The sequence below is a fragment of the Agrobacterium larrymoorei genome (genome assembly GCF_037722385.1).
GTDB classification, from domain to species: domain Bacteria; phylum Pseudomonadota; class Alphaproteobacteria; order Rhizobiales; family Rhizobiaceae; genus Agrobacterium; species Agrobacterium larrymoorei_C.
Genome location: NZ_JBBKAQ010000001.1, coordinates 921,478 through 1,011,665, shown reverse-complemented (window position 1 = coordinate 1,011,665; position 90,188 = coordinate 921,478). Strand labels below are relative to the sequence as shown.

Genomic DNA, 90,188 nt, shown 5'->3' with positions numbered 1-90,188 from the left:
AAGACAGGCTGCTGTCGCAAAATAGAATGAGCAGTGGCTTCGTCTCCGTCAGGCCGGATATCCGTCGCAGAACAATTTCTCGATGCGGCGAACTCGGCTTGAGAGAGCATGCTGCCCTCCAAAAGCGCTATTCTCTATCCTGGCGATCAGCCTCAGCAAAAGCCGTTCAGCTTCAGAATACGAAAGGCCTCGATCGTCGCTCGAAGCGCATCCTCAGAATTACGATCTCCGTCATTTGCGTCGGGATGGTGCATTTTGAGCCGCTCTTTATAGCGGCTCTTGATTTGCTCAGGTGTCGCTTCGGGAGCGAGGCCCAGAGTATCGAAGGCTTTGGCTTCGAGTGTCTTCAGCTTTCTCTGGTGACCACCTGTCGTCGGCTGTCCCTGTCTAGCGGATTTGCGGGCATTCAGTGTCTTGGCCGAACCCGAACGAGCAGACGATGGGAGCGGAGCTTCAGTCGCCTCTTTTACCCGCGTCCCGTAAGTCGGACGGGCACCTTCAGTCGCCTCCTTCTGATAGCGAGCGACGTCGGGGCTGGATGGTGCCGCCGTAAAACTGTACCCCTTATTATAGGCTGTCACATGCTCAAGACAGAAGAGGAGGTATAGTCCTTCGGCGCCTGCGCCCACAGGTGCGCGGTGCGTGCCGGTCTTGTCACAACCGTCCCACTGGCACTTCGGGCCCGTGGGTTGGCTTGCCGAAGGCGAGCGTTTGCGAGCGGACCGGAGGCCTACGAAAATTTTCGAATCATGCGTCATTGGCACTATATGGACGTGGAGGATCGCTTGGGCAACTCCGGAAGGCAATTGTCGTCACGAAGTGGTCCTTACGGCCTATGATGTTGCTCTAACGTTCTTGAGAAAGACCTGGATGCAAGGTGGCGGCTTCGGGTTCGATTTTCCCGTGCTGAATACGTCTTCCAATTATTGCTCCGCCTCAGACAAGTGGGCGCCATTGACCCGCTCATCGTCTGAATAGCGGTGACTGTTTTACCGACGCGGTTGATCTGCCGATCTCACTGTGTTCTGAGGAGAGAAAATCACCGTGGGTCTTCGATACAGACATGACAGAACAGTTCGACATGTTTCCGGATCAGAATCCGCGCGCCAAGCCAGCTTCGCAGCGGCTTTCAAAATCCAGCAAGTCGGATCGGTCAGCGGTATCCCTGACTGAAGAGGAAATGGTCCAGTGTTTGTCCGAGACCGGTCGTTACCGCATCCTGAAGAAACTGAAGCCCCGCGCGATCACGGCTGTGCCTTCGCCTGAATACCCGCTCCGCGGTGTTATCCTCGATACAGAGACCACTGGTCTTAATGCGCGAAAACATGAAATCATCGAGATTGGGGTCGTTGCATTCACCTTTGACGGCAAGGGGCGTATCGGCGATGTGACAGGCATCTATGGCGGGCTGCGACAGCCATGCGACCCAATCCCTGCGGAGATTACCAAGCTCACCGGTATCACGGACGACATGGTGACGGGGCAGGCGATAGATCGCGCGGAACTTGAGGCTTTGATCGAGCCCGCCGACCTGCTGATTGCTCACAATGCCAGCTTCGACCGGCCCTTCTGCGAGACATTTTCGGCGATTTTCTCTGGCAAGGCATGGGCCTGCTCTCACTCCGAGATCGATTGGGCATCGCGCGGATACGAGGGCACAAAGCTCGGATATCTGCTTGGGCAAGCGGGCTATTTTCACGACGGACATCGTGCAGTCGACGATTGCTTCGCACTTTTGGAGGTCTTGGCCCAGGAGGGGGAGGGATCGGCTTCCACGGCTTTTGCCGAGCTCTATGAGGCGAGCCAGAAGTCGCGCGTGCGGATTTTTGCCGAGAACAGCCCCTTCGACATGAAGGATCATTTGAAGACGCGCGGCTACCGTTGGTCAGACGGAACCGATGGGCGCCCCAAATGCTGGTGGATCGAGGTGGGCGAAGAGGCTCTCGATGAGGAGATCGGCTACCTCAGGGCCGAAATCTACAGATATGCGGACGTGGATCCACCGATCAAACGTCTCACCGCCTTCGACCGCTTTCGGGCGTGAATACCCTGATTTCTACATATGGGGTCGATTGAGCTTTGCCGCGTAGCAGTTGCAAGACTTCCATTTAGCGGCTGGCAGCTGAATTCTGGTGACAAACTGAGTAATGCAAGTGCTGGCTCGAGCCTTGCGTGAGGCTGACCAAAAGAGTGATTTCTAATGTTGCGTGGGACCATTTCTGGCTTTGCTCCGTTAGCAGGAGGAAGATGATTTGAACAGGAATGACGATCATGTCTCAGAGTTCGAAAGTGAAGGAAATGGTCATGCAGTTGCACGAGAAGAACCTCGTGCTCATGAATATCCTCCGAGACATCGTAGAAAACGAAACTTCGGATCAATTTTCTGCTGATACGACGCCAGAGGAAATCGCGAGGCTGCTCGCAGATAAAGCGGTTCGCCAGGCGGAAATACTCGGCGAAATTCGCTGCGTCCTGCATCAAGAAGATATCGTGCGTCGCAGGATGGAGCGAGCTCAGAAAAACGTTTCGGCGCGGCGCCACAGATCGCCCCAAAGCAAGAAGGACTCTGAATGCGACGGCTCCAACCCGAGGGTTTCGGCCTCAGGCTTTCACTACTAATCATCCGTTTCTTGATGTCGTGCCGGACCAAACCAAGGCGACTTCACGTTTTGAAATAAACGGTCACCGAAAATGAGTTTCCATTTATCCTCATCGCAGGCATGTCTTTATCAAAGTTCGTATGGGCCGAAGCCCGACGATTCATGAAGTAAAGAGCTGATAGTATGGAAACTCCGGTCGCACTCAATCGTCTTTCCGATAACACCGTCTTCCGCAAGGGCGACGTTTTTGTTCTCTTCGGCGAACTGTTTGGTCGAGGATATGCGACCGGCTTGCTTGATGAAGCCAAGCGGGCTGGAATGGAGATTGTCGGGATCACGGTAGGCCGACGCGACGAGAATGGCGCACTGCGGTCCCTCAACGCCGAAGAATTGTCTGTGGCTGAAGCGCAGTTGGGCGGCAAGATCATCAACATTCCTTTGATGGCCGGCTTCGATCTGGATGCGCCTGTGGGCGGCCAGACACCGACCGACCTTCTGGCCGGAATGACGCTTGAGAGCTGGGAACACGACAAGCTCGATTGGGATTACATCGGCCAGTGCCGTGATGTTGGCACCGCGCGCTTCACCGATGCTCTTTCAAAGGTCATGACCGTTCTGGACGGAATGATTGCTGACGGTCGCAACGTCTTCTTCGCTCATACGATGGCGGGCGGTATTCCGAAGGCGAAGGTATTTCTCGTCGTTGCTAATCGCATCTACAAGGGGACTGGGCCTCGTCACATGTCGTCTCAGAGACTGATCGACAGCGACCTGGGAAAACTCATCCTGCAGAATTTTGACGAGGTCTCTGCAAACACGTTCCGCCATCTCATCGATTTCAGCGCGGCGATTCGCGAACGGGTGGAGGCGTCGGGAGGCCAGGTTCGATACACCGCTTACGGTTATCACGGATCGGCAGTTCTGATCGACGGCAGCTATCGTTGGCAGACCTACACCAACTACACTCAGGGTTATGCAAAAATGCGGCTCGAAGGCATTGCGCAGGAAGCCTGGGCCAGCGGGATCAAAGCCACCGTCTATAACTGCCCTGAGATTCGTACGAACTCGTCCGATGTGTTTACCGGCATCGAGCTACCATTGATACCGCTCCTGCTGGCGCTGAAGAAAGAGAATGGCGGGACATGGGCTGAGGAACAGTGGCATGCCTGCGAGCAGCTTCTGGATGACGGCGTGACAATGGATGATGTTTTCCAGAAGATCAGCGAGATGCAGGCGAGTGACGTCATGCGGCCGTTTTATGATTTTTCCGCATGGCCCATGCCGAACAGTCAAGCACAGGCCGACTTGACGATAGGCACATCCAATGAGATCACCCGGATGCATCGCGATAGCAAGGTGATGATGAGCGATCACCTGAGTGGGCTTGTCGTCAAGGCGACTGGTCAGTTGATTTTTGGCGAAACGTCCGAGCCATCGGGTCCGGTCCTCTGGCTCAACCATGACATCGTGGCTCGACAGCTCAATGCTTCCCACTCGCGTTCGATGTCTTCGCAATCGCATATGGCACCGGGGTTAGACGCCTCACATCTTGAGGTGGCGTAAAGGCTTGTAAGGAAGCTTCGAAAGCGGCGGTTTTATCGGTGTAGCGATAATATTGCCATGAGGACGCGCTTGACTGTGGTTCGTCCAATCGCCTCGTTTTCGAAGGATTGGTTGTGAACTCGCCTGACGCTGTCCGAGATTCAAGCAAACGCTTCGAGTATCCGTTCGTCGTGATTTTGGCACTTACCGTTGCAGGCTCGGTGGAACAGTTTGTACGGGTAATCTGACGCGCGCCAAAACCCTGGCGCGTCCACCTAATCTTCAAAATCTCATATCTCGTGCGTCACACGTTACAGTGTTGCAAAATAACTGTGTGGCCTCACGATGGCGTGAAACCTTTCCTGTCATGGGTCGTTCAGCGCCCATGAAAAATGATGAAGTCGAACCAAAACCGGTTGCTGTTGCCGACAAAGCTGCTCCCCAAGCCGCAGCCCCTCAAGATGATCAGGACAATGCTGAGGAGCTTCCCCCGAAGGAGGCAGAGCCTGCTGCTGGCTTGACCCCCGAAGAGGCTGAAGAGGCGCGCAGAAGATATTTGCTCAAGCGCTTCTGGATCAGCGCGCGAGGCTTCTGGAGCCGTCGCGGTGATAAGCTGGCATGGGTGTTCACGCTGGGCCTTCTGGCCATGATCGGCATCAATGTCGCCATCCAGTATGGGGTCAATGTCTGGAACCGCGGAATTTTCGACGCGATCGAAAAGAGAGATGCTTCGACCGTCTATTCACTTGCGTCGATATTTCCGTTCTTGGTTCTAGGCAGCGTCTTCATCGTCACGTCTCAGGTCTATGTCAGAATGCGCATTCAGCGGCGCTGGCGCGCGTGGCTGACCAAAGTTTTGGTTGGCAGATGGATCGCCAATGGTCGATACTACCAGCTCAACCTGATCGATGGCGATCACAAGAACCCCGAGGCGAGGCTCTCGGAGGATATGCGTATCGCTACCGAAGCACCCGTCGACTTCGTTTCCGGCGTGATCGCGGCCTTCGTATCCGCCTCAACCTTCATCGTTGTTTTGTGGACGATCGGAGGCGCCCTGACGCTCAAGATTGCTGGCGTATGGGTCACCATTCCGGGCTTCCTGGTCATAGCGGCCATTATCTACGCGACGATCACCTCCACGGCCATCGCCTTCATTGCCCGAAACTTTGTCAAGGTGTCCGAGGTGAAGAACCAGGTCGAAGCGGAATATCGCTACACGCTGACGCGCGTCAGAGAGAATGGCGAAAGCATCGCGCTGCTGGGTGGGGAAGAGGAGGAGCGCAGCGATCTCGATAAAAGGTTCGGTAATGTCCGCGGGCAATGGCGGCTCATGGCGCAGCAATATATGCGCACGACGATCGTCTCCAACGGTTCCGTGTTGATTGCACCTGTTGTGCCGCTCCTTCTCTGTGCGCCGAAGTTTCTTGATGGCAGCATGTCACTCGGCGAGGTCATGCAGGCAGCGTCTGCTTTTACGATCGTCCAGTCCGCTTTCGGTTGGCTTGTCGACAACTATCCGCGTCTGGCGGACTGGAATGCTTGCGCTCGACGCGTGGCGTCTCTGATGATGTCGCTCGATGGCCTCGAGCGGGCTGAGAGAAGCGAGACTGTCGGCCGCATCGTGCGTGGTGAAACCGAAGGCGAGACCATGCTCGGTCTCAAAGATGTGTCTGTGTCGCTCGGCGATGGCACCGCGGTCGTCAAAGAGACGGATGTGGAGATCGGTGCGGGTGAGCGAGTACTGGTGTCAGGTGAATCCGGCTCCGGCAAAAGCACGCTTGTTCGTGCGATTTCCGGTCTCTGGCCATGGGGCGGCGGCAGCGTGAATTTCCGCGCCGGCAGCCAGTTGTTCATGCTGCCGCAAAGACCATATATCCCAGCCGGGACGCTCCGCCGCGCGGTGTCCTATCCGCAGCCTGCGGAAAGCTGGACGGCCGAAGAGATCGGCGCTGCCCTCGACAAGGTCGGCCTCGGCCAGCTCAAGGACAAGATTGAAGACGACGCGCCCTGGGACCAGACGTTGTCCGGCGGTGAAAAGCAACGCCTGACCTTCGCCCGCCTGCTGCTTAACGCTCCTGATATCATCGTCATGGATGAGGCGACGGCAGCGCTGGACGAGAAAAGCCAGGACAAGATGATGCAGACCGTCATCGATGAGCTACCGGACGCGACGATCATCAGCGTTGCGCATCGTGCCGAATTGGAAGCCTTCCACAGTCGCAAGATCACACTGGAACGTCGTGAAGGCGGCGCAAAGCTTGTCAGCGACATCGAGCTTATACCGCGCAAATCGCGGAAGGGCTCTATGCTTCGGCGGATCGTAAAACGGAAGTGAATGTGCTGGCGTCGATTATAATGACTGAGGGCCGATCAAGCGCATGCAACTACTGAATCTCAAATGATTTGACTTGTGATATTTACGATCCAGCTCCAACGCCGCGGCATTATGGTGCCGCGACAACCGCGTGCTCCACTCTCCAACGACTTTCGAAACTGTGCCCGGACTTCCATGCGTTAATTTTGCTATCTTCGTCTGCGCACACTGCGTATGCTGGATCCCGCTCCATTTCAAACTCATCATCAAGCACGATACCGAATAAAATGCATTCGGTTCTATATTCACCACGTTCGCGGCTCTTGAGTTTCAACTCAACGCGGGTCACCAGTGCGTCAAGGTTGCGATTCTTCCAACTCACGTTTCCGAAATCACTAATAGAAGTGTCGACATCTCCAAGCTCCCAGCCGTCTTTTTTTTCTTGATTCAGCCAATCCGTGAAGTCACGATAAGCGGACGGAGCGGTTGTCGATGGGGTGTTTGATATGAGAGACGCTTTCATAAAGTCCGTAAATTTCATAAGCCGCGCGTTAGCAGCAGGTCCGTTGGTTTTTTGAAGCTCCGCCTCCACTGCCTCTATACGGAACTCCTCTTCCTTTTTACGCAAAGCGGACAATCTCTCCGCTTCCTGAGCCGCGACTCTCTGAGCCTCTTGTTGCTTCAGCATTGCAAGTTTGCTTTCCGCTAGTTTGGCTGCTGATCTTGTGACCTCGTCAGCCTCAATCCAAATCGGCAGGAAAGTAGTCGCTTTTTCATCCCGTTTTAAAGCTTGCGTTAGTTGCTGTAAGGCGCCGGATTTTCCGTAAACCACGCGGCACTCGTCGCGCAGGATCATGGGATAGAGTTGCTCCAAAGTCTTGTCGCTCACAAGCGGCAATGGCTTCGTGACTTCGACAAATGCGGTTACCCTCTTCAGAATTTCTTCATGAACATCCACCGCTTCTGGAACGGCCACGCAAAGGCTGCCCTTCTCGGACGCGATTTCAAAAGCACCATATCCGCTTCGGGAGCCCGCCTCAACGCCGGAAGCGACTGCAGTGACCAGCGAAGTCTCCTCCTGTTCTTGCTTTTCAAGCTTCGCATAGTCCATCGCGTCAAATACCCGAAGGTTTTTTGCCTCAAGCGCGTCTAGGAAAGCGACTGCAAAACTGGGCGTGGCTTCAAGGAAAGCTTTTCTCTTTATAATGACAATGTCTACTCGCTTAGGGCTCCGACTATTACAGGAGGTAACTTTGACAGCGATTGCTCCCAGCGGTGCCAAAATACCTCGCAGGCCTCGTTTGAGCGACGGTGTTTCGTCAAGGCCGAGCAAGCATACCGCTGCAAATTGCTTGGAAAAAGAAAGGCTCCCGTTCAATGTCCGCACGAGCGATGGGGCATCAGGAGATGCGTTAAAAAACGAAACGACGTCGGTCCCTCCACCGCTCAAAAGGACCGCGTTTGCTGGCGTAACTGCGAAAGGCGCATCCGAGTTTGTTTGATCAACTTCAGCACCTCCTTCACCAGTGTTTTTATCTCCACCTAGTACGCTTGCCAGATCGTTGTTGGAAATTAATATCGCGAGGGACTGCCTGGCGTTTTCGAGACTATCAATATCATTCGACACAACAGCGTCGGCGGACGATTTCAGTTCCTGGACAACTTGCGGTAATTTGGGGGAGGATATATTCGCAGCAACCCACTTAGTCAGAGAAGCCCGGGTTGCCTCAAGTTCTTTTTGAAGAGCTACAATTTGCTTTTGGCGATCGTCAGCCCGTTCCTTCTCCCTCGCCACAACGAATTCGTTGTAGCCCGTCAAGGGAACTAAAAGCTCCCTGAGTTGAGCTGAGGCCGTTTCAAGATTGGACGTGTTGCCCGTCGGCAACGTGACGCCGAGAATAGACGCTCTATCTGCAATTTGAATCAGGTTTGGTATCTGCGGGTTAAGCCGAATGAAAACTTGGGCATCATCCAGCAGTATACCGGCCTGTAAACGAGCAGCCTTTAAATCTGCTGCGATCGCTTGGTCGTAAGAAGTCTTATCTGCGAAGCCCCGCTCCTGGGCTTTCTGGAAACTGCCTTTATCAGCAAATCCTGAAGACCGAAAGGCTACATATTCGGTCCGTGTTTCGAAACTAAATCGGGAGGCGGCTCGAAATTCGTCTGCGATCTCGAAGCCGCCAGCTTTCGCTCTGACATACTCCGCAGCCGTTTCAAATCCAGCTTTTGAAGCAGCCTCGAATTCTTGGCTCGTTTGAAACCCGCGTTGTTTTGCCTCAAGCATCAACTGAGGCGAGGTAAATCCTCCTTTAACCGCTTGGGCATAGGTTTCTCCGTCTTGGAAGCCCATACTTTGGGCCAAGTTGCGCTCAGTAACTGAACGAAAACCATCCTGCGCATTTTGTTCGATGACGTTAAGTGCGTATTCATCCAGGAAATCGCCTGGAGGCGCCCCGAATGCGACGGAGTAGGCTCCAAAGGCTCTCACTGTTCCCGGCCCAATAAGGCCATCTGTCGAGCCGGAATAAAGTTTTAGTCGGGTTAGTGCGATCTGTAAACGCCTCACAGAGGCAATCAGAGTTGTTTGCGTCATCAGATCAGTTGATGTTCCCGCACTATAGTTGTGGAACAAAATGGGTCCGAAACCCTCGCCAGTGCTTAGGAACGCATCCTGCGGAATGAGCTTCAGGTCTTTAAGAGTCTGCAAATTTGGTTTGGCTTTTTCCTTAAACAAGGTCCCAGTTACGATCGCGAATGAGCCATTACGCGTTTGGGTAATTAATGTTGGTCCTAGGGTCGAGGCGAAAGATTGAGCGACGGCAGTGGCTTGGTCGAAAGTGGGACGACTTGATACCACCAGCCAGATCATTGTCGCGTTTGGAGTGGGAAGGGCCACCCGCTGCACCAAATTCAAGTTCGTTCCGATCTTGCTACCAGCGCTAGCATTAGGTGCACCGCTTGCGGTGCCCGCCACCAAGCTATGCAGAATAAAGACGCAGCACCCGATCAGTGTAACTTTACGCACAGAACTTCCCCCAACCCGTATCGGAACTCATAGTAATCAAAGTTTGGGCTACCGCAACTGAGTGTTGTTGGCAGGGCGCTTAAAGCATCACCAGGTGACAAAGTTAGCAGTTATGGAAATTCTACCAAGATAAATGGTAGAGGGTGTTGTCATTCAAACTATCTTACAGGGAGACTTGCCTGCAGTCGAAATATGGCGATTAGGCCGGGCTCGGGAGCGAAAGTCGTCACATAATTCGCGAGTCCCATGACGAGGACTTAGAAGATCAAGCAGGAATTAGAATGACACACGCATCTGATGCGAGCCAGTCGCTCCGAATGGAGCTTGTGCTTAAGGTGCAGATTTTTTCGATTGCGATTATAATCCTTGTTTAGGCCGGATTGTCTTAGGGAAGCGCTCTCCTGGCTCTAGTTCACATAATCGAAAGAGCTTAGACTCGCGATCAAGGAGAATGATGGTCACCCATTACACCCACTTTTCGGATGTTAACAAACATCGCTAAGTTTTACTTCGCCAACACAAGCTGTAGTAGCCCTCCGAGCAATCACCGTTTGCGCTGCAACTCTTCCGGCTGCACACCGAAATGGTCGAGAATAATCTGGACGTTGCGGCGATGCGATTTGAAGTAGACGTCGAAGAGGTCGCCAAAGAGCGGGACGCTGCCGACGACGGTATCCATCGCCACGTTGCCAATCATCTTCGCAATTTTCTCGCGCGGGAGGCCGAGGCGGCGTGCCTCATTGACGATGTAGAGACCGACCAGCGCGCCAGCGCCGTCGCCAAGGATCGGAACAAGACCGAGCACTGAGTCGGCGCCAAAGCGGAAGCGCGTGCCGGGGATGCCGACTGCCGTATCCATAAGGCGTGACATGCCGGACAGCCGTCGCATTTTTTGAAGGCGCTGTTCCAAGTTGTGGGTGTCGCGAGCGGCGTTCGCGTCAAAACCACCTGCATTCCAAGCTCGTGCTGCCATAGTGATCTCCTACACCGATAAACCCCGCTACAGAGAAATGGGAGGATAGCGCTGGATTTCAAGTCGGAGCATCGTCTCTGCTTGAGAAAACGCCGATGCCGCAAGTGACAGACGGCTGGGAACCCGTTCTCTGCAAGTATGTTGGGCTACAACATACGCAAGCAACCTCTAATGGTCTGTTGGCGGACAGAAGAGGACGGCATGCACGTCAATGATCTATTCTACCTGTTGAATAAAAAAATAATGATCATGGATGTGCACGACAGGATGTGCGACGCCTCGAAGAGGCAACTCGCTCTGTCAGGCGCGAGCATTATTGGGCCGGTTATCAGCGCGACGGGCGTCATTCGTGGCGTTTCGCGGCATCGACCTGACGCTGTCATCATCGACGTGACTGTTGTCGATCAGGATATTGTTAGAATTGCTCGCAAACTAGAGACGCTGAAAATCCCGTTCGTGTTTGCGGCAATCTCCACGGAGACGGAAGATTTCGTACCAGACGGCTTCAATCTGAATGGCGACGTGGAAGAGCTTCGCAAGATCACGAAAGCCTTATTCCTAAAGCCGATCAGCGATGAGATTCCTTCATCGGGCTCTCGGCGCCAACGTGGAAGTGATCGAGAGCGACCTGACGAATAACGGGCAGAAGCTCTCTTACGGGGTCGCCCAGGTCTAGTTCGGGTTTATCCATGATGATCAGCAAGGTACGCTCGACGATGAGCTTACGCGCAGCGTCTACGGGCGTGAACCGCTTCGCGATTTCGGTTACAACAGCTCTAATTGAATCTTTTCGAAAGTAGTTCGGGTCGACGTTGGTCACGTGTCAACTCCTGTTTAGCAGGCAAGAGCACGTATGAACCCCCAGCTATCGCCGCCTACGTAATAACTACAGTCTGGCGATAGTGACCTGATTGTACGCTCCTTGTTTCGAAACGCAAATTTCAGAGAGTAACTGTACGCTTGCGGACAAGAGGAGCGGCTGGAGATGGACGGCCCGGCTGGGCCATCCTCCAAGACATTGCGGTGTCTGCTCTCAATTTGCTCGCTGCCGAAACAGGATCATGCCGCCGTGATGCAGTGTGTCGCGGTCGACGAAGGTGCCATCGGCAGTGAAGCCGGTGTCGTCCCAGTAGTCTATGTGAATGCCGTGGACTTCGTATCGACCCCGATAAGCGCTCTGGCGATTGCCACGGGCTTCGTCGTAGCGGCCGTTCGCCAAAAGCTCGTGACGGACCGACCCATCGGCGGTGACCCACATGCCGACAAAAGGATTGTCTTGCGTCTTTGTCTTTCCGGTATCCGATTGTCTCATCGTTTCTGCCTTCTGATGTTCTGCCGCCCGGATCGGCGGCAATTGGACGACAAGGAGCAAGAGAGCGATCGCGATGGCCCCTTGGAAACTCTTGCGCGAAGTAAGGTAGGAGTTCATCAGATTGTGGTGCGTACGGGGCGCACGACAATCTCGTTGACGTCCACATCGTCGGGCTGCTCGACGGCAAAACGGACCGCACGGCCTATCGCGTCAGGGGTAAGAGCGATTGCGCGATACGTTTCCATCGCTTCTGCCGCGACAGGATCGGTGATTGTGCTTGCAAGATCGCTTTCCACCACACCCGGATGAATGCAGGTGACGCGAAGCTTGTCATTCTCCTGGCGAAGGCCGTCAGAAATCGCCCGCACGGCATATTTTGTGGCACAATAAACTGCAGCCGTCGGTACGACCTGGAGGGCACCGACCGAAGCGATATTGATGATGTGACCGGAACCGCGCTTGTTCATATGTGGAAGTACAGACGCGATTCCATAGAGAACACCCTTGATGTTGACATCAATCATCCGTTCCCATTCATCGACTTTAAGCGACGACATCAGCGAGAGCGGCATAACGCCGGCGTTATTGACGATGACATCGACGCGGCCAAATTCTCTTTGAGCCGCGTCAACGAAGGCAGCAACGCTTCCACGGTCCGTAACGTCGAGTTCATACGTCCTGACCTTCCCGCCAGTTGAGCGAAGGTCGTCTGCTACGGCCTCCAGGCGATCGGTACGTCTTGCTCCAAGTACGACAATATGTCCGGCCTGCGTCAAGGCGCGAGCAATGCCGACACCGATGCCACTGGATGCGCCGGTAATGAGAACAACTTTTTCCATGACTTTCTCCTGTTGCTTTCTTTCGTGTCGATGAACAAAAGATACGCTCAACGAATTGTCGTGATAAGCTACTTATAAGTTTCCTCAGAGTTAAGCGGAGCTAACCAATGCAATCGGATTTCAAAGCTCTCGCGATCTTCGCGCTGGTTGCACAGGAGAGGAGCTTCAGGGCCGCTGCGGATCGCATGGGGGTGACGCGTTCTGCCGTGAGCCAGACCATCCGAAAGCTTGAAGAAACGCTTGGTATCGCTCTCGTCAGCAGAACGACCCGCAGTGTGGCTTTGACGGAAGCAGGCGAGCGGCTTTATGCCGATGCACAACCGGCTTTGATGGAAATGCAAGCAGCGTGGGAGGCGGCGTCCAACCTCAAAGAGCATCCGCAGGGGAGGCTGACGCTTGCGGTATCGTCGATTGCCGAAAGCTTTCTCTCAGGTCCTCTGCTTGCATCCTTTCTCGACGCCAATCCTGACGTCAAACTTCATGTGACTGTCACGGATGATGAGTTTGACATCGTCGAGCATGGCTACGATGCCGGTGTCAGATTAGGCGAGGTCATCGCTCAGGATATGATCGCCGTGCCGGTTTCGGCCGAACAGCGGCAAATCGCTGTCGCCTCGCCAGCCTACCTCCAAAAGTTTGGGGTGCCGTCGCATCCGAGGGAACTCGCAACTCGCCGCTGCATCGGCTGGCAGATGTCGGCTCATGTGGCGCCCTACAGATGGGAATTTGCGGAGGATGGCCGGGAGTTTTCCGTGTCTGTGGCAGACACCATTACAACGACGGACATGGGACTGATGATCAAACTGGCGGTTGCAGGCGCAGGGATCAGTTTTGGAATGGAGGAAAGCTTCAAGCCTGCAATAGCACGTGGAGAACTTATGCCGGTGCTGGAAGAGTTTTGTCCGCGCTTTGCGGGTTTCTATCTCTATTACCCAAGCCGCCGGAATATGGCGCCAAAGCTCAGAGCCCTGGTAGACCACCTGCAGGACTACCGAAAAAGCAGTCATTGAACGACTACAAGTGCTGGCGGGCGGCGCAAGCGATCGGACGCAGCGGGGGCTGCTAATGGAGCCCCGCTGCAAAGTCACCTTACACCGCCAGCCCCTTTGTAAGCTCCAGCGCTTGCCGCTCGAAGAGGCGGCGGTAGATGCCGTTCTTCAGACGGACGAGCGACGTGTGGTTGCCTTCCTCGACGATCTTGCCCTTGTCGAACACGAGAAGACGGTCGAGGGCGCGGACCGTGGACAGGCGGTGGGCGATGACGAGCGTTGTACGGCCCTCCATAAGCCGCTCCATTGCCTGCTGGATCTGCATTTCGCTCTCGCTGTCGAGGCTGGATGTTGCTTCGTCCAGGATCAACACGGGTGCATCGGCCAGGAAGGCGCGAGCGATGGCGACGCGCTGGCGTTCTCCGCCTGAAAGTTTGACACCGCGCTCGCCAACCATCGTCTCGTAGCCCTTTGGAAGGCTCATGATGAAGTCATGTGCGCTTGCCTGTTTGGCAGCGTTCATGATCTCGCGCCGCCATGCGTTTGGTCTGCCATAGGCGATGTTTTCGGCCAGCGTCCGGTGAAACAGGATCGGTTCTTGTTGAACGATGGCAATCTGGCCGCGCAGGCTTGCCTGCGTCACCTCAGCGATATCCTGCCCGTCAATCCGGATTGCGCCGGAGTTGACGTCGTAGAGCCGCTGGATGAGCTTGACGAAGGTCGTCTTTCCCGAGCCGGAATGGCCGACCAGGCCCACCCGTTCGCCAGGTTTGATCGTGACGGAAAACTTGTCATAGAGCGGGGTGGGATGGGCACCATATTGGAAGGTGACGTGATCGAAGATAATCTCGCCATTGCCGATCGCGATCGGTTTTGCGCCTGGCCTGTCCTCAATGCCAAGCGGTGTCTTGTCGAGCAAGACCAGTTCTTCCATATCGTTGACCGCACGCTGCAGGTTTCGAATGTCCTGCCCGACCGAACGCAGGTATCCCTGCAGGACGAAGAACATCGCCAGCACGAAGGTGATGTCGCCTGCTGACGCCAACCCGCGCTGCCACATGATGAGGCCCGTGCCGAGGATGCCCGCCTGCATCGAGACCATCATGAAGCCCTGGATGGTGCCGTTGATGGTGCCGCGCCGCCATGTTCGGCGGGTACGGCTATCCCACCTGGCCAAAACATGGCTCAGCCGCGTTTCCTCACGACCTTCTGCGCCGAAGGCTTTGACCACGGAGTTGCAACTGATGGCATCGGCGAGTGCCCCGCCGAGTTTGGTATCCCAGGCATTGGCGAGCTTCGCGGCAGGCGACACGTAGCCCATCGAGAGCAGCACTGTGACCCCGATGTAGATCAGCGAACCCATCGCCACGATAAGACCCATGACCGGCCAGTAGCTGCCCAACACGATGCTGGCGCCGACAAGCATGACGATCGATGGAAGCAGTGCGATGAGCAGCACATCGTTTAATGAATCGAGCGCCCACATGCCACGGGTGATCTTGCGCACCGTCGAGCCGGCGAAGCTGTTGGCATGCCAGTCCGTGGAAAAACGCTGCACCTTGTGAAAGCCGCTATTGGCCACATCGACCATGATGCGCAGCGTCAGCCGGATGATGCCATTGAATATGAACCAACGTAGCAGGACGCTGGTGAAACCGAGAGTCACGACGATGACGAAGGCGCGAAGAGCGCCATCTGCCGCATTGCCACCGGCAATGGCATCGACGATCCGTCCGGAGAAGACCGGAACGAGAACCTCTGCCAGCGTGCTGGCAACCACCAGCAGGATGATGCCGCCGACCAGGCCAGGCCGGTGCGTCCATTGACGAAATACGAAGCCGAGCACGTTGCGATAAGCATCGGCGCGGAAGTCGAGCTTTTTTCGAGCCATTGAAACAGTCCGGCCATCACATGAAGCCGGCTCCATAATAGAAAGTTGAAAGACGAAGCCGGAACGGGGGGTGAAATTGTCCCGGCAGATCGGTGATTTTGAAAAAGGCTTATTGAAGCCGCTTGCGGCGTGCCCTTATGCGGGACGCGAAATGGAACGACCTAGTGTCGGATCATTCCATGTGGGGAGGTTTCGATGAATGTTGATGTCATGCAACGCCTCCCTTTATTCGATCTGCAGCGGTGCGGATTTTGTAGCGGAGAAATCTTTTGTTGCCAACCGTCTTAGCGACAGTTTGTGGATGATGATGCTCAGAGGACGCAATTCGTAGCTTCGAGTGGCTGTTTCCGTTCCTCGATGCTGGTTGCTTAACCCGAAAACGCCCGTCGCGAGCCGTCCGTATTTGTTATGCATTCTGCTCTGATAAGCTCGGCCACCTTCGCAACTCGATCAATCCGGTCTTGCCGGTCGGTGACATGAAGGAATGTCAGGTCGCGCGAGATAGCTTTTGTTCCCGGAAGGTCGCATCGGACAAGTTCACCGGTTTCCAACTGTGGCGCGAGGACGCGAAGCGACTCCAGTGCGATGCCGAAGCCGGAGAGGGCGGCCGGTATGATCTGTGAAGCACGATTGAATCGGAGCCAGTTGACTTTGGCCGTCGCGATGGCATTGAGTTGAAGCCAGTCGCTCCATGTGACAGCGTTTGTCTCATTGACGATCAGCGCGCAGTCGGCCAGATCGCTGGCGTTCTGGAGGCGCGCCTTGAGGCTCGGAGCGCAAACAGGGGTGAAGACATCCGGCCCCAATGGCTCCAGATCGTGGATTTTTGCTGCCGGCTCCCCGTAGACGATGGCGACATCGAAATCGCGATAACGTTTGAAGTCCGGAGCCTCGTCCGCCACGATCCTGATATCGCGGATTTTCTCGGCCAGAAGCGATTGCACGACAACCGGGAGAAGTTGGCTCGCAAGCCCCGGCGGGCTGGAGATGGAGATGGGCATGTCGCGGGCGTCGGTGAGCGACTGCAGCCCAAGACGCATTTCATCGAAACCCTTCACCACGTGCTTCAGCAGGTTCTCGCCTTGCTGCGTCAGTTGAAGCCCGTTGCCGACGCGCAGAAACAGCTGACAAGCCAGACGCTCCTCCAGTTTCCGAACCGCCTGGCTGACCGCACTGGTCGAGAGCGCCAGGTGTTCAGCGGCAACTCGAAACGAGCGTGTCTGACCCGCCTCGGCGAAAATTTCCAACGCACTCAAGGGTACGCTTAGACGCGTCATCGTGAAGCTCCGCTTAACGGCCAAGAAACCAGAAGTCGTTTGCTCGCCATCAGTCTCAATCCTAATCATTGTCTCTGAGGAGACTGGGGTTGCGATCGTATCGCCGCCGGAGGAAGCATGCAACGAGAACTGAATGGACGCGTCGCGCTGATAACCGGTGCTGCACGGGGAATAGGTTTTGCCATAGCCCAAAGGCTTGCCGGGCAGGGTGCTCACGTCATCATTTCGGATGTCGATCTTGCTGCCGGAGAGCTTGGCGTCGCGCACATTATAGGGAATGGCGGTTCAGCGAGCTTCGCTGCGGTCGATCTTGGCCAGCCAAGCGATGTCCTGCGCATGGCTGAGGCGGTTCGGCAGCGGCACACGCGCATCGATATTCTGGTCAACAATGCCGGTGTCGTGTCTACAGGTCCGGTCGAGACCGTGGAACTCGAAGAATTTCAACGGCTGATGACCATCGATCTCACGGCGGTGTTCTTGCTGACCAAGGCCTTTCTACCGGCCATGACCGCTTCCGGCTGGGGCCGCATCATCAACATTGCGTCGATCGCTGGCCAGCAGGGCGGTGGGATGTTCGGCAACAGCTGTTATGCAGCTGCCAAGGGTGCAGTGATCGCCTTCAGCAAAGGCATTGCGCGAGAAGCCGGTCGCGCCGGCGTGACCTGCAACACGATTTGTCCCGGTCTCACGGACACGGCGCTGACCTCGACGCTGACCGATGCGCAAAGAGAGCAGATCATCTCGACCATCCCCATCGGACGGCCTGGCGAGCCACATGACATTGCCGGGGCGGTGGGCTTTTTGGCCTCGGATGATGCGCGCTTCGTTACAGGTGTGACCTTGAACGTCGATGGCGGATTCATGCGCTATTGAGACAATCGATCAACAACAGGCGGGTCAGGGAGGCCGGCCACGAAAACAACTAGGGGAGGAGCAGACATGCAGAAGAATTTCACGACAAGCGATGGCGCAGTTCTGGCCTATACGGATGTGGGGCAAGGCCCCGTGCTTGTCATGCTACCGGGCTGGTCGCAATCGGCGGCCATGTTCCGGCACCAGATTGAACACTTTTCGGCAACGCACCGCGTCGTAGCCGTGGATTTTCGCGGCCATGGTAAATCGGAAGATGCCGAACGCGGCTTCCGCATCTTCCGCTTCGCTGCGGATATCATGGAACTGATGAAGCACGAGAGAATTGAAAACGCCACGATGCTTGGCTGGTCGATGGGTGCCTCTGTTCTATGGGCGATGATAGACATCTATGGGACGTCCTTCGTTGACAAGCTCATCCTCATTGACGAGCCGGCAACCGTCATGCGGCAGGCTGGCATGAGCGATGAGGACATCTTGAATGCCGGCGCCCTGTTCGATGCAGCCACGATGGTCGCCATTGCAGAGCAGATCAAGGGCGCTGAAGGTGCCGCGGCACGCGGAGCATTCCTCGACGGTATGATCACCAAGGGCATTCCGGCAGATTTGAAGGCGTGGCTGCTGCAGGAGAATCTTCGCGTCAACGCCGTTCATATCGCAGATCTCTTCGTCGACCATTGCTCGATCGACTGGAGCGACATCTTCACTCGCATCGACCGACCGACGCTGGTGATTGGCGGGCGCGTCAGCCACGTCAATCCGCGCTCACAAGAATGGATTCATCAGCAGATCAAGGGGTCTCAACTGGTGATCTTCGAAGAGGCTGAAGGTGGAGCCCACTTTTCCTTCATCGAGGCACCGGCGCGTTTCAACGAGGTTCTTGCCGGCTTTCTTAACGAACAATAGGCGCACCGCCTGTTAGACGATCGAGAGCAGGCTCTTCAGCTGCGCCGATATCAGGTGCGGGACAGAATTCCATCTCGCACCGATTGTCCACCAATGCTTGGCCACCACGCTCAGATATGGAGTGCCAGGCCCAGCCCCTTTAACGCAGCCTCCTGTACCGCCTCCGACTGCGTCGGATGGGCCTGGATGGTCGCGGCGATATCGGTGAGTGTCGCGCCCATTTCGAGCGCCAGCGCAAACTGTCCGGCCATTTCCGAGACGCCGGCTCCTACTGCCTGGATGCCCAGAACCAGCCCGCTGTGCCGGCTGAAAACGATGCGGACGAAGCCATCATCCCGGTCTCGCGTCATCGCCCGGCCATTGCCGGCGAAGGGAAAGACTGCGACGCCTGCATCGCTCGCCTGCGAGGGCAACTGACCGACGGCGACGATCTCCGGGTCCGTAAAGCAAACTGCCGGCATGGCGCGCTTGTCCCAGATTACTGGTTCTCCTGCTATGATGCGTGCCACAAGATCTCCCTGCGCCATGGCCCGATGTGCGAGCATCGGCTCGCCCGTGACGTCGCCGATGGCATAGACGCCGCGCATCGACGTGCGGCAGTGTTCGTTGATAGCAAGATATCTTTCGTTCCGGTCAAGCCCGAGCGCTTCTATTCCAAAGCCGTCGATGTTCGGTACCCGACCGACCGTCACGAGAACCTTGTCAGCAGCAATGAGTGTGCGCGTCTCTCCCACCATCACCTGAAGCTGTCCGTCGGTATAGCTTTGCGCCCGTGCCTCGGTGAGCACTTGGACATTGAGCGCAGCCAGCCTTTTGGCGACAGGCTTGATGAGATCGCCGTCATACAGCGGCAGAATCTGCGATGCCGCCTCAACGATCGTCACCTGCGCGCCAAGCTTGGCCATGGCCGTTCCGATTTCCAGCCCGATATAGCCGCCACCGACCACGCAGAGGCGCTCCGGTACCGTTTCGAGCGCCAGCGCCCCGGTCGAGGACAGGATGTCGCCGCCGAAGGGTAGCGTCGGTATGCTCTGCGCGCGTGCGCCTGTGGCGATCACGAGGTTTTCGCAGCGGAGCGTCTCGACCGTGCCGTCCGTCCTCGTCACTTCGACGGTCTTGCCGTCCACAACACGGGCTCGGCCCTGCAAGACGTTCACCCGCGCCTTGCGCAGGAGTGCTGCAACGCCGCCCGTGAGACGCGAAACAATCCCGTCTTTCCAGGCGACTGCGCGGGCCAGATCAATTTCAGGCGCAGTGGAGGTGATGCCGAAGGGGTTATCTCTTGCAACGGCGCGTGCGTCTGCAAAAACCTCGGCAGTGTGGATGAGCGCCTTGGAGGGAATGCACCCGACATTCAGGCATGTACCGCCAACGGCACCTTCCTCGACGAGGACGGTGTCGAGACCCAATTGACCGGCGCGGATGGCCGCGACGTAGCCGCCTGGACCGCCGCCGATGATCAGCACCTTGCAGCCTTTGGCTGTCATGCCTCATCCTCCACGAAGATCAGCGCTGGTGTCTGAAGCAAGGTTCGAAGCCGCTGGATGAACGTTGCGGCATTCCAGCCATCGATGACCCGGTGGTCGAAGCTTGCTGAAATGTTCATCATCCGCCGCGGCACGAATTGCGTGCCGTCCCACATCGGTCGGATTGCCATCCGGTTTATCCCGAGGATAGCCACTTCCGGATGGTTGATGATCGGCGTCGTAGCAAGGGCGCCGAGCGGTCCAAGCGAGGTGATCGTGAAGGTGGAGCCGGAGAGTTCCTCGCGCGTGGCCTTGCCTTGGCGTGCAGCGTCCGCCAGCCGTGCAATTTCGCCCGCCGCACTGAAGAGACCGTATGTTTCTGCGTGGCGGAGCACCGGTACGACCAGCCCGTTTGGCGTCATCGTCGCGATGCCGAGATGAATGGCGCTGTGTCTCTCCACGATGCCTTCATCATCGAGAAAATGTGCATTCATCTCCGGATGATCGATGAAGGCGCGCTTCAACGCCGCAGAGAGGAATGGGAGCAGGGTGAGCTTCGGCTTCTCTCCGCGCCCATCGTTCATCGTCGCGCGCAGGTCTTCGAGCGCACTGACATCCACCTCTTCGACAACGGTGATGTGGGGAATGCGGGCATTGGCAAGTGCCATACGGTCGGCGATCTTGCGCCGAAGACCGATGACGGGGATACGCTGCGTGCCGTCCTTCCGCTGCCGGTTTTGCGTAGAGGACTGTTGCGAAGGCGGAGCGGAAAAGACCGCGTCGAGATCGGCGTCCATGATCCGGCCTGCAGGGCCGCTGCCGGGCACCGTCCGTAGATCGATGCCGGCGCGGCGGGCTCGATCGCGCACCGCCGGCGAGGCGAGGGGTGCTTCGCCTTCCGGACGTGGTGCACCCGGCGTCACCGCGGCCGTTCTAAGCGTGGTGGGTGGATCGGCTTTCGCAGGTGCGGCGACGTGCGGTGTGGGTTCCGGCCTGGCTGCTGCTTCGCGTGAAGGAGAGACAGTCTCGGCCGGCTCTTCGGCAGGATTGGCATTCGCGACCTCGCGCTCAGCGCGCGTGCCGGAGTGCTCTATCCGGCAGAGGACGCCCCCCACGGCCAAGGTTTCGCCAACTGCCCCGCCGAGGTCGACGACGCTTCCGGCAAAGAGGCTGGGGATTTCCACCGTTGCCTTGTCCGTCATGACGTCAGCAAGCAGATCGTCCTCACGAACGAGATCGCCGGGCTTGACGTGCCACACGACGATTTCGACTTCCGCCACGCCTTCGCCAACATCGGGCACTTTGATGCTGCTGATCGTCATCTATGCCTCCATGACCTGTTTCAATGCGCGCGCGATCCGGTCGGGACCGGGGAAATAATCCCATTCCAGCGCATGCGGATAAGGTGCGTCCCAGCCGGCGACGCGCAGCACAGGTGCGCGCAAGTGCCAAAAGCAGGCCTCCTGCACTTCGGCGATCAGTTCCGCACCGAAGCCGCTGGTGCGGGTGGCTTCGTGGACGACAACGCAGCGTCCTGTCTTTTCGACGGATGCACGGATGGTGGCGAGATCAAGTGGCAGAAGCGTGCGTAGATCGATGATTTCCGCATCGATGCCAGTCTGATCGACGGTGGCCTGCGCCACATGCACCATTGTCCCATATGCCAGTACGGTGACATCCGATCCTTGCCGGCAAACGGCTGCCTTGCCGAGTGGAACGCTGTAATGATGGTCCGGCACTTCTCCTGCCGGATGCGCCGACCAACCCACCGACTTGGCATGCGGATCTCCGGAAAAGGGGCCGTTATAGATGCGTTTCGGTTCCAGGAAGATCACCGGATCCGGGTCTTCGATGGCTGCGATCAAAAGGCCTTTGGCGTCGTAAGGGTTGGAGGGTATGACGACTTTCAGCCCGGCGACGTGGGTAAACAGGGCCTCCGGACTTTGGCTATGGGTCTGGCCCCCGAAAATACCGCCGCCTGTCGGCATTCGCACCACAAGCGGGCAGGTAAATTGCCCGTTGGATCGGTGTCTCAGGCGTGCGGCCTCCTGGGTGATCTGGTCATAGGCGGGATACATGTAGTCGGCGAACTGGATTTCGACGCAAGGGCGCATTCCCTGTGCCGCCATGCCCACCGCAAGGCCGACAATGGCGCTTTCGTTGATCGGCGTATCGAACACACGCTCTTCGCCGTAGCGCGCCTGAAGGCCGGACGTACAGCGAAACACCCCGCCGAAATAGCCGACGTCCTCGCCGAACAGGATGACGGCCGGATCGTCGGCCAGTTTCACATCCATGGCGCTCCTTAGCGCCTCGATCATCGTCATGCGGGCCATTTCAGTACCCCATTTCTTGACGCTGTCGTCGCAGATGCTCCGGCATGTCCGCGTAGACGTTCAGGAAGATCTCGGACGGCGAGATCGGCTGCGGGTCAACGAATGTGCCGTGCGCCTCTACCGACTTTTGAACGGCAGTGACCTCATCGAGGATTTCGGCTTGCGCCTGCACGTGACGTTCCTCGGACCAATCGCCGCGCGATATCATATAGGTCTTCAAGCGGTCGATGGGGTCTCCAAGCGGCCATGCGCGCGCCTCATCGCGAGGACGGTAGGCGCTTGGATCATCGGAGGTCGAATGGGCGGCCGCGCGGTAGGTGAACCACTCGACGAGTACCGGTCCATGACCCTGGCGCGCGCGTTCGATCGCCCAACGCGAGACCGCCATCACGGCGAGGTAATCGTTACCGTCGACGCGCAAAGCTGGAATGCCGTAACCGAGAGCCCGTGCGGCGTATGTCTCGCTCTTGCCGGCGGCGACGCCGGTGAAGGTCGAGATTGCCCATTGGTTGTTGACGACATTGAGCACGACAGGCGGCAAATAGACGGAGGCAGTGAGCAGCGCGCTGTGAAAGTCGTTGGAAGCCGTGGCGCCATCGCCGATCCACCCGGCCGCGATCTTGCCCGTCCCGGTCAATGCCGCGGCCATTGCCCAGCCGACAGCTTGAACATATTGCGTGCCAAGGTTGCCTGAAATCGAGAAGAAGCCGTAGTCCCTGGCCGAATGCATGACGGGCAATTGTCGACCTTTGAGCGGATCCAGCGGGTTGGAATAGAGCTGACCCATCAGTTGCTCCAGCGGGTACTCCGCCGCGACCAGAAGCGTCTGCTGGCGATAGGTCGGGAAATTCATGTCGCCTTGGGACAGCTCGCGCTGAAAGCAGCAGCCAATGGCTTCTTCGCCCGTGCATTGCACATAGAAGGACGTCTTACCCTGTCGCTGCGCGTTGAGCATCCGCTTGTCGATCGCGCGCATCTTGAGCATGTCGCGTAGGCCCTGCCGCAGTCTGTCGGCAAAAACCTCGCCGAGATACTCGGCCCATGGGCCAACAGGCGTATGGTTCTCGTCAAGGATACGGATCATGCCGACAGCGAGGTCGCGACACCCCTTGGCATCGATGTCGAGCGGCGGCACCGGCAAGATGCCTGCGGGAGGAACCACGATCGCTGAAAAATCCGCAGGCTGGTCCGGCCGTGCAGGTGGATGCGGGAACTGAAGCCGGCTGCGCTTGGCTGTGTCCTGAGCAGGCACAGCGGGATGTTCACCGTCGGTTGTCGTCGAGATGTCAGGCATGGCCGTTTCCTCCCTAAGCCATTATTCAAGCCTAATCGGGATTCATGAGATGGCGTTTGCTTTCTGGCCGCACTTCGGTTTCACTATTGGCTGAATTAGCTAAACATCTTGGATTTTAAGGGTTTTTCATGCCAAAAATCGATGAAACCGATTTGAGAATCCTGCGGGCGATCCAAACGGACGGTAATCTCACGGTAACAGAAGTCGCCGAACGCGCGGGCCTTTCCCAGTCGCCTTGCTCGAGGCGGATAGCGGCGCTGGAAGAGGCCGGCGTGATCAAGGGCAAGAGGACGATCCTCGATCCCAAAAGTCTCGGCTTCGATACGCTCGTGATCGTGAGGATCAAACTACAGGCGCATGAACCGCAGGCACTGGAGGCATTCAAGCGCGCCGTGCGGGCCATCCCAGAAATTCAGATCGCGCTTCTCGTGCTTGGAGATTTCGACTTTCTGCTACGGGTCGTCGTGCGCGACATCGAGCATTATCAGCATCTGATGCAGAGCAAGCTCGTCAGTCTGCCCGGTGTCAGGGAGATGCAAAGCTCTGTGATCATCGAGGTGGTCAAGAACGAAGATGTTCTTCCCATCTAGTCGTCCAATGTTGCGCGCCCATCTCCGTCGATCGCGTCGTCAGGCACTTCCAGTGCCGCCTTTCGAAAAGCAGCGGGCGTCATCCCCGACCACTTTATAAAGGCGCGGTGGAAAGCGCTGGGCTCCGCATAGCCCAGCCTGGCTGCCGTCTCGGCCACGCTGAACTTCTGCAGCCTCATCAGATCACGCGCAAGCTTGTAGCGAATGTCGTCGCGGATGGTGAGGAAGCTTTGCCCTTCGCTTTTCAACCTCCGTCGCAACGTCACAGGTGACAGCTTCATTTCATGCGCGAAGGTATCGAAGTCGGGCCAGTCCTCCGCACTCGACGTCTCGAGGCGGGTCCGCAACCTGGTGGCCAAGCCTGGGTCGTGACGATATCGCAACAGGATATTGGCAGGCGCTCCGCGCAAGAAGCTCCTCAGCGACTTTTCATCGCGGATCGTCGGCAGCGCAAGGTAGCTTGCGTTAAAGACGAGCCGTGTCACCGACGTGTCAAAATGCACTGGCGCCCCGAAAAACTGGAGATAGTCGCGACGGTTGTCGGGGGCAGGGCAAGCGAAATCCACACGCCGGAGCGGAATCCGTCGCCCGATCAGCCAGCAAAGAACGCCGAGCAGGATCAGCCAGTAGGTTCGATAAGCAAATGCGCGACGCGGTGCATCAGCGCTCACGACGACAATTTCCGCCTGCCCGTCCTGATAGCGAAGTTTACCGGTCGGGTGATCGAGCACGACGTTGAGGAACATTAGTGCGCGCTTGAGGGCATGCTCCAGCGTCCCTGCATGCAAAACCGCATAGCAGAGAAGTTTGAAGCTGCCAGGCCGCATCGGCCGAGCGCCCAGACCAAAAAACTCGTCCCGGCACAGAGCCGCGACTTCCAGCCACAGCGCGCCATATTGCTCATTCGACACGTCGCCTCTGTGGGCGGGTGGAATACCTGCCCTCGTCAGGGCAGGGGAAGGGTCGATGGTCTGCTGGCGCAAACAGTCCAGCGCATCCTCAACGAAGCCTGACGAGATTACGCGACGCTCAAGCATGGACAAGGCTTACTCTTGTATTTTCGATCATTCATGATGTTCACGACTGCCATTGTTTGCAAGCTTCGATTTGTTAGATTTTCACGACCCGGAGGAGACGCTTTATGCGGCGGGTCAATACAAAGGGAGGAAACCATGCTGCAGTCCCATGGTGGCGCGACGAAGCGTAGCTATGCTGATGAGACATCGGCTTTTCGACTGAGCGAGGCGCACGCGAGATTTGCCGGTGATATCGAAACTGCGATCAATGCCTGTGTGGAGTGCTGCGACAGGCATGTCGGCAGCGACCGTATCGCGCTGCGGTGCATTTCGACCTTGGGTGTGCTCAGCGAATATTCGTTCGAGCAGTTGCGCGACATGTCGGCGCGCGCCGCAAATTTCTTCGTTTCTCAAGGGCTGAGACAGGGAGATGTGCTTGCCGGCATGTTGCCGCGTACCGTCGACCTGATCGCGGTTATTCTCGGCGCATGGCGAATGGGCGCTGTCTACCAACCGCTTTTTACGGCTTTCGGACCGAAGGCGATCGAACACCGCTTGACGATGAGCAATGCCAAGTTGGTAGTGACCAATCCCGCCAACGCTTCGAAGTTCTCTGAGTTACCGAATCGTCCTCTCCTTGCAATCGTGCGAAATCCAGAGGAGCCGAGCATTGAGGGCACGATCGATTTTCGGGCCGAACTGTCAGCATGCAGTCCCGCTTTCGACCCGATTATGGGTCAGGGTGACGATCTCTTCATGATGATGTCGACGTCCGGCACGACGGGGCTTCCCAAGGGTGTTCCTGTTCCGATGCGCGCGCTCACCGCCTTCTCCGCCTATATGCGCTACGCCATCGATCTGCGCGAGGACGACGTCTTCTGGAACATTGCCGATCCGGGCTGGGCCTATGGTATGTACTACGCCGTTGCCGGCCCGCTGATGCTGGGCTACGCGACGACACTGTATGAGGGTGGGTTCACCGCAGAAAGCACCTATAGCATCATCAACCGGCTCGGCGTCACCAGCCTGGCGGGATCGCCAACCGCCTTCCGTCTTCTCATCGCGGCAGGTGACGAGGCCGCAACTGCTGCGAAGGGGCAGTTGCGCGTGGTGAGCAGTGCTGGGGAACCCTTGAACCCGGAGATCATCCGCTGGTTCGATACTCATCTAGCAGCGCCGATTTACGATCATTACGGGCAGACGGAGATGGGAATGGTGGTCAACAACCACCATGGACTGGACCATGACGTGCGACACGGTTCAGCGGGTTTCGCAATGCCGGGCTATCGCGTGGCCGTGCTTGACGATGAGGGTCGCGAACTTGGTCCGAACCATCCCGGCGTGCTTTCGATAGACATCGCCAATTCTCCGCTGATGTGGTTCAAGGGTTATTTCCAGCAGGACACACCAGCCATTTCCGGTGGCTTTTATCGAACTGGCGATACGGTCGAAGCCGAGGCTGATGGCTCCATCAGCTTTATCGGCCGTGAAGACGATCTGATTACCTCGTCGGGATATCGCATCGGGCCTTTCGATGTGGAAAGCGCTTTGATCGAGCACAGCGCCGTGGTCGAGGCGGCTGTGATTGGCGTGCCCGATCCGGAGCGGACGGAAATCGTCAAGGCGTTCGTCGTGCTCAGTAAGCAAGTAGAGGCAACGCCTGATCTTGCCGAAGAGCTGGCGCAGTACGTCAAGAGACGGTTGTCTGCCCACGCTTATCCTCGCCAGGTGGAATTCGTCTCCGAACTGCCAAAGACGCCGAGCGGCAAAATCCAGCGGTTCTTGCTGCGCAAGGGGGAGATCGAAAAAATCAATGCACATCAAAAGCAGGATCATTCGGCATGAAGCTTGAAGACAGCGTTTTCCTGATCAGCGGAGCCGGTTCCGGGCTCGGCGCCGCCGTTGCTGCAATGGCTGTGGAAGCCGGTGCGCGCGCGGTGCTGCTGGATGTCAACGTCGACCGATCCGAGGCGCTGGCGGCTCAGTTGGGTGACGCTGCCCGGTTTGTCCGCACCGACGTCACCAATCCTCTTGATGGTGCTGAGGCTGTGAGGACTGCCATAGAGACATTTGGCCGCGTCGATGTTCTCGTCAACTGCGCAGGCATCGCGCCCGGTGAGAAGATCGTCGGGCGTGAGGGGCCTCACAGTCTGGAGAGCTTTGCCAGAACGGTCACGATCAACCTTGTCGGGACGTTCAATATGCTGCGGCTTGCAGCCGATGCCATGACGAAACAACAACCCGGTCCCACCGGTGAGCGTGGCGTCATCGTCAACACGGCGTCTGTCGCAGCCTTCGAGGGGCAGATCGGCCAGGCTGGATACGCAGCCTCCAAGGGCGGTGTTGCGGCGCTGACACTGCCCGCGGCACGTGAGTTGGCCCGTCATGCAATCAGGGTCATGGCCATTGCACCAGGGATTTTCGAGACGCCGATGATGGCGGGCATGCCGCAAGAGGTTCAGGATGCGCTCGGCGCTTCCGTTCCCTTTCCTCCACGGCTCGGACGACCTTCAGAATATGCCGCGCTGGTGCGCCACATTGTCGAAAACCCGATGCTGAACGGCGAGGTCATTCGTCTTGATGGTGCTCTGAGGATGCCGCCGAGATGAAGCGAAACCAGCAGGAGAAAACAGATGGATGAACGAGACCCAATCGTGATCGTCGGCTCCGCCAGAACTCCCATGGGCGGGTTCCAGGGCGATTTCGCGGGCGTTCCAGCAGCGACACTTGGCGCAACCGCCATTGAAGCTGCGCTTTCGCGCGCTGGATTGGCCAAGGATTCTGTGCAGGAAATTCTCATGGGCTGCGTGCTCTCCGCAGGGCAGGGACAGGCGCCTGCCCGTCAAGCGGCGATTGCCGCCGGTCTGCCGCTTGCCGCCTGCGCAACGACTCTCAACAAGATGTGCGGTTCGGGCATGAAGGCCATCATGCTGGCCCATGATCTCATTCATGCAGGCTCGGCAGACGTCGTCGTCGCGGGTGGAATGGAAAGCATGTCGAACGCGCCCTACCTCTTGCCAAAGGCGCGCACGGGTCAGCGCATGGGCCATGGTCAGGTTCTTGATCACATGTTCCTCGATGGCTTGGAGGATGCCTATGACAAGGGTCGTCTGATGGGGACCTTCGCCGAGGACTGCGCCGAAGCCTATCAGTTCACCCGCGAGGCCCAGGACGCCTACGCGCTCGCCTCGTTGGAGCGGGCCCGGCGGGCAACAACCGAGGACCTGTTCGTGTCGGAGATTGCTCCTGTGTCTGTTTCCGCGGGCAAGGCTCGGACACTCGTTTCCATCGACGAGCAGCCGGGAAAGGCGCAGCCGGAAAAGATACCGAAGCTTCGTCCCGCCTTTCGCGAGGGCGGCACCGTAACGGCCGCCAACGCCTCATCGATTTCAGACGGTGCAGCAGCACTTCTCCTGATGCGGGCATCTGAAGCCGAGCGGCGTGGTCTGACGCCGAAGGCGCGCATTGTCGCTCACGCCAGCTATGCCAACGAGCCTTCGCTCTTTGCCACCGCCCCCATTGGTGCGCTGCGTCGGCTCTCGGAGCGGACTGGCTGGTCCTTGGCCGATGTCGATCTGTTTGAAATCAACGAAGCCTTCGCTGTGGTCGCCATGGCCGCCATGCGCGACCTCGATCTGTCGCATGACAAGGTCAACATCAATGGTGGCGCCTGCGCACTCGGCCATCCCATAGGGGCCTCGGGTGCACGAATTATCGTCACACTTCTCGCGGCCTTGGAGAAACAGCGGCTCAATCGCGGCATGGCATCCGTTTGTATCGGCGGCGGCGAGGCCACCGCCATCGCAATCGAGAGGATAAACTGATGTTGCTCGACGACATACAGGAACAGATCCGCGAGACGGCACGCGAGTTTGCCGTCAATCGTCTGGCCCCTGGCGCTGCCGCGCGCGATCGCGATCATGCCTTTCCCCGCGAAGAACTGACGGAGATGGGAGAACTCGGATTTCTGGGTATGCTCGTCTCGGAAGATTATGGTGGTTCGCAAACCGGCACGGTCGCTTATGCGCTGGCATTGGAAGAAATTGCCGCGGCAGATGGAGCCTGCTCAACAATCATGTCGGTTCATTCGTCCGTGGGCTGCGTGCCCATCTTGCGTTTTGGAACAGAAGATCAGAAGTCCCGCTTCCTCCCGAAAATGGCGTGCGGCGAGTGGATCGGCGGCTTTGCTCTAACGGAGGCGCATGCCGGATCGGATGCCTCTGCCTTACGCAGCCGCGCGCGGCTTGAAGGCGATCATTATGTGATCGACGGTTCGAAACAATTCATCACCTCCGGTAAAAACGGAGACGTGATCATCGTGTTCGCTGTGACCGATCCAGATGCCGGTAAGAAGGGCATCTCTGCCTTCATCGTCCCGACCGACACACTGGGCTACAATGTTGTTTCCGTCGAGCATAAGATGGGTCTGCATGGTTCCGACACCTGTGCGCTCGCATTCGACGGGATGCGTGTCCCGGTTGACAATCGCCTGGGTGATGAGGGCGATGGATATCGGATTGCGCTCGCCAATCTTGAGGGCGGGCGTATTGGAATTGCGGCGCAGGCGGTCGGCATGGCGCGCGCGGCGTTCGAGGCCGCGACGGCCTATGCCAAGGAGCGCCAGAGTTTCGGCAAGGCAATCATCGAACATCAGGCTGTGGGCTTCAGCCTGGCGGACATGGCAACGCAGATCGAGGCTGCGCGCCAGCTCGTGCTGCATGCGGCCAGCCTGCGCGACGCAGGACGACCATGCCTGACGGAAGCCTCCATGGCGAAGTTGTTTGCGTCCGAGATGGCAGAAAGGGTTTGCTCCGCAGCCATTCAGGTGCATGGCGGCTATGGCTATCTTTCAGACTATCCTGTCGAAAGAATTTATCGGGACGTACGGATCTGCCAGATTTATGAAGGCACGAGCGAGGTGCAGCGCCTGGTCATCGCGCGACAACTTTAAAAGCGCCAACACCAGAACACGCGTGAGAAAAGGGAGAGAACCATGCCAGAGTGCATCGAGATCAGCCGGGAGGGCCGGGTTGCCCTGATCCGCCTCAACCGCCCTGCGCAACTCAACGCTCTGAATTCGCAGCTTGCAAGCGAGATGGTCTCAGCTGTGGAAGAGCTCGACGCCGACAAGGATGTCGGAGCACTGGTCGTCACTGGTTCGGAGAAGGCCTTTGCCGCGGGAGCAGACATCGCCGAAATGGCGGACAAGAGCGCGCAGCAGATGATCGATGAGGATTTCTTCGCAATCTGGGATCGCTTCTCGGCTAGTCGTTTGCCGAAGATCGCTGCTGTCAACGGTTATGCCTTGGGTGGTGGCTGCGAGTTGATGATGATGTGCGATTTCGCCATCGCCGGCGAGAGCGCGAAGTTCGGCCAACCCGAAATCAAGCTCGGCGTCATTGCAGGCATGGGCGGAACGCAGCGCATGACGAAGCAGATCGGTCGTGCGTTGTCGATGGATCTGCATTTGACAGGGCGCTTGATGGGAGCCGACGAGGCCCTGCGTGCTGGTCTCGTAGCGCGCGTCGTTCCCGACGTTGATGTGCTCCCAACCGCCATTGCGGCTGCGGCACAGATAGCGGGCTACTCGCGCTCTGCGGCGCGTCTTGTAAGAGAGACTGTGATGAAAGCCGAGGAGCTATCGCTGCGTGAGGGCGTTCTTTACGAGCGAGCCTTGTTTCATCGTCTGTTCGGCGCATCTGACCAGCGCGAGGGCATGGCGGCATTCATCGAGAAGCGCAAACCCGATTTTAATAGGGAGCGATAGAATGTCCGGAGAAACCCCGGCTGGCCTCCCCGCCAATGAAACGGTTGTCATCGGTGTGGACGGCGCATTGGGACGCATCCATCTCAACCGCCCGGAAGCGCTCAACAGCCTCAATCTTGATATGGTCCGTAAAATCGCGGACGCGATTGAGATGCTGGAGAGCAACCCCGCGGTTCACGCGATCGCCCTGACCGGCGAGGGAAGAGCGCTGTGCGCAGGCGGCGACATCAAGATGATCTGGAAGACGGGCCGAACCGCACCGGATCAGGCTCTCGCGTTCTGGGCTGAGGAGTATCGTCTGAATGCCCGGATCAGCCACCTGCGCAAGCCCTGGCTGGCGATCATGGACGGCATCTGCATGGGCGGTGGTGTCGGCCTGTCGGTTCACGGCAGTCATCGTATCGTCACAGAGAAAGCGCGCTTTGCGATGCCGGAAACCGGTATCGGCTATTTCCCCGATGTGGGCAGCACCTGGGCACTGTCGCGCGCGCCACAGCACTTCGGCTTCTGGATCGGTCTTACGGGCGCGACGATCGGTGCCGCAGATACGATTGCTGCCGGTCTTGCCGACGCCATGGTGCCGTCCGAAGCTCTCGCGGGCCTGTTGGCGGATGTCGCATCGGGCCGGACGGTGGAAAGTGCGATCGGCGCACATTCCTGCGATCCTGGCGTTTCCGCGCTGAAAGAGAATGCCGCTCTCATCAACCGCGCGTTCGACTTTAGCAACATGGCCGCTATTTTATCCGCTCTCCATGCCGACGGGTCCGATTTTGCGAAAAGCACCCTGGTCTTGCTAGAGGCCAAATCGCCCACAAGCTTGGTCTTGACGCTGCATTTGCTGCGTGCAGCGCAGAACTCCGACTCGCTCGAAACCTGCCTCGATCGGGAATACGCGGCCGACGCGTTGATCCTCGATGGCCATGATTTCTATGAGGGCGTGAGAGCCGCCGTCATCGACAAGGATCGCAATCCGGTCTGGTCTCCCGCACGACTGGAAGAGGTGGATCAAAAGGGGCTTACTGATGCCATACAGCCTCTGCCCTCCCTGTTTCCAGCTGCCGTTTAAAACACTCTTTGAGGCAAGGAGAATTGATATGGTCCAGACGATCGCCTTCATAGGTCTTGGCAACATGGGTGCGCCGATGGCCGGTAATCTGGTCAAGGCGGGTTACACCGTTACCGGCTTCGATGTCGCTGAGGCTGCGCGCAAAAACGCGACGGAGCGAGGCATCCGTGTCGTTGAGACAATCGGAGGGGCGGTCGGTGGCGCGGATGCCGTTATCACCATGCTTGCGAATGGCGAACTGGTGCTGGACGTGTGGCAGCAACTTGTCGGTATCGTTTCTCCTGGCACCCTCCTCATCGACAGTTCGACGATCGACGTTGACAGTGCTCGTGCCGCGCACGGATTGTTACCAGAGTGCGTGACGATCGATGCGCCTGTGTCTGGCGGTACGGTCGGTGCCGAAGCCGGAACGCTAAGCTTCATGCTGGGTGGAGACGCTGCTGCAATCGAAGCCGCGCGTCCGGTTCTGGAGCCCATGGCTGGCCGCATCATCCCTTGTGGAGCGGCAGGTGCGGGCCAGGCGGCAAAGCTCTGCAACAACATGCTGCTCGGGATTTCGATGATTGGCGCGGCTGAAGCCTTCGTTCTCGGCGAGAAACTCGGTCTGGACCATCAGGCACTGTTTGATGTGATATCGACCTCATCCGGCCAATGCTGGTCGGTCAACACCTATTGCCCAGTGCCGGGTCCTGTTCCGAGCTCCCCGGCCAACCGTGATTACGCCCCCGGATTTGCAAGCGCGTTGATGCTCAAAGACCTGCGCCTGGCGCATCAGGCCGCTGTGGATTCCACGGCGGCGACACCGCTCGGCGCACACGCCCTGGAACTCTACGAGGCTTTCGTCGCCTCGGGTCACGCCCACGAGGATTTTTCTGCGATTATTGCGTTTCTCAGGGCCGCAAAGTCAGTCGATGATGAGAAAATCGGCTGATTTCCGGTCGCTTGGTTTTTCTGCAGGCGGGAAATCTGCGCCGAAATTTCCTTACTCTCCGCGTGGATAGCGCTGGTTCTCTTCGAGTACGTTCAGGTCCATGTGGTTGCGCATGTATCGCTCCGAGGCCTTCTGCAGCGGCTGGTAGTCCCAAGGGTAATAGGCGCCGTTGCGCAATGCCTTGTACACTACCCAGCGGCGGGCCTGGCTTTCCCGTACGGCCTCGTCAAAGGCGGGCAGTTTCCAGCGTCGGTCGATCTCTGCAGACAGCGCCGAAAGTACGTCGCGGAAGGCAGGATCGCTCGCGAGGTTAGTGCGCTCTTCTGGGTCTGTCTCCAGATCGTAAAGCAGCGGCGGATCGGCCTCGCAAACCGAAAGCTTGTAGCGTCCGTCACGCAGAGAGACGAGGGGAGCAATCGATCCTTCGGCAGCATATTCCATTGGCACGGGGCCATGTGAGCCCGTGCCTGTGGCCAAGGGTGCCAAGTCCTCGCCGTCCGTCCAGCGCTTCAGCGAGGTGATGTCGAGCCCCGCCAACCCGCATAGCGTTGGCGTCACATCGAGGGTCGACACCGGTGCGTCAATCCTTGAAGGCATCCAGCCGGGCGCTGCGATCATCAATGGCACCCGCGCAGAGCCTTCGAAGAAGCACATCTTGAACCATAACCCGCGTTCGCCGAGCATATCGCCATGGTCGGACAGAAAGAGGATGATGGTGTCCTCATCCATCCGGGTTGCTTTCAGCACTTCGAGGATTTCTCCGACCTTCTCGTCGATGTAGGAGATATTCGCGAAGTAGCCGCGTCTTGCGCGTCTGATCTGATCAGGCGTGATGTCGAATGCCTTATGATCGCACGCTTCCAAAAGGCGTTTCGAATGTGGGTCCTGATCCTCAAAAGCGATCGCTTCCGACTGCGGATCGAGGGCTGGGCAACCCTCGTAGAGATCCCAGAACTTCCTTCGGGCCACATAGGGATCGTGCGGATGGGTGAAGCTCACCGTCAGGCACCAGGGCCGTTCGTCGAGGCGGCGTGACAGGTCGTAAAGCTTGCGCGTGGCGTTGTAGGCAACCTCGTCGTCATATTCCATCTGGTTGGTGATCTCGGCAACACCCGCACCGGTGACCGAACCGAGATTATGATACCACCAGTCGATACGCTCGCCCGGCTTGGTGTAATCGGGGGTCCATCCGAAATCTGCCGGATAGATATCCGTCGTCAGGCGCTCCTCGAAGCCGTGAAGCTGGTCGGGACCAACGAAGTGCATTTTGCCTGAAAGGCCAGTGTAGTAGCCCGCCGCCCGCAGATGGTGGGCATAGGTCGGTATGTCGGATGCGAACTCGGCAGCGTTGTCGTAAACCCTCGTTCGGCTGGGCAGTTGACCGGACATGAAGGAGGCACGGGCCGGCGCGCAAAGCGGGCTTGCCGTATAGGTATTGGCAAAGCGGACGGACCGCTCCGCCAGTGCTTTCAGATGGGGCGCGTGCAAAAACTCCGCCGGACCATCGGGAAAGAACGTCCCATTGAACTGGTCAGCCATCAGGATGAGGATATTGGGACGGGTCATTTCGAAATTTCCGGGTTTAAAGCCCAAGCTTTGCCTTGACGGCGGCATCACCCGGTTTGCCGTCCAATGTCGTCACCCCTTGCAGCCAGCCATCGAGTGACTTCGGGTTCGCTTTCAGCCAGGCCGCGGCCGCCGCCTTTGAATCCTGCCCATCGAGGATCGAGCCCATGAGGCTGTTTTCCATGTCGATGTTGAATGTCAGGTTTTTGAAGAGCTTAGCGGCGTTCGGGCACTGTTCAGGCCAGCCGGTCCGCGCCAGCGTATAGACTTCGGCACCGCCGAAATTCGGACCGAAATAGGCGTCGCCGCCGGAAAGATAGGTGATGTCGATCTTCTTGTTCATCGGATGCGGAGCCCATGCGAGAAAGACGACAGCCTTCTTGTCGCGACCTGCGCGCTCCACCTGCGCCAGCATGGCCTGCTCGCCGGATTCCACCAATTGCCAGCCTTTCAGACCGAAGTCATTGGCATCGATGATCTTCTGAATGTTCTGGTTCGCAGGCGCGCCCGGCTCGATGCCGTAGATCTTGCTGTCGAACTCATCCGCATGCTTGGAGAGATCGGCAAAATCCTTCACGCCTTTCTCTGCCACATAGGCTGGCACCGCCAGGGTGAACTTGGCGCCTTCGAGGTTCTTCGTCATTACCTCGGCGGCCTTGGCTGCGTTCAGATCATCGACGAAGGATTTCTGTGCTGGCATCCAGTTACCAAGGAACACATCGATCTCGCGGTTCTTCATTGCCTGATAGCCGATCGGAACCGACAGGGTTTTTACGTCCGCCTCGTAGCCCAGCGCGTTGAGCAGAACGGAAGCGACGCCATTCGTTGCGGTGATGTCGGTCCAACCTGGATCGCTGAGGCGGACCGTCTTGCAGGCGGCATCATCGGCTGCGTGACCTGGAGTGGAGAAGGCTGCCACCGACAAAAACAGACCAGCGGCGAGGCGATGCAGGCGATAATCGATTTTCATGTGGCTCCCCTTTATTAATCCGGCTTATTGAACGCAGCATTGTTTTTGCATGTAAAGCAGGTATTTTTCGATAGTTGGCATAAGGAATTTTAATGTCAGAGCGACCGCTTGATCTTGGTTGGATGCGCATCCTCACCGAAGTGGCCCGTCACGGGAGCCTGACAGCAGCGGCTGCATCGCTTAAGCTCACCCAGCCGGCTGTCAGCTACCAGATCCGCAGGCTTGAGGATGAGCTTCGGGTTGCTCTCATTCGCCGAAAACATCGAGGCATAGAACTTACAGCAGAAGGGCAGCGGCTGTTTGAAGCCGTCTCGCGCAGTGTCGACGCCATCGACCTCGTAGCACAACAGTTACGAAGGACAGACGAATACCAGACGATCCGCCTGCACACAGACTATGCGTTTTCGTCACTGTGGCTGATCCCGCGCATGCACAGCTTTCGTATCCTCAATCCCGATATCAATATTCAGATCGTCGCGACCCAGGATCCGTTGGGACAGGGTAAGAACGATAGCGACGTGATGATCATCTTCGGTACGCAACAGGAGGCAGGCGAGGGAGCCGTTTTGCTGCTTTCTGAACGGGTGACCCCAGTGTGCTCCCCATCCTTGTTGGTCCACAGAGCTGCGCCTGCGGACATCTCAGAGTTCTCTCGATGTAAGCTCATTCATCTCGAAAACAACTCACAGACGCGTTGGTATGACTGGGCCGACTACCTGACCCATTTCGGCGTCGAGCGCGGCGCTGAACACAGCGGCGGCGATATCAGCTTCAACAATTACGCGATGGTCGTACAGGCGAGCATCTGCGAGCAGGGTTTTACACTCGGCTGGGCAGGCTTGATCGATCCGTTGCTTGAGGCCGGTGTATTGGTGGCCGCAGGCCCAAGTCTCGATGCATCGAACCGCGGTTACTGGCTGGCGCGCCCAAAAAGCGACGGCAGCGCGGTGGGTAAGCTGATTGAGTGGCTGATCGAGGAGCGGGAATGAAACGCAAAAGAAATGCGCTGTTATGCCTGGCGATTGAAGCCGTATGGCGCGTTCTCCCGGTACCATATCTCTCCCTAGAGTGACATTGTTACAACCTGCAGATCGACAAGGTGCAGTTCGCCGCGGACCTATTAAGGCAGCCCAGGCGACAGAAAATACGATGTAAACTTACTGTTGCTAAGGGGCTAAACTAAATATGAATCCATCACATAATGCTAATATTCCCGCTAAAGTTTCATTGTGATGCACTATATGTTCGACGTTTAACGATATATTAGATTTATTGTGGCGTTCGAGACAATACTATTATACATAGAGTTCTGGAATAAGCTGAACCCTACTCTTAGGCATATGATCAAAATCGGTCTGAAAGTTTTGAAAGCGTACATGCGCAGCGCGGGTAGATTACGCCAGAAGGGCGGGTCCGCTTAATTCCAAGAATATTCGTGATTATTTTAGAGGAAACGCATCAAGGGAATGCTCGATCTTTCTCTTGATTCTGTGCGAGTTGTTTTCGTTCTAGGCGGTACCCACATGTTCTCTGAGTTCAAATTCTCCGCGTCTAAGTCTCTAATTGCGGTTGGAGTTGCGAGCGGAGCTATCAATATCCTGAATCTGACAGGCTCATTGTTCATGTTGGAAGTCTATGACCGCGTCCTGCCCAGCAAAAGCATTCCTTCTCTTTTGGCTCTGTGTTTTCTCACGCTGATTCTATTTGCTTTTCAAGCATTATTTGACATCGTTCGCGGAAGGATAATGATCCGCACAGCAAATCTAATGGAAGAGCAGCTGAGCTCCCGTGTGTATGAGGCAGTCGTCCGAGCGCCGCTGGTCAAATCGCTACGAGGCGATCCGACGCAGCCGATTACGGACCTCGATAATGTTAGGACATTTCTGTCTGGGCAAGGACTGAGCGCTTTTTTCGATTTTCCCTGGCTTCCCGTATACCTATTCATCTGTTTTCTGCTTCACCCGTTGATTGGGCTGACAGTTTTAGTTGGGGCTATCATCCTGATTATTCTGGCAGGCTTGACGGAGTGGTCGACTGCGCGGCTGAACCAGAATGCTTCCACTCTGCGCGGACGGCGCAACAACTTCGTGAGCAGCAGCTTGCGGAGTGCAGAAGCTGCAAAGGCGATGGGAATGGTCCAAACGATGTCCGCCATGTGGCGTGAACATCAAGGTGCATTACGGTCTGAAACGAGCCGCAGTGCTGACATGATCGGTGGCTTCGCCGCTTCTTCCCGCACCATTCGGATGGTTCTTCAGTCGGGCGTAATGGCAGTAGGAGCCTATCTTGTGGTCATGGGCGAAACGACCGCGGGAAGCATCATTGCTGGGTCGATCTTGTCGGCCAAAGCGCTCGCTCCCGTCGAGCTCGGAATAACCAATTGGCGTAGCTTCGCGTCAGCACGGAACAGTTGGGCAAGGCTCCAAGCCTTTTTGACGAGTTTCCCTGATCCGATAGTCGAAACGACACTCCCGCAGCCCTGTCGCGAGCTATCTCTCGAAAATGTAACTGGCGGTCCGCCGGGCGGGCGAGTGACCGTTTCTGATGTCTCGTTCTCGCTGGAAGCAGGAGATGCTCTTGGGATTGTTGGGCCAAGCGGGTCGGGGAAATCGACTCTTGCACGAATGATTGTGGGGATTTGGCAATCCTTACATGGCTCGGTTCGCTTCGATGGAGCCAGCATCGAGCAGTGGCGACCGCAAGATATAGGTAAGAGCATCGGTTATCTTCCCCAGTCCATCGAGCTTTTTCCCGGCACGATTAGTCAGAATATAGCTCGGTTCGATCCTAACGCCACTTCCACATCCGTCGTCTCAGCTGCTCGTGAAGCCGGGGTGCACGAGTTGATCGTCACTTTGCCCCAAGGCTACGACACACGAATTGGCGATGGAGGTGAAGCTCTTTCCATGGGTCAGACGCAGCGCGTCGCCTTGGCTCGTGCCCTTTACGGCGATCCCTTTGTGGTGCTTCTTGACGAACCGAATTCCAATCTCGATAGGGACGGAGATATCGCGTTGAGCGCCGCGATCGCTTCCGTTCGCGCACGTAAGGGCATTGTGATTGTCATCGCCCACCGGCCTAGCGCATTGGAAAATGTAAACAAGGTCATGGTCATGGCGTTCGGCCGGCTTCAACATTTCGGTCACCGGGACGAGTTTCTTCGTCCGAATGGATCCAATGTGCATCCCATAAGCGGCGGCCCTGCTTCTAAGGAAATTGCCAATGCTGCAGATTGAAGCGCAGGACCGATCGACGGCAACACCCGAAAACGATGCGACGTCATTGCAACGCTCGCTTAGAAGGCACTTCTTTATCGTAACTGCCCTTTCGCTTTCCCTCGTAGTTGGTATTGGCGGCTGGGCCACTACAACCGAACTTTCAAGCGCGGTTATTGCACCAGGCCGTGTTGTCATTGAGGGCAACTCCAAGGATATCCAGCACTTGGCAGGAGGTATTGTCAGTGAGATCCTCGTTAAGGAAGGGAATGAAGTTGCTGCGGGCGACATCTTGCTCCGTCTCGATCCGACGTTGGCGAAGGCAAACCTCTCAATCGTAGAAAGTTCTTTGGCACGAATGTACGTGCGCAGAGCTAGGCTTATCGCTGAGATAAAGGGCGAGAACAGGTTAACGGTGTCGGAGACCCTGCTTGCATTTCTCGAACCTGCAGCTCGCGATCTGGTGATCGCTAGCGAGGCCGGCATTCTGGAAAGCGGCTTAACTGCCCGTGAAGGCTCTCGTCGACAGCTTGAGACTAGAAAGCAACAGTTATCTGACGAAGCTAAAGGTCTGGCATCTCAGATCACTGCTGTGCAAGAACAGGCCGAATTAATCAACGAAGAAGCGGAGCAAAGCGCCGCTCTTTATGAAAAGCGTCTCATTACCTTGCAGCGGTATAACCTCTTAAAGCGGCAAAAGGCAGATCTCAGCGGGCAGTTGGGCCAACTCACCGCCCAGAAGGCGCAAGTCGAGGGCAAGGCTAGTGAAATTGATCTGCAGATACTCCAGTTGGAGCGGGACCATTCAACGCAAGTCGCACAAGATCTAACAACAACCGAGACAAGCATCGTTGAGTACGAGGAGCGGAGAGCGGCGGCGCTCGACCAGCTCAAACGTTTGGAAATTACTTCGCCTGTTCAAGGGAGGGTGCACCAGATCGCGATCAATAATGTGGGAGCGGTGGTCCAGCCCGGCGCAGTGTTGATGCGGGTTGTGCCGGATCGACAAGCATTCGAAGTCGAGGTCCGGCTCACTCCAAAAGACATCGACCAGATACATCTCGATCAGAGCGCCGAAATTCGGTTCACTGCCTTTAACTTAAGCGTCACGCCTGATATGCCCGGCAAGGTTGTCTTCGTGGGTCCGGATTTGCAGATCGATCCTCGAACAAATGAAGCCTACTACACAGTAAAGTTGCGGATCGACGAGACACACATAGCGTCCCTTAACGGAAAGGGGCTCTATCCAGGGATGCCAGCCGAGGTTTTTATTAAGATTGGGGATCGAAACGTAGCCTCGTATTTCACTAAACCACTCTCCGACAGATTCTCTAAAGCTTTTCGTGAAGAGTAATATTTCATCGTTACTGCATATTAATATAAACTTTTTTATTGATCTTGGCACGATTTCGTATAATAATTAATGATTAGTAATTATAGCAGCGCTAATTCGACGCAATTTCAAGTTGATTAGGTAACTAGGAGAGAAGAAATGGCATTCACAGTACAATTTGGTAATGGCGGTGCAGCGACCGTGGCGGATTTGAAGGCGGCTGAGAGCACAGTGAACGGTCTCCTGACCGATGGAACGGGTGCAGAAACTAATGATCTGGGGCAGAGTTTTCCGATCTCTACGGTCAACGTGAAGGGTGGAGGCAAGGTCGATGTAGCCTTCGATACATCTATTACCGGCTTTAGCTTCGACGTTGCTGGTGCTTGGAACTCTGTTAAGAACGTACTTGCGGTATCCGACGAAGCGCAGACGATCAAGGTCAAGGACTTTGTTCATGCCGACATCCTGCTTGGAGGGAACGGCAATTCGACTGTTGAAGTCCTCAACGTCAAGCGGGGAAACATCGAAACGGGCGCGGGCAATGACAATGTCCATATCTCACTTCTGTCCAACAGTACGGCGTGGGTTAATGACACCGTTATCAAAACCGGTGCTGGTAACGATAACATTGTAATAACCCAAGGACAGAGCCTCAAGGATATCGGCGGAATTGTAAACGCAAACGGTTCCAACGGCGGCAACGGTGTTACCGACGGCTCAAGCACCACGGTCTATATCGATGCTGGCGACGGGAACGATATGATTAACCTTAGCGCAGTAACGTTGAAGTCTTCGACAGTGATCGGCGGTAAGGGTAGCGATGTGATGTATGCCAGTCACGGCGCTGATACGTTTGTCTTCAACCTTGGCGACATGACGACATCGGCGTTCACCACGGACAAAGTTATTGGCTTCGACGTCAACTCAGACAAACTTGATCTTAAGGGAAGCGTTACTGACTGGAAGTTCGGTGAATTTGAAGACAGCACCGTGCTGACCTACAAGGGGGCGGGCGATCACTTTAACGAAAAGATCGTACTTGTTGGCGTGGTGCTTGATGCGGCCCCAAGCAGCTGGTTGTTCGCTTAATGGCGTCACGAGCGGGCATCCTTGCTTCCGCAAGGGCGTCATTCATGCAGCTAATAGACCCGTCGATTTTTTCGACGGGTTTTCTATTTAAGGGGAGAATTTTATGGTCTTGTTCATAATGGCGTATGATTGATGGGGCTGTACAGACGTTTTTCCATCCTGTGAGGTGGGATAATTGGTCTCCATATTTGCATCTTTCAAATGTATCTTGCTGCCAGAACTGTCGTCACGGTCTAGCGGCAACCCTTCTGCCAAAGCTCGCAGAGCAGTACCATCCGTCAGCTGTGTGATATGAAGGAACCTCCCTGTTAGTCCTTCTCGCGATGAATAAGTAAGCTCATTCCATATGGTCTTCTGGCGGCGATCACACCTTCAAAATCGCTTGGGAACTCAATGCATCCCGCCCTTACTGGACTTTGTAGCGACGTTCCTGAGGATCAAAGCCAACGGCACGGCAAGCGCCGAAATGATTGCTAGAACGTAAAACACATCTATATAGGCGAGAAAACTGGCCTGAATTCCGACTTGCTGTCCAATTAGTGCCATTGCTTGGCTTTGCGCATCCACCATCAAGGAGCCGCGTTCTGCGAAGAAACCTTGAAGGTTCTGCATTGTCTGATGGTAGGCGGGTTCGGTCGGGTTGATGTGTTCTACCAGCCGGCTCTGGTGCCATTGTTCGCGATGGGCGAGCACGTTGGAGGCAATCGAAACGCCGATTGAGCCGCCGGTGTTGCGGGCGGCGTTGATGAGGGCGGAGGCTTGGTCGGTCTGGTCCGGTCTCAGGCCGTCATAAGAGGCGGCTGTGATTGGGATGAAGATCAGCGGCAAGCCAAGTCCGAGGATGCAGCGCGACCAGACGAAGAACGTGAAGTCGGCGTCCGGGGTAAGCCGCGTCAGGTCGTACATCGAAAGCGCAATGATCGTCGCGCCAATAGCGATTAGGTATTTGGGCTGGATGCGTGAGGTCAACTGACCGGCCATGAACATCATCACCATCGTCACAAGGCCACCCGGCGATAGAGCGAGACCCGCCCATGTGGCGGTATAGCCGTAGTTCTCTTGCAGAACCTGCGGCACGAACTGGGTGGTGGCGATGAGGATAGCGCCGATTGCCAGCATTACGATCATGCACGAACCGAACTGCCGCGTTGCGATCAGCCGCACATCCAACACCGGATTTTTTGCCGTCAACAACCAGGGAATCGAAGCCGCGAGTGCGGCAAAGCAGATCGTTGCTGTGACGATGATGAAAGTCGAGTCGAACCAGTCTTCGATCTGCCCGCGGTCGAGCATCAGTTCCAGCGAGCCGAGGAAAGTTGCGACGAGCACGAAACCTACAATGTCGAAGCGGATGCCGCGCTTTCGCATCTCTTGGCGCTTCTTCTCCTGCTCACCCGACTCATTGACGAGGAAGTAGACCAGCATGAAGGCGAAGACCCCGACAGGGCCGTTGATCAGGAAGCACCAGTGCCATGAGAAATTGTCGGATAGCCAACCACCAAGTGTCGGCCCAACAACGGGCGCTACCACGACGGCGATCCCGAAAATCGCGAAGGCCTGTCCTCGTTTGGCAGGGGGGAATGCGTCGGTTAGGATCGATTGCGAAACGGGCACCATGCCGCCGCCGGCAAAACCCTGGATCATGCGGAAAACCAGAAGCGACGGCAGATCCCATGCAAGGCCGCACATGACCGATGCAACGGTGAACAGGGCAAGGCAGACGAGATAGAAGCGTTTTCGACCGTAACGCTGCGCAATGAAGCTGGAGGCAATCAGTGCGATCGCGTTGGAGACGAGGTATGTGGTGACGACCCATGAGGCTTCGTCAGAACTGACCGCGAGCCCACCTGAAATGTAGCGTAGCGCAACGTTGGCAATGGTCGTGTCAAGCACTTCCATAAAGACCGCGAGCGCCACGACCACCGCCACCAACCAAGGATTGGTGCTGCGGCCACTCGCCTTTGCGCCGGTTCCGCCTGTCGCTGCCGCGGTTGCCATATCCGGTCCTCGATCCCGCTGATTGGATTACTGTCTGGGGCGAACGGTGACGGTGGGCACGACCGACATGCCTGGACCGATCGACACATCCTTGGGCCATTCATCGACGGCGATCTTGACCGGCACGCGCTGTGTCACCTTCACGTAGTTGCCGGTGGCGTTTTCAGCCGGCAGCAGTGAGAAGGCGGTGCCGGAACCGGGTTGCACCGAATCGACCTTGCCGTGAAGGACGTGATCCGGATACGCGTCTATCGTCAGTTCTACGGGCTGACCTGGGCGCATGTCGGCAAGCTGCGTTTCCTTGAAGTTGGCTGTGACCCATATTTCATCCGGCACAAACATTGCTATGGCCTGACCTGCCTGGACAAACTGGCCTTTTGCGCCAGTGATTTTCACCACACGGCCAGGCTGGGCAGCGGACATCGTTGTGTAGTCGAGGTTCTGATCGGCGCTTTCCTTCTGGGCCTCGGCCTGCTTCAGGCTTGCCTCGGCACTCGCGCGCTGTGCTTCTGCTGCGACCTTATTTTTCATCGCTGAACTGATATTGGCCTGGGCTTCCGCATAGGAAGCTTGAGCTTGCCGCAGGTTCGATTCTGCCTGCTGAGAGGTTTGCAGGCTGCCGGCACCGCCTTGTTGTAGCTGACGCTGTCGATTGGCTTCATCTTTTGCAAATTGCAGTGCTGCTCCTGAGGAGGCTTCCCGCGCCTTTGCTTCCTCGATTGCCGCGGACGCAACGTCTATCTGTGCAGTCGCATTCGTGATCGACGCCCTGGCCGCCTCGACCTGCGCTTGCGCCTGATCCACTGCAATCTGATAATCGCGCGGAGCGATTTTAGCGATCATGGCACCGGCTTCGACATGGGCGTTATCGGCAACTGCGACCTCATCGAGATAGCCGGATACTTTTGCAGCCAGAGCGAAGCTCCGCGCATCTACAAAGGCGTCATCGGTCGTCTCGTAAGGGTGAAAGTAAATCAGCCAGACAAAATAGGTTGCGATCCCCACGGCGATCAGAACAAGTACAATGATCGCTGCCCAAAAGGGATGCCGACGTATTATCGAGGGCTTCTTTTCTTCCTGTTCAGGTCCAGAGCTGTCACTTTGTTGCTCGCGATCCTGCGGATCACCGTTTTGCTTCGCTTCGTCTTCGGGAGCGGCGCGTTCAGCTTGGACCACGATGTGCCTCTGGGAAATAGTCTGACGGGGCAGTGTTAACGCCAAGCGTCAACGAATGTTCCCACGAAAACGTGATGATACGAAATCAGTCACTCCCGAAACATTCAGTCCTTGTCTTTGGTGCTGCTGGTACTGTGAAACTTGTTCTCGCGGCGTTTGCCGAAAAGCCGAAGTGTTTCCAGATGCTCGCGCTGTGCAACGTAGAAGGCATTGAGGAAGTCCAGTTCCTTGCCTGGCGTCACTGCTTCGCGGTAACCGATCTTCTTGGTGATCGCCTGAGCGATCTCAGTGACCTGCTTGTCACGCAGGCGCGTGCCTGGATCCCGTAACAAATCTTCCAAGGTCTGGAGCTCGTAGCTTCCGTAGATGTCGAGATGTTCGGGTCTGAAGTCGAACGCCGCCTGGGTTCCCTTCATCGAGGATGTGGCGCTGGCAAGATCGGGCAGGAGCGCGGAGCGGGGATTTTCGATGACGAGAGTTCCAGCCATGAAATCACCTAACCGTTGCCGCCGATTGCTGGACAAGATGACGACCACGACAATGATGATCCAGAAGATGGCGATCAATGCCAGCCAAGCGGGCGGGTCTGAAAGTATCAGGCCCAAAGGCGTGAATATCTCCACCTCCTTCATAAGGTTTCGGGTGGCGATTTGATGGGGCGTCAGCCGCCTGCCTTCCACATTTACCACGCGAATACTGGCTATCCGCTTTCCCAGTGTGCGGCCATTCCAGATCAATTCAGACAGAATGTAATAGGGTGTCCGCAACAGGAAGCCCAAGAGCGCGATTGCTGTCGCTCGGGCGCTTTCCTCCAATACACCGCTCAAGGAAAGCACGATAATACAGATCAGCAAGATGACGAAAGTCATCACGAAGTCGATGAATTGCGCGCCTAGTCGCGCTGCGATCGACGCGATGTTCAGGTGAAGGGCAACACCCTCCGGCGGCACCATTTCTTCCACACGCCTGCCATCTCGGAAGATCAAGCTCATCGGTCGGTCTCTTTCGACGGCGTCTTGTCTCGGCCCGAAAAGGTAAGCCAAACCACCCACAGAAGACCCACGCCCCAGCCGATTGCGATGCGCCATGATGGTTCTTGAATGGTCTGGCGCAAAAAGCCTTCCAGGAAAGCGGCAGCGATCAGCATGATGGCTGCAAGGAAGGCAAGCTTGACGGCATCATGCGCCTGTTGCCGCAACGCGTCTCTGCGCCTCAAGGGACCGGGCAGGAGGACGGCGAGCCCGAGGCGCGCGCCGCCTGCGCAAGCGATGGCGATGGCCGCAAGCTCTGTGACGCCATGGATGGAAAGCCAGGCGAATACGTCATAGCCCAGCCCATGTTGGGCAAACATGGCAAAAAATGCACCCAGTATCATGCCATTGTAGAAGGTCAGGCCGAAGCTTGGCATGGCGGCAAAGATACCAAGAGTGAAAATCAGAACGGCGATCGTCGTGTTGTGGGAAAAAAGATAGGCCATGAAAGCCGCGAGCTCATCTGCGGCATGACCCTCATGTCCATAGATCGTCGATCGGAGCAGGTCTGCCGAGGCGGCGGGCGTGCGATCACCGGCCAAATCTGTCGGTACGAGCGCATAAAACCAGCTATGATCATCGAGGTAGAGCTTGTACCCAACGGCCGCGCCGAGGATCAGTGCAAAAAAGCCGATAAACAAGGGGAGGTAGGACCGTCGCACCGCTTGTGGAATGCCACGGATCAGCAGCCGGCTTATGAGCCCGCTCACGCTTTCCTGAGGGGCATAGACGACGAGATAGGCGCGGGCACACAGGCTTTCGAGATAGGATATCAGCGCCTTATCCAGCGAGATGTCGCGCGCAACACTCAGCGAGTTCATGGCCTGCCTGTAGCCGGAAGTGAGCGTTCGCACCTCATCATAGTCGAGTGTCGATACACCGCGCTTTTCAACCCGTGTCACAAGTTGGTCGAGCACCCTCCATTGTGCCTCTCGCTCGGCTCGAAACCGCGCAGAGCGTAGCATGTCCACAGGCGCGGGGACCTGGGTCGGCAAGCTGGGCATTGCGGCATTGAGATCGACATTCGCCCCAGTCATAGCAGCTCGCGGGATTTGATTTGGATATAGCGGCCAATCAGGTCGGATGTGAGCGCTTCAGGCGTGCTGTCGAGGCACATTACGCCAAGACGGGAAATGGTTTCCAGAACCGTTCGACGCTCCTGCGAAATCTGGCGCGCGGCCACAGATCGCCCGACGCTGTCCAGCGTCAAGATGTCGGGTTCGATCAGCGTCTTGATACTGGAGTCGCTGAGCGTGATGTAGACGATGAAATGCTGCTTCGCCAATGTGCGGATCGTTTCCACCATCAGCTCGGCCGTCGTACTGTCGACGAAATCGGAGAAAATGACGATGAGCGAGCGTCGCTTCAACTGACCGGCAAGATAGGTTAGCCCAAGCGTGTGGTTCGTTTCATTGGCCTCGTAGCGCAGAGTAGCACAGGCTGACTGCAGCCTCGTAAATGCGGCACGTCCCGGCGTTGCGGGAAGGAACAGGCGAGGACGGCTATCAAAGTTGTAGAAGCCCACGAGGTCGCCTGCCTGTCCGGCGGCCCAGCATGCGACGAGTACTGCATTGATGGCGCGATCCAGTTTTGCGACGCCGGCAATTTTTTCGGCCATCAGCCGCCCGGAATCGACGCAGAGAATAATCTGCTGATTGCGCTCGGCCGTCAGTTCGCGCACCACGAGGCTTCGCATGCGGGCAGAGCGCTTCCAGTCGATGCTGCGCGTGTCCATACCGACCGCAAATTCGCGCAGTTGGTGAAACTCCGATCCTTGTCCGCTGAGCTTCATGTCTTTGCTGCCTGCTTCAAGCGGCAGGATTTGCGCGTTGATTGCTCCTGACAGCACGGGCGAAATGTCAGGTGCGACGGTGATCTTACGGTCGATGGGTGCACGAACGACGACCTCAAGCAGCCTGAGCCGCGAAGTCCATTTCAGCCAGATCGTGTCGATCTTGAACACGCCGCGGCGCGTCAGACGGATCTCTATTGATGACGTCGTGGCGGCGTTTCCGCCGTCTTGGTGCTCAAAAAGAGTGACGTCCTGGGCGACAAGTTCTGACGCGAGATCGAGCCGAGCCTTCATCTTGGGCGGCAATGCACCGCGCCGCGGTGAAAGCCCCACCGACAATTGCACGTTATGTCCGACGAAGCCTCCGCTCGGCAGATCGAAGGCGATCTCGATCCGGTTCGACCAGACCGATAGCGCAATATCGAGCAGAACCGCGATCCCCAAAATCGCCCAAAGCCCCATGATCGCGGTGTCGACGCTCGGCCACCATACCGCGGTCAGCACCGTCAGCGCTGTCATGATCAAAACGAGAGCAATGAGGGAGGACGAGGGGCGCATCTATCGCGGTGCATCCATACGGTTCAGGATGGTGCGAAGCACGTCTTCAGTCGTCCGACCGTCGATTTCCGCGGACGGAGAAAGAATGATGCGATGGCGCAAGGCCGGGACCATCAGTGCCTGAACGTCGTCCGGCAGCCCGTAATGTCGTCCTCCGAAAGCTGCCCGCACGCGCACCGCCGCCGATAGCGCATCGGCTGCGCGTGTAGAGGCGCCTTGAAGGATTTCCGGATCGGAGCGCGTGGCCCGGACGAGATCAACGATGTAGGTGACGATGCTATCATCGAGATGGATGCTGTCGATCAGCGCCCGACCCTCGGCAAGGATGGAACTGGTGACGAGCGGCCGAATGCCCACGTCGTTCAGTTTCGTCTGGATCGGTTGACCGGCATGGCGTTTCAGAATCGCGACTTCGGTTTCGCGGTTGGGAAAATCGATGACAAGCTTGAAGAGAAAGCGGTCGAGCTGCGCTTCCGGCAGGGGGTAGGTGCCGTGCTGCTCGATGGGGTTTTGGGTGGCGAGCACGAAGAAGTCCAGACCCAGTGGATAATCGGTGCCGTCGATCGTAACCATGCGCTCATTCATCGCCTGCAAGAGGGCGGATTGCGTCTTCGGAGGCGCTCGGTTGATTTCATCGGCAAGCAGGATGTTGGTGAAAACCGGTCCTTTCGTCAGATGGAATTGACTGGTCTGGAAATTGAAGAGGTTCACGCCCAGCACGTCGCTTGGCATCAGGTCCGGCGTGAATTGAATGCGCCGGTATTGTAAGTCCATGACGGCAGAGACCGAACGCGCGAGGAGGGTCTTGGCGGTGCCGGGTGGGCCTTCGAGGAGGCAGTGGCCGCGCGCAAAGATCGAGATCAGGATCATATCGATCAGGGCATCCTGGCCCTGCACGGTCTTGGCAATTTCGCCGCGGATCGCGACGACCAGATTGCGAAACTCATCTAGATTCAAGCTTGATGCTCCCTAGTCGTTTTTTAAATGTCTCGAGATGCCGACGCAGATCGGGCTGGGTCATGGACTTGCCGCGGTTCATAAGTTCCCTGGAGATTGCTTCGAAGGCTTCGGCGCTGGGCTTGTCGCGCAAGGAAAGATGGCGAAACATCCGTTCGATACCGGCATCGTTAGCAGCATGTGGTCCAAACAAGAGCCCGGCTTTGTCGGCCAGCAGGTTGTGAACAAATTGTGCGGTCATGCGTCCGTCATTGCCGGACAGGCGCAAAAGCCGAGCAGTCGCTTCGGTAGCCGCAGCTTTTGACAGATCGCTTGTAGCCTCGGTCGTCAGTGGCTTGCCGAAACGGACCGCGCCTCGCCAGAAACAGACCGCAGCCACAAGGATGATGGCGCCCCAGATGAACCACAGGTGGAAGGCGAGGAAACGACCGGAGTTGCTGGCCGGCGCGATTTGCATACCAGTTTCTGCGAGATAAACAGGGCCTTTGAAGTAGGGGCCTCGCAACTCATTGATCATGGAAACAGCGAAGGCTGCATTTTCGCCGAGTGCAAGTCCGTGGTTGTTCAAAAGGTCTGGATCGGAAAGGACGTAGAAGACAAAATCCGAAGTACACTTCAGCAGCACAGGCCCTGCCTGCAGGCTGGCCATTTGCATGCAGTTTGGCGGAACCTGGTCGCGAACGAAGACCTGTGCCCGGAAAAGCCTGATTTTTTCAACATGCTGCGGCAGAATCGACTGTTGTGCCTGTCTGAACCGTGGTTCCATAATTTTTGTATGAAGGTTGAAGAGGCCCAATCGAGGGAGGATTTCGTTTACGTCAGATGAGCCCACCAAACTGGCTTCATCCGCGACGCCATTTGTCAAGCGATCGGCACGCCATTTCGGTAACACGATCAGAGTGGGGGTGGTTTTGGGTTCGTTGCCGAAGAGAGCCGACTTCAGATCTCGATTGTTCGCGCTGTCGCCTATCATCTCCTCAGCCTGTTGCCAGGATAATGGAACGATCCGCAAAGAGATATTTGAGACTGATGACGTCGTCGGCGAGGTTTCGCGGGTAACAGGTATTGCCCAGGACTGCAGCCAGATTTCCAATCCCTTATAGCCAACAGGGGAACGATCGCTGTCTACATTCTCCTGAGTCAACCCTGTGCTCGCGTGCACCATCATAGCGAAAATGGCTGCTGCCAGCAAAACCAAACGAGATCTAAACACGTGCCGAACCTCCGGCGGATAGCAGAGGCTGTGCGTGCTTCAGCAGGTCTGAAAAGGCACTCTCCGGGGGAACCTGTCCACCGTAATGCGCAAGCTCTGCCTGCAAGAGAAGATGGCGAAGTTCATCGCGATACTCCATCTTCTTCGGTAGTCTTGCAAACACAGTTCGCTCGGTGTCCGAGCGCAAGACGCGCGTTCCAGTCCGTTTTGCCGACTGAAGCAGGCATTGCCTGAGCAGTTGTACAAGCGCCTCCCTTCGATCCGGCATCGCTGCGATGTGCGCCAAGAAATCGCGTGATTTTACATGCACGTCAGGCGCATCGTCGTTCCAATTTGGTGGTCTTTCAGTCAGGCTCACCGTCGTCATGGGTGCACGTGCCAACAAAACGCCGCCACTACCAAACAGCATCCAGAGACCGATAACAGCACCGATCACAATCAGAACGATGATCACACCGACAAAGCCGCCAAGCGCGGGCTCGCTTGAAACAGATTTTGGTTGCACATTTTGAGGCGCAGGGGCCTCGGGGGTTGAGCGCTTAGGAGCCTCAAAGGCCGAAGGTTTAGACGCTTTGGGGGCTTCTGGCTTTGCCTGTCTTGGCCCTTCGGGATAGGTCAACGTACAGCTGACGCCGTTCTGCAAGCACTGTGATTTGTAATTGCCAGCGCTTCCATACTGCTCTTGGGCAAACGCTCCTGGAGAAGCGGTTGCAACGAAGCACAGGACGGCCAGCCAAAATAATGGCTTTTTCCCCCGTTTCAGGCGAACACCTCTGCTGTGAACTGCGGGTTCAGAGGATCGGCGCCGAACCTGTTGGGTCCTTTTGTTCCTGGAGAGACAAACACCACGAGCAGCGCGATGCTTGCCAACGAACCGACATGTGGCACCGAGTTGGCGATAATGAAGCCTAGATACCACCAACCCGAGAAATTTCGGTCATGAAGGCGACGAACAGCAAGAGCTATGTGCGGTATGATCAAGGCTACGAACAGTATCCCCGTAACGACTCCTATCGCGATGAGATACCCTGGAATGCTTTGTTCATACCTACTCGCTGAAACGAAAATGCCTATAACCGCGCCAAGCGAAAAGAAGATAAGATAAAAGAATAATTGAAACCACCAAAATTCTGAGCGGCTAGCTCTGCCGGAAAAGGTCGCATATTTCTCTTTTATAACGGTCCGTATCGCTTCTTTAAAACCCATTTCGCACCTCGATCTGCCCTGTGCTGATCACTCGTACCATTTCACGATTTTCGGCGTTAGGCCCTATCGCTCAGCGCCGAACGCTCTCGTATTCTCGCTTGTCTTTCACGAGCTTCGGTTGGCAAACCTCAAAAAATGCTTCGACTGCGCTGAGCATTCTCCGATCACTTCGCCACGAATGATGTACCGCGTTCGTTATCGCCTCAATCATTAGTACAAAACAGGAAGACTTCAACAGGAACGTGTTTGTTCTGTTGTTTGTAAGAGTTGATTAGTTGATCATAATTTAGATACAGTTTGAGCGTTAGCGCGGACCAAGTGCGTAACATTTAAATAAGATGTTTATTTTTCTGGAAAAATGTATTATTATAGGAAATTTATAAAATATTTATAGAGAAATAACGGTTATTAATGACCGATTGAGAATTTGTTACTCAGTATATATTTCAGCTCTTATTGTAACAGAGGCGACCATAGCTATTGCCGCTTCATCCGTGGCCACGTTACCGTTTTTTCACGGTGGACGTTTTTGTACGGTAAAGTACAAATAACGTTGTCCCACGCATTCCTGGTTGATCGTGTGGAACTGACCTAGGTCCGGTCCATTGTAGCTTTGAGCTTGGCTTTGCCAACGCCTCTGCAATGCCGACGCTTGCAGTTCTCTCACTCCTCCAACCACAAAGGATTTGCCATGACCGAGCGTAAGCAAGGGGAACGTTCGCCGAGCACTCAGAATTCCCTGCATGAGCTTGTTCCGGGCTCGGGCCAGGCGAGCTTTGAAGAGCAGCGTGGCAAAGGCGACGAACTGCAGCAGACGATCGGTGCGGATGGTGGAGAAGGCGCAGCCTATCTGACTGACAATTTCGGCCATCGTATTTCGGACAACCAGAACAGCCTCAAGGCTGGTAGCCGAGGTCCAACGCTGCTGGAAGATTTCGTCCTTCGCGAAAAAATCTTTCATTTCGACCATGAGCGGATTCCAGAGCGGATCGTGCATGCCAGAGGGTCGGGTGCGCATGGCGTGTTCGAATGCACGAAAGCCATTCCCCACCTGACAAAGGCATCCATCTTTAAGGAAGAAGGGAAGAGCTGTTCCGTCTTCGTCCGTTTCTCCACAGTTGCGGGAGGTGCCGGCTCCGTTGATACGCCCCGCGACGTCAGAGGGTTCGCGGTGAAGCTTTACACCGAAACCGGCAACTGGGATCTGGTAGGCAACAACATCCCGGTCTTCTTTATTCAGGACGCCATCAAGTTTCCGGACCTCATTCATAGCGTCAAAATGGAAGCGGATCGCGGTTACCCTCAAGCGGCCTCTGCTCACGACACGTTTTGGGATTTCGTCAGCCTGATGCCGGAATCCATGCACATGATCATGTGGGCCATGTCGGATCGCACCATCCCACGGTCGTTCCGCCACATCGAGGGATTTGGCGTTCATACGTTCCGCCTGGTGAATGAGGAAGGGGAGAGCAAGTTCGTCAAGTTCCACTGGAAGCCCAATCTCGGCTTGGCCTCCACCACCTGGGATGAAGCGGTGAAAATTGCCGGTGCCGACCCGGACTTCCAGCGTCGCGATCTCTTCGAATCCATTGACAAGGGCGACTTCCCGTCATGGGATCTTGGGATCCAGGTGTTTGATGAGGACTGGGCGGCGAAGTAGTCTTATGACGTTCTCGACGCCACCAAACTTATTCCGGAAGAGGACATTCCGGTCGAGATCATCGGCCGGATGACGCTCAACAGGAACGTCGACAACTTCTTTGCCGAGACCGAGCAGGTCGCATTCCTGCCGAGCAACATCATTCCGGGTATCGACTTCAGCAACGATCCGCTGCTTCAGGGCCGACTGTTCTCCTACCTCGACACGCAAAAGTCCCGGCTTGGAACAACCAATTTCCATCAAATCCCGGTCAACGCACCGAAATGCCCTTTCCATAACTTCCAGCGCGATGGGATGATGCAGACACTGGTGCCGAAGGGCAGGGCCAATTACGAGCCGAACAGCCTGAACGAGGCCGGCGAAGACAGCGGACCGCGCGCGTCCGTTACAAGTGGCTTTTCCACCTTCAAGACCAATGATGAGCGAAACGATCCGGCCCAGAAACTTCGTCAGCGCGACGAACTTTTTGCCGATCATTACAGCCAGGCTCGCATGTTCTTCCGGTCGCAGACGGAGAACGAGAGAACGCACATCGTCTCCGCGCTCGTGTTCGAGCTTTCGAAGGTACAGCTCGCGCATGTCCGGCAGAACGTCGTGTCGAACCTGCGTAACATCGAGGAGGATTTGGCGCGCAGGGTCGCAGATGGTCTGGGCATCGATCTGCCTGCAAAATCCGCGGCGAGAAAGCAGCCGATCGATATGCCGGTCTCAGATGCCCTTTCGATCCAGAAGAATGCTTTGGAGACCTTGAAAGGTCGAAAGATCGGCGTGCTGATAGACGATGGATCGAACAAAATGTCGGTCGACAAGCTCGTGAACGAGATCACGCAGCAAGGTGGAACGCCGTTTATTGTCGCCAGAAAGGTCGGCGGTGTTCAACTTGATGGCGGTACGATGCCAGCGGATGGTCAACTCGCAGGATCGCCTTCGTTCCTGTTCGATGCGGTTGTATCCATCCTCGCTCCGGAAGCTGCTCAAAAGCTGACAAAAGAGGCTGCAGCTATTCAGTGGTTTATGGACGCCTACAGTCACTGCAAGACGATCGGCTACTGTCCTGCCACCACGGACCTGCTCGACAAAGCAAATGTTGAAATGGATGAGGGTGTCGTACCGGTTGACGATTTCCTGAAAGTCGGCGCCAAGCGCCACTGGAATCGTGAGCCCATGGTGCGCGATCTTCCCTGATCGATTTTATGTGAGAGGTGGCGTCTTTTCTGCTACCTCTCGCACGCATCTTGGCTTTCCGATTTTCTACGAAACTCAATTGCAGGCCGAGATAAAACTCACCGCGCCCTTTGCACTGAGGAGCGCTCAACGATTTCGGTTTTCAGGACGATCTTGCGCGCCTCCTCTGTCGCACCATTCAAGCGTGCGACGAGACGTTGCGCCGCTGTTGCACCAAGATCGTAAACTGGTTGGCGTACCACCGTGACTGGAGGCGATGTCACCGATGTCCAGTCTGCATCGTGGAAGGACACGAGTGAGACATCGTCCGGGATGCTGAGGCCCAACTGGCGATGAACCTTGAATGCTTCGAGGGCGATCATACTGTCCGATGCGATGATGGCCGTGGGCCGTTGCGGCGATTGAAGCATCTCGTTGACGATCCGGTGGGTTTGTTCCGGCGTGACAGCACCGACCCGAACCCATTTCTCCATGCCGCGAAGCCCGGCCTCCTTACAAACTCCAAGATATCCTTCTATGCGTCTGCGCACCGACCCGGTGCTGATATCCTGTAAATCGTGAAAAATATGGTCTGGTGTGTCGCAGGCGGTGAGATAGGCGATGCGGCTGTGACCGAGAGCAATCAATTGCCGCGTGATTTTCTCTGCAGCATGCCGGTCGTCGGCAATGATGCTGTCGACATCAAGCGTATCACTCCCGCGGTCAAGCAGTACGAGCGGTAGTCCCGAACGTACAGCCTCATGCAGATGCTCGACATCATCATCCTTTGCTGGTGAAACGATGAGACCATCGACGCGCTTTGACAGCAATGTGCGCACAGCCGCCTTTTCTGCGTCGATGTCTTCCCCAGAATTGCTGAGAATAACCGTAAAGCCAGCCTGTCGCGCAATGTCGGTGATGCCACGAACGGCAAGACTGAAGAACGGGTTTTCGATATCGCCGACAACCACGCCGATCGATCCGGAGCGCCCCGTTGTCATGCTGCGGGCAAGCTCGTTCGTTCGATAATCAAGAGCGCGAGCCGCTGCTGTAACGACCTCACGCACGCGGTCGCTGACAGTTCCATAGCCGCCCAGAACGCGCGCTGCCGTCGCCTTGGAGACGCCGGCTTTGCGCGCGACATCGGCGACTGTGACGGAAGAGTTTTTGGCCGGGCTTTTGTCCATAAGTGACAGCCTTACAAGAGAACTTGACGACTGGCAAACACGAAGCTAACAATTGCCAAGAAAGAAAGAGACCGGTCTCTTTTGCATTGAGACCGGTATCATTCCAATAAGAAGACTTCCAGCATGCGAAACTGCATGGGCCGGGGCGGGCAAGCTTACGCCGCCTTTCGGATGGGACCCGTGCGCCTTGACGACATCGCAAACAACAACTCCAGAGGATAAGACGCCAATGCGACTGATTGAAGCTTTTACATCTCCGCTGACAAAAATGCGTGCCACGGTAATCGCGCTTACGCTCGGTGCCATCGCCGGTGCTGCGACCCCAGCGCTGGCCGATAATCCGCTCGGTCTTATCGACGCGAACACCATTAGCGTTGGTACGATGGGCGACGCCAAGCCTTATGCTTTCACCACCGCGGACGGCAATTTCACCGGTTTCGACATCGAGCTTTTCCTCAACGTTGCCGAGCGCATGGGCTTCAAAAAGGACCAGGTGATCTTTACCGGGCAGGAATTCTCGGCATTGATGCCATCGGTGGCTAACGGCCGCTTCGATGTTGCTGCAGCCGCAATCGGCACGACGGCCAAGCGCAAGGAGACCGTGGATTTCTCCGACGGTTATCTTGCTGGCTTCCTCAGTGTCTTGACACCCGAAGATATCAAGGATGCCGCGGGTCTCAAAGGCAAGCGCCTGGGAGTCGTCCAGGGTACGCTTCAGGAAATTTATGCCGAGAAGAACTTTGCTGGCACGGATCTCGTGAAATTCCCGGATAACAATTCTGCCGTTTCAGCACTCAACAACGGCACCGTCGATGCCCATTTCCTCGATTTCGAGGCGGCAAAGGATTACTCCACCCGTTATCCGGCGCTGAAGATCGCGGTCAATATTCCAAGCTTCGATGCGCCAGCAGGCTTCGTCATTCGCAAGGGTAACGACGCCCTGCGCGAGGCGATCAACAAGGCGCTGAAAGAGGCAATGCAGGACGGAACCTGGAAGAAGCTCCACGAAAAGTGGTTTCCAGGAACGCCTATGCCGGCGGCATATCTTCCCAAGCAGTAATGCCACCTTCCGGTTCGGCCTTCACCGGTCGAACCGGCCTTTCTTTCTGAGGCGCAACGCGGTCATTTGAAATCGCGTCCTACGCTTTAGGTCCTTCTTCTGTCGCATATCGTTGCCGCGAAACCGGTAGCCACTTTTGCGCGACATGCTCTAGGGATTTCTGATGAACTGGCTTGAAAACCTGCGCCGCAGCTTCCTCGATTGGAATGCCATGGCCGAAGTGCTGCCGACCATGATTACGGTTGGTTTGAAAAATACGCTGATTCTTGCTGCAACCTCGACGGTGCTCGGCGTGATCATCGGCATGGTGCTCGCCATAATGGGCATTTCCCGCTCGGCGTGGCTTCGCATACCCGCCCGGCTTTACACTGATATCTTTCGCGGCTTGCCGGCGATCGTCACAATCCTGTTGATCGGACAAGGCTTTGCGCGCATCGGCCGCGAACTTTTCGGTCCGTCACCTTATCCGCTGGGCATCCTGGCGCTCAGTCTCATCGCAGGCGCTTACATCGGCGAGATTTTTCGCTCCGGTATTCAGAGCGTCGATCGTGGCCAGATGGAAGCGTGCCGCGCCCTTTCCATGAGCTACGGTCAAGGCATGCGCCTCATTGTCGTGCCGCAGGGCGTTCGTCGTGTGTTGCCGGCGCTCGTCAATCAGTTCATCGGCAACGTCAAGGATTCGAGCCTTGTCTACTTTCTCGGCCTTCTGGCCTCAGAGCGCGAAATCTTTCGCGTTGGGCAAGATCAGGCGGTGGTGACAGGCAATCTTTCTCCGTTGCTGCTGGCCGGTATCTTCTACCTCGTTGTCACCGTACCGCTCACCCATGTGGTCAATGCGGTCGATAATCGCCTGCGGCTTGGCAAGCAGCGTCCATCAGCGATTACCAGTGGACTGGAGGAGGTGAGCGAGCTCGACAACGCATCCCGCCCCCCCGGAGCCGCGTTCAAGGGCGGTAGTCTCGACGTGCGCAATCTTGGGATGGCCTATGGCGACCTCGATGTGCTGAAGGGCGTCGATCTTTCGGTGAAGCCGGGTAGCGTTACCTGCATCATCGGTCCCTCCGGCTCAGGAAAATCGACCCTGCTGCGGGGGATCAACCGCCTGGTCGAACCCAAGAGCGGCGATATTCTCCTTGATGGGCAAAGCATTCTCGGCATGAAGCCGGAAACCTTGCGCCGCCGCGTCGGGATGGTCTTCCAGCATTTCAATCTTTTCCCGGATCACACCGCGCTAGAAAACGTCATGTTGTCGCTGACCAAGATCAAGGGTCTGCCAGCAGCCGAAGCCGAGCGTATCGCCAAGGCGAGGCTTGCAGATGTCGGTCTTGCAAGCCGCCAGCATCATCGGCCGGGCGGTCTTTCCGGCGGGCAGCAACAGCGCGTCGCCATAGCCCGGGCGCTGGCGATGGAGCCTGAAGTCATCCTTTTCGATGAGGTGACGAGTGCCCTTGACCCCGAGCTGGTCAAAGGCGTTCTCAACCTCATGGCGGATCTCGGGACGCGTGGCATGACCATGGTTGTCGTAACGCACGAGATGGGGTTTGCCCGCCGGGTTGCCGATCAGGTTGTCTTCATGGACGAGGGGCGTGTGGTAGAGGCCGGCACGCCGGAGGCCATATTCGACAAACCTCAGAGCCCGCGCCTTCAGCGCTTCCTTGCGGAAGTGCTCTGATCAACAGGAGACGATAGAGATGACACGAACGATCAAATGGGGCGTGCTGGGCTGCGCAGGGATCGCTGCCAAGGCCGTTATTCCCGCCATCCAGTCCAGCCGTTTAGGGCGCGTTGCAGCCATTGCCTCGAGGGATGGCGAAAAGGCAAGCGCAATGGCAACGCGCTTCGGCATCGAGAAACCCTACGGCACTTACGAGGATCTGCTTTCCGATCCGGACATTGATGCAATTTACAACCCTTTGCCCAATCATCTTCATGTGCCTATGACCATCAGGGCATTGGAGCACGGCAAGCCGGTGCTTTGCGAAAAGCCGATCGCGCTGAATGCAGCCCAAGCGAAAGAGCTGGCGGACGCGCAGAAAGCGGCCAACTTGCCGGTTGCAGAAGCCTTCATGGTTCGTCACCACCCCCAATGGAAAAAGGCAAGGGCGATGATTGCGGAAGGACGCCTTGGCGATGTCAGGGCGATCCAGACCATCTTTGCCTATTATCTCGACGACCCAAAGAATGTCCGCAACCAGGCCGATATTGGCGGCGGTGGCCTGTTCGACGTCGGTTGTTACGCAGTCAATACCGCGCGCTTCCTGTTCGGTGCAGAGCCGCTCCGGGCCATAGCGCTGATCGATCGCGATCCGATCTTCGGCACGGATCGGCTGACCAGCGGATTGCTAGCGTTTCCAGAGGGGAAGCAACTTGCCTTCACCTGTTCCACGCAATTGTCGCTCGCCCAGAAGGTGACGGTCATCGGTACGCGTGGCCGTTTGGAAATCGCTATCCCCTTCAACGCACCGGCCGATCAACAGACCATGCTGATCTTCGACGACGGGCGCGACCTCTCAGGCTGCGGTCGTGAAGAGATCGTCATCGGGCCTGTCGATCAGTATCGCGAACAGGTCGATGCCTTTGCGGAAGCAGTGCTCTCTGGCACGCCGCTCGAAACAGGGCTCGACGATGCGATCGCAAATATGAAAGCGATCGACGCACTCTTCCGATCCGCGACCAGCGGTCGTTGGGAAGACGCCTGATGCGGTTCTTCCATCCATCATCACAATTGAATGAAAGCCTATCCCATGACTGACAACATCATCTCGACCGCCGTCATCATCGGCGCTGGCATTTTCGGCGTCTCGACTGCCGTCCAGCTTGCGCGCCGTGGCATCAAAGTCACGATCCTCAATGACGGACCAGTGGCAAACGGCGCCTCCGGGCGCTCGCTCTCTTGGCTGAATTCGGCGCGCATGCGCTCGGAGCCGTACCATCGATTGCGTGTGGCGGGCATAGACCGCTACCGCACGCTTGCGGCAAAGAACCCGGGAGCAGACTGGCTCCGTTTCGATGGCGGTTTGACCTGGGATGCCGATGACGAGCGAAATGAAATCGAGGCCGCATACCGCCACGAAGTGTCGATCGCCTATGACGCGCAGCGACTTTCGGCGCGAGACGTTTCCCGCGTCGTGCCCGGTCTCGACACCAGCGGCATTACCCCTCAAGGCGCGATCTTCAATCCCGGTGAAGGCTGGGTCGATCTGCCGAGTTTGATCGGTTTGCTGCTGAAGGAGTATTCAGAGCTTGGTGGCGAGCTCGTCACGGATCAAGGTGCTGCCAAGGTGGTTATCGAAGGCGGGCGCGCAATCGGGGCGCAGACCGCGACAGGCGCTCTCTATCGAGCGGACGCCGTTGTTCTGGCAACCGGTCCGGCGGTGCCGAAAATGGCTGCTGAAAGCGGCCAGACCATCGGCGACGACACGCCCATCGCCCTTCTGGTTCAGACCAAACCCTTAGCCCATCCCCTGCGCGCGGTCCTCAATACGCCGCGTGTTGCGGTTCGCCCGGCACCGGGTGGCACCTTCTCGCTCGACGCCGACTGGGCGGCCGATGAGGGCGTGACGGTTGGCGCAGACGGCAGCTATCAGATAAACGAGAGCGTTATTGCCGCGTTGCTGACGGAAGCGGCCAAAGTGATGGAGGGTAACCCTCAGCTTGAGGTCGCTTCGATTGGCGTCGGCGGAAAGCCTATTCCAGGCGATGGAGAGCCGGTAATTGGCGCGATAAAAGATATCCCCGGCTACTATCTCGTCTTCAGCCACAGTGGCGCGACCCTTGGTCTTATCGTTGGCGAGCTTCTGGCTTACGAGGTGGCAAGCGGCGCCGAACATCCGATGCTCGCGACCTTCCGGCCTGAGCGTTTCACGTCTGTCTAACGGTTGGCGACATTTGGAATAATCAGCCTGCCACGTTGTGGCGGGCTTTTTCATCTTGTCCGTCGCCCCCGCGGTTTCAATTGAAAAGGCGGCCCGCACTGAAAACTGTGCTTCTCATTTGAAATGCAGAACGACAGGCGTGCCGTCGATTGTCTCGACGCGCATGTCGAAGCCGTATATGTCGCCGAGCGTCGACGGGTTGATGATATCACTTGGGTGACCATCGGCGATCACGCTGCCGTTCTTCATGGCAATGATCCTGTCTGCATGGGCTGCCGCCTGGTTGATGTCGTGCAGAACGATGATGATGCTTTTGTTTTCTTCATCCGCCAGCGCGCGCAAATGCAGCATCAACTCGCGAGCGAAAAACATATCGAGATTGTTGAGCGGTTCATCGAGGAGAATGTAATCCGTCTCCTGCGCGAAGGTCATGGCGACCAGCGCGCGTTGTCGTTGGCCGCCCGAGAGCGTATCGATAAAGCGGTCTGCGAGGTCGCTGAGCGCGAAGCGGGCGAGGGACTTCGCAACGATGTTCCGATCTCTGTCCGTTAGCCGACCGCGGCTATGGGGAAAACGTCCAAAACTTACGAGTTCCCGGACCCGCAAACGGCTGGTGACGACCGAGTCTTGCCGCAAGATCGCGATGATTCTGGCCAATTCCCGATCATTTGTTTCACCCAACCGGTGCCCATCGATGGCGATCTGCCCTGATTGAAGGGGCTGCAGGCGCGCAATAAGAGAGAGGAGTGTGGATTTACCCGCACCATTCGGACCGATCAGCGCCGTTACTCCGTGCTTGCGGATCGTCAGCGAGACACTCTTGAGAATGGCGGTGCCTGAGTGGCTCACCGATACGTTTTCGATAGCGATCATTTTCGACTTCCTGCGATGAGAAGCAGAAGAAACACGATGCCTCCGACAAATTCGATCACGACGCTTAACGTCGAGTTGTTGCCAAGGCTGTGCTGGAGCAAGGTCTGGCCACCAACAAGAACGATGATCGCGATGAGGGCGGCAGCCGGGAGCAATACAGCGTGCCGCCTTGTATCGACGAAACGTTCGGCAAGCGCCACGACCAGCAGCCCGAAGAAAGCTACAGGTCCGACAAGAGCCGTGGATACCGCGACCAGTGCCGCAACCAGGACCAGTAGAGCGGCCGTCGTTTTCGTCCACGAGATTCCAAGCCCGGTAGCACTGTCCGGCCCGAGCGCGACGATGTCGAGCACATGCCTCGACCGCCAAGCGATGACGAGAGCGACGACCGTTAAAATCGTTGCAACAGTCAGGAGATCGGTGCGCACGCCGTTGAAATTCGCAAAGCCAGCCGTCTGAGCAACTGCGAACTCATTCGGATCTATCAACCGTGCTAGCAGCGACTGGAGGCTTCGAAACAGAATGCCGATGACGATCCCGACAAGCAGCATCAAACTCATATCGATCCGTCGCAACAGCATCGGCAGGAGGATCGCGCTGGCGAACGCCATCAACAGAATGACCTCTCCCCCGAACTTCAGGTGAGGGGACAGCGACGCGTAACCGACACCGCCGAATATGAAGACGAGCAGCATCTGACCAAACCCGTACAGGGCATCGAGCCCCATGATCGACGGGGTCAGGATTCGATTGTTGGTGACGGTCTGGAAGATCACGGTAGATACGGCGATCGCGACGCTCACCTCGATTAGAGCTATGAGCTTTGTAGCGCGGAGCCCGATGACAAAGCCGATGTTTCCTTTGAGGCCAATGGTCAGATAGGCAATTATCGTGCCTGTGGCGAGTAACGCCAGGAGCAGCAGCTTTCGATCAGGCATGTTGCGGCCGACAAATGAGGAGATAGAGGAAGATCAGCGCGCCGACACATCCCAAAACGGTCCCGACCGGGATCTCGTAGGGAAAATTGATGGTTCGTCCGAGGATATCGCAACCTAGAACCAGGATAGACCCCAGCATCGCGACGATTGGCATTGTGCCGCGGAGGTTGTCGCCAACCAGACGCGACACGATGTTCGGCACGACCAAGCCAACGAAAGGAATGCCTCCGACGATGACGGTGGAGAGCGCTGAAATCACGGCAACAATCAGGAGCCCGAGCTGGAGCATCCTGGCGTAATCGATCCCCAATCCCACACTTGTGTCGCGTCCCAGCGCCATGATCGTCAAGCGGTCTGCAACAAGCCAAGCGATGATGAGCATAGCCCCACTGATCCATAAGAGCTCGTAGCGGCCACGCAGCACGCCGGAGAACTCGCCATTGGTCCAGATCGCGAGATACTGAAGAAGGTCAGCCTGCCACGCGACGAATGTGACCGCCGCGCCAATCACGCCACCATAAACGATGCCAAATAACGGCACGAGAAAGGGTTGCGTTGGTGGTAGGCGATGGGCGGTCATGAGAAAGACCGCAGTCCCGGCAAGCGCCGTAGCGGTCGCGATGACGCTCTTCAACAGCAGGCTCGCCGATGGCCATAGCAGCGTCACGGCAAGCACGCCAAGCTCGGCACTTTGTGACGTGCCTGTCGTTGATGGTTCGACGTAATTGTTACGGGCGAGTGTCTGCATGACCAGACCGGCCAGAGCGAGGCTCGCGCCGACCAGGATAGCGGCGAGTGTTCTCGGCAACCGGCTGACCATGAGAAGTTCCATAGTCCCGCTGTCTGAGACGCCGATCAACAGGCTGGCCACCGCTAGTGCGAGGAGAACACCCGCGCAGAGCAGCGTTGGCCGCAAGAAAGCCCCATGATTCATCTCAATCACTTTGAGGCGTTAAACGCGTCGGTGATCACCTGAAGAACCTTGCTCGTCGACTGGACGCCTCCCGCTGCAATGTAGAACTCGGGAGCGGGGAGATAGATCACCTGTCCTTTTTTCCAGGCTGTTGTCTGCGCAACTAGCTCATTGTCGAGGGTCGCCTTTGCTCCCTGTTCGCCCGACCCGATCGCGGACGCACGGTCCAGCACCAGAAGCCAATCCGGGTTGGCCTTGTTGATAAACTCAAACGAGACGGCCTCTCCGTGATTTGCCGCCTTGATGTCCGGCACAGCCGCTTCAAGATTCAATGTCGCGTGCACCCAACCGAACCGTGAACCCGGTCCATAGGCCGTCACCTTCGGGCCATTGGTCATGACGATCAGGGCTTTTCCTTTGCCTTTGACAGCCTGTTGGGCAGCAAGGACACGCGCATCCAGATCTGCCGAAACCTTCTGCGCCTCGTCCTGCTTGCCAAACAAGGCACCATAGGTCGCCAGACGCTCCTTGGCTTGAGCGACGAGATCGTCTCCCAGCATGGTCATGTCGATCGTGGTGGCGATCGCTGCTGTCTGATCGACCTTGGTAGACGATCGTCCGCCCAGAATGATGAGGTCTGGACCGAGAGAGCTCAAGGCCTCGAGATCCGGTTCGAAAATGTTTCCGACGATCTCGGCGCCCTGCTTCAAAGGCTCAAGCGTTTCGAGGTAAAGTTTCTCCGGAACACCGACTGGTTTCACGCCGATACTCGCAAGCGTATCCAGCGCGGCCATGTCGAACACCGCCACGCGCTCAGGCTTCTTAGCAATAGACACCATGCCTCTTGCGGTTTGGACTTCCGTAGCCTGCGCGTATGAGACGGAGGAAGCGATGGTCAGAAGGGCCGAGAACAAGAGCGATTTCATGTGGTTACCTTGAAGACGAGTTGCATGGAGTCGTGATCGAAAGGCGAAGACGCTCGATCAAAAATCGAATGACGCTGAGACCATGAAGGTACGAGCAGCACCCGCTGCAAGCCATCCGCGAGCGGATGAAGCCCAATAGTTCTCGTTGAAGACGTTTTCGACGTTGGCCCGCAGTTCGACAGCTTTGCCGTTTTCACGCTCGAACTTGTATCGCGCGCCGACATCTACACGTGTCCAGCTGTCGACCTTCTGGGTATTCGCTGGATCGTAATAAGTGCTACCGCTGTAGATCACTCGGCCGGTTGCCGTCAGCCCTTCGGCCCATGGTAAATCGTATTCGCCGTAAAGACTGATCGACGTCTTAGGAACTCCCGGCGCGGTGTTCCCGTTCACGACCACTCCTGATGGCGTTCTGGAATTCCGAAGTGTTGGCTCCATAAATGTTACGCCGCCGAGTAGACGTAGACCATCAACCGGCTCGCCGTAGGCAGAGAGTTCCAGCCCGCGGTTTACTTGGACACCATCAACTGAGAAATAGCTCAGCGTGGGCGGCTCCCCGGGAATGGCTGGAAACGCGGGATTTGGTAGCCTGTATGTATAGGAATTTGCTTGCCTGATTTCGAAAAGAGCTGCGGTTAGCATAATTGAGCCGGTATCGTATTTTGCGCCGATCTCCTTTTGCTTGCTAACGAAAGGAGGGAAAACTTGATTCGCATTCCCGTTGGCGCTTGCTGGGGCAACACCCCCCTCCGTCAGGGCCTCAACGTAATTAGCGTAGAGAGAAAGATCGTCTGTAAGCTTAAAGCTGGCAGCGACGGCAGGACTAAATCTCGCCTCCTGATAAAGGTAATTGCGGAACCCTGCCGGTCCCGCGGCAGGACGCGTGTTGAATCCTTCCGACCGCATATCTTGATAACGACCTCCGATCGTTACCTCCAACCTCTCGTCGAAGAACGACATCGTGTCTGATACCGATATGCTGGTAGAAAGTAGCTCGGCGAACCTTCCTAGATTGCTGGAGCGTGGTAGCCCTGCAGTAATCACGGAACCGCCTGATATGTAGGTCGGGTCATAGATGTTGGTTGTATAGGTCGGAAAACCGAGGGCCGCTGGATTAAAGTAGCCACGGTTGTTCTGGCTCAGTGACATGGAGAAGGACGCGTTGAGCTTGTGCTCAATCTCTCCTGTTTCGAAATCCGAGCGGATGCCAGTCTCGCCGGAGTATCCGATGATCTCCTGAGGATTGTAGCCGAAAGCAACGCTGGCATCCCCATTAGAATTCAAGATTGTATAGGACGAGGTCAGAAAGTCTTCGCGATATCGGCTCGCGCCGGCTGCCGCATAGATCGTCGTGTTGTCCAAAACATCATACTCAAGCCGCCCCGAGACCATGTTGTAGGAACTGTCGAGATATTCGAACGGATTGGCGGTGTTGACCCTTCCGTTCGGCGCGCGAGGGATGGCCGTCAATCCAGCTGAAGCGCTGTTGAACAGAGACGTCGGCGAATCCAGTTTTTGTGTCGAGTAGCTGAAATCAAGCGACGCGCGGAAGTCTTCGCCGCGATAGTCGATGCCGAGAGCGGCCACGCCGATCCGCGTATCATTGTGATCGAGGCTTGTCTCACCGCCTCGGAAGGATCCATTGGCGCGAATGCCCCACTCATCGCCTTCACCGAAACGACGACTGACATCAGCATGGGTCCAAAGTTGGGAATCGCTGCGATAACCCGTCGTCAACCGGGTCAAAGGCTCATCTGCCGCGCGCTTTGGAATGAGATTGATGGTGCCGCCGACGCGCCCGATGCCGCCGTTGATGAAGTTGCTCGGTCCTTTCAGAACCTGAACCTGTTCGATCCCCTCGAGGAAATGGCGGCGCGGGTTAGCGATATAGGGAAGCCCGTCATAGAAAATGTCCAGATTGACGACGGGAAAACCACGGATCAGGAACGAGTCACGCTCACTAAAGGGAGGCGCATCGGCCCGAACGGATGGATCATTGAGCGTGATGTCTGCAACGGTTTGCGCCTGTTGATCGCGGATCAATTTTGCCGTGTAGGCGGTGATGCTGAACGGCGTGTCCTTAATCGGGCGATTGCCGAGGGTGCCGAGCCGCGCTTCCGTCGAAACCTGACCACCGGTAAAGTCGGCGGCGGGCTGACCGATGGTTGCCGTTTTTGGCTTGGCGTCGCGGGCGCCACGGATGACGATCGGTTGCAGTACTGTTGCCGATGTCGCCGCGCCCTGACCGGGCATCGTACCTTGGCTTTGGGCCAATGCGGGCTGCAAAGTGATGATTGATACGCTCGCAAGCATTGCGAAGCCAAAGCTGTTCACGCCTAATCTAGATTGACCCACCGACATAGTTACCCCGTCCCCTCATTTACAAATAAAGTGATAATTGCTTCCGCACGCGCCAGATTTCAGTCGATCGGCCGCCATTCAAACGCGAGCGTTTCCTTGAACGCGAAGCGTTCGATGTGACGCTGAACAACATCCTGAAGCACTGTCAGGTCTTCGCTTTTGTGCGCAGCGACCTCGATGATCAGCGAGGTCTCGTTGGCGTTGAGGCGTGCGTCACCGAGCGGCAAGGCGATCTTGGACGAAAGTGGTGTGAACTCCGTCTCGAACTTGTGCGCCCAATGCTTCGACAATTGCTGCAGATAACGGCTTGCATGCTGGGTGGTGACTTCAACTCTACTGCTAGACACAGATACTACTCCTTCAGAGCGCCGCTTTACTCTGCCCCCAGGAGCAAGAGCGATCGCACGTCCGCAATCTCAAAGATGAGTAAAAGAGTCAACTCTTAAGGCATACTGCAGGTCGAATATCCCCACAGGATGACGGTCTCGTCGCCAAAATAAAATCGGTGGTAGTACGGGAGGGGCTGATAAACGCTTTAGCGTGTCGGAGCGCAGGACCACGAAACATGGTTCGCTATAATCGCGTTCGACCGCGAGCTCGTCTGTCCTGAAACGTCAGAGGGCTTGCTCAGCACGGACGTGAGCAAGCCCTCGAAGCATTTCTGCGTCTCGCTTTTAGATCTGTTGAATGCTGGCGAAGAGTTCAGCGTTCTGCGAGTCTGTGCGGTAGAATATGGGAGGTTGGCCGATAGGGGCGTCGACGGTCACTTCCTGACCGCCCTCATGCGTCGAGCCGGTCCAGACATGCACCCAGTCGGCGTTTCGCGGCAGGTAGACGGTGCGCTCGGTCTGTTCGGCCTGCCACACTGGTGCGACGAGAAGGTCTGCGCCGTAGAGATAGGCATCCTGAATATCGTATGTTCTGCGGTCGTCTTCGTGGTGCAGGAAGAGCGGGCGCTGGACGGGGAGGCCGGTCTCCGCCGCCTCTCTAGAGAGGGCCTTCAGGTAGGGTGCCAAGTGGACGTAGATCGCTGTCATACGGGCGAAGTGCGAGAGCACCGTTTCGTCCTGGTCGATCTGCACATTGTCGCGTGGGCGGTTGCCCTCGTGCGTTCGCATGACGGGAGTGAAGGCGGCCATTTCGGCCCAGCGCATGAGGACTTCGGGTGTGCGGACATTGCCGAAGAGGCTGGTATAGCCGCCGATATCAGAGTGATGATAGGCATTGCCGAGCAGGCCGGAGGAGAGTGCGCCGGACATGACCGTGACGAGGCCGTCATGCCTGGTGAAATCGACCGATTGATCTCCGCCCCACAAAAGAGGGCAATGCGCCTGGACCCCGGTGAAACCTGCGCGCATGAAAAACAGGGCTTCGCCGGTCTTGCCACGGCTTGCTACCGCCTTGGCATTCACATCGGCCCAGATCGTCGGCCAGGCATTGTGCATCAGCTTGGCATCCACGCCATTGGAGAGATGGATGTCGATTGGGAGATATTCGCCGAAATCTGCCATCCAGCCGGAGAGGCCATAATCGAGCATGTTCTGGCCGATAATGGTTTCCGCAAACCAGTCCATCGCCTGCGGGTTGGTAAAATCCACCACGCCGCAATCGAATTCGCCGAAATCGACCAGCGCCGTTTCTCCGGCGTCGTTCTTGGCAAAGTAACCTCTGGCCTCAGCCTCCGGAAAGAAGGAGCCATCGACGCACAGATAAGGGTTTACATAGCCGAGGAAACGGATGTCGTTATCGGCAAGCTCGGCGATCTTCTGTCGAAGTGCCGGATAACGGTCTTCGTTCGCTTTCCAGTCCCAAAAGAGCCGCGCGCCGAAACTGGTGTGGCGCAGGCCCACCCAGTCCTCGCACCAAAGGCCGGAGACTTTCACACCCGCCGCACGGATTGTCTCGAGCCGCGCAAAAGACTGTTCGCCATCCTTGAGGCCGATGATCGCGCCGTTATAGACCCATTCAGGGAGTTCCGGTTGACGACCGAAGCGCAAAGACAGTTGCCCGACCAATGCTTTGAAGCTGTCTGCTGCGAAAAACTCCAGGCGCTCGGGTATGGCCCAGGCCTCGATCTCGTGAAAGCCATCACGGCGAAAATCGAAGACGGAATAGGCGGTCGTTTCCACATGCAGTGCATAACGACGCGAAGAGACATAGGTCGGCTGCGGGTAGTTGGTATGGTAGTAGTCACCGCCCGCCTTGCTGGTCACGTCTGCCTTGAAGGTCAGTTCCGTGGTCTTGTCGCGACCAACGCCGGGTTCCGATGTCCAGAGCGGGAACTTGCGGCCGCGCATGTTGAAGTAGGACATCTGCTCGCCGCCACCCCAAACGCATTCGTCTTTTTCAGCAGCGACACGCAGCCAGAAGCGATTGATCGATGGGTCGAGCGCCTCGATCCTGACGCTGTTGTCCGCCACGGTCAGACGGAGCCTTGATGGCTGGCCTTCCCCCGACGATAGCGTCACGCTATCGCTCTCGACTTCCGCGTGGCTCAACGCGACGCGCTCAACGACATAGTCTTCGATATCGAAATTGCCGCGATACATGTCCATTCGTTCTTCGCCCCTCCCGACGAAGATGCAAGGGGCTTCATCTGAGTGGCGCAGAACAGTGGCTCCGTTGATGGCCAGTTCGAAGCCATTGGCTGTCTTTTGGAAATGCATGGCAAATTCTTTCGATAATGAACCGCTGTGGCGCTCTGGGACGCAAGACCACACGCGCCCCGGATTCGCGTTGCGACGACTAGCCCTTGATACCGCCCGCGGTAAGGCCGGAGACGACGCGTTCCTGGAAAATAACGATCAGGATCGCGACCGGTACGATGCCAACGACGAGTGCTGCGGAAATGACCGGCCAGGGGAAGGCGAACTCGCCTTGATAGAGCTGGATACCCACAGGCAGCGTGCGCAGTGACGGATTGGAGTTGAAGGATAGCGCCAACAGGAACTCATCCCAGGCGTTGACGAAGGCGAGAATGCCTGCGGTAAAGACGCCGGGCGCGCAAAGTGGAACGACGATCTTGAACAGCGCACCAATGCGGGTGCAGCCATCGATCATGGCGGCGTTTTCCAAATCGCGGGGAATGCCCTCGAAAAACGAGACCAGCATCAGGGTGCAGACCGGAAGCGAAAGGACCGTGTAGGGTAGCACCAGTGCAATCCAGGTGTTCAACAGGTTCAGGGTGCGCATGATTTCGAAGAGCGGCACCAGCAGTGTCACCAGCGGGAAGGTGGAGACGGCGATGATTGCCGAGAGGATCAGGCCGCGATAACGCAGGTTCAGCCGCGCCAGTGCGTAGGCTGCCAGCACCGAGACGAAGAGCGTCAGGCAGGTGGAGAGGAGTGCCACCATGAAGCTGTTGAACAGGAAGATATGCAGCGGCTGGTCGGAGAATGCCTGCATGTAATTGGCAAGCGTCGGCGCGTGTGGAAACCATGTGATCGGTTTTGCGGTCAGCTCAGCTTCGTTCTTCAGCGAGGTGAAGAGAATCCACAGCGCCGGGAACATGCCGTTGATCAAAAGCGCGGCTGCGGCAAACAGCCTTAAGGGGCGACCGGCCAGCAGGGACGAAAGACCGGGAGATGTCACAGTGCTCATGGCTCAGTCCTTCGTCTTGATGGCGCGCAGATAGATGACCGTCACCACCATGGACAGCGCAAACATAACGACAGCCAGCGCCGATCCATAACCGAGATCGAGGAAAGATACCGTGTTCTGGTGGATATACATGGCAAGAGTGGCCGTGGACGTGCCTGGACCACCGCCCGTCATCATGTATGGGATGTCAAAGGTTTGGAGCGCGGTGATGGTTCTGAAGATCAGCGCAACGACGATAGCCGGCTTTAGAAGAGGCAAGGTGATTTCGAAAAATTGGCGAAGGCGGCCCGCACCATCCACATCGGCTGCCTCGTAAAGCGAGCGCGGAATGGTCTGCAGGCCTGCAAGGATGATGAGCGCCATGAAGGACGAAGTCTTCCATATGATCGTCAGGCAGATGGCGGCAAACGCCCAGTTGGGTGAATTGAACCAGATGATGCCTTCGAAACCGAGGCGATTGAGCACATCATTGACCACGCCGTACTCGGAATGGAAGAACCACGCAAAGATGAGGCCTGCGAAGGACAGCGGTAGCGCCCAGGGGATGAGAAGCGAAAGTCGCACCGGCCATTGCGTGCGGAAGGGCAGATTGGCCAGCAGCGCCAAGGCAAGGCCCATCAGCAACGCGCCGGGTACGGTGATCAGGGTTATCAGCACCGTGTTCCACGTCGTTTCCCAGAAGACCGGATCTTCCAGCATCAGGCGGTAGTTGTCGAGGCCGACGAACTCAGCTGGCAAGCCGGATGTCAGGGACAGGCTGAACAGGCTGGTGTAGCCGAGTTTCACTACGGGATAGACGATGATGAGCGCAAGCAGGATGCCTGCCGGCGCTAGCAAAAGAACGGCAAGTGCGCGATCGCCAAGATCGAGCCAGTTCGTCCAGCGAGGGGCGGGTCTTTCCGCGCCATGCGTGACGTGCAGAGACGAGGTCATCACCGTCGCTTCTCCCAAACGGATGTGAAATTGAAGAGGAAGGGAGTGCCGGCAACTGCGCGGCACTCCCGAGACCTTAACGGATGATACGCTTCAGGCGCGCTTCGATTTGCGCAGCGCCATCTTCCGGCGTTGTGACGCCAGCAAGCACGGCATTGACCGTCGTACGGATGACCTCGCTGACCTCATTGTAGCGCGGGGTCACCGGGCGCGGCTTTGCCGTTTCGACCACCTGCAGTGCATCGGCAAACCAGGGAGCCGCCTTCAGCACGGCTTCGTCCTTATAGGCAGCAGGGTATGTCGGCAGCAGCGACCCATTGACCGCCATGAAGGTGGAGGTGTTCTGGCTGGAGAGGTATTCAACCAGCTTTTGCGCCTCATCCTTGTGGTTGGAATAGGCGGAAACGCCCCATTCCCAGCCGCCAAGGCAGGTGGCCTGTTCGCCACCGGCGACAGCTGGAAGGCGAGCAACGCCGACCTTGCCGACCACGGCAGAATCCTTGCCCTGAGACTGTGCCCAGGCGTAGGACCAGTTGACGGCGAAGACGACGTTACCGGCCTGGAATTCCTTGCGGGTGTCGTCCGTCGCGACTTCGGCGATGTTCTTTTTCGCCACACCCTGATCGACGAAACTCTTCCAGAGCTTGAGTGAGTTGACCGCTGCCGTCTTGTCGAAGGTCAGCTTGCCGTTCTCCACAAGGTTTTTGCCCTGACTCCAATAGGGCAGAAGGAAGGTGCAGACAGCGCCCTCGATCGCCTTGCCTTGGAAGGAAAGGCCTTGGAGATCGGGGTTGTTCTCGCCTTCCTTGATTTTCTTGGCCGCTGCTGTCAGTTCATCCCAAGTCTTGGGCGGGGCAATGCCGTATTTGTCCAGCAGGTCCTTGCGATAATAGAGGAACATGGAGTCGGCGAAAGCTGGCAGCGCGACGACCTTGCCGTTCACGGTATTGGCCTCGGCATAGGCCGGCAGATAGGACGACATGTCCTTGCCCTCGAAGGGCACGGTCCAGCCCGCGGCGGCAAATTGTGCCGGACGAATGACATCGAGGATCAGCACGTCAAGCGACGGGTCCTTGGCCGACATGATGGTGTTGAGGTACTGCGCCTGCGCTTCGGATGTGTTGCCACCCGTTTCGATTGCGACCTTCGTCCCTGGGTTGGCCGCCTCGAACTTGTCGAGCACCAGGCGCCAGACCTGCGGTTGATGCTGGCTTGAGATGTAGACCTTGAGATCTGCGGCAGATGCCAGCGATGTCGTGAGACCAAGCGCGAGAAGTGCGCCCGTGATAATCTTGATGTTCATTTTATCCTCCCGTTAAACCTTGACTGCGCGAACGCTTTTTACCGTTCTGCTTTAATTGATGACCCGCTGACTTTGTGCATCGAACAGGTGGATGCGCGATGGATCGACACCAATGCGGATTGTCTCGCCGACTGCCGGTCGCGCATCCGGCGCCATACGCGCCGTCAGCATGTCGTCTCCGATCTTGAAGTGGACGAGCGTGTCAGAACCCAGCGGCTCGACGACCTGAACTTCTGCCGACATGGCGGCGGCGCTATCTACGACGCCGCCAAAGTGCTCTGGACGGATTCCAACCAAAATTTCCTGTCCGTCTAGGCCGCTTGCCTTCCCGAGATTGAGACAGCTGCCAGTAAGGCTGTCGCCATTACCGAAGAGCACCTTGCCGCCCGATATGCGGGCGCGGGCAAAATTCATTGCTGGCGAACCGACAAATCCGCCGACAAACGCGCTTTGCGGTTTGTTGTACACTTCGTCGGGCGTGCCGACCTGCTCGATCTCGCCACCTTTAAGAATGACGATCCGGTCGGCGAGCGTCATCGCTTCCACCTGGTCGTGAGTAACGTAGATGATCGTCGTGCCGATCTGCTGATGCAGGCGCTTGATCTCGGTGCGAACCTGGCCACGCAGTTTGGCATCGAGATTTGATAGCGGCTCATCGAAAAGAAAAACCTGCGGTCGGCGAACGATCGCCCGTCCCATGGCCACGCGCTGGCGCTGGCCGCCGGAAAGCTGGCCGGGACGCCGGTCGAGCAGATGGGCAATGCCAAGCATTTCCGCGACCTCGTTGATGCGCCGATTGGCGTCGTCCGAGGCGACGCCGCGAACCTTCAGGCTGAAGCCCATATTCTCGCGCACGGTCTTATGCGGGTAAAGCGCGTAGTCCTGAAACACCATCGCGATGTCGCGCCCGCGCGGTGGCAGGTTGTTGACCACAGTGTTGCCAATGCGGATTTCACCGCCGCTGATGGTCTCAAGTCCCGCCACCATACGAAGCGTCGTGGACTTGCCGCAGCCGGAAGGGCCAACGAACACCACGAACTCGCCGTCTTCAATTTCGAGATCGATGCCTTTGACGATGCGAAGCGAGCCATAGCTCTTTTCAAGTTTGCGCAGGCTTACCGAAGCCATTCATTCCTCCCAAGCTCGTCATTGACGACGAGTTCCTTGACAAAAATCATAACCTCGAAAAAAAAGAAATCAATGGTGTATCAATTTTATTCAACGGCGGATGTTTCGTTCACGGTTTCATTGATTTTGCGAGATAATTTTCTCCGATCTAAGGCCGCGTAGGCATATCGGTCTTTACTAAAGCAGTTACCGCAATCTGCTCACGTACCGAGCCACGGTGTGGTCATACCATGTGTGAGAGACTTCTGCCTTGTCCCCATCGTGAGAGTGGCTGACACGCAATACATGCGGCAGAAGCTCGCCGCTCGAGGGGCGAAATGATGACGGCGTCCAATCAGGAACGCAGCCCAGGTCGATGTAGTCCTCCGCCTTGGCAATCCAAAGATTCAGTCGCGTGCGGTAATAAAGGTAGAGCGATTCGGATAGATCCTCCGCCAGGATCGAATCGATATAGGATCCATCGAGCCAGATCTCCTCGATGGCGGCGACCTTACCTCCAATCCGTCTCAGGCGGCGAATGCGATGACCTTCCGGCGAGGTGCCAAAGGAGGGAAGGCTCGGGTCTTTCGTCTCGCGGCTGACGCTCAAAATTTCAGCAGTGGGCAGACCGCCGCCCTCGATCAGTTCCAGCCGGAATAGGGCATAAACGCTTTGCGGATCATTGATGGCGCGGATGTAATTGCCTGACCCTTGAATGCGCTCAAGCAAACCACGGCTTTCCAGTTCGGCCAGCGTTTTGCGCAAAGTGCCGACAGCAATACCAAGATCTTTGGCCATGTCCCTCTCGGGAGGTAGCTTCTCGCCATCGATCAATCTCCCCGCCGCAATATCGCGCACCAATGTCTCGGCGATCTGGAGATACATGGGCAAACTTCCCTTGGAACCCTTCATTTTCAACGCCTTTCCTCCCGCGGCATAAAAAATTGATACATCATTGATTTACATCAAGGCCGATGATATTCAAATAGGCATTGGACATTTTGGGAGGATTTTTATGACCGTTGTGCCCGTAACCTCAGCTGACCTCGATGCTGCCGAGGTATCCTGGTTCTCGGCTCTATGCTCCGATGACTATGAGTTTCTCGGCGTGCCGGATAGCAGCCTGCGCTCCAGCTGGGATCATTGTTCCTCCATCGTCAAGAAAGCTGAAGAGCTGAAGTTTCGCAATATCCTTTGCCCGTCTTCCTATCAGGTCGGTCAGGATACGCTGAGCTTCGTCGCTGGATGTGCGCCGATCACTCAGGATATCAACTTCCTCGCTGCAATCCGCTGTGGTGAAATGCAGCCCATCATGCTGGCGCGTACCGTCGCGACGCTTGATCACATGCTGAAAGGTCGCTTGACGTTGAACGTCATCAGTTCGGATTTTCCGGGCGAAGTTGCTGACAGTGCCTATCGCTACAAGCGCAGCCACGAGGTGGTTGAAATCTTGCGTCAGGCGTGGACGCGCGATGAGATCAATCACGAGGGCGAAATCTACCAGTTCAAGAATGTCACGACCGAACCGGCCCGGCCTTATCAGCAAAATGGCGGACCACTGCTTTATTTTGGCGGGTACTCGCCGGATGCGCTCGAACTCTGCGGCGCGCAATGCGACGTTTATCTGATGTGGCCAGAGGTCAAGGAGCAATTGGCCGAGCGCATGCGCGCGGTGCATGCGCGCGCTGAAGCCCACGGCCGCACCCTCGATTACGGCCTACGCGTTCACATGATTGTTCGCGACACGGAAGCCGAAGCGCATGAATATGCCGAACATCTCGTTTCGAAACTCGATGACGAATATGGTCGTCAAATCCGTGCCCGCGCACATGACAGCATCTCGCTTGGTGTCGCGCACCAGGCAAAGGCGCGCGAACAGGCTGACCAGTTCGGCTACACCGAGCCCAATCTCTGGACAGGTGTTGGGCGTGCGCGTTCCGGATGTGGTGCGGCGCTCGTCGGTTCCACAGATCAGGTTCTGACGAAGCTCGAAGAATACCAGAAGATGGGCATCCGTGCCTTCATCTTCTCCGGTTATCCGCACCTTGACGAGGCCGAGCATTTTGGTCGTAAGGTTCTGCCGCAGATGAAGACCTGCTCGCTGCCGCATGCGCGCGGCCGGGTTCCTGCAGAAACTCCTGCAACACCTCTTGGCAATGGAGAGCGCCACTAATGCAACGCATCGATATTACATCCGGGCTTTCCTTCAGCCGCATCGTTTACGGCATGTGGCGGATCGGCGATGATGCCGACACCTCGCCGCGCCATGTGCAGGCGAAGATCGAGGCATGCCTGGAGCAGGGCATCACCACTATGGACCAGGCCGATATTTATGGCGGTTACACCGCCGAGGCGATCCTTGGTGGCGGCCTTCGCGAGGCGCCTTCGCTGCGCGACAAGATCGAAATCGTTACGAAATGCGGCATTGTGGCTCCGGCTGGCCGCCATTCGGCTGCCCGTGTCAAGCATTATGATACGAGCGCAAAGCACATCAATGAGTCCGTCGAAGCCGCGCTGCGCGACATGAACACGGATCGGATCGACCTACTTCTGATCCACCGTCCCGACCCGATGCTGGATCCGGAAGAGACCGGCGAGACGCTGGATGCGCTGGTGGCGTCCGGCAAGGTTAGAAGTGTGGGCGTCTCCAACTTCCGACCTTGGGATTTTTCGCTGCTGCAATCCAACATGACGGAAGAACTGGTAACCAACCAGATCGAGATCAGCCTTGCAGAAACCTCCGCCTTTACCAATGGCGATCTCGCCTACCTTCAGGAGCGGACTCTGCCGGTGATGGCTTGGTCGCCGCTCGGTGGCGGATCGCTGATGGGCAAGGATGGCCCACTCTCCGACGCGTTGGAGCGGATCGCACAGGCGAACGGCGTGGACGCGGCAGCTGTTGCAGTCGCGTGGCTTTTGGCTCACCCGGCAAAAATCCTGCCGGTCATGGGAACCAACAATCTGGCGCGTATCGCCACCATCTCGCAGGCCAACAAGGTCGAGATGGATCGGCAGACATGGTTTGAACTCTACACTCTGGCAAATGGTCGTGAGGTGCCCTGATGACATCGATGAGCAGCTTCAATGTGCAGAATGAACATCGCTTCGTTCCCGACGCGACGACATCGCGAAGCTTTCGCAACGCGCTTGGAAATTTTCCTACAGGCGTGACCGTCGTCACCGCCAATACGCCAGGCGGCCCGACAGGTATGACGGTCAACAGCTTCTCCTCCGTCTCGCTTGATCCGCCACTGGTGCTCTGGTCTCCAGCCAAGACCTCCACCCGCCACGACCTTTTCGTCGGCGCGACGAATTTCGCCATCCATGTTCTGGATGCGGAGCAGGATGCGCTTTGCTCGCGCTTCACCCGCGGCGGGCGTGGTTTCGAAGAACTGGATTGGGAACGCAATTCAGAAGGCGTCCCGATCATTCCAGGGACCCTCAGCCGCTTCGAATGCGCCCAGGCTTCGGTTCATGACGCGGGCGACCATTCGATCATCATTGGCCGCGTGCTTCGCGCTGCCCATCGGGAAGGCGACCCTCTGTGCTTTGCCCGCGGCGCCTTCGGACGTTTCACCGTTAACGCGTGACCGAAACGCATGTCGCGCAAAAGTGTGCAGCGGTCTTGATGACGACGTCCGATGATAAGGACCTAATACTTGCGCGCGAATTCGAGAGATCGCGACACGCTTTATTAGCACTTACCCCTAAAACAGCGCTAGCACACCAGAAATTACCGTCGCGCCGCCGATCGGCGCGACGAGCGCTAGAACTGCGTTGAAAACTAGCACCCAGAACAAAACCTTCTGCTCGCGCGTGGAAAGCTGCCGGTACTGCGGCTTGCGTGGGGGTGGGTCTGGTTGCTGTCGATAGTAGCCTTGCAAATCGCGATACATAGCGTTTTCCTCGTGTGGGCTCTGCCTACTATAACACCGATAGTTCTTTGTGGATCACAAGTTCTACGAACAAAGCGAAGTCCTCGGCTATCAGTCGTCTTTATTACCGCGTTATCAATTTGGCGCAGGAGGCACCTTGCGTCGTCGGATGATAGCGGCGCTCGTCACGCCGCTCATGACGTTTGTCCTTGCCTCACAGCTAGTCTTGCGGGATGGGAAGACGATGGTTTTTCGGTGCTGGTCCGAGCTTCGATCTGGGTAAGCGGAGAGGTCTTGCCCATTCACGTCGTGCTTCTTCCGAGAGAACGAGACCATGGCCGGGGCGATTGGGCGCGTAGGCGTAACCGTCGCGGATTTCGATCGGCGTTTCGACCAGATGATCGAAGTTTTGGAAGGAGTATTCCAGCCATTCAACCTCAGGCAGGGCCGCGGCCATGTGGATGCCGACTTCCAGGAAGGTGTTGCCGAGGCTGACGGGGATGCCCATTTCGGCAGCAAGCCAACCGATGCGCATGACGTCCGTCACCTGACCGTGCACATTCAAAAGGTCGGTGCCGTGGTTCTCAAGCAGGATGCGCTTTCCTGGCATGTCCAGATACTCACCGCTATTGATTTGCGTCCAGTTGACGGCGTGGCGCAACGTGCGAAGCCCTTCGAAGTCGTGGCGCAAGATCGGGTCTTCGACCCAAAGAAGATCGTGGCCCGCGTCGCGTATTGCGGTTAACTTGACCAGCGCCTCTTTTGAATTCCACGCTTCATTGGGGTCGATCATGACGAGCGATCCGGCAGGTACCGACTGCTTCAAGAGGTCCAAGCGTCTCAGGTCGCGCTGAAAGTCAGAGTGGCCGACTTTGATCTTGAAGGCTGAGTATCCAATGCTTGCCGCATAAGAGAACAGTGCGCAAAAGGCTTCATCGCTGAGGTGGAAATCAAGTCCGCTGGCATAGGCTCGAACGCGCTCTCGTTTGCTGCCAAGTAGTTTATGTAACGGCAGGCCGGCTTCTTTTGCTGCGAGATCCCAGAGGGCAACTTGTAGCGCCTCGTGGAATGGCAGCGAGAAGGCTCTTTGGTTTCCCCCGCGCGGTCTGTTGACGCGATGCACCAAGCCTATCGCTTTTTGATCTTTGATCGTGGGCCAAACTTCGTTTTCGAAGACCGCCTGTATCTCCGCCTGATCGGGCAGCGGATGAAACAGAGTTTGAATAAATCCCAGCCCGATCTCGCCGCTCTCAGACACCAGTTCCAGAGCAGCGACATTGGTGTCGTCAGCACGAACCTGGCTATCGCCAATTACTCTGTCGCGAGCAAACTGAAATCGCGTTATACGAAATTGAGAAATAGACATGGAACGCTCTTTGATCGTTTAATGATGCTTACTGATCTATCAGAAGGAAATTTTTTGTCATCATGAAAAACACGCTCGAGCGAAGAAGTGAGAGTTCGAATGCAGTGTCGTCGGGTGCCCCGCGCCTGAGCGATGTGGCCTATGAACGTATTCTCGAAAGCCTATTCGAGCGGAAGGTGCCGGTGGGAGCCTTCATTTCGCAAAACGAACTCTGTGGGATCGTGGGTGTGCCGGTCGCTCCGCTGCGTGACGCGCTGCGGGTGCTGGAGACCGAAGGAATTCTAACTATCCATCCCCGCTCCGGCATCCAGTTCATCCGCCCGGGACTTGAGTTGACGCGGTCGACATACCAGTTCCGATTGATCGTGGAACGTGCCGCTGTGCGGGTCTTTGCTGAGGAAGGGGATGAGAACGTCATGAACGCGCTGGAAGTGCGCCACTCCAGGCTGTTGCGGCGTGTCGAGCGCGACGGAATCGGACCGGAACAGCTTCAGGAAATGGATGCGCTGGAAATGGAGTTGCACGGCCAAATCATTCAAGCGTTACGCAATCCATTGATCGAGAGCGCGTACCGACGCATGCACAATTATCTCAGATTGCTGCGTCTGGAGCGAAAGGTAACGCCGCCGATTATGACCCGGACGGTCAAAGAACATCTCGATATTCTCGAGGCGTGCAGTACGCGCAATCCAGATGCGGCGGAGAAGGCCCTGCATGCCCATTTCCAGGCTGCCATGCAGCGCAACCTAGGACTGGTCTGATTTGCCTTTTCGAAATAACGAGAGTCCGAATGATGCCTTGTTGCTTACCTTGAGGAAGGGTGCTAGGGTCAACTGATAGATCAGAAAGGGAGTCTGATCTTTTGGGAGGTTTTCATGCAACTTAGCAAACGCGAATTCTTGGCCGCCAGCGCGGCGCTGGCCTTGGCTGCAGGCCTGCGTAGCGCCAACGCCGCCACGTCCATCAGCTATTGGCACCATTTTGCCAGTCAGTCGGAAATGGCGGGGCTCGCCAAAATCATTCAGCTCTTTGCGGCTGCCAATCCGGATATATCCGTCACACAGGAAAACATCCCCAACTCCGAATACATGGCGAAGGTATCTTCAGCCGTCGTTGCCGGTGGGCGCCCAGATACTGGCATGGTGATCGCCGAACGTTTTGCCGATCTGACTGCGATGGGTGCGCTCGTCGATATTTCAGATCGCGTCAACGCGTGGGACGGTAAAGCCAATCTCCCGGATAATCGTTGGGCGGGCATGTCGCACGAGGGTGCGATTTATGCGGTGCCCGCTTATGCCTTCGTTGACTGGATGTATTATCGCAAGGACTATTTCGAGGAAGCGGGCATTGCGGCTCCTCCCAAGACATTCGAAGAATTTCTGACAGTCAGCCGCAAGTTGACCGATCCTTCCAAGAACCGATACGCGTTCGGCATGCGCGGCGGTGCCGGTGCGTTCAAATATGTCATCGACGTGATGGAGGCATTCGGCTCGCCCATCGTCAAGAATGGTCAGGCTGCCATCGACAAGCCGGCGGCTGTTGAGGCGATCACCTTCTATGCCGATCTTTTCCGAAAGGAAAAAGTGGCCCCGCCGAGTGCGCCGAACGATAGCTACCGCCAGATCATGGAAGGTTTCAGAACTGGCCAGACGGCAATGATCTGGCATCATACAGGCTCGCTGATCGAGATCTCGACAGCCCTCCAACCCGGTGTCCAGTTCAGCACAGCGCCCATGCCAGCCGGGCCGAAGGCGCATATCGCGCGCGTTGCCTATGCTGGTAATGGCATTTTTAAAGAAGACAATATCGAGGCCGCTTGGAAATGGATCAGCTTCTGGGGCCAGGCCGACGCTGCGATCGCCCTTCTCGAAGCAACCGGATATTTCCCCGCTTCCACAGCGGCGTTAAAAGATGAACGGATAACGGGCAATCCGATCTACGCGGCAGCAACCGAGACGCTTGAGTTCGGCCGTCTGCCCAACAGTTTCGTGGGTGCAGCCGGATGGTCCGAGAACGTGGTCAATCCGACGTTCCAAGCGGTTCTCACGGGACAATTGACTCCCGAACAGGCTGTCGATCGCATGATCGAAGGTCTTGAGACGGCCCTTCGCTGATAACCAGAAGCATGGTCCGCGCAACAGTGTTCGGCGGTTGCGATTAAACAAAGAGCGAAAGCGTCAGGAGCGACTGTGAAAGATCGCGACACGCTTTATAAAGCGCGGTGCGTTCAAGCGTGCCGCGCCTGCCAAAGCAGGGACGGTGTTTATGCCGCGTTTCCATGACCTCACATTCTAGACGCCCGCTTTTCAGCAGCCTCGGAGAAATTTCTGAGACACGGTATTGGGTGTATCTCCTTCTTCTGCCGAGCCTTCTCTTGCTATTTCTCGTCGTCGCTTATCCGACGATCTATGGCTTCTTCATCAGTGTGCGTGAGATGCGGCTGACACGACCAGGGCTGAACGGCTGGGTCGGTATGAAGCACTATGCTGCGATGATGTCGGACCGTGTCTTCTGGATTTCGCTCAAGAATACGGCGATCTGGGTGATCGCGGCCGTGACAATCGAGATGGCATTGGGCTTCATTGCTGCGATTGCGCTGAACCGCAATTTGCCGGGAACGAAGATTTTCGGTGTTCTTATTCTCCTTCCCTATTTCCTCCCGAATGTTGTTGCCGGACATATGTGGGCACTGCTTCTTGATCCGCGGCTTGGCGTCATCAACGACATTCTGGTCCGGCTGGGCATTCTCAGCAGCTACAAGGCGTGGTTTGCGGATCCGAATACGGCTCTTGCGGCGACAATCCTCGTCGAGGCGTGGCACGGCTTTCCGTTCTTTGCGCTTCTCTTTCTCGCCGGGCTCAAAGGCATTCCGGAAGACTTGTACAAGGCGGCCGCAGTTGATGGCGCAGGTGCTTTCACCAAGTTCAGACTGATCACCGTGCCGATGTTGAAGACTGTCATCACCGCCGCCGTGATCCTGCGTGTGATCAGCCTCGTCAATTCGCCCGATCTTCTGCTGGTTCTGACAGGCGGAGGGCCTGGCAACTCCACCCAAGTTCTTTCGCTCTACGCCTTCCAGACGGCGTATCGCGATTTCAATTTTGGCTATGCAGGCGCTCTGTCTGTCGTGATGTTCTTCATCCTCATGGTCTTTGCCACGATTTACATCCGCCTTGCGCGCATCACGAAGGAATGAGCCATGTTTAGAAGCAAACGCCAAAGGCGCACGGCTGGCGACATCCTGACCTATGTGGTGCTCTTCACCTTGTCTGGGTTTTGTCTTGGACCAATGGTCTGGATGTTTCTGACATCTCTGAAGCCGGAGGCTGATATCGTTACCTCCGAGATGCAGTATATTCCCCGGCATGTCACCTTCGAAAACTACGTGGCGATCTGGACCCAATCGAATTTTCCAGTGCTGATCACCAACAGCCTGATCGTGACGACCATCACGGTTGCAATTTGCGTCGCAGCTGGCACGCTTGCGGCCTATGCTTTCGCCCGTCTCACCTTTCGCGGACGCAACAACATCATGCTGGGTTATCTGCTGATCCGCATGTTCCCGGCCGTGATGATGATCATTCCGCTTTACGTGATGATGAGGACTGTGGGGCTCGTCGACAGCAGGTTTGGCCTTGCGCTGGCATATACGAGCTTCCTGCTGCCGCTGTTCGTCTGGATGCTGAAGGGCTTCTTCGATGCCGCGCCCAAGGAACTTGAAAGCGCCGCACGTATCGACGGATCGACGCGTCTTGGCGCCATGGTACGCATCGTTCTGCCGCTGGCGCGAAACGGTCTTGTGGCAAGTTCAGTCTTCATCGCCATCGCTGCGTGGAACGAATTCATCTTCGCGCTCATGCTCACTACGGGGCAGGGATCTCGAACCTGGCCTGTCGGCCTGCAATTGATGGTCGGGGAATTCCAGTTGCCCTGGGGCGTTCTGGCCGCCGGCGGCATTCTCAGCATTCTTCCCGTCATGCTCCTCTTTGCAATCGTTCAGCGCGCCATGGTGCAGGGCCTCACGGCCGGGGCCATCAAGGGCTAAAGGAACAGTTTCATGGCAACACTTTCCCTCACCAATGTCCGCAAATCCTATGGCGCGCTTGAAGTTCTGCATGGCATCGATATCGAACTCGAGGACGGCGGTTTCCTGGTTCTTCTCGGCCCATCGGGCTGCGGCAAGTCCACCTTGCTCAACATTATCGCCGGGCTTGATGAAACGTCGAGCGGGGAGATCGCGATCGGCGGGCAATCGGTGTCCGACCTACCCCCCAAGGATCGCAACATCGCTATGGTCTTCCAGTCCTATGCGCTCTACCCCACGATGTCGGTCGAGCGAAACATCGGCTTCGGTCTCGAGATGCGTGGCACACCTGCCGATCAGCGCCGTGAAGCCGTGATGCGTGCGGCGGAGATGCTGCAGGTCGATCACCTTCTGGACCGCAAGCCCGCCAATCTATCGGGTGGCCAGCGTCAACGTGTGGCCATGGGCCGCGCTATCGTCCGCGATCCGGAATTGTTTCTGTTCGATGAACCGCTCTCCAACCTAGACGCGAAGCTCAGGGTTGAGATGAGAACCGAAATCAAACGGCTACACGAGCGCTTGGGCACGAGTATCGTCTACGTGACCCACGATCAGATCGAAGCCATGACGCTTGCGACGAAGGTCGCGGTTATGAAAGGTGGTCGCATTCAGCAACTGGCCGACCCGCGCACGATTTATGAGCGTCCTGCCAACATGTTCGTCGCAGGCTTCATCGGCTCGCCCGCCATGAACTTTATCAACGGTCGCTTGGCAAAGCATGGCTCAGCCTGGCGGTTCGAGGCGCAAGGCGTCTCCCTCGATTTGGGTGCTACTGGTAGCCACTGGTCCGAGCAAGAGGTAATCCTCGGTGTGCGCCCGGAAGAGTTAAAGATTGCGCGTGGTGACCAGTTAGCGCCGTTCTCGGGCAAGATCGACGTGGTGGAGCCGACAGGGCCTGACACGATGCTCACTGCCTTTATTGGCGATCAGACGATCGTTGCGCGCGTAGAACCGCGATTCTCAGGAAAACGCGGAGACCACATCCGCTTTTCCGTCGATGTTGCGAGCGTCAACCTCTTTGACCCGCAAACGCAGGTGCGACTGGACTGGCGATGATGGCGAGGTCACACCGGTCTACAGCGACTTGGCGAATGGCCGAAGCGCTTCTTGTATGCGTTGGAGAAATACTGGCTGGAGTTGAAGCCACAACTTAAAGCAATGTCGGTCACGCTGTTCGTGCCGGGGTTCTGGAGCAGGCGAGAGGCTTGTTCCAGGCGTAGATGCTGCAGATACTGGCGCGGTGCCATGTTGGTCAATTTCTTGCAGTAGTCAGAAAATCGAGTGCGTGACAGACCGCATTCCTCCGCCATGCCTTCGAGCGACCAATCTTCATCCAGCGCGTGGACGAGCCGACGCAGGAAGATTGCGACCGTGTGCTGAGATGTCGAGAGATCCGGATCAAGGGCGGGCGCTTGCTCGCTCATCCGGTCGATGAGGCTCAGCATCATGGCGTTGATGGCCACCTTTAGGCGTGTTTCGCCATCTTCCGGGCTGCGGTCGAGGAGGATGGAGGGGATGGCTTCGAACGCCCTGCACAGCTCGCCACCGCCATCCCAGACAGGCTGATTGTTTTGTGTCAGGATATTGCCGAGCGTCTGCGCTTCTTGCCTGGAGAACATCAGCCAGGACGGCCAGTCGGGTGTTTCGCTTGGCCGGCGCAGGCCGGGGTCGAGAATGATCCACAGTAGGCGGCTTGGGCCGACATGCGGGTTACCGATCGAATGCAATTGCCAGGGGCGTATGACGATGAACTGGCCCTGTTTCAGCGCATAATACTGATCATCGACAACGAGGTCGAGACTGCCGCGGGCGAGATAGGCAATCTTGAAGCCCTCATTGCAATGACGGCCAAGCCCCCAGGATTGGCCATGACGCGCATCCCAGAACCCGACGGTCCGGATTCCAGGAAGCCGTTCACCGAGTGAAATCCCAGGGTAATTGCCGCGTGTCCATGCGTTAAGCTCGACATCGCCGCGGCGCGCCGCGGCCTGCAAATCCTTGCAGTTGTCGGCATACATCATTGAGTCAGGCTGGCGAAAAACCGACGGCTTTTGACCGGACGCAGATATGGCTACGTGTCTATTCACTTCGCGCCTCCCAACACAAAATGACTTGCAATATTTACCAGTGTTGTCATCCGCAAGCGGTCGCAAGTCAAGCATGCAATTGTCATCTCGCCATCACGATCAGGGGGAGCCGGTCGGGTGGCGAAGAGGAGGACACACGTGAAAGTCGCTTTTAACCTGCTAGTCATCGATGCGGAGATCGGCCCGCAACATGCCCGCCAATTGGAGAGGCTTAAGGCGCTTGGTTACGACGCCGTGGAAATTCCTGTCTTTTCAGGCACGACGAAACAGTATGCAGAGCTTGGCAGGTTGCTTTCAGAGATTGGTCTGACGGCGGGCACGGCTGCTGTCGCGACGTCGGACGCAAATCCCGTCAGCCCCGATCCCGCCACACGCGCCAAGGCGCGCGACCATCACCGCTGGATCGTGGATTGTACGGCGGCAATGGGTGGCGAGATCATTGCGGGTCCCGTCCATTCGCCCGTTGGAGTTTTTACCGGCTTCGGGCCGACAAAGACGGAGTTCGAGCGTTGCGTCGAGGCGATGTACGCCCTTGCAGATTATGCCGCTCCGGCCGGAATTCGCATCGCTGCGGAGGCCGTTAATCGCTTCGAATGCTACGTCATGTCGACCATGGCCGAGGCGTCGGCGATCTATCGCGCAGTCAATCATCCCAATTACGGCTATATGTTCGATACGTTCCATGCCAATATCGAGGAAAAGAACCCGCCAGCGACCTATGAACGCTATTCAGCGGAGATCAATCACTTCCACATATCGGAGAATGATCGTGGCGTGCCGGGTTCCGGACACGTGCCGTTTGCCGCCCATTTCGATGCGCTCCGTCGCTGCGGATATGATGGCTGGTTGACGGTCGAGTCCTTCGGTCGCGCCCTTCCGGAACTTGCAGGTGCGACCCGTGTCTGGCGCGATCTGTTTGAAGATCTGGATCGTCTTTTTTCCGACAGCATCTCCTTCATTCGCCGGGAATGGGATGCGGCAGGAGAGCGGTTGTCATGACGGTTTCCTCGGCACTCAGCATGAGCGGCATCAGCAAGACGTTTCCCGGCGTTCGCGCGCTGGATGCCGTCGATTTCGACTGCGTGGCCGGTGAGGTCCACGCAATCTGCGGCGAGAATGGTGCCGGGAAATCGACCTTGATGAAAATCCTCGGCGGCAGCTACCGACCGGATGAAGGGACCATTCAACTGGATGGCCGCGAAGTGCACTTCACACACCCGCGGCAGGCGACGGAAGCCGGGATCGCCATCATTCATCAGGAACTGAGCCTCTTGCCGCATCGCACCGTGACGGAAAACATCTTCATGGGGCGGGAGATTGCAAGGCGCGGCATCCTCGATAAGGCGGAAATGCGCAAGAGGGCGGCCGCCCTTCTCAAACGCATCGGTGCGGATATTGACCCGCAAGCAGTCGTCTCTTCGCTTTCGATCGCTCTTCAGCAACTGGTCGAGATTGCCAAGGCGCTGTTGCTGAATGCGCGCATTCTGGTCATGGACGAGCCGACGGCCGCTTTGGATGAACGCGACAGCCGTACGCTTTTGGCACTCGTAAATACTCTGAGGCGACAGGGCGTCGCGATCGTTTACATTTCCCACCGCATGCCTGAGGTGACGGCGATTGCCGATCGCATCACCATCCTGAAGGATGGCAAAAAGATATGGACGCGACGCCGCGATGCCGCGCCGATCAATGAAATCGTCCGCGCCATGGTCGGGCGCGATCTGAACGATTTCTATCCGGTAGCGCCAGATGCTACGCCTTCAAAGGTGCTGCTTGCGGTGGAAGGAGCAGCCAATGGCAGCCTGATCGATATCGGTTTTACCGTAAGCAAGGGTGAGATCGTCGGCGTTGCGGGCCTAGAGGATTCGGGCAAGGGCGCGTTGGCGCAGGCTCTCGTCGGCGACGCTCCCTTCACAAAGGGCACAGTCACTTTGCACGAGCGCCAAGTGACGCTACGCACCCCAAGACAGGGCATAGCAGCGGGCATTGGCTACCTTCCAGGCGATCGAAAGCGTGAGGGACTGGCACTGCGTCAATCTGTTCGCGACAATGCACTTCTGACACTACGCTCCATGGCAGCACTGTTTTCCAGACCTCGAAGCGGCGCTCTGGGCGAATATGCGATCGATGAGCGGCTTCGTGCGATGGACGTTCGTGCGTCGGATTTCGGTCAGGAGATCGGTACTCTGTCCGGCGGCAATCAGCAGAAGGCCATTATCGTGCGCTGGCTCGCACAAGCGTCCGATATCCTGATCTTCGTCGAGCCGACACGCGGCATCGATATTGCCGCCAAGGCTGCGATCTACCAAACCATGCGCGATTTCGCCGACTCCGGCCGGGGCATTCTGGTCGTCTCGTCAGACATGCCTGAACTGATCGGTATCTCGGACCGCGTCCTCGTCATGCATCAGGGGCGGATGACCGGCACTGTCGCGCGAGGTGCGACGGAAGAGGACATCATGCATCTGGCACTTGGTGTTTCGCGGCCACGTGACGCGGAGGTGACTACATGACAAACCTGTCTTCTCAACGGTCATCTGCCGTTTTTCGTCCATCGATCGCACTTCTTCTTGGCGGACTTTCCATCGTCTTCTTCATTGTCGTTGCCCTGGCAACCGGTGAGACGGCACAGTTGAGCGCGCAAGGCGTGACGGGTCTGTTGCAGCGCATGGTGGCGCTCGGTCTCGTCGCCATCGGCCAGACGTTCGTGATCCTGGTGGGGTCGATCGATCTTTCGGTTGCAGCACTGATCAGCGCCGTCGCCGTCCTTGCTTCCCACATCATGGACAGCGACCCGGCGATGATCATTCCCACCATCCTGCTGTGCCTCGCGCTTTGCGCGGCGGTCGGTATCGTCAATGGTGTGCTGGTTGCCTATGGCGGCATCAATCCGCTGATCGCCACGCTTGGCACGGGCCTGATCATCCAAGGTGTTCTTGCAGCGTCCTTCGGATCGCTGCAAGGGGCGGTCGCGAGGGAGTTTCAGGTGCTTGCCTATGGCAACGTCCTTGGCATTCCATACTCGATTTTGCTGCTCGCCGTATTAGCGATGTTTGCGGCTTTCGCGCTCGACCGCACCCTGTTTGGCGCGCGCATCTATGCAGTCGGTGGCAATGTCGATGGTGCACGGCTTGCTGGTATTCGCACCGAGCGCGTCATTCTATCGGCCCATGTTGTTGCCAGCCTTTGCGCCGGGATTGCGGGTCTCTATCTGGCGGCCCGGCTGCAATCGGGAACGCCCTGGATTGGCCGAGACGGTATCTACGATCTCGAATCCATTGCAGTCACCGTCATTGGCGGAACGTTGCTTGCGGGCGGCAAGGGCGGCGTCGCCGGTACGCTGGCGGGTGTGCTGCTGTTCGCCAGTCTTGATGCGGCCTTCAACATGCTGGGTATCGACGCCTTTTTGAAACAGGTGCTACGCGGCGCCATCGTGATCGCTGCCGTTGCCGTCCACGCGGTGCGTTTCAAGGGGCATGTCGCATGACCACAGTACCTCAAGCCGCTTCATCCATCCGCAGTGCGCGCGCCATCGTCATCAATGCCGGCCTGGTAATCTTCATCCTCCTCTACGCCGCAATCGCTTTTATCCAGCCGAGCTATCTGGAGCCCGGCCTATTCATGAACTTCCTGCGGCGCGCCGCACCGCTCGTCATCCTGGCTTGCGGACAGCTCTACGTCATTCTTACAGGCGGGTTCGACCTCTCCATGGGCGCTGTTGCCACCCTCGTGGTGCTTGCCGCGTCGATGCTGATCAATGGCGATCCGGAAGCGACATGGGCGGTGATCGGCGCGCTCTATGTCATGGGCATTTCGGTCGGGCTTTTAAATGGCCTGGTGGTCGCCTTCCTAAAAGTGCCGTCGATCATCACCACGCTTGGCACGATGTTGCTCGTCAACGGGCTGGCACTTGCTTGGTCGGGAGGTGCTGCGCGCGGCGATCTGCCGGAGAATTTTCGCAATTTCGGCCGGCTTGTCTGGCGCGACGTTCCGCTCATTGGCGCATTGCCGCTGGCGGCACTGGTCCTGGCAGCCTTCGTCGCTCTCGCCTGGTTTGGGCTGAACGGCACGGTTTACGGCAAGCGGGCGCTGGCTGTAGGCGACAACCCGCGCGCAGCCGAAGTGGCGGGCACGCCGGTTGCAGCCATCCGCATCCTCGCTTTCGTCGTCTCGGCGATCTCGGCTGTCACCGCTGGAATTCTACTTGGCGGATTTTCCGGCGTTTCGGTCAATGCGGGGGAGGGGCTGGAATTGCAGGCTATTGCGGCTTGCGTCATCGGCGGCGCGCAGTTGCTCGGGGGACGTGGCTCGATCTGGAGCGCGGTCTTCGGTGCGCTGAGCCTCTTTGCCCTGTTCACACTGCTCAACCTGCTCGGTCTGCCGCAGGCCCTGCGCGACAGTATCCAAGGCGTGATCCTGATCGCTGCTGTCGGCGTCAGCATGTGGCGCACCCGAAAGCGGACTTGAAACCGCTTAATGAAATCAACCGCTGGCGAAGCCGGCATTCTGGAGGAGGAAGGCATGACATTGAGGACATTACTGGCGACGACGGTTGCGCTGACATTTGCCGGGCAGGCAATGGCGCAGAATTTCAACGACCCTGCCGAATTCAAAAAGCAGCGTGAACAGCTTTCGATGAAGCCGCAGGGGCCTGAAGGCAAGCCCTGGGAACAGCATCTTGGCGACGGCATGGTAGATACCGCCAAGTACAAGAAAGACGGCAAGGTTACGCTCTGCTTCTCCAATGCCGGTGTCTTCAACCCCTGGCGCGTCGTCGGTTTGAACAACCTGAAGGCAGAGGCTGAACTGCACAAGGATCGGCTTCAGGATATGGTCATTGTCGATGCCGAAGGCAAAGATGATAAACAGATCTCCGATATCGAAGCGCTGGTTAGTGGCGGAAAGTGCGATGCGCTCATCGTCTCGCCAAACACCACTGCAGCGCTGACGCCTGCCGTCGAAGCCGCTTGCGCCAAGCTCCCGGTCATCGTGTTCGACCGTGGCGTCAACACGTCTTGCCCGGTCACCTATATCCACCCTGTGGGCGGTTACGGCTTCGGTATTACCTCCGGCGAGTTCATTGCCAGCAAGCTGAAAAAGGGTGACACAGTTCTGGCGCTGCGCATCGTGCCGGGCGTCGATGTTCTCGAAACGCGCTATTCGGCGGCGAAGAATATTTTCGATGAGGCTGGTCTCAAGGTCATCGGTTCGGAGTTTACCGGAAGCGACGGCGCGAAAACGAAAGCCGTGGTTGAGGATTACATCAACCGCGGTGAAAAGATCGACGCCATCTGGATGGATGCCGGCGACACGGCGACAGCGGCGCTTGAAGCTTTTGAAGATGCCGGTCTACCCTATCCCGTTATCAGCGGCGAAGACCAACAGGACTTCCTGCGCAAATGGCAGTCCGACAAGCTGACCGCCATTGGGCCTTCCTATCCGACTTACCAATGGCGGACTGCCGTGATCGCCGCGCTCGACGTGCTGGACGGCAAGAAGGTACCGGGTCCGGAATGGGTGCTGCCGCAGCCTGCGATCACCCAGGATACGCTTGCAAAATATATCGACGAGAGCATGCCGCCACTGCATTACAGCCTTTGCGGTTGCCAGGACTTGCCGGGCTATCCCGAGCGATGGGGCGGCAAGAAGTAATTGTCGCTTGAGGGGAAGGGGCGCCACTATGCCCCTTTCTTTTTTACCCGAAGATAGGCTCGATGCTGCAATCCAGCAGCCGCGGATCGATACCGGCCTCCATCTCCGCGAACATG

At 57.1% G+C, this 90,188-nt stretch carries 77 protein-coding genes and 1 pseudogene (1 of these 78 running past the window's edge); 37 read left to right on the top strand and 41 right to left on the bottom strand.

What is annotated here, in order from left to right:
* Positions 1 to 152: 152 nt before the first annotated feature.
* Positions 153 to 758, bottom strand: a complete 606-nt coding sequence (locus WKI41_RS04440) for a J domain-containing protein (RefSeq protein WP_340192280.1) — start codon at positions 756 to 758, stop codon at positions 153 to 155.
* A 305-nt stretch (positions 759 to 1,063) separates the two neighbouring features.
* Between WKI41_RS04440 and WKI41_RS04435 the strand changes: the two genes are divergently transcribed.
* The 4 genes from WKI41_RS04435 (at position 1,064) to WKI41_RS04420 (ending at position 6,477) form a co-directional block, all read left to right on the top strand.
* On the top strand, positions 1,064 to 2,044 hold the full coding sequence (locus WKI41_RS04435; RefSeq protein ID WP_340192279.1) for a 3'-5' exonuclease: 981 nt from the start codon (positions 1,064 to 1,066) through the stop codon (positions 2,042 to 2,044).
* A 260-nt stretch (positions 2,045 to 2,304) separates the two neighbouring features.
* Positions 2,305 to 2,619 carry a hypothetical protein gene (locus WKI41_RS04430; RefSeq protein WP_340192278.1) on the top strand — a complete coding sequence of 105 codons (315 nt, stop codon included), beginning with the start codon at positions 2,305 to 2,307 and terminating at the stop codon, positions 2,617 to 2,619.
* Positions 2,620 to 2,783: 164 nt separating this feature from the next.
* The gene (locus WKI41_RS04425; protein ID WP_340192277.1) at positions 2,784 to 4,163 is read left to right on the top strand and encodes an enoyl ACP reductase FabMG family protein; all 1,380 of its coding nucleotides are present in this window, start codon (positions 2,784 to 2,786) and stop codon (positions 4,161 to 4,163) included.
* Positions 4,164 to 4,527: 364 nt separating this feature from the next.
* On the top strand, positions 4,528 to 6,477 hold the full coding sequence (locus tag WKI41_RS04420) for an ABC transporter ATP-binding protein/permease (protein WP_340192276.1): 1,950 nt from the start codon (positions 4,528 to 4,530) through the stop codon (positions 6,475 to 6,477).
* Positions 6,478 to 6,586: 109 nt separating this feature from the next.
* Here the strand turns inward: WKI41_RS04420 and WKI41_RS04415 are convergent, their stop codons facing one another.
* From WKI41_RS04415 to WKI41_RS04395, 5 genes are all read right to left on the bottom strand, one after another.
* The gene (locus tag WKI41_RS04415) at positions 6,587 to 9,481 is read right to left on the bottom strand and encodes a hypothetical protein (protein ID WP_340192275.1); all 2,895 of its coding nucleotides are present in this window, start codon (positions 9,479 to 9,481) and stop codon (positions 6,587 to 6,589) included.
* Between the two features lie 544 nt (positions 9,482 to 10,025).
* On the bottom strand, positions 10,026 to 10,454 hold the full coding sequence (locus WKI41_RS04410; RefSeq protein WP_340192274.1) for a DUF4112 domain-containing protein: 429 nt from the start codon (positions 10,452 to 10,454) through the stop codon (positions 10,026 to 10,028).
* Positions 10,455 to 11,022: 568 nt separating this feature from the next.
* A complete protein-coding gene (locus WKI41_RS04405; RefSeq protein WP_340192273.1) occupies positions 11,023 to 11,274 on the bottom strand; it encodes a hypothetical protein in 252 nt (83 codons plus the stop codon).
* A 213-nt stretch (positions 11,275 to 11,487) separates the two neighbouring features.
* Positions 11,488 to 11,766 (bottom strand): Atu4866 domain-containing protein, encoded by a 279-nt coding sequence (locus tag WKI41_RS04400; protein ID WP_340192272.1) that lies wholly within the window; start codon positions 11,764 to 11,766, stop codon positions 11,488 to 11,490.
* A gap of 116 nt (positions 11,767 to 11,882) precedes the next feature.
* Positions 11,883 to 12,605, bottom strand: coding sequence for an SDR family oxidoreductase (locus WKI41_RS04395; protein WP_340192271.1), 723 nt, complete (start codon positions 12,603 to 12,605; stop codon positions 11,883 to 11,885).
* A gap of 107 nt (positions 12,606 to 12,712) precedes the next feature.
* On the opposite strand from WKI41_RS04395, the gene WKI41_RS04390 reads away from it, so the two are divergent.
* Positions 12,713 to 13,615 carry a LysR family transcriptional regulator gene (locus WKI41_RS04390; RefSeq protein ID WP_340192270.1) on the top strand — a complete coding sequence of 301 codons (903 nt, stop codon included), beginning with the start codon at positions 12,713 to 12,715 and terminating at the stop codon, positions 13,613 to 13,615.
* 79 nt (positions 13,616 to 13,694) lie between these two features.
* Here WKI41_RS04390 and WKI41_RS04385 read toward each other — a convergent pair whose 3' ends face one another.
* Together WKI41_RS04385 and WKI41_RS04380 are read right to left on the bottom strand one after the other, a co-directional pair.
* A complete protein-coding gene (locus tag WKI41_RS04385) occupies positions 13,695 to 15,485 on the bottom strand; it encodes an ABC transporter ATP-binding protein (RefSeq protein ID WP_340192269.1) in 1,791 nt (596 codons plus the stop codon).
* A 368-nt stretch (positions 15,486 to 15,853) separates the two neighbouring features.
* On the bottom strand, positions 15,854 to 16,762 hold the full coding sequence (locus tag WKI41_RS04380; RefSeq protein WP_340192268.1) for a LysR family transcriptional regulator: 909 nt from the start codon (positions 16,760 to 16,762) through the stop codon (positions 15,854 to 15,856).
* Between the two features lie 117 nt (positions 16,763 to 16,879).
* On the opposite strand from WKI41_RS04380, the gene WKI41_RS04375 reads away from it, so the two are divergent.
* Entirely contained in the window at positions 16,880 to 17,635 is a 756-nt protein-coding gene (locus WKI41_RS04375; protein ID WP_340192267.1) for a glucose 1-dehydrogenase, read from the top strand.
* 66 nt (positions 17,636 to 17,701) lie between these two features.
* A complete protein-coding gene (locus tag WKI41_RS04370; protein ID WP_340192266.1) occupies positions 17,702 to 18,538 on the top strand; it encodes an alpha/beta fold hydrolase in 837 nt (278 codons plus the stop codon).
* A 110-nt stretch (positions 18,539 to 18,648) separates the two neighbouring features.
* On the opposite strand, the gene lpdA is transcribed toward WKI41_RS04370, so the two are convergent.
* Genes lpdA through WKI41_RS04350 form a run of 4 tightly spaced genes read right to left on the bottom strand, consistent with a single transcriptional unit; the run spans position 18,649 to position 23,634 of the window.
* On the bottom strand, positions 18,649 to 20,025 hold the full coding sequence (lpdA, locus tag WKI41_RS04365; RefSeq protein WP_340192265.1) for a dihydrolipoyl dehydrogenase: 1,377 nt from the start codon (positions 20,023 to 20,025) through the stop codon (positions 18,649 to 18,651).
* Positions 20,022 to 21,326, bottom strand: a complete 1,305-nt coding sequence (locus tag WKI41_RS04360; protein ID WP_340192264.1) for a dihydrolipoamide acetyltransferase family protein — start codon at positions 21,324 to 21,326, stop codon at positions 20,022 to 20,024. The genes lpdA and WKI41_RS04360 overlap by 4 nt, the downstream gene beginning before the upstream one ends.
* Complete coding sequence (locus tag WKI41_RS04355; RefSeq protein ID WP_340192263.1) at positions 21,327 to 22,340, bottom strand: alpha-ketoacid dehydrogenase subunit beta; 1,014 nt, start codon at positions 22,338 to 22,340, stop codon at positions 21,327 to 21,329.
* A 1-nt stretch (position 22,341) separates the two neighbouring features.
* Positions 22,342 to 23,634: a thiamine pyrophosphate-dependent dehydrogenase E1 component subunit alpha gene (locus WKI41_RS04350; RefSeq protein WP_340192262.1), complete on the bottom strand. Its 1,293-nt coding sequence runs from the start codon at positions 23,632 to 23,634 to the stop codon at positions 22,342 to 22,344.
* 128 nt (positions 23,635 to 23,762) lie between these two features.
* On the opposite strand from WKI41_RS04350, the gene WKI41_RS04345 reads away from it, so the two are divergent.
* Positions 23,763 to 24,224, top strand: coding sequence for an Lrp/AsnC family transcriptional regulator (locus tag WKI41_RS04345; RefSeq protein WP_062442149.1), 462 nt, complete (start codon positions 23,763 to 23,765; stop codon positions 24,222 to 24,224).
* Here the strand turns inward: WKI41_RS04345 and WKI41_RS04340 are convergent.
* Positions 24,221 to 25,261, bottom strand: coding sequence for an AraC family transcriptional regulator (locus WKI41_RS04340; RefSeq protein WP_340192322.1), 1,041 nt, complete (start codon positions 25,259 to 25,261; stop codon positions 24,221 to 24,223). The two genes, WKI41_RS04345 and WKI41_RS04340, sit on opposite strands and share 4 nt — an antisense overlap.
* Positions 25,262 to 25,396: 135 nt before the next feature.
* Between WKI41_RS04340 and WKI41_RS04335 the strand changes: the two genes are divergently transcribed.
* From WKI41_RS04335 to mmsB, 7 genes are read left to right on the top strand one after another with little or no spacing between them, the layout of a single operon-like run.
* A complete protein-coding gene (locus WKI41_RS04335) occupies positions 25,397 to 27,085 on the top strand; it encodes an acyl-CoA synthetase (RefSeq protein ID WP_340192261.1) in 1,689 nt (562 codons plus the stop codon).
* Positions 27,082 to 27,849 (top strand): SDR family NAD(P)-dependent oxidoreductase, encoded by a 768-nt coding sequence (locus WKI41_RS04330; RefSeq protein WP_340192260.1) that lies wholly within the window; start codon positions 27,082 to 27,084, stop codon positions 27,847 to 27,849. The genes WKI41_RS04335 and WKI41_RS04330 overlap by 4 nt, the downstream gene beginning before the upstream one ends.
* A 24-nt stretch (positions 27,850 to 27,873) precedes the next feature.
* A complete protein-coding gene (locus WKI41_RS04325) occupies positions 27,874 to 29,064 on the top strand; it encodes an acetyl-CoA C-acyltransferase (protein ID WP_340192259.1) in 1,191 nt (396 codons plus the stop codon).
* Positions 29,064 to 30,191, top strand: coding sequence for an acyl-CoA dehydrogenase family protein (locus WKI41_RS04320; RefSeq protein ID WP_340192258.1), 1,128 nt, complete (start codon positions 29,064 to 29,066; stop codon positions 30,189 to 30,191). Before WKI41_RS04325 ends, WKI41_RS04320 begins: the two co-directional genes overlap by 1 nt.
* 42 nt (positions 30,192 to 30,233) lie before the next feature.
* Positions 30,234 to 31,007: an enoyl-CoA hydratase-related protein gene (locus WKI41_RS04315; RefSeq protein WP_340192257.1), complete on the top strand. Its 774-nt coding sequence runs from the start codon at positions 30,234 to 30,236 to the stop codon at positions 31,005 to 31,007.
* Between the two features lies 1 nt (position 31,008).
* Complete coding sequence (locus WKI41_RS04310; protein ID WP_340192256.1) at positions 31,009 to 32,073, top strand: 3-hydroxyisobutyryl-CoA hydrolase; 1,065 nt, start codon at positions 31,009 to 31,011, stop codon at positions 32,071 to 32,073.
* A 28-nt stretch (positions 32,074 to 32,101) separates the two neighbouring features.
* Positions 32,102 to 33,004, top strand: coding sequence for a 3-hydroxyisobutyrate dehydrogenase (gene mmsB, locus WKI41_RS04305; protein ID WP_340192255.1), 903 nt, complete (start codon positions 32,102 to 32,104; stop codon positions 33,002 to 33,004).
* A 51-nt stretch (positions 33,005 to 33,055) separates the two neighbouring features.
* Here the strand turns inward: mmsB and betC are convergent, their stop codons facing one another.
* On the bottom strand, positions 33,056 to 34,570 hold the full coding sequence (betC, locus tag WKI41_RS04300) for a choline-sulfatase (RefSeq protein WP_340192254.1): 1,515 nt from the start codon (positions 34,568 to 34,570) through the stop codon (positions 33,056 to 33,058).
* A 16-nt stretch (positions 34,571 to 34,586) separates the two neighbouring features.
* Complete coding sequence (locus WKI41_RS04295) at positions 34,587 to 35,540, bottom strand: choline ABC transporter substrate-binding protein (protein WP_340192253.1); 954 nt, start codon at positions 35,538 to 35,540, stop codon at positions 34,587 to 34,589.
* Between the two features lie 92 nt (positions 35,541 to 35,632).
* On the opposite strand from WKI41_RS04295, the gene WKI41_RS04290 reads away from it, so the two are divergent.
* The 4 genes from WKI41_RS04290 (at position 35,633) to WKI41_RS04275 (ending at position 41,177) form a co-directional block, all read left to right on the top strand.
* Complete coding sequence (locus WKI41_RS04290; protein WP_340192252.1) at positions 35,633 to 36,529, top strand: choline sulfate utilization transcriptional regulator; 897 nt, start codon at positions 35,633 to 35,635, stop codon at positions 36,527 to 36,529.
* Between the two features lie 477 nt (positions 36,530 to 37,006).
* A complete protein-coding gene (locus tag WKI41_RS04285) occupies positions 37,007 to 38,776 on the top strand; it encodes a type I secretion system permease/ATPase (RefSeq protein ID WP_340192251.1) in 1,770 nt (589 codons plus the stop codon).
* Positions 38,763 to 40,109, top strand: coding sequence for an HlyD family type I secretion periplasmic adaptor subunit (locus WKI41_RS04280; protein WP_340192250.1), 1,347 nt, complete (start codon positions 38,763 to 38,765; stop codon positions 40,107 to 40,109). The genes WKI41_RS04285 and WKI41_RS04280 overlap by 14 nt, the downstream gene beginning before the upstream one ends.
* A gap of 138 nt (positions 40,110 to 40,247) precedes the next feature.
* Positions 40,248 to 41,177 carry a rhizobiocin gene (locus tag WKI41_RS04275; protein ID WP_340192249.1) on the top strand — a complete coding sequence of 310 codons (930 nt, stop codon included), beginning with the start codon at positions 40,248 to 40,250 and terminating at the stop codon, positions 41,175 to 41,177.
* A gap of 390 nt (positions 41,178 to 41,567) precedes the next feature.
* On the opposite strand, the gene WKI41_RS04270 is transcribed toward WKI41_RS04275, so the two are convergent.
* The 9 genes from WKI41_RS04270 to WKI41_RS04230 form a co-directional block, all read right to left on the bottom strand.
* On the bottom strand, positions 41,568 to 43,175 hold the full coding sequence (locus WKI41_RS04270; RefSeq protein ID WP_340192248.1) for a DHA2 family efflux MFS transporter permease subunit: 1,608 nt from the start codon (positions 43,173 to 43,175) through the stop codon (positions 41,568 to 41,570).
* A 27-nt stretch (positions 43,176 to 43,202) separates the two neighbouring features.
* On the bottom strand, positions 43,203 to 44,351 hold the full coding sequence (locus tag WKI41_RS04265; RefSeq protein ID WP_340192247.1) for an HlyD family secretion protein: 1,149 nt from the start codon (positions 44,349 to 44,351) through the stop codon (positions 43,203 to 43,205).
* 104 nt (positions 44,352 to 44,455) lie between these two features.
* A complete protein-coding gene (locus tag WKI41_RS04260; RefSeq protein ID WP_340192246.1) occupies positions 44,456 to 45,343 on the bottom strand; it encodes an RDD family protein in 888 nt (295 codons plus the stop codon).
* Positions 45,340 to 46,386, bottom strand: coding sequence for a stage II sporulation protein M (locus tag WKI41_RS04255; RefSeq protein ID WP_340192321.1), 1,047 nt, complete (start codon positions 46,384 to 46,386; stop codon positions 45,340 to 45,342). The genes WKI41_RS04260 and WKI41_RS04255 overlap by 4 nt, the downstream gene beginning before the upstream one ends.
* A 29-nt stretch (positions 46,387 to 46,415) precedes the next feature.
* Complete coding sequence (locus WKI41_RS04250; protein ID WP_340192245.1) at positions 46,416 to 47,732, bottom strand: DUF58 domain-containing protein; 1,317 nt, start codon at positions 47,730 to 47,732, stop codon at positions 46,416 to 46,418.
* Positions 47,733 to 48,689 carry an AAA family ATPase gene (locus tag WKI41_RS04245; protein ID WP_340192244.1) on the bottom strand — a complete coding sequence of 319 codons (957 nt, stop codon included), beginning with the start codon at positions 48,687 to 48,689 and terminating at the stop codon, positions 47,733 to 47,735.
* Complete coding sequence (locus WKI41_RS04240) at positions 48,676 to 49,902, bottom strand: hypothetical protein (RefSeq protein ID WP_340192243.1); 1,227 nt, start codon at positions 49,900 to 49,902, stop codon at positions 48,676 to 48,678. Before WKI41_RS04240 ends, WKI41_RS04245 begins: the two co-directional genes overlap by 14 nt.
* Positions 49,895 to 50,407, bottom strand: a complete 513-nt coding sequence (locus WKI41_RS04235; RefSeq protein WP_340192242.1) for a hypothetical protein — start codon at positions 50,405 to 50,407, stop codon at positions 49,895 to 49,897. Before WKI41_RS04235 ends, WKI41_RS04240 begins: the two co-directional genes overlap by 8 nt.
* 254 nt (positions 50,408 to 50,661) lie before the next feature.
* Positions 50,662 to 51,108, bottom strand: coding sequence for a DUF805 domain-containing protein (locus WKI41_RS04230; RefSeq protein ID WP_340192241.1), 447 nt, complete (start codon positions 51,106 to 51,108; stop codon positions 50,662 to 50,664).
* Positions 51,109 to 51,799: 691 nt separating this feature from the next.
* Between WKI41_RS04230 and WKI41_RS04225 the strand changes: the two are divergent.
* Positions 51,800 to 53,953, top strand: a pseudogene (locus WKI41_RS04225) (catalase).
* 98 nt (positions 53,954 to 54,051) lie between these two features.
* On the opposite strand, the gene WKI41_RS04220 reads toward WKI41_RS04225, so the two are convergent.
* Positions 54,052 to 55,119 carry a LacI family DNA-binding transcriptional regulator gene (locus WKI41_RS04220; protein WP_340192240.1) on the bottom strand — a complete coding sequence of 356 codons (1,068 nt, stop codon included), beginning with the start codon at positions 55,117 to 55,119 and terminating at the stop codon, positions 54,052 to 54,054.
* 229 nt (positions 55,120 to 55,348) lie between these two features.
* Between WKI41_RS04220 and WKI41_RS04215 the strand changes: the two genes are divergently transcribed.
* From WKI41_RS04215 to WKI41_RS04200, 4 genes are all read left to right on the top strand, one after another.
* On the top strand, positions 55,349 to 56,179 hold the full coding sequence (locus tag WKI41_RS04215; RefSeq protein ID WP_340192239.1) for an ABC transporter substrate-binding protein: 831 nt from the start codon (positions 55,349 to 55,351) through the stop codon (positions 56,177 to 56,179).
* A gap of 163 nt (positions 56,180 to 56,342) precedes the next feature.
* Positions 56,343 to 57,851: an ABC transporter permease subunit gene (locus WKI41_RS04210; protein WP_340192238.1), complete on the top strand. Its 1,509-nt coding sequence runs from the start codon at positions 56,343 to 56,345 to the stop codon at positions 57,849 to 57,851.
* Between the two features lie 19 nt (positions 57,852 to 57,870).
* Positions 57,871 to 58,878: a Gfo/Idh/MocA family protein gene (locus WKI41_RS04205; protein ID WP_340192237.1), complete on the top strand. Its 1,008-nt coding sequence runs from the start codon at positions 57,871 to 57,873 to the stop codon at positions 58,876 to 58,878.
* Between the two features lie 45 nt (positions 58,879 to 58,923).
* Positions 58,924 to 60,054, top strand: a complete 1,131-nt coding sequence (locus tag WKI41_RS04200; protein WP_340192236.1) for an NAD(P)/FAD-dependent oxidoreductase — start codon at positions 58,924 to 58,926, stop codon at positions 60,052 to 60,054.
* 114 nt (positions 60,055 to 60,168) lie between these two features.
* On the opposite strand, the gene WKI41_RS04195 is transcribed toward WKI41_RS04200, so the two are convergent.
* The 12 genes from WKI41_RS04195 to WKI41_RS04140 all read right to left on the bottom strand — a co-directional run bounded on the left by WKI41_RS04195 (position 60,169) and on the right by WKI41_RS04140 (position 73,920).
* Positions 60,169 to 60,927 (bottom strand): ABC transporter ATP-binding protein, encoded by a 759-nt coding sequence (locus WKI41_RS04195; RefSeq protein ID WP_340192235.1) that lies wholly within the window; start codon positions 60,925 to 60,927, stop codon positions 60,169 to 60,171.
* Positions 60,924 to 61,865 carry an iron chelate uptake ABC transporter family permease subunit gene (locus WKI41_RS04190; RefSeq protein ID WP_340192234.1) on the bottom strand — a complete coding sequence of 314 codons (942 nt, stop codon included), beginning with the start codon at positions 61,863 to 61,865 and terminating at the stop codon, positions 60,924 to 60,926. Before WKI41_RS04190 ends, WKI41_RS04195 begins: the two co-directional genes overlap by 4 nt.
* Positions 61,858 to 62,799, bottom strand: a complete 942-nt coding sequence (locus tag WKI41_RS04185; RefSeq protein WP_340192233.1) for an ABC transporter permease — start codon at positions 62,797 to 62,799, stop codon at positions 61,858 to 61,860. Before WKI41_RS04185 ends, WKI41_RS04190 begins: the two co-directional genes overlap by 8 nt.
* Positions 62,800 to 62,804: 5 nt before the next feature.
* On the bottom strand, positions 62,805 to 63,704 hold the full coding sequence (locus tag WKI41_RS04180) for a siderophore ABC transporter substrate-binding protein (RefSeq protein ID WP_340192232.1): 900 nt from the start codon (positions 63,702 to 63,704) through the stop codon (positions 62,805 to 62,807).
* 57 nt (positions 63,705 to 63,761) lie between these two features.
* Positions 63,762 to 66,017, bottom strand: coding sequence for a TonB-dependent receptor (locus WKI41_RS04175; RefSeq protein WP_425340988.1), 2,256 nt, complete (start codon positions 66,015 to 66,017; stop codon positions 63,762 to 63,764).
* Between the two features lie 107 nt (positions 66,018 to 66,124).
* Positions 66,125 to 66,412: a DUF2218 domain-containing protein gene (locus WKI41_RS04170; protein WP_340192230.1), complete on the bottom strand. Its 288-nt coding sequence runs from the start codon at positions 66,410 to 66,412 to the stop codon at positions 66,125 to 66,127.
* 327 nt (positions 66,413 to 66,739) lie between these two features.
* The gene (locus tag WKI41_RS04165) at positions 66,740 to 68,731 is read right to left on the bottom strand and encodes an alpha-glucosidase (RefSeq protein ID WP_340192229.1); all 1,992 of its coding nucleotides are present in this window, start codon (positions 68,729 to 68,731) and stop codon (positions 66,740 to 66,742) included.
* 79 nt (positions 68,732 to 68,810) lie between these two features.
* On the bottom strand, positions 68,811 to 69,665 hold the full coding sequence (locus tag WKI41_RS04160) for a carbohydrate ABC transporter permease (RefSeq protein ID WP_340192228.1): 855 nt from the start codon (positions 69,663 to 69,665) through the stop codon (positions 68,811 to 68,813).
* A gap of 3 nt (positions 69,666 to 69,668) precedes the next feature.
* Positions 69,669 to 70,598 carry a carbohydrate ABC transporter permease gene (locus WKI41_RS04155; protein WP_340192227.1) on the bottom strand — a complete coding sequence of 310 codons (930 nt, stop codon included), beginning with the start codon at positions 70,596 to 70,598 and terminating at the stop codon, positions 69,669 to 69,671.
* Between the two features lie 76 nt (positions 70,599 to 70,674).
* Positions 70,675 to 71,901 carry an ABC transporter substrate-binding protein gene (locus tag WKI41_RS04150; RefSeq protein WP_340192226.1) on the bottom strand — a complete coding sequence of 409 codons (1,227 nt, stop codon included), beginning with the start codon at positions 71,899 to 71,901 and terminating at the stop codon, positions 70,675 to 70,677.
* Between the two features lie 51 nt (positions 71,902 to 71,952).
* Positions 71,953 to 73,029 carry a sn-glycerol-3-phosphate ABC transporter ATP-binding protein UgpC gene (locus WKI41_RS04145; protein WP_340192225.1) on the bottom strand — a complete coding sequence of 359 codons (1,077 nt, stop codon included), beginning with the start codon at positions 73,027 to 73,029 and terminating at the stop codon, positions 71,953 to 71,955.
* 186 nt (positions 73,030 to 73,215) lie between these two features.
* Complete coding sequence (locus WKI41_RS04140) at positions 73,216 to 73,920, bottom strand: GntR family transcriptional regulator (RefSeq protein WP_340192224.1); 705 nt, start codon at positions 73,918 to 73,920, stop codon at positions 73,216 to 73,218.
* Between the two features lie 103 nt (positions 73,921 to 74,023).
* On the opposite strand from WKI41_RS04140, the gene WKI41_RS04135 reads away from it, so the two are divergent.
* Genes WKI41_RS04135 through WKI41_RS04125 form a run of 3 tightly spaced genes read left to right on the top strand, consistent with a single transcriptional unit; the run spans position 74,024 to position 76,598 of the window.
* Positions 74,024 to 75,181: an LLM class flavin-dependent oxidoreductase gene (locus tag WKI41_RS04135; protein WP_340192223.1), complete on the top strand. Its 1,158-nt coding sequence runs from the start codon at positions 74,024 to 74,026 to the stop codon at positions 75,179 to 75,181.
* Positions 75,181 to 76,071, top strand: a complete 891-nt coding sequence (locus WKI41_RS04130) for an aldo/keto reductase (protein ID WP_340192222.1) — start codon at positions 75,181 to 75,183, stop codon at positions 76,069 to 76,071. The genes WKI41_RS04135 and WKI41_RS04130 overlap by 1 nt, the downstream gene beginning before the upstream one ends.
* Positions 76,071 to 76,598 carry a flavin reductase family protein gene (locus WKI41_RS04125; protein ID WP_340192221.1) on the top strand — a complete coding sequence of 176 codons (528 nt, stop codon included), beginning with the start codon at positions 76,071 to 76,073 and terminating at the stop codon, positions 76,596 to 76,598. The genes WKI41_RS04130 and WKI41_RS04125 overlap by 1 nt, the downstream gene beginning before the upstream one ends.
* A gap of 117 nt (positions 76,599 to 76,715) precedes the next feature.
* On the opposite strand, the gene WKI41_RS04120 is transcribed toward WKI41_RS04125, so the two are convergent.
* On the bottom strand, positions 76,716 to 76,904 hold the full coding sequence (locus WKI41_RS04120; RefSeq protein ID WP_340192220.1) for a hypothetical protein: 189 nt from the start codon (positions 76,902 to 76,904) through the stop codon (positions 76,716 to 76,718).
* A gap of 199 nt (positions 76,905 to 77,103) precedes the next feature.
* Positions 77,104 to 78,249, bottom strand: a complete 1,146-nt coding sequence (locus WKI41_RS04115; protein WP_340192219.1) for a mandelate racemase/muconate lactonizing enzyme family protein — start codon at positions 78,247 to 78,249, stop codon at positions 77,104 to 77,106.
* A gap of 62 nt (positions 78,250 to 78,311) precedes the next feature.
* Between WKI41_RS04115 and WKI41_RS04110 the strand changes: the two genes are divergently transcribed.
* From WKI41_RS04110 to WKI41_RS04090, 5 genes are all read left to right on the top strand, one after another.
* Complete coding sequence (locus tag WKI41_RS04110) at positions 78,312 to 79,010, top strand: GntR family transcriptional regulator (protein ID WP_340192218.1); 699 nt, start codon at positions 78,312 to 78,314, stop codon at positions 79,008 to 79,010.
* 114 nt (positions 79,011 to 79,124) lie between these two features.
* Positions 79,125 to 80,363, top strand: a complete 1,239-nt coding sequence (locus tag WKI41_RS04105; protein WP_340192217.1) for an ABC transporter substrate-binding protein — start codon at positions 79,125 to 79,127, stop codon at positions 80,361 to 80,363.
* Positions 80,364 to 80,623: 260 nt separating this feature from the next.
* Entirely contained in the window at positions 80,624 to 81,445 is an 822-nt protein-coding gene (locus WKI41_RS04100; protein WP_340192216.1) for a carbohydrate ABC transporter permease, read from the top strand.
* Positions 81,446 to 81,448: 3 nt separating this feature from the next.
* Entirely contained in the window at positions 81,449 to 82,294 is an 846-nt protein-coding gene (locus WKI41_RS04095) for a carbohydrate ABC transporter permease (protein ID WP_340192215.1), read from the top strand.
* Between the two features lie 12 nt (positions 82,295 to 82,306).
* Entirely contained in the window at positions 82,307 to 83,389 is a 1,083-nt protein-coding gene (locus WKI41_RS04090) for a sn-glycerol-3-phosphate ABC transporter ATP-binding protein UgpC (protein ID WP_340192214.1), read from the top strand.
* An 8-nt stretch (positions 83,390 to 83,397) separates the two neighbouring features.
* Here the strand turns inward: WKI41_RS04090 and WKI41_RS04085 are convergent, their stop codons facing one another.
* The gene (locus WKI41_RS04085) at positions 83,398 to 84,420 is read right to left on the bottom strand and encodes a helix-turn-helix domain-containing protein (protein WP_340192213.1); all 1,023 of its coding nucleotides are present in this window, start codon (positions 84,418 to 84,420) and stop codon (positions 83,398 to 83,400) included.
* A gap of 138 nt (positions 84,421 to 84,558) precedes the next feature.
* Here WKI41_RS04085 and WKI41_RS04080 point away from each other — a divergent pair, with 138 nt between their 5' ends.
* Genes WKI41_RS04080 through WKI41_RS04060 form a run of 5 tightly spaced genes read left to right on the top strand, consistent with a single transcriptional unit; the run spans position 84,559 to position 90,072 of the window.
* Positions 84,559 to 85,419, top strand: a complete 861-nt coding sequence (locus WKI41_RS04080) for a sugar phosphate isomerase/epimerase family protein (RefSeq protein WP_340192212.1) — start codon at positions 84,559 to 84,561, stop codon at positions 85,417 to 85,419.
* Positions 85,416 to 86,933, top strand: a complete 1,518-nt coding sequence (locus tag WKI41_RS04075; RefSeq protein ID WP_340192211.1) for a sugar ABC transporter ATP-binding protein — start codon at positions 85,416 to 85,418, stop codon at positions 86,931 to 86,933. Before WKI41_RS04080 ends, WKI41_RS04075 begins: the two co-directional genes overlap by 4 nt.
* Positions 86,930 to 87,907 carry an ABC transporter permease gene (locus WKI41_RS04070; protein ID WP_340192210.1) on the top strand — a complete coding sequence of 326 codons (978 nt, stop codon included), beginning with the start codon at positions 86,930 to 86,932 and terminating at the stop codon, positions 87,905 to 87,907. Before WKI41_RS04075 ends, WKI41_RS04070 begins: the two co-directional genes overlap by 4 nt.
* Entirely contained in the window at positions 87,904 to 88,887 is a 984-nt protein-coding gene (locus WKI41_RS04065; RefSeq protein WP_340192209.1) for an ABC transporter permease, read from the top strand. The genes WKI41_RS04070 and WKI41_RS04065 overlap by 4 nt, the downstream gene beginning before the upstream one ends.
* 54 nt (positions 88,888 to 88,941) lie before the next feature.
* On the top strand, positions 88,942 to 90,072 hold the full coding sequence (locus WKI41_RS04060) for a substrate-binding domain-containing protein (RefSeq protein WP_340192208.1): 1,131 nt from the start codon (positions 88,942 to 88,944) through the stop codon (positions 90,070 to 90,072).
* Between the two features lie 43 nt (positions 90,073 to 90,115).
* On the opposite strand, the gene WKI41_RS04055 is transcribed toward WKI41_RS04060, so the two are convergent.
* Positions 90,116 to 90,188, bottom strand: partial view of a GntR family transcriptional regulator gene (locus WKI41_RS04055; RefSeq protein WP_340192207.1) — the 3' end only. The gene runs 680 nt beyond the window's last position; 73 of the gene's 753 nt are visible here — the last part of the coding sequence; its start codon lies beyond the right edge, outside the window; the stop codon is at positions 90,116 to 90,118.

Coding starts and splice junctions, on each gene's coding strand:
- WKI41_RS04440 (WP_340192280.1), bottom strand. CDS start 758: ATGACGCATGATTCGAAAATTTTCGTAGGCCTCCGGTCCGCTCGCAAA.
- WKI41_RS04435 (WP_340192279.1), top strand. CDS start 1,064: ATGACAGAACAGTTCGACATGTTTCCGGATCAGAATCCGCGCGCCAAG.
- WKI41_RS04430 (WP_340192278.1), top strand. CDS start 2,305: ATGCAGTTGCACGAGAAGAACCTCGTGCTCATGAATATCCTCCGAGAC.
- WKI41_RS04425 (WP_340192277.1), top strand. CDS start 2,784: ATGGAAACTCCGGTCGCACTCAATCGTCTTTCCGATAACACCGTCTTC.
- WKI41_RS04420 (WP_340192276.1), top strand. CDS start 4,528: ATGAAAAATGATGAAGTCGAACCAAAACCGGTTGCTGTTGCCGACAAA.
- WKI41_RS04410 (WP_340192274.1), bottom strand. CDS start 10,454: ATGGCAGCACGAGCTTGGAATGCAGGTGGTTTTGACGCGAACGCCGCT.
- WKI41_RS04400 (WP_340192272.1), bottom strand. CDS start 11,766: ATGAGACAATCGGATACCGGAAAGACAAAGACGCAAGACAATCCTTTT.
- WKI41_RS04395 (WP_340192271.1), bottom strand. CDS start 12,605: ATGGAAAAAGTTGTTCTCATTACCGGCGCATCCAGTGGCATCGGTGTC.
- WKI41_RS04390 (WP_340192270.1), top strand. CDS start 12,713: ATGCAATCGGATTTCAAAGCTCTCGCGATCTTCGCGCTGGTTGCACAG.
- WKI41_RS04385 (WP_340192269.1), bottom strand. CDS start 15,485: ATGGCTCGAAAAAAGCTCGACTTCCGCGCCGATGCTTATCGCAACGTG.
- WKI41_RS04380 (WP_340192268.1), bottom strand. CDS start 16,762: ATGACGCGTCTAAGCGTACCCTTGAGTGCGTTGGAAATTTTCGCCGAG.
- WKI41_RS04375 (WP_340192267.1), top strand. CDS start 16,880: ATGCAACGAGAACTGAATGGACGCGTCGCGCTGATAACCGGTGCTGCA.
- WKI41_RS04370 (WP_340192266.1), top strand. CDS start 17,702: ATGCAGAAGAATTTCACGACAAGCGATGGCGCAGTTCTGGCCTATACG.
- lpdA (WP_340192265.1), bottom strand. CDS start 20,025: ATGACAGCCAAAGGCTGCAAGGTGCTGATCATCGGCGGCGGTCCAGGC.
- WKI41_RS04360 (WP_340192264.1), bottom strand. CDS start 21,326: ATGACGATCAGCAGCATCAAAGTGCCCGATGTTGGCGAAGGCGTGGCG.
- WKI41_RS04355 (WP_340192263.1), bottom strand. CDS start 22,340: ATGGCCCGCATGACGATGATCGAGGCGCTAAGGAGCGCCATGGATGTG.
- WKI41_RS04350 (WP_340192262.1), bottom strand. CDS start 23,634: ATGCCTGACATCTCGACGACAACCGACGGTGAACATCCCGCTGTGCCT.
- WKI41_RS04345 (WP_062442149.1), top strand. CDS start 23,763: ATGCCAAAAATCGATGAAACCGATTTGAGAATCCTGCGGGCGATCCAA.
- WKI41_RS04340 (WP_340192322.1), bottom strand. CDS start 25,261: ATGCTTGAGCGTCGCGTAATCTCGTCAGGCTTCGTTGAGGATGCGCTG.
- WKI41_RS04335 (WP_340192261.1), top strand. CDS start 25,397: ATGCTGCAGTCCCATGGTGGCGCGACGAAGCGTAGCTATGCTGATGAG.
- WKI41_RS04330 (WP_340192260.1), top strand. CDS start 27,082: ATGAAGCTTGAAGACAGCGTTTTCCTGATCAGCGGAGCCGGTTCCGGG.
- WKI41_RS04325 (WP_340192259.1), top strand. CDS start 27,874: ATGGATGAACGAGACCCAATCGTGATCGTCGGCTCCGCCAGAACTCCC.
- WKI41_RS04320 (WP_340192258.1), top strand. CDS start 29,064: ATGTTGCTCGACGACATACAGGAACAGATCCGCGAGACGGCACGCGAG.
- WKI41_RS04315 (WP_340192257.1), top strand. CDS start 30,234: ATGCCAGAGTGCATCGAGATCAGCCGGGAGGGCCGGGTTGCCCTGATC.
- WKI41_RS04310 (WP_340192256.1), top strand. CDS start 31,009: ATGTCCGGAGAAACCCCGGCTGGCCTCCCCGCCAATGAAACGGTTGTC.
- mmsB (WP_340192255.1), top strand. CDS start 32,102: ATGGTCCAGACGATCGCCTTCATAGGTCTTGGCAACATGGGTGCGCCG.
- betC (WP_340192254.1), bottom strand. CDS start 34,570: ATGACCCGTCCCAATATCCTCATCCTGATGGCTGACCAGTTCAATGGG.
- WKI41_RS04295 (WP_340192253.1), bottom strand. CDS start 35,540: ATGAAAATCGATTATCGCCTGCATCGCCTCGCCGCTGGTCTGTTTTTG.
- WKI41_RS04290 (WP_340192252.1), top strand. CDS start 35,633: ATGTCAGAGCGACCGCTTGATCTTGGTTGGATGCGCATCCTCACCGAA.
- WKI41_RS04285 (WP_340192251.1), top strand. CDS start 37,007: ATGCTCGATCTTTCTCTTGATTCTGTGCGAGTTGTTTTCGTTCTAGGC.
- WKI41_RS04280 (WP_340192250.1), top strand. CDS start 38,763: ATGCTGCAGATTGAAGCGCAGGACCGATCGACGGCAACACCCGAAAAC.
- WKI41_RS04275 (WP_340192249.1), top strand. CDS start 40,248: ATGGCATTCACAGTACAATTTGGTAATGGCGGTGCAGCGACCGTGGCG.
- WKI41_RS04270 (WP_340192248.1), bottom strand. CDS start 43,175: ATGGCAACCGCGGCAGCGACAGGCGGAACCGGCGCAAAGGCGAGTGGC.
- WKI41_RS04260 (WP_340192246.1), bottom strand. CDS start 45,343: ATGAGCTTGATCTTCCGAGATGGCAGGCGTGTGGAAGAAATGGTGCCG.
- WKI41_RS04255 (WP_340192321.1), bottom strand. CDS start 46,386: ATGCCCAGCTTGCCGACCCAGGTCCCCGCGCCTGTGGACATGCTACGC.
- WKI41_RS04250 (WP_340192245.1), bottom strand. CDS start 47,732: ATGCGCCCCTCGTCCTCCCTCATTGCTCTCGTTTTGATCATGACAGCG.
- WKI41_RS04230 (WP_340192241.1), bottom strand. CDS start 51,108: ATGGGTTTTAAAGAAGCGATACGGACCGTTATAAAAGAGAAATATGCG.
- WKI41_RS04220 (WP_340192240.1), bottom strand. CDS start 55,119: ATGGACAAAAGCCCGGCCAAAAACTCTTCCGTCACAGTCGCCGATGTC.
- WKI41_RS04215 (WP_340192239.1), top strand. CDS start 55,349: ATGCGACTGATTGAAGCTTTTACATCTCCGCTGACAAAAATGCGTGCC.
- WKI41_RS04210 (WP_340192238.1), top strand. CDS start 56,343: ATGAACTGGCTTGAAAACCTGCGCCGCAGCTTCCTCGATTGGAATGCC.
- WKI41_RS04205 (WP_340192237.1), top strand. CDS start 57,871: ATGACACGAACGATCAAATGGGGCGTGCTGGGCTGCGCAGGGATCGCT.
- WKI41_RS04200 (WP_340192236.1), top strand. CDS start 58,924: ATGACTGACAACATCATCTCGACCGCCGTCATCATCGGCGCTGGCATT.
- WKI41_RS04195 (WP_340192235.1), bottom strand. CDS start 60,927: ATGATCGCTATCGAAAACGTATCGGTGAGCCACTCAGGCACCGCCATT.
- WKI41_RS04190 (WP_340192234.1), bottom strand. CDS start 61,865: ATGCCTGATCGAAAGCTGCTGCTCCTGGCGTTACTCGCCACAGGCACG.
- WKI41_RS04185 (WP_340192233.1), bottom strand. CDS start 62,799: ATGAATCATGGGGCTTTCTTGCGGCCAACGCTGCTCTGCGCGGGTGTT.
- WKI41_RS04180 (WP_340192232.1), bottom strand. CDS start 63,704: ATGAAATCGCTCTTGTTCTCGGCCCTTCTGACCATCGCTTCCTCCGTC.
- WKI41_RS04175 (WP_425340988.1), bottom strand. CDS start 66,017: ATGCTTGCGAGCGTATCAATCATCACTTTGCAGCCCGCATTGGCCCAA.
- WKI41_RS04165 (WP_340192229.1), bottom strand. CDS start 68,731: ATGCATTTCCAAAAGACAGCCAATGGCTTCGAACTGGCCATCAACGGA.
- WKI41_RS04160 (WP_340192228.1), bottom strand. CDS start 69,665: ATGAGCACTGTGACATCTCCCGGTCTTTCGTCCCTGCTGGCCGGTCGC.
- WKI41_RS04155 (WP_340192227.1), bottom strand. CDS start 70,598: ATGACCTCGTCTCTGCACGTCACGCATGGCGCGGAAAGACCCGCCCCT.
- WKI41_RS04150 (WP_340192226.1), bottom strand. CDS start 71,901: ATGAACATCAAGATTATCACGGGCGCACTTCTCGCGCTTGGTCTCACG.
- WKI41_RS04145 (WP_340192225.1), bottom strand. CDS start 73,029: ATGGCTTCGGTAAGCCTGCGCAAACTTGAAAAGAGCTATGGCTCGCTT.
- WKI41_RS04140 (WP_340192224.1), bottom strand. CDS start 73,920: ATGAAGGGTTCCAAGGGAAGTTTGCCCATGTATCTCCAGATCGCCGAG.
- WKI41_RS04135 (WP_340192223.1), top strand. CDS start 74,024: ATGACCGTTGTGCCCGTAACCTCAGCTGACCTCGATGCTGCCGAGGTA.
- WKI41_RS04130 (WP_340192222.1), top strand. CDS start 75,181: ATGCAACGCATCGATATTACATCCGGGCTTTCCTTCAGCCGCATCGTT.
- WKI41_RS04125 (WP_340192221.1), top strand. CDS start 76,071: ATGACATCGATGAGCAGCTTCAATGTGCAGAATGAACATCGCTTCGTT.
- WKI41_RS04120 (WP_340192220.1), bottom strand. CDS start 76,904: ATGTATCGCGATTTGCAAGGCTACTATCGACAGCAACCAGACCCACCC.
- WKI41_RS04115 (WP_340192219.1), bottom strand. CDS start 78,249: ATGTCTATTTCTCAATTTCGTATAACGCGATTTCAGTTTGCTCGCGAC.
- WKI41_RS04110 (WP_340192218.1), top strand. CDS start 78,312: ATGAAAAACACGCTCGAGCGAAGAAGTGAGAGTTCGAATGCAGTGTCG.
- WKI41_RS04105 (WP_340192217.1), top strand. CDS start 79,125: ATGCAACTTAGCAAACGCGAATTCTTGGCCGCCAGCGCGGCGCTGGCC.
- WKI41_RS04095 (WP_340192215.1), top strand. CDS start 81,449: ATGTTTAGAAGCAAACGCCAAAGGCGCACGGCTGGCGACATCCTGACC.
- WKI41_RS04090 (WP_340192214.1), top strand. CDS start 82,307: ATGGCAACACTTTCCCTCACCAATGTCCGCAAATCCTATGGCGCGCTT.
- WKI41_RS04075 (WP_340192211.1), top strand. CDS start 85,416: ATGACGGTTTCCTCGGCACTCAGCATGAGCGGCATCAGCAAGACGTTT.
- WKI41_RS04070 (WP_340192210.1), top strand. CDS start 86,930: ATGACAAACCTGTCTTCTCAACGGTCATCTGCCGTTTTTCGTCCATCG.
- WKI41_RS04065 (WP_340192209.1), top strand. CDS start 87,904: ATGACCACAGTACCTCAAGCCGCTTCATCCATCCGCAGTGCGCGCGCC.
- WKI41_RS04060 (WP_340192208.1), top strand. CDS start 88,942: ATGACATTGAGGACATTACTGGCGACGACGGTTGCGCTGACATTTGCC.